Source organism: Acinetobacter johnsonii CIP 64.6, assembly GCF_000368045.1.
In the GTDB taxonomy this organism is placed as follows: Bacteria; Pseudomonadota; Gammaproteobacteria; order Pseudomonadales; family Moraxellaceae; genus Acinetobacter; species Acinetobacter johnsonii.
Genome location: NZ_KB849230.1, coordinates 1 through 115,343, shown reverse-complemented (window position 1 = coordinate 115,343; position 115,343 = coordinate 1). Strand labels below are relative to the sequence as shown.

The following is a 115,343-nucleotide window of genomic DNA, read 5'->3' as shown; positions in this document are numbered from 1 at the left end:
GACATGCGGAAAGATGTGCTGTTGATAGTATTTATAAAGCATGATTGTTTTTTGGGGCTCTGTTCTTCAGCTCTAGCCTAACTGAAAAGTGCTGTGGCTAAAAGTAGACTGCATAATTCGTTCACAATGTTACTAAGTTCATAAGCTTCTTTTCAGGAAACTGGACTAAGATGAAATTGGTTCGTATTTTCCTAGGTCGATGGGAATGAGGTTTGCAATGAAATCTAAATTTATCCTGCTCGGTTTACTCAGTAGTTTGCTGTTGCCCATCAGTGCAAGTGCCACTGTGGATTACAACATTGCCAAAGGTTTAGCGCCGACCTCTAAAGATCAATCGATTTCGGTATTGAAACCGTTTAAAGGTGATTTTCGAATTTTAGGTTCTAAAATGTATTCGGATGATGCACAAGCCAAATTCTCTCCGATTGACTACGCCGTGAGTTGGGGCTTATTTGCTGAACCTGAAATTGCACGCCATATTACGGTGAATCAATACGACCGTTATCTCAACTGGAAAATCGATCGTTTGCCTGTGCCTGCCGAGCAAGCTATGCAAATGGTGTCGAATATGCACATTATTCCAGCCAACCCTGAAATTGCTAAACAAATTAAACACGTGAAACGTGGTGATTTGGTTCGTTTAAAAGGTGAGTTGGTTGAAATTAAAGACAAAGATATGGTCTGGACCTCATCCTTAACCCCGACCGATACGGGCGATGGAGCATGTGAAGTATTTCGGGTCAGCTCAATCCAATGGATTGAACGGGTAAAGGGGTAATGTGAAAGTAGCGCTGGGTTACTTCATCGTGCTGTTTTAATGTTTTATAGTTGATTAACACCCATATGACGTCTTGCTCCACGTGAAACCTATTGGTCAAATCTGTGGATGCTTATAGGTGTATCAATGTTAATAGTGTTTATAAATATCTGATAATAAAATTAATCTTGTATTTGTTTAAAACCACGCTCAAGTAACTTGAACGTGGTTTTTTATCTTTATTTTGCAGTTAATGCCGTACCGTCAAATTCAATACCGTCCCATCCATTCAACATGAACTGACGAATATTTTGATGATCTGTTGCATCAGGTGTGGCTAAAACAGAAGCATAGTGTTCTGCAAATAGGCTTAAAGTTTGCGTTTGATCGAGACCTTGAAGTTGTGCAAACGAAAACACTTTTGCGCTGCCTTGGTTTTCAGTTGCCGCATTGTGCTGCAAACCATTTTTAAATGCAGTTGGTGTATGTGTATAGGCTGCTTCAATAAAAGCCAATACATCTGAAAATTTTGCTTCGCCCGCTGCAAGCTGAGCCAATAATACCTGTGCCATGCGTCTATTTCCGACTAAATTTATGTCCACATCATACCCAAAAACTGCACGATTGGGAGTTTTTACCTGAGATAAAACCGTCTGTTTTGCATGAAGAACGGATGCTAGTGATTTTGGGAATCTATGTTGTCTTGGTCATAGAGCACACTAGGGTGAAGTAAAGATATTCGGCGATCCTGAGTTCAATATCCAATGTAAAGCATGTGTGAGTTTGAATGCTGAAGTTCACTTTTGAGAGTGAGATAAGAAGATATGTAGGGGCAACAAGCGATGTTGAAAAACCTTGAAGTGCGAGGATTGATTCAGGTTTAATAGCGTTATAGTTGATGAACTGTGGATAACTTTGGACTTATCCATACCGCATTTTGTAAAGAATAGGATAGGTCAATGAATTGGATCTTGGTGGCAATGGGGGGCGGAATAGGTGCCTGTTTACGCTACGGTGCAGGATTATGGTTGTTTAAACCGAGTATGAGTTTTCCATGGCCGACATGGTGGATCAACATCATCGGTTGTTTTGCTGCGGGTATTTTCTTTGCTTTTAGCCAGAAGTTTCCAGTACTGCAACAAGAAGCACGTTTATTTTTGATGGTGGGCATACTGGGCGGTTTTACGACATTTTCTAGTTTTGGCCTCGAAACTTTTCAGTTATTTAGACAGGGGCAAACTGTACTGGCTTTGAGTTACGCCCTGTCGAGCTTAGTGGTGGGTGTCATCGTGCTTGGGATCGGATTTTATCTGTTGGATAGTGTGCTTAAACATTAAGAAAAAAGCTGGTCAAAATAGGAACCAGAAAAGAACGCATAAAAAAGAAGCCTAAGCTGGAGGAGGTCTTAGGCTTCTTGATATCTTTACTATAACGCGTATAGCTTAAAGAAAAATGAAATTATTGTGAGCGTTTGAAACGCGCGAAACGTTTATTGAAGCTTGCAACACGACCTTCATTACTGGTTTGACGTTGTTCACCGGTATAAAACGGATGTGAAGCACTTGAGATATCTAAACTGACGTAAGGATAAGTCTTGCCTTCATACTCTCGAGTTTGATGACTTTGTAAGGTACTGCCGATCACGAAAAACGCGTCGGCATTGGTGTCATGGAACAGGACTTCACGATACTCTGGATGAATATTGGCACGCATAGACTTCTCCTTAAATGTGTTATTTTGAAATGTTATAATATAACAATAAAGAAGTCAAAATAAACCCAGTGCCTTTATGTAACTGGGTTTATTGAGTTGTAGCGATTTTATCGTGCCCGCAGTTCTTATTTAGGCAGGAGGAGGGACCAACTCTTCAAATAGATCATTGAGGTTGTCGTGCACTTTGAGATGAATCAGGTTCCAATAATGCCCTGAGACTGTTCGATTCACCATGAGTGTATCGGGTGAGGGTTTAAATACATCCCAATATTTCAGAGATGGCTTGACCAGTTCAATGCCATCATGATGCGCTGAGTTCTCAGCAAAGTCATACATGGTCGTAAGGGGGCGCATCAGCACTTCTAACCATGCTTCATACAGTTCGGCAGGAAATTTGCCTTGTTCGGACATAGAGTGCAAAGCAGTCAGTTGCTGTTCCATGGCCAAGATATCACTGTCGCGCGCTGCTTGAATCAGCTGCTTAAAATGCATTACGATTTCAGTCGATAGGGTTTTGACACCGCCGTAGTCATATACAATTACGCTACCATCTTCACGAAAGGCAAAGTTACCCGGGTGGGGGTCGCAGTGAAAGCGTTTTAAGAAGAAAATCTCACGGCCAATGGCACGAAATAAACGACGGCCCAGTTCATTGCGCGTCTCTTGTGACCATGTACTGGCAGTTTCAATGCTTTCGCCGTGCTCCAAGCTTAAGGTCAAAATATGACGGCTTGAATAGTCTTTGTAGACTTGAGGAATAATAATTTTAGGGTCTAAAGCTTGATGAAAGGTTCTTGCGACCTCTAAGTTTTGGGCTTCTATTTGATAGTTTAGCTCGTTGTCTAAACTGTCCTGAATTTCTTTAAAGAGTTGATCTTGCAGCTTACGGTCAATTTTAAGTACACCCATCAAGCGAAGCGCCAAACGGACTTGTTTTAAGTCACTTTCACAGGCTTCTTCTACACCCGGATATTGAACTTTAACTACAACTTGCTCACCACTCGGTAAAGTAGCTTTATGCACTTGGCCAATGGAGGCTGCGGCAAAGGGTTGTTCATCAAAGGTGGTAAAAATTTGATTGAGTGGCTTGCCGAGTTCTTTTTCAACTTGAGCTTTGATCTCTTGAAAAGGCATGGCAGGCGCTTGGCGTTGTAATTTACTAATTGCACGTGCCACTTCAGGCGGGAAAATATCTTTGTATTGAGATGCAATTTGCCCGACTTTCATCACGGCACCTTTCATTTCACCTAAGGTGTCTGCAATTTGAAGTCCAATGTCCTGAAAAAGCTGACTGCGCGCCGCATTTTTTTTATCTTCATCGGCATTGAAGTTTTTAATTGAATTGGTCACAGTTTTGGTTGCGATACTTGCCGTCATGCTGGCAAGTTTCATAAAGCGACGACCGGGCGTACGAGTCGTATTTGCCATGCGATATTCCTCGGGGAATTTTCATTACATCTCAGATTTGATCATAGGCGACAAATGCAAAACTGCCTACTTTAAATTGTTAAGCTGATGTTTCTATTTAAATAATAGTGGTCAATTGAGTGAATTGCACACAAGATGTCGCTGCATTTAAAAATCGCGTTACACTGTGCGAAAAAATTTGAGTAAGAAATAAATGAAAGTTTATCGTTATTTTACAGGCAAGGACGATGTGCATTTTTGTGCGCGTGTCACCAAAGCACTGAATGAAGGTTATAGCCTGTATGGTTCACCCACCATGACCTTTAATGGTAGTGAGGTGATCGTGGGGCAGGTGGTGGTTAAAGACGTTGAGGATGAGAGTGAAGTGCCACAAGGTCTGAAAGACGCTTTGGCACAACAGTAGAACAGCTGGAATAGGAGAAGAGTCTGGCTCCTTCCTATTCCATGCCATGCATGACTTATGGATAGTCCTGACTGAGGCGTTTATTGTTGTTATAAAGACGGAGCAAGAGCAGGGCACACGCCACGCTTAAACCAACAATCAGTCCAATCCAAACACCTGCTGCACCTATATTGGTGTAGCGCGCCAAATAAATGCTGACTGGGAAAGCCACGATCCAATAGGCAACCATGGTAATCCACATTGGGCCTTTGGTATCTTGCATGCCGCGTAAGCAGCCTGCGGCACTAATTTGCCAAGCATCCATCAGTTGGTAGGCGAGTGCGAACAGCAGTAAATACATCGCAACTTCCGATACTTCATGATTCGAGGTATAAATCGCTACAATTTCAGGACGAAACAGTGCAATCAGTAGCATGGTCATCAGCGCCAAAACCGTACCTGTAGCCAGTCCGAGTTTTTGCACTTTTCGCATAGCCTCCCAGTTTTTCTCGCCATAGTAAGTCCCGACACGAATAGTCAGGGCGATGGCAAGGGACATCGGAATCATAAACAACTGAGAGGTGACCGACATTGCAATTTGATGCGCCGCCACAATGGTTTCACCCAGTGGACTGAGAATAATTGCAGCGGTACTAAAAATACTGACTTCGAAGAAAATCGCTAAGCCAATGGGTAAACCAAGTTTTAAAATGCGTTCGATCCAGTAGCGATCCATCTTCTCCCAAGTACTAAACACTTGAGTTTTTTGATACGCCGAAGCTTTAAAAATATAAGTGGCCAAGGTGAAAAACATGATCCACTGTAAAATTGCAGTGGCAAATCCACAGCCTGCTGAACCGAGCGCTGGAATCGGGCCGAAACCATACATAAAGACAAAGTTCAGTGGAACCAAAAGAACCAAGGCCGCTAAGCTAATGACGGTGACAGGACGTGGATGGCCGAGCGCTTCTGAGTATCCACGCAGTGCTGCATACATAGTCACTGCAGGCATGCCAAAGCCAATGGCATGTAAAAATAGGCTAGCTTTAGGCAGTAAGTTTGCAGGTACCCCCATGAGTGGCAGTAATAGCGGCATGCTTTGTAAAATTAAACCCGCAATGCTCCCCAAAATAAAGGCCACCCAAAGTGACTGACGGGCAATGGTGGCGATTTTTTCAGGGGTGCGTGCGCCATTGGCTTCCGCCACCAACGGCGTTGTCGCAATCATGATGCCACTGAATAGCAACATCACTGGTATCCATAAACCGACACCGACGGCAATTGAGGCTAAATCAGTAGGGGATAAATGCCCCGCCATGATGGTATCAATTAACCCGAGACCCGCTTGAGAAAACTGCGTGATCAGGATGGGCAGCATTAACACCAATAACTTTTTTAATTCGAAACGATGGGACGTGATTTTACTTGTAGTCGACACAAAAATTACTCATATTCATCATGTGCTTGGTCTAAATAAATTCAGCGTTGTAAAGTGAGAAGCACACCAATAAAAATTACGACGCCACCAAGTAAACGCTGCCAATTGACAGGCGTTTTTTCGGTACCAAGTAGACCATAGTGGTCAAAAATCACGGAGGTCAGGATTTGTCCAAAAATAACCAAACCTGAAAACGTGAGAAAGCCTAATTTAGGCGCAGTATAGATGCTTATACTGATGGCATAAACCCCTAAGCAGCCACCGAGCCATAAGTACCAAGGAATATTGGAAAAATCATGTAACTGTGGTTTGTCCACAGGTTGGAGTACAACCAAAAGCGCTAAAATGCAGGTTCCAATGAAGAAGGATAACAATGCGGCTTGTAGTGGAGAGTAAAAATATTCTCTGAGTTGTGTATTTAGTGCCGTTTGAAAAGTCATAGCAATGCCAATACCAAAGGCCAGTGGTAGCATAAACAGCAAGTGGCTCGATATTTTCATCATTTTAAACCATTCATTCTTCTTGTCTTTTTATCAGTCTAATCCAAATAGACACAGATTTCATAAGTGTCTTGATGCAGTCATGTTAAAATATGCAAGATTACCGCTGTGCTTTAGAGTCTCTTCCTTGACTGATTTACATCCTGCAAATATTCCGTTGTCTTTATATATTCACATGCCGTGGTGTGTGCGTAAGTGTCCCTATTGCGACTTCAACTCGCATGCGGTGCCAGATGGCAAACTGTCTTTAGATCTAGAGCAAGAATATTTACATGCTTTGGTGGAAGACTTTAAAACTCAACTCGAGTTTGCTCAAGGGCGTCATATTCATAGTGTGTTTATTGGCGGCGGAACGCCGTCTTTGATTTCAGCACAAGGGTATCAATGGTTATTTGCCCAGTTAAAAGCACTGCTGCCTTTTGAGGCGGATTGTGAAATTACCTTAGAAGCTAATCCAGGTACAGTCGAACATGACCCTTTTACCGATTATTTGACAGCAGGCATCAATCGTTTGTCGATAGGGGCTCAAAGTTTTAATACTGAACATTTAACCAAGTTGGGACGAATTCACAGTAACGCCGATGCGATTTCAGCCATCGGTTTAGCTCGTGATGCAGGTTTTAAACGTATTAATGTCGATCTAATGCATGGTCTGCCCGAGCAGACTTTAGAGCAAGCTCTACTGGATTTAAAGCTGGCCGTGGACAATGGTGCAACCCATATTTCATGGTATCAACTCACGATTGAACCGAATACTGTGTTCTTTAGAACCAAGCCTGTCTTACCTGTGGACGATGTGCTTGAAGAGATTCAAGCCCAAGGTGAAGCTTATTTAAAAGCACAGGGTTTTATTAATTATGAAGTTTCGGCATGGCGTAAAGAGCAACCTTCCGCACATAATTTGAATTATTGGCAGTTTGGCGACTATTTAGCGATAGGGGCAGGTGCACATGCCAAAGTGACCCAGCCAGATGGAGTCTATCGTTTCCAGAAAACTCGTTTACCGAAAGACTATTTGGCTAAAGTCCCTGCGGAGCATGTGCAGTTTAAGCGGATTGAAGCCGACGAACTTCCATTTGAATTTATGATGAATGCTTTGCGTTTAAATGATGGGGTTGCAGCTGAATGTTATGCGCAGCGTACAGGTTTGAATTTGGATAGTTTGGCTGAAACGTTAGACTCACTACGCAGTCGAAAATTAATGGTGGATGATGCCATGCGCTTAGCATGTACCGAGCAAGGGCATGTATTTTTAAACTCAGTGTTGGAAGAATTTATCTAAGTTTTTTAAGTAAGCTATCTTTTAATAAGGCATATTTATTCGTCGGTATAGAGGGAATGAATATGCCTTTTTCTATGGAATCAAAAATTTAATAATACAGACTCTTTGTTTAACAGAAGAAAATGGCAAAGACTGGATTTAGAAGAAATGAGAACCGTAGATGAAGAATCTTTCAATTTAGATTTAACAACCATTCATTTGAGTGGTGAAAAAGAATATTAAAAAATGATAAAAGTACCTAGTCATTTATAATACTAAGGGAATAATATGAAAAAAATAGGACTATTATCACTCATAATGCTTGGAGCAGTAGGCTCTACGTCGAATGCAGCGATTCCAGATCAAGTTGCTGAAGATGCTTATTTGTATGGCTACTCCATTGATGAAGCCTATAAATATTTCTATAAAACAACGGTTGAAACTAACACCCCATTAAATCGGTTCCAAAATATTCGCCAACTCGCGGATGATACATATACTGCTCACCCAAGTATTAATAATGATACCTTGCACTTAATGGGTTGGTTAGATGTAGGTACAGAACCTGTTATTGTGAGTATTCCAGATTTTGATAAGGGGCGTTATTGGATTTTGCACACCATGGACATGGGTCACTACACTACAGCCATGATTGGTGCCAGAACGCGTGGCACTAAAGGTGGTCGTTTCATGTTTGCTTCAAAATCTTGGAAAGGTACTGTACCTGAAAGTGTCGACCAAGTGATTTATGTCGAATCTGATTTGCAAAAAATGATGGGTCGTATTATGGCGACAGGCAAAGAAGATGAGAAAAAAGCCCTAAATTATATGGATCAATGGAACATTCGAACTTTATCTGAGTATTTGGGTGAAGCAGGGCCAAAGCAAAAAGAAAGAAACTATCCAAACCCAGAAAATACTTCTTGGTTAGAACGTGTCAACTTTATGCTTTGTGAAGGCACAATGGCAGAGGCAGATAAAAAGTGGGTTAGCCAATACAAGGCAATGGGTATTGCACCTTGTAATTATAAGTTTACTCAAGAGCAATTGGCGGCTGCTAAAGTAGGTGAAAAACTTGGTATGCAGCATCTTAAAGACGTTTTACCTAAATTGTCCAATTCTAGTAATTTATTAGGTACTCGTGAGCAATTGGGTGAAGGCCCTCGCGACCTATTTGCAGAAGGAACCTATATTGGTCAGTGGGGGTTACCACCAACTGAAACCGTGTACTTAAAAACTGATGTTGGATCAGATGGTAAAAATATTAATGGCTCAAATGGTAAAAAGTACAAAATACACTTTAAAGCGCCAGAAGTGAGTCAGTTCTGGTCATTTACGGTCTATGGTTCAGATAATAAGCTTATGGCACATAACGAAATGAATCGTCATAGTCGTGGTGACCGTACACTTAAAGCGGGTGCAGATGGTCTGTACACCATAGAATTAAGTTCTGATGAAAAAGCTAATGCCAACAATTCAAACTTTCTACCGATTCCAAATAAAGACAGCTATATCATTTTAAGAATGTACGGTCCAAGTAAAGCCATGCAAGAGGGTAAATATTCAATGCCTGTGATAGAAGTGGTGAAGTAAGACTTTGATGTAATAGTCTATTCAAAAAAGCTCAGACTTCAGTTCTGGGCTTTTTTATTAATATGAGATTGATTTCAATTGTTTTTAATTTATTCACTTGTCATCATAGATCAGATCATCTTCATGCACATTGATAAAGTCAGGTTGCGGATTTGTATCAAATTGAACCGCAGAAATCGACGCCTTGCCTAAAATCTTTGCTTTTCCCACTCTGTGCATACCATCCATCAAGCGACCTTGAGCACATAAAATGATGGGATAAGATAAATCTGCCTCTAGAATGAGTTGCATATGCGCAATAATTTCATGAGTGGTTGGGTGAGTATCTGGATACCAATAAGCTTCGTCTAATTCCTTGATGTCTGATAGCGGAACTTGTCTGACTTGAAAAGATTGAGTGAGTTCGATCAAGCGATCGACATCCCAAATATAGGTATCGTTTTCAACTTTTCTAAAATGATATTGCTTTCTCATCAGGATTAAATCCAGATAAAATACACAAGAATTAAAACATAAAGTCTAAAAGAATACCTGCGCGTGAAATTAAGCGAGTGAATAATCATCAGACATTAAATAGCCAGTTATTTTTGATTCAGCCGCTAATGAATAGCGTTGATTCATTTGTACGAATTAGCTTACATTAATTCCCTCTTTTTGCGCCTATACGTCTGCCTGTAAGTTTTCTAATATAGAACCATAGAGAGCAGGATGCTCCAATAGAATAACAATAAAGATCAGCTCAAGGACGAAGGTACGACAGGAGTCATACCTCAGCACTTAATACGAAAAACCCCGACAGGATGTCGGGGTTTTTTATTGTCCAAATGTTTATCTTGTCATATAGGCAAGCTTATATTTACATCTTAAAACAGAGCCACTTTGAAACTTTGTTATGCTGAATAAATGAGCTGTAATACAGAACTCTAGGTTTCGTAAAACTGAAAATAACCAAGCAATAATAAAGGAGAATCAGCATGGCACAGACCAGCCAAGACCGTAATCCAAGCCCTGATTTAGCTGAAGATAATGCATTCTTTCCATCGCCTTATTCACTTTCCCAATACACCGCCAGTAAAACCGACTTCGATGGAACCGACTATCCAACACCCTATATTGGGCATAAAAAAGTTTTGATGGTCGCAAGCGATGAGCGTTATCTACTGATGAAAAATGGCAAGTTCTTCTCCACAGGCAACCACCCAGTAGAAACTTTACTGCCTATGTATCATTTAGATCGCGCAGGCTTTGACATTGATATTGCTACGTTATCCGGCAATCCCGTTAAACTTGAAATGTGGGCGATGCCCCATGAAGATGCTGTCGTGCCTGCAACATTTCAAAAATACTTAGCCCAATTTAAGAAACCCTTAAAACTGGCAGATGTACTGAAAAACAGTTTAGGTGATGACTCTCCCTATTTGGCCGTTCTTATTCCCGGTGGGCATGGTGCTTTGATTGGTTTACCTCAAAGTGAAGACTTAAAAACCTTACTGAAGTGGGCGGTGGCAAAAGATAAATTTGTCATTTCGCTGTGTCATGGGCCAGCAGGCTTATTGGCTGCCGCATTTAATGAAGCCCCTGAAAATTATATTTTTAAAGGGTACAAAATGTGTGTTTTCCCCGATGCACTCGATCAAGGGACCAACTTAGAAATTGGCTATATGCCGGGGGAGTTACCATGGTTACTGGCAGATCGCTTAGAAAAGTTGGGTGTTGAAGTGGTCAATAAAGAGATGTCGGGACAGTGTATTCAAGACCGTAAGCTAATTACAGGAGATAGTCCTTTGGCATCGAATACCTTGGGTAAAATGGCAGCACAAGCGCTTTTGGCCGAGGTTCAGTAATTATTGTTTTCTGAAATCAAGAGCGCCGTGGCGCTCTTTTTTATGTCTGATTTGCTTATTAAAGGTTCTATTATCTAAGCTTGGAAACTTCTCTTTAATGTGGATAAAGGCTTAAATTTAAAGATTTATTTGCTCCAACCAAACTGTTTAAAAATCGCACTGCCTTGAGCAGAACTTAAAAACGTAACAAAACTTTTTGCTTCAGGATTTTTTAGACTGTGCTGAGTCAGTGCAACACCTGCATCACGGTAAATCACCAGTTCAGGTTCGATCGGAATAATTTGCCCAATGTCTGGATTACTGACTCCCCAAATATTAAACACCAACCATGCATCATAGCTGCTGTCCGCTTCCCATGCTTTTTTCGCTGCGCCTGTATTGGGTGCATACATGGCGATATTTTTACGGAATGATTTTGTGAGCTGAATATTACCCGTTCTACCCGCAATATCTTCCCACATGCCCACTTGGCCTGCGCCATGTGTGACCAAAACTTTAGTGTTTGGCTTACTTAGATCTTTAAATCCCTGAATATGTTTGGGATTGCCTTTTCTGACTAAAATGGCAGCAGGGCGTAAGTAGAGTGGTTCAATTGAGTCCTTTACGATTTTGTTGGCAAATACGCTTTCAAAATCAGACATCATCGCTTCCGAACCGCTATAGATGACGTCTGCATCGAGTTTGGCTTTGTCGGCCCATTGTGAAGTAGGACCAGCGGTTACATGGACATCTATCCCTGTCTTATTTTTAAATTGTTTCGCTGCTTCATGCATCGCTGGTGCTGGCCCACCTGGACCATAAACATTGATTGCCGCAATAGTGTCCATTGATAAAAAGCCCAGCATGAGCGGAAAAATATAGTAGCTCAGCTTATATATTTTTAACATTGTTATTCCCTTTACTGATATTTGAATGCTGATCATATTTGTTTTTCTGATGTAATTGAATATTTATATTATTTTTTTTGTTAAATGATTTTTGCAATATGTGAAAGAGAACAGCAGCAACTACGAAGTTGCAGGTTTATGGAAATATAAGGTCGAACAAGAAATAAAAAGAGCGCCTAGGCGCTCTTTTTATCGGTCTAATACTGTTAATTAGTAGTCAAAGCTAAAGTGTTCAGGTGCTAAAGAAGTCATGGTTTTTGAAGGATTGACCATTGCTTCGGCATGACCTTGGGTACGTGGCAATAAACGTTCGAAATAGAAGTCAGCTACTTTAATTTTTGCTTTATAGAATTCAGCAGATTCTTTGCCATCACCAGAAGCCAATTTTTCTGAAGCCACAGCCGCTTGTTGTGCCCAGAAATACGCCATCATTACATAGCCAGAGAACATCAAGAAATCGACAGAAGCTGAAGATACCACGTCACGGTCTTTACGAGCTGCAAGCATAATGCGAACAGTTAAGGCATTCCACTGTGCGCATACTTTGGTTAAGTCCCATGCAAAACGACGCATGTATTTGTTGCGTGCCTGTTGACCACAGAATTTTAAAATTTCAGTGGTGTAGTCGCGAATCACTTTACCTTTAGAGGTCAGAAGTACTTTACGACCAATTAAGTCCAGTGCTTGAACACCTGTTGTGCCTTCATATAGTGTCGCAATACGTGCGTCACGTGCAATTTGCTCCATGCCCCATTCTTTAATGTAGCCATGACCGCCATAAACTTGCATACCATGGTTTGCAGCTTCCAAGCCTAATTCAGTTAAGAAGCCTTTTAAAATTGGGGTATAGAATCCTAAGTGATCATCATGTGCTTCAAATGCAGCAGTATCGCCACGTTCAAGCGCATCTGCCATTTTGTCGGCAATTTGCGCTGCATAATAAATCATTGAGCGACCGCCTTCAGCAATCGCTTTTTGTGTTAGCAACATACGGCGAACGTCAGCGTGATGAATAATAGCATCCGCCACTTTTTCAGGGTCTTTCTTGCCAGAAAGTGCACGCATCGACATACGTTCTTTGGCATATGGAAGTGCACCTTGGAAAGAAAGCTCAGCATGTGCTATACCTTGAATGGCAGTACCGATACGTGCGGTGTTCATAAAGGTAAACATGGCATGTAAGCCTTTGTTTGGCTCACCAATCAAGTAACCGATAGCATTGTCAAAGTTCAGCACTGCGGTTGCAGAAGCGCGAATCCCCATCTTATGTTCAATTGAACCACAGGTCACAGGGTTACGTTCACCAAGGCTACTGTCTGCATTGACCAAGAATTTAGGCACAATGAACAGTGAAATGCCTTTGGTGCCTGCAGGTGCATCTGGAAGACGAGCAAGTACGATGTGAATGATGTTTTCAGTTAAATCTTGCTCACCTGCAGAGATGAAGATTTTGGTGCCTGAGATGTTATAAGTGCCATCGGCATTTAATTCTGCTTTGGTCTTTACTTGGCCTAAGTCGGTGCCACACTGAGGTTCAGTTAAACACATGGTACCAGACCATGTACCTGCCACTAAGTTCGGCATATACAGATTTTTCTGTTCGTCTGTACCAAACTGTAAAATGGTGTTCATACAGCCGATGCTTAAACCTGGGTACATTTGGAAAGACCAGTTTGCGGTGCCCATCATTTCCGATTTAATCAGATTTAAAGATTGAGGCAGGTTCTGACCGCCAAATTCTTCAGGGAAAGACAAACCTTGCCAGCCACCTTGGACAAACTGGTCATAAGCGTCTTTGAAGCCTTTTGGTGTTTTCACTTCACCATTGTCGAAGGTACAACCTTCTTCATCGCCCGATTGGTTTAAAGGAGATAAAATATTTTCACAAAAATCTGCTGCGCCTTCTAAGATCATATCTACCGTATCAGCGTCGGCAGCTTCACCATTCGATAGGGTTTGATAATGTGCAGGATAGTCCAGCACTTCATTCATTAAGAAGCGAATATCATGTAAGGGAGCTTTATATGCAGGCATGTGTGTAATCCTAATTTAGAAATAGTATTGGATTATTTAAATCGATCATTTCATTATTCATACATCGTATCAAAATACATTGATAGATCCGACTTGAGAAAATGTCAGAAAGGCGAATTGGTAGATAAAATCATCAATCTAAAAAGACAGTTCTGTTACACTGACTCGGTGGTCTTTTGATCATGTACTTTTTTAATAAACTATAATTAACTCAGGTTTTCAGCAAGTATTATGCGCTTAAAATATATAACACTTTGTTTATTGGGTTTGAGTATCAGTGGGTGTACTCAGCATGTCATTAAATCCAATGCCTCTTCAGATCAGCAGCTCGGGCAACAAGCCACGCATGGTCTTAATGCCATGTTTGAAAATGCTAGCTATGATTTTAAAGGTCAGTTCTCTATTCAATCTGACTTTAATTTTAATGAGTCCAAGCCAAAGACTCAGCCAAATTCTAAGTCGAATACTCAGTCAAATGGGACGAACTTAGATCCAGAGTTGAAAAAACAATTAGATCAACTATTAAAAAATCAAAAGATTTCCTTTACCGCCAAAGAAAAACAAGCCCTATATGATGCACTTGCGCGTGAACAAAATCCGTATGCATCGTTGTATGGCAGTGGTGAATCACGTTCTGCTAAGGTTCAAATCGCAGAATCTTTGGTAAATTTACTCAATGACTTACAGTTTAGTTATCAGGGCTCTGTGCATTTCCGTCAAAAATTGGCAGCATTGACTTTGCAGTTAAGCTATCAAAAACCAACCTTACAAGTGCAAGCACAGTTGCCGATGGTGGTTGATTTTAATGACTATAAATTTTACACCAACTACTTTGCCTTTATGCCGTTCATGGTGAATCGTGAAAGTCAGGATCGTTTTGCCTACATTGACTTTTCTAAGCATAAAGACGCATTTGGTCATATTGATTTTAAAAAGTTTGCAGAATATTTAAAGCAGATGAATGCACTGCCATATGCCTTGGCAGAGTCAAATCAAGTGCATAGTGTTGATTTAAGCAAGTCAGAAAAAGAAGCGGGACTAAGCAAAAAAATTCGCTATATGGGTGACTTAGAAACAGCACAAGTACAATTGGGCTTGTTTGAATACGTCAATAAACTGCACTATACCCAACAGATACAAGCTTTTGATGCTGAGCGTCTGATTGAAGATGCTGCAAAAACACCAAGCGCAGCGGAAGATGCAATGCAGGCGGCGAAAGAAGCAGAGATTGCTGCAAGTAGCGCAAGTGAAGACCCAGCCTATGATTCACTCGAACGTGTCAGTCATTTGGTGAACCAAAAAATGCAGAACTTGAGTGGTTATGGGCAGAGCGATGAACAAGACATTGTTGTAGATGCCGCTGCCGATGCTACGGTTGATGCAGCAGCAGATGTGGCTTATGCGCAGGCCGCGACAGAAGATGCTGATGAGACAGCAACTGAAGTGACTGCTTCTGCAGCACCAAATACGCTATCTGAAGAAGCTTGCGATGCGCTCATCAACAGCAAGAACATTCCTATTGGTAAAGTGACCGCATGCCGTGATTATCAAGATATTGATGTACTTGCACCTAAAGTAACCAATGAATCTATAGATGAAGAGACTTTTGGACAAGCAGCGACCAATGTTTTGGAAGAGTTGAAACCACTCTTTAGCGCGTATCAAACAGAGCAACTGGTAGACGCACAAAGCTTTAAACAACTTTGGCAAAAACATCAGGCTGAAATTACACCGATCATGGCACAGCTGGGTAGCGAGCGTTCACCGTTTGTGATGGATGTTGGACTCGACCAAAAAGGTCGTGCGCAAAACATGGATTACAACATTGTGATTAGCGATGAGCAAATTGGTAAGCTACAAATTAAGAGCACCAATCAGGTGTTTAATTATGGCAGTGCGACCGCCATTGACCGTCAAGCTTTAAGAAATGCCAAATCGATTGAGGAAGTATCTAAAGGTTCACTGCTGGAAAATGTAGTGAAAGGCATGCTGGGCCCGTTAGGTGCAGATTCATCAAGTGTAGAGAGCGCATCATCAAGTACAACAGAATTACCTAAGGCTATTTCAGATTATTACCAGCAGGCAGCGCAGCAAAGCTATGCACGTCATCATTCTCAAGTTAAAGCGTATCAAGCGGTATTTGCTTTGATGTTTGCCGCACAACGTCCAGAGTATATTCGTTACTATAGCTCAGCGACCATCAATGAAATTTCAGAAGTGTATGCCTATGAGTTCATGGATGTTGCAGAGCCGAAGGGTGCAGCACTTAAGCGTCTGACTCAGCTACGTCAAAAACATGCTTTACAGCACGAACAAGACTTTGATGAGCTGGGAGAAAGTATCGCCAATATCGTTAATGATGCACTGGAAGATGTACAAGAAAATCAGCAATGGAAGGATTTGGCGAAGAAATACAAAACCAAGCAAGCGGTTTTTGCTCAGGTCTATCAAGACAAATTCACCGATACCTATGAGATTGACCAAGAGCAAACTGCATATTTGACTCAGTCTGCACACGTCTTTGCTAAAGCATTTGCAGATGACTTAAAAGGTCAATTGACAGAAAAATCGTTGCAAGGTTTGAAGCTTGAACATGACGACTTCTTTAGCGACTCGACCTATTACGAGACCTATAAAGCCGTACAAAAACACATGAACTAATCTGAAAAAAAGAACCTCTGCGGAGGTTCTTTTTTATTTGTGCTTATAAAAAATCTTTCAGGTTCGGTTTTACACCATTCCAAATGGAAAAAGATTCAATCGCCTGACCCACGAGCATACCATAGCCTTCCGAGGTGGGTACGCCGCGAGTCTTGGCTTGATCTAAAAAGGTTGAGGGTTTGCCATAGGCCATTTCATACGCATGTTGAAACTGGAGTGTTTCTGGCAGAACGAGGGCATCGCCACTTAGGCTGGCAGAGGTTGCGTTAATCACCAAATCAAACTGACCTTCGAGTGCCTCTAAGCCGATGGCTTGCAATTCGGCTTGCGGTACAGCCGTTTTTAAGTCAGCAATCAGTTGCTCAGCACGGGCAAGGGTACGATTGGCAATCACAATTTTTTTCACCCCTGCTTGGACCAGTGGATAAATGACGCCGCGAGTTGCACCACCTGCACCGATGATCAGTACATCAGTTTGCTCTAAGCTCCAGTCCAATGCACGAATGGCATCGACTAAGCCTTGTCCATCGGTGTTGTCACCATGTAATTGACCATCGACCATCCACAGTGTATTGACTGCTTTTGCGATTTTAGCGCGTTCAGTGAGGACTGCGCAGGCTGCAAAGGCTTGTTCTTTAAACGGGACAGTGACGTTTAGACCAATGCCACCCTGTGAGAAAAATTCTTGGATATTGGCGAGGAAGCCATCGAGTGGCGCAAGACGTTTACTATAGTTGAGGTCGAGCCCCATTTTTTGTGCAAACGCATGGTGAAGTTCAGGTGAGCGAGACTGCTCAATCGGGTTGCCAATGACAGCGAATTGTTTGCTCATCGCACCAAATCCATGTGAGAAATGCCGTTCAATATACGGCAAATTACACGCAGGCTAAAGCGTTCAGTGTTTTTTATCAACAGAGAAAAGAAAGGCGATTATGGATTACAGATACTGTGAATCGCATCAAACAATAATTTTGCTGCGGTCAGGGTTAAGCCGATACCTGCAAATACGGTGATGCTGATGGATGCATTGTCATTAAACGCACTTTCAGAAAAAATAGTGGTACTGATCGAGCTTAGCAACACCATAGCAAAGCAGAAAAGAACCATGGTGGTCGAGCTAACTCTTTTTGCGAACATGTTTGGGGCCTCAGAGAGAACAGCAAGGGAGGATACTAAATGTTGATGTCATTAAAATGAATACATTGAAAATGACTTAATTTAGCTTACGGTTTTTGCGAACTTAAAAGAACCTAATTGCTGTTTTAAACCTGTGACAATGCTTTAATAAATGCAAAGAAATGACGCTTTGTGTAGTGGACATTCTACGGGGAATTGATCGGGAAATATATAAAATTTAATGGATAAGCGGCCCTAATCTAGTGAAAAGGGCATGTGTGAGGGGGGTAGAATTGTAAGCCTGTGTGTCTATTTGAGCAGCTTGAGCCAATCTTGCGGTTTCAGGTAAAAGTCGGTCAGTTTTTTCTCAGCGGAATCGGCTTCCCATTCAGGTCGATATGACCAACCGGCCAAATTCGGCAAGCTCACTAAAATCGACTCGATACGCCCACCTGTTTGTAGACCAAAAAGTGTGCCGCGGTCATAGACCAAGTTATATTCGACATAACGACCACGACGATAGATTTGAAAGTCGCGTTGCGCCTCGCTAAATGGCTTGTCTTGGTTACGCTGGAAGATTGGAAGAATAGCTTCTAGGTAGCCATTGCCGACGGCTTGTATATATTGGAAACAGGTTTCAAAGTCCCATTGATTGAGATCATCAAAGAACAATCCACCGACGCCACGTTGTTCATCACGATGTTTTAAATAAAAATAGTCATCGCACCATTGTTTATGTTCGGCATAGACTTCAGCGCCAAAGGGAGCACACAAGTCGTGCGCTGTCTGATGCCATGACAGCACATCTTCATCGTTGGGATAAAATGGAGTGAGATCGAAGCCCCCCCCAAACCACCAAATTGGGTCTTGACCTTCTTTTTCAGCCACGAATAAGCGCACATTGGCATGTGAAGTCGGGACATTCGGGTTTTTCGGATGGATCACCAAAGAAACACCCATGGCCTGTGCCTTGGCACCTGCAATTTGCGGATGGCGTTCAGTCGCTGAAGCAGGGAGTTTAGATATGTTGATGTGTGAGAACATCACTCCACCTTTTTCAATCACTGTGCCATTTTGCAGTACGCGTGAACGACCACCACCACCTTCAGGACGCTCCCAATCATCTATTTCAAACTGTGCAGTCCCGCCACCAGCACGCTCTTGTTGTTCAAGTGCGGCACAAATACGAGCCTGTAAGTCGAGGAGAAATTCGCGAACGCGTTGGATATCCGCAGACGTTGGGTGCTGCATGAAAAGCCTCATGGGAAAAGATGAAAACTGCCTACATCAAAACATAAAACAGCAAAAAGATTAAGAATATTTTCCGAAGAGTCCTACTGCAGCATTCGATGTCGTGAAGCAAGTTAAAAATGAAAATGCTGCTATGTGCAAAATAACCTGACCAATTCGCTAGGTTGAATTCTGATTCTAAGCTCAGCAGAATAACCACAGTACAGACCTGAGTTTGGCGATGCAGAATAGGCTGCATCTTCTGAGTGCGGAAGAGCTGATGGTAAATATGCGCGATTCATTGATTCAAAAATACAATGTTCCTGGTCCACGTTATACCAGTTATCCAACGGTGCCGTATTGGGAAGAGGAGCAGTTTTCTTTAGAGCAATGGAAACAGACGCTGAAAACATCGTTTGCTGAATCGAATTCGACTGAAGGCATAAGTTTGTATATTCATCTGCCTTTTTGCGAAAGTCTCTGTACTTTTTGTGGTTGCCACAAACGGGTGACCAAAAAACATGAGATGGAGCAGCCTTATATTCAGGCGGTTTTAAAAGAATGGTCTCTTTATTGTGACTTGCTTGAAGAGAAGCCGTGCATTAAAGAAATTCATTTGGGTGGCGGAACGCCCACTTTCTTTTCTCCAGTGCATTTAACTCAGTTAATTGAAGGCATCCTTGCGCAAGCAGAGATTGCCGAGCAGTATGAGTTTAGCTTTGAAGGGCATCCCAACAATACCACACGGGCGCATTTGCAAGCCTTGTATGACTTGGGCTTTCGCCGTGTCAGTTATGGGGTGCAGGATTATAATGAAACCGTACAAAAAGCCATTCATCGGATACAGCCTTTTGAACATGTCGAGCAAGTGACGCAGTGGGCACGTGAAATAGGCTATAGCTCAATTTCACATGATTTGGTCTTTGGTCTGCCTTTTCAAAACCTAGATGATGTGCTCAACACCATTGATCAAACCAATCGTTTACGTCCAGACCGTCTGGCATTTTATAGTTATGCACATGTGCCTTGGATCAAAGGCAATGGACAGCGTGGGTTTAAAGACCATGATGTGCCGAAAGATGAAGTAAAACGGCAGTGCTATGAAGAAGGGAAAAAGAAGCTGCTTGCGCAGGGGTATTATGAAATTGGTATGGATCATTTTGCTTTGGAAAGTGATGGGATGTACCAATCATTTCAGGCAGGCACTCTGCATCGCAATTTTATGGGTTACACCGCGTCTAAAACCCAAGTGATGATTGGTTTAGGTATCTCATCCATCAGCGACAGTTGGTATAGCTTTGCGCAAAATGAAAAAAAACTCGAAGATTATTATGCGCGACTGGAAAACAATGAACTTCCTGTCTATCGCGGGCATATTTTGAGTGCTGAAGATCTGATGATTCGTCGTCACATTTTAAATTTGATGTGTAGCTTTCAGACGTCATGGGCAGAACCAGATATGCAGTTTCCGGAATTGGCTGAGGTATTGGGACAACTGGAAGAAATGCAGGAAGATGGTTTATTGGAGATTGGGCCACACAGTATACGAGTAACTGAGCAGGGCAAAGCCTTTGTACGCAACATTTGTATGGCGTTCGATTTGCATTTAAAACGCCGTCGACCTGAGAGTCGTATTTTCTCCATGACCATCTAATCTGACTGAAGCGCTCTAAACCGGCCTTTTCAAGTAGGCTTAGAGCAAATGATTAAATTTCAAAAATCATCTTTCTTGTACAAATGTGCCATGCGTTCATGTTTGGTTTTTAAATATTCTTCATTGAAAGGATTTAAACCGACCGTCAAAGGCACACGATCTACCACATTGATCCCTTGCTCTTGCAATGCTGCAATCTTCAATGGATTGTTGGTAATCAAACGGACTTGTTGAATATTTAAATGATCCAACATAATGCTGACCATGTCATAACGACGTGCATCGGCAGGGAGGTTGAGCATTAAGTTGGCATCGACCGTGTCATGCCCTTGATCTTGTAGCGCATAAGCACGAATTTTATTGGTCAGCCCAATGCCACGACCTTCTTGGCGCAAATACAGAATCACGCCTTGCCCAGCTTCATTAATCAGTTTTTGCGTGGCTTGCAATTGTGGGCCACAGTCACATTTCAAGGACGCAAAGGCATCGCCCGTGAGACATTCGGAATGAACACGGACTAAAACGGGTTCAATGATCGGCTGATCCAAACCTTTTGAGAGTGCAACATGTTCTTCACCGGTCTTAGGATCTTGAAATACGGTGATGTTAAATTCACCAAAAGCAGTCGGTAAACGGGATGTGGCAACAAATTCAATAGGCACAGCTAAACCTGTAAATAGTTCAGAAATTGGCTAAAGTATAGCGTAATGCATCGACATTGGTAGAATTGCATCCATGAATTTATGCAGAAGATTTTCTTTTTTGTATAAAGCGAACGATAATAGTTGATAAATAGTAAGATTATTCAGGATAATCACCTGCACTAAACGAACACCCAGTGAGAGCACTGCTCAAAACTGCATCGCTAGAAATATGGCTGATTGAAGGTGATAGCATTCGACGATATGATCGAATTACCCATTTGACCTAGCTAGATTTGCCAGGCTTTAGAAGGCTTTGCCATATTATGTTGTATACAGAAATACCAGCTCATCGCCCTGTAACACCGTTGTTGGATACGATTGATCATCCTCAACAACTTCGCTCGCTTGAGCAAAGTCAATTAGCACAAGTGGCAGACGAGCTACGTCAATTTATTCTGTATGCCGCAGGACAAAGTGGGGGGCACTTTGGTGCAAACCTCGGTGTAGTCGAACTCACCGTGGCATTACATTATTGCTTTAACACGCCGAATGACCGCTTAATTTGGGATGTCGGTCATCAAGCTTATCCGCATAAAGCATTAACGGGCCGCCGTGAACAGCTCACAACGATTCGTGCCAAAGATGGTTTAGCTGCCTTTCCTGCGCGTGATGAATCGGTATTTGATACCTTTGGGGTTGGACATTCCTCGACTGCGATTTCAGCAGGCCTAGGTATGGCGCTGGCACGTCGTTATCAAAACAATCCATGTGAAGTGGTCGCTATCATTGGCGATGGGGCGATGACAGCGGGTATGGCCTTTGAAGCTATGAACGATGCAGTCGCGCATGATGCGGACTTGATGGTGGTGCTGAATGACAATGATATGTCGATTTCATGCAGCACAGGTGGTTTTGCTAAGCATCTGGCTTCAATTTGGGAAAGTGGTCAGTCCATTAATATTTCGGCGGATGGCGAAGCTTATGTACAGCCACATCCTGAATGGATCTATAACTCGCGCTTACATAGCGCAGCGACAGATGCGGCCGACAACGTATTTAAAGCGATTGGTTTTGATTACTTTGGGCCTTTTGATGGGCACGATGTCGAGCAGTTGACACAAGTCTTTAGCGCATTAAAAAAACGTAAAGGGCCACGTTTAATTCATGTCTATACCAAAAAAGGCAAAGGCTTTGCACCTGCTGAAGCTGACCAAATCAAATATCACGCGATTACAAAAATAAATGCCAAGTCTGCTCCGCAAACGGCGCCCAAATATTCAGATGTCTTTGGTCAATGGTTATGTGATGAAGCCGCACAAGATGAGCGCTTACTGGCGATTACCCCTGCCATGTGCGAAGGCTCAGGTATGGTGGGTTTTGCCAAACAGTATCCACAACGCTTTTTTGATGTCGCGATTGCAGAACAGCATGCTGTAACTTTGGCGGCGGGTATGGCATGTGAAGGCTTAAAACCTGTGGTGGCCATTTACTCGACTTTCTTGCAACGTGGCTATGATCAATTGATTCATGATGTGGCCCTGCAAAATCTAGATGTTACCTTTGGTATCGACCGTGCAGGCTTAGTGGGTGAAGATGGCCCGACTCATGCTGGGGCCTATGACTATGCCTTTATGCGTACCGTACCGAATTTGGTGATTATGGCGCCAAAAGACGAAAATGAATGTCGTCAAATGTTGCATACCGCTTATTTATATAATGGTCCTGCTGCAGTGCGTTACCCGCGTGGCAATGGTTTGGGTGTTGAAATTCAACAACAGATGACCCCGATGGAAATTGGTCAGGCTGAAATTGTAGCGAGCTTTAATGATGCCCAAGACGACGTTATTAGCATTCTCGCTTTTGGTAGTCGTGTTCAGGCCGCAGTAGAGGCAGCACAGAAATTAGCTGAGCAAGATTTAGCGGTTCGTGTGGTGAATATGCGCTTTGTTAAACCGCTTGATGAAAAGATGATAGTGACTTTAGCACCATCAACGGCTTTATTTGTTACGGTTGAAGAACATGCGGTGATGGCGGGTGCGGGCAGTGCAGTCAATGAATATTTGGCACAGGCTCAAATCATGAAACCGATGTTAAATCTCGGTTTAGCGGATACATTCATGCATCAAGCGACTCATGCGCAAATGTTGCATCAGGCAGGACTAGATGCAGAAGGCATTGAAAGCTCAGTGCGCCAAGCCTGGTCGAAACTTGTACATATGGTTTAAGCGCCGTTTTTAAATTTTAGAAACATTTTTTCCCTAAAAGCCCCGATCTTTGATAAGATGCGCGGGCTTTTATGCATTATTCTTTATCAATATCTTCAAATTGTAGTGGGTGTTCAATGGAACCTATGGTGGTGATGGCTGCGCGTGCGGCTCAATTAGTCGGTCAAGAGCTTTTAAAAGCGCATCAAAATCGTCATAAGCTCGATCTACAAGTCGAAGAAAAAGGAATTGATGGTCCTGTAACGCGTGTAGACCGTTATTTGGAACAATTGGCTATCGATACCCTACGTAAAAGCTATAAAAATCACAGCTTCCTTGGTGAAGAGTTTGGTTTTCAAGAAGGTAAAGGTCACGACGCAGATTGGTGTTGGATCATCGACCCACTTGATGGCACTCTAAACTTCATTAACGGTGTTCCTCACTTCTGTATCTCTATTGCAGTTCAACATAAAGGCATTACTCAACACGGCGTAATTTACGACCCTGTGAAAGATGAGTTGTTCTCTGCAAGTCGTGGTCGTGGTGCTATGATGAACCAACGCCGTATTCGCGTAAACGTGAAAGACAGTCTTGAAAATACATTCATGTCTGTGGGTCATGCTTACCGTGCAAAACGTAATGGTGAAGTGATTTCTTATGCAAAAAATCATTTTGATTCATTGTTAAATGTGACTGAAGCTGGCGCGCAATACCGTCGTACAGGTTCAGCAGCATTAGATTTGGCGTATGTGGCAGCAGGTCGTTTTGACGCATACTTCGAACTCGGCTTAAAGCCTTGGGATATCGCAGCTGGTGAGTTGATCGTGAAAGAAGCGGGCGGCACAGTGGTTGATGCACGTGGTGGTAGCGAATCTATGGAAAATGGCCAAGTACTGGCATGTTCTATGAAAATGTTGAAACCTCTGATGAAAGCAGTTGTACCTGCTTGGGGTGAAGCTGCTAAGTAATAGTATGCAGATCGTGTTTAAGACATTGAAAAAGCCCTCTTATGAGGGCTTTTTCTTTGATGAGACATGAAAAAAGTAAAAGCTTTGTAGTGATTTATTTTATGGCTTTGACTTCTATTCAATTGTAAAACATAGGCTGTGCCAGATTCTGATCACCTCTTAATGAAGATCACTCTATCTCAGAAATAAAGTGGGTTAAAATTAGCCAGCATATAGACACCTATTTAAGCTTGCTGTGTGTAATGTTCATTACAGGTCAGATACCAGTCAAATCACGGCAACATTAGAGAGCTAGTACGATTAATTGTGTTTTATGGCTGATAGTTGAGGGATAGAACGTAGAATGCTATTCAATATTTTTCTAGATGGTCAAAAAAATTAAAGTGAAAACCTGCATTTATTCAATCTTTGAGGAAAATATTGTATCAATTTCACGAAAAGAGGTGACTTTTAAAAATATCCTGCTATACTCCGCCCACGCACTAAATTTCGTTCATTACCTGAACATTCTCTTCTATCATTGTGTATGCGCGTCCGGTCCAAAGAGAGGACATTATTTCGCGCCCCACCCAATCGCTTAAGCGATTCCTTCAGGTTGCGGCTGTAATCAAATGTGCGTTATACGCATCGTCGTTCTCGGATCGCCGCTGATTCTATATTTTCAGCGATTATTGCTGTGCCGCTTTTTGCCGATGTCCATCAGACCATATATTTAATGGAGCACCCATTTTTCGGGTGAAATACTCTATGAGCAAAACTTTTGCTGATTTTCCTTTACATGAATCGTTACAACAAGCTTTACAAAGCTTAGGTTTTACTTCTCCTACGCCTGTACAGGAACAATCGATTCCTGCAGCTTTAGAAGGTAAGGACCTTTTAGTATCTAGCCAAACAGGTTCAGGTAAAACTGCGGCGTTCTTACTTCCAACGTTAAACGCACTTGCAGCACAAGAGACTTTCGTTCCGTTCAAAGAACGTATGAAAGCAATTACACAACCGAATATCTTGGTTCTTTGCCCAACTCGTGAGTTGGCGCAGCAAGTAAGCCAAGACGCGATTGGTTTTGTCCGTCATATGAAAGGTGCACGTATTGCAGCGATCATGGGTGGTATGCCGTTTGGTAAGCAAATCCAACAGTTAAAAGGTGCACAAGTTGTTGTTGCGACTCCAGGTCGTTTACTTGACCTTGTAAACCGTCGTCAAATTAAATTAGACCAAGTTGATGCGCTTATTGTTGACGAAGCAGACCGTATGCTTGATCTAGGTTTCTCTGAAGACTTAGAAGCAATCAGCGATCTTGCTGCAAACCGTAAACAGACTTTAATGTTCTCTGCAACATTTGCTGGTCGTATCATTACACTTGCTGAACGCATGATGAATGATCCACAACGTATTGCAATCGAAACTGGTCACTCTACGAATACTGACATCACTCAGACTTTACACTGGACTGATGGCTTTGAGCACAAGAAAAAATTACTAACGCATTGGTTAAGTGCTGAAGACGTAGATCAAGCTGTTGTATTCGCTTCTACTCAAGAAGACACCGATATGTTGGCTGAAGAATTGGCTGAAGCAGGTTTATCAGTTGTAGCACTTCATGGTGCTATGCCACAAACTGTTCGTAACCGTCGTTTACGTAGCATCCGTGAAGGTCGTGCAAAAATCTTAGTTGCAACTGACGTTGCTGCACGTGGTCTTGACGTACCAACTATTTCACACGTAATCAACTTCGGTCTTCCAATGAAGAACGAAGACTATGTACACCGTATTGGTCGTACAGGTCGTGCGGGTCGTACTGGTAAAGCAATCACTTTAGCAACTTACCGTGAACGCGGTAAAATCCGTGCTTTAGAAGATTTCTTAGATGCACGTTTGAATGTATCTGAAATTGAAGGTCTTGAGCCATCTCCACCTCCTGCACGCGGTAGTCGTGATGGCGGCGGTCGTGGTCGTGATGGCGGTGGTCGTGGTCGTGATGGCGGCGGTCGTGGTCGTGGTGGTTTCGGTGGTCGTGATGGCGGCGGTCGTGCTCGTTTCGAAGGTGAGTCTAACTTTAAACGTCGTGAAGGTGGTGATGACCGTCCACGTCGTAGCTACGATGACAAACCTCGTGGTGATCGTCCAGCATTTGGTGGTGAAGATCGTCCACGTCGTGAGTTTAATAATGATCGTCCACGTCGTGAAGGCGGTTTCGGTGATCGTCCACAACGTTCTTTTGATGACCGTCCAAAACGTGATTTTGGTGATCGTCCAGCGCCACGTCGTGAAGGTGGTTTCGGTGATCGTCCACAACGTTCGTTTGATGACCGTCCAAAGCGTGAATTCAACTCTGATCGTCCACGTCGCGAAGGCGGTTTCAACGATAAGCCACGTTTTGACTCGAATGATGACAACCGCGGTAACCGTGTAGACTACAAACCACGTCGTGAAGGTTCTTTTGGTGACCGTCCAAAACGTGATTTTGGTGATCGTCCAGCGCCACGTCGTGAAGGTGGTTTTGGCGACCGTCCACAACGTTCTTTTAGTGATGACCGTCCAAAACGCACTTTCGGTGGTGAAGACCGTCCTAAGCGTACTTTTGGTGGCGAAGACCGTCCTAAGCGTGAATTTAATTCAGATCGTCCACGTACTGAAGGTGGTTTTGACCGCCCACGTCGTAAGTTTAACGACTAATTCTGAATGAATAAAAAAACCAGTGGAAACACTGGTTTTTTTTTGTCTACGGCTGTAAAAAAATAAATTAAAATGTATACTGAGTCATATTTTAATTGTATTGATAATAATGATGCACAATAATGAGGTTGAATCAATCGTCACACTCTCTGACGTGAAAGAGGTCAATATGGCACATTATCTCGGACTCTTTTTGCTGATTTGCAACATTCTTTTCTTTGTCTATAGTCGTTATGGATGAAGCAATTCATCTTATGTAGCTTGTTTTCGCCGTTCAAATAAATATAAATACAACCAACTGAAATCAATTCGTGCACAAAATTAGACACGGAATACGCTAACATATCTTTTTTTAATCCTTTATAGTATGCATGCTGAAAAAATGCAGGAAAACGCACAGCTATGAATAATCAAGCGCCTCTGACTGCTCAAGCCCTCATTGAGGTCAAAGATCTGAGCTTTAAGCGAGGGGAACGTGTCATTTATGATCAGGTCAATTTAAAAATTCGACAGGGTCAAATTACGGGCATTATGGGACCATCGGGTACAGGTAAAACCACTTTACTGCGTTTAATTGGCGGTCAATTGACCCCTGACCAAGGTGAAGTGCTTTTTGATGGGCAAAATATTGCGAAAATGTCACGCAAAGAGTTATTCGCTGCGCGTGCGCGTATGGGCATGCTTTTTCAAAGTGGCGCATTGTTTACCGATATGTCGGTGTATGAAAATGTGGCCTTTCCGATAAGAGCACATACCAAGCTGCCTGAGCATTTACTGTCAGAAATTATATCTTTAAAACTAGAATCTGTCGGCTTACGTGGCGCAGAACAGATGATGCCTTCTGAGCTCTCAGGTGGGATGAACCGTCGTGTTGCTTTGGCACGTGCAATTGCACTGGATCCTGAGCTGATCATGTACGATGAGCCATTTGCAGGACAAGATCCAATTGTGAAGGGTGTACTTACACGTCTGATTCGATCATTGCGAGAAGCTCTTGATTTAACAACAATTATTGTCTCGCATGATGTGGCTGAAACCTTATCGATCGCAGACTATATCTATGTTGTTGCTGAAGGTAAGGTGCAAGGTGAAGGCACGCCTGAACAGTTACAGGCGAATGCCTCTCCGTTTGTTAAACAGTTTTTAACAGGTGCAGTTGAAGGGCCTGTCGATTATCAATTTAGCCATAAGGCATATCTAAATACTGAGGTGCAAGCATGAATGCGATAGCACTCTTAGGTCGACGCGTGATTGAACGGGTTCGCGGCATTGGTGTTGCCAGCCTGATGTTATTACAAATTTTATTTTCGATGCCCACTGCTTTAGGTGTTCGGTTATTTGTTTACCAAATGTACCGTGTTGGGGTGTTATCACTGCTTATTATTGTGGTGTCAGGGCTATTTATTGGTGCTGTCCTCGGGTTGCAGATGTATAGCATCTTGGTGACCTTTGGTAGTGAAGCGATGCTGGGTACAGCAGTTGCTTTGACCTTACTACGTGAGTTAGCACCTGTGGTTGCAGCATTGCTGTTTGCAGGTCGTGCGGGTTCTGCATTAACGGCTGAGATTGGCTTAATGAAAGCTACAGAGCAGTTGTCCAGTATGGAAATGATCGGGGTTGATCCACTTAAACGTGTAATTTCACCGCGACTTTGGGCCGGTATTTTTAGTTTGCCGATGTTGTCTGTCATCTTCGCTGCGGTGGGGATTATGGGCGGTAAAATGGTGGGTGTGGACTTCTTGGGTGCAGATGAAGGCTCTTACTGGAGTGGCATTCAAAGTAGCGTAGAGTTCTATAAAGATGTCCTGAATGGCACCATCATTAAAAGTTTTGTTTTTGCTTTAATTTGTACATGGATTGCGGTGTATCAAGGCTATGCCTGTGAACCGACATCTGAAGGTATTGCGACATCAACCACACGCACTGTGGTGTATTCATCGCTCTGTGTTTTAGGTTTTGATTTTGTGTTGACTGCGGTCATGTTTGGAGGTGTTTAATGAAATCACGTGCAAGTGAGCTGGCAGTCGGCATATTTGTCATTTTATTCGGTATCGCTTTGTTCTTTATTGCGATGCGAGTGAGTGGTTTGGTGGGATCAAATCTCAGTGATCGCTATGAAATGAGTGCAACCTTCGATAATGTAAATGGTTTAAAACCACGTGCGAAAGTGACGATGAGTGGGGTGAAAATTGGTCAAGTTGATCAAATTAGCTTAGACCCTGTGACACGTTTAGCGACGGTTTCTTTTTCTTTAGATGGTAAATTAACGACCTTTAATGCAGCACAACTCAAAGAAGTTGAAAAGAATGCACTTGAAGAGCTTCGTTACAGTAGCGACTATACCGCTGCGGATGCTGCGCAACAAAAAGAAATGGAAAAGCAACTTATTGCGAACATGAAGTCCATCACCAGCATTGATGAAGATGCTTATATTATGGTGGCAACCAATGGTCTGCTAGGGGAGAAGTACTTGAAAATTGTTCCAGGGGGTGGTTTGAACTACGTGAAACGTGGTGAAAGCATTGGCAATACCCAAGGCACAATGGACCTAGAAGACTTAATTACTAAATTTATTACGGGCGGTGCAGGTAAATCGAAAGATGCTTCAGCAACAACTGAGCAACCTGAAACTGCTGAAACAGCAGATGCCAACGTGTCATTTGTTGAATGATTTGAAGAGGACCAATTGTAGTGAATACTTTATTGAAACAAACACTGACAGCTAGCATTTTAACTACAATGTTTGCGGGTACTGCTTTTGCAGCACCAAGTGAAGCACCACCTGCTTTTGTTAAAAAAGTGGCAGATGGTTTGATTGCGCGTTTAAAAGCGGATCATGCCAAACTCCAAAACAACCCAGCTGCGGTGAAAACGATTGTTCGTCAAAACTTAGACCCATATGTGGATTCACAAGCGTTTTCTCGTATTGTGATGGGGACTTATGCAACCAATCAGTACAGTACAGCTGCACAACGCGCGAAGTTTGAAAATAATTTCCGTGAAACACTGATTGAAAACTACGGTACTGCATTTGCGAAGTTCAGCAATCAGACATATACCATCCGTCCGTATAAAGAAACCAATAGCAAAAACCCTGTGGTGACGATCGACTTTAATAACAAAGGCGAAAAAATCCCAGTGTCTTTCCAGTTGGCGGATAAAGGCAACCAATGGAAAATCCGTAATATCAATGTGTCGGGTATTGACCTTGGTTTACAGTTCCGTAATCAGTTCGCGGCAACAGTTAAACGTAATGGCGGCGACCTAGATAAAGCGATTGCAAACTTCCAACCTGATGCAGAAGCTGCGGTTGAAAAGAAAAAATAAGTAGGTGAAAGGTGATTAACTTTAGCAATCAGGAAATGCAGCTTTCAGGTCAGATTACATATGACAATGCTGAAAGCTACTATCAACAAGGTCTAAAGGTGATTCAGTCACAGTCTTATCCTGTGGTGGTGAATCTGGCCCAGCTTGAGCATGGTAGTACACTAGCACTGGCAGTATTGGTGCGTTGGTTGCGTCAAACACCCGATGCACATAGTTTACATTTTAAAGCTGTACCTGAAAAAATGATGAAAGTGATTCAAGCCTGTCATTTACAGGATGACTTAAAGTTAATCCCTTAAATAAAAAAAGCACTCTAAGGTGCTTTTTTTATTTATTGCGTTTCTTAAATCTATGAGGAAAAGCAATGTTTTAACGTGTACTCAAATCCATTTCTTCCAGCGGAAGTAAATGAGCGGACCAATCAAGAAGGCCATTAAGATCAGGCTCACCACAATAAAACTGGTGCCGCCTTTGGCAAAAGGCAACACATCGGTGTTCATGCCGTAAATACTGGCAATCAGCATTGGTGGAGCGAGCATACTGGGTAAGATAGAGAAGCGACGAATAGTGTCATTCTGTTCGGTGTTAATGAAGCCTGAGGTGGTATCCAGTAAGAATCGCACTTTTTGGAACAAGAAGGCATCGTGCTCAACCAGTGAGCGAACGTCTTCACTGAGCTCTCGAATGTCTGCATCATAAATATGACTGCCTAAAGCACGTGGGCGTGATAGAAAGGTCAGTACACGGCGTAAGTCAATCAAACACAACTGTGCTTTTCCAAGCATATCTTCCAAGTGTGCCAGACGGGTAATCATGTCATCTAAGTCGAGAATCATCTCGCGGTGACGGTTATTCAGTACTTCTGTGGAATACTTTTCCAAGTCCTTGTGGATATCTTCTAAGATATCCGCAAGCTCGTCCAGCTTGGCCTCGAGTAAACCGAGTAAGATCCACGTTGGATCTTTATAGTCGATTTCGTAGTCATTGCGGCGCGCACGCGCACGAAAGGCACGGAACGCCACCAATTTTTCCCCACGAAGGGTAAAGAGCCGTTCTTTATGCAAAATGAAAGCGACAGTTTGTACCGTGGCAAGGGCACCGCTGCTTTCTTCAGGCTCACCATCGACTTGATAGTTTTTATTTTTCGTTAAAAAATACGTACTGATATGCAAAATACCGTCGTCATCACGGTAGAATCGAGCTGAAGATGAAATGTCTTCGAGTGATTTTAGCGTAGGTAAATTTTGTTCATATGCATCTAAAATCCACTGTTGTTCTTCTTGGGAGGGAGCAATGAGGTCAAGCCAGACCAAATCGGGCTGAAGATCGAAATCGCCATTAATGGTGATGTCTTCTAAGCTACCGCGCTCTGTGGCGTAAAAGGCTTCAAGCATGCCGTCTTTCTCCTTTGCGCAGTAATGGTTGAAGTGGATGGGTGTATTTTAGACAAGGATTGCAATAAAAACACTGATCGAATGGTTAAATTGCTAAAAAATATCCATTCATTTTAGTGAAGTTGCATGACAATTAAATATCAGAGTAAAAAATGACAAATTCAATTGCGATCTTTTGTGGTTCCGCATTAGGTTCAGATCAAATCTTTTCCGAAACAGCACGTCAGGTTGGACACGCCATTGCAGAACAAGGCAAAACCTTGGTCTATGGTGGTGGTCGTTCGGGCTTAATGGGTATTGTGGCAGACAGTGCATTAGAGGCAGGCGGTCAAGTGATTGGCGTGATTCCACACGTGCTGGTGGATCGTGAGCTGGCGCATCAAGGTCTGACCGAGTTACATGTCGTTAAAGACATGCAAGAGCGTAAACTGAAAATGTCAGCCTTGTCGGATGGATTTATTGCAATGCCTGGCGGCGCAGGGACTTTAGAAGAAATTTTTGAACAATGGACGTGGGCTCAGCTCGGCATTCACCTCAAGCCGAATGCCTTTTTAAATGTAAATGGCTTTTATGATGATTTACTTAAATTCCTAAAGATGACCACCGACAAAGGCTTTACCCATGCACGCTTTACCGACAGCCTGATTGTATCGGATTCAGTGAAAGCAATTTTAAAGCAGATGGATCAGTTCCAAGCACCTGAACCGAAGTGGGGCATGGTTGATCCTGAGTTGTTGGATGTCAAAGCATGAAGGTGATTACTGTCGCTGCGGCTATTATTGTGAATGAACAGCAGCAGCTTTTGTTGGTGCGTAAGCAGAACACCGCATGTTTTATGCAAGTGGGTGGTAAGCTTGAGCCCAATGAAGCACCTGAGCAAACCATGCTGCGTGAGATTCGGGAGGAAATTGGAAGTGATGCGACGATTGAACAGTTTGTTGGTCGTTTTGAAACTGCCACTGCCAATGAACCTGATTTTAAATTGGTGAGCTATGTTTACCATGTTCAGCTTCAGCAAGCGCCACAAATTGCGGCTGAAATTGCAGAAATGAAATGGGTCAGTTTGAATGACCAGCAGGCTGCACTTGCACCGCTAACCACTGAGGTGGTCATGCCATGGGTACGTGAACATTTGCTGATTGACGTAGTCTAATTATTCAAGTGCATAGGCAATACACGCGGCGCTGACTTTATGACAACCCAATTGTTCAAGTTGTAAAGTCAGTGCCTGAATGGAGCTGCCTGTGGTCACGACATCATCCAAAATCAAAACACGTCGGTAGAGTTTTACGTACTGACGTTGCTGTGGATCGATTTTAAACTGTTGATGAATTTGATCTAAGCGTTCCAGTCGACTGAGTCCTTTTTGTGAATGTTGATGCAGTCGTATCACAGGTTGCCAAATGGGCACATTTAGCTGCTTGGCTAAGTCTTTGGCGAGGATCATTGATTGGTTATAGCCACGTTCGGCTAAACGCTGGCTCGAAATCGGCATTGGAACAATTGCTTGCACTTTAGGGAAGCGAATTTGCTGAAGAATGCCTGACAGTAGAGGCTGCCAATGCAGTTGTTGTTCATATTTGAACTGCTGAATAAGATGATCTAAAGGATATTGATAATGTCCCGCCACATGAATACTCAGCTCTTGTTTTTCAATGGTCTGTGGATGCAGTGGGAGTTGTTGCCAGCAATCCAAACAGACCGAATGTAGATCTGCGCGTACAATGCCACACAACTGACAGGGCTGTGCTCTGTGTAGCAACTGTTTGGCAGTATGTAGCAGATGACTAAACATATGCATAGCGTGGTGCTTCAGGCAGCCAGCGTTTCAGTAAGGCTTCAGCATTTTGTGGATAGTCTTTTAAAATCTGAGCTGCGACATAATGTGCCTGATTGAGCAAATGATCATCGCGTTCTAGTTTCGCCACACGAAAGCCCATATCACCCGTTTGTTTGGTACCGAGCAATTCACCAGGGCCACGAATTTCCAAATCTTTTTCGGCAATTAAAAAGCCATCATTGGTTTCCCGCATGACGCGTAAGCGTTCTTGTCCATTTTGAGACAGCGGGCTTTTATATAACAGAGCGCAAAAGCTAGCCTTGGCACCTCGACCAACACGGCCACGTAATTGGTGTAATTGAGAGAGTCCTAAACGTTCCGCATTTTCAATCACCATGATCGAGGCATTCGGTACATCGACTCCCACTTCAATCACTGTGGTCGCAATCAAGAGTTGTAATTCATTGGCTTTAAACTGTTGCATCACTGCTTGTTTTTCGTCGGCTTTCATTTTGCCATGTACGAGGCCAATATTGAGTTCGGGGAAACGTTCTTTAATTTCTAAATAGGTCGCTTCAGCAGCTTGAGCATCTAAGGTTTCAGACTCTTCAACTAAGGTGCAGACCCAGTAGGCTTGTTTGCCTTCGAGGCAGTTGCTGGCAATACGCTGTAGGACTTCTTCACGACGGTCAAGTTGAATGGTCACGGTTTGAATCGGCGTTCGTCCGGGTGGAAGTTCATCAATCACGGACGTGTCTAAGTCTCCATAGGCAGACATGGCTAAAGTTCGTGGAATCGGCGTTGCGGTCATGACCAATTGATGTGGGGTCATATTCTGCGCGCCTTTATTGCGTAGGGCTAAGCGCTGATCGACCCCGAAGCGGTGCTGCTCATCAATAATTACTAATCCAAGTTTGGCAAAGCGGACATTGTCTTGAAACAGGGCGTGTGTACCCACCACCAGATGCGCTGTGCCATCGACAATTGCTTGTTCGGCTGTGGCACGTGCTTTGCCTTTTTGTTTACCTGAAAGCCAAGATACACTGAGTCCCAAAGGTTCAAACCATTTTTTAAAATTGAGATAATGTTGTTCCGCCAAAATTTCAGTCGGTGCCATTAACGCCACTTGCCAACCTTCCTCTAAGGCATGGCAGGCTGCGACTCCAGCGACCAAGGTTTTGCCTGCACCGACATCGCCTTGAACCAAACGTAACATCGGTTTATTAAGTTTTAAGTCTTGTACAATTTCTTTGGAGACGCGCTTTTGTGCATTGGTCATTTCAAAAGGCAAGCTGCTGAGCAGTTGTTTGGCAAACTGACGACTGGCAGAAATACGTGGTGCTTCAATTTGTTGGATATAGGCGCGACGGCTTAATAGACTGACCTGATGCGCAACCAACTCTTCAAAAATCAAACGTTGCTGGGCAGGGTGTGAGCCTTGGCTCAGTTGCAGCATATTGGCATCTACAGGAGGATGATGGATGTAATCCAACGCCTGTTTAAGTGCATAGCCATTGGTAAATTTTGCGGGCAGCAGTTCAGGTAAATCATCACTGTGCTTGGCTAAAGCCTGTTTGATGTATTCACGAAACTTAGGTTGCGTCAGACCTTCTGTGCTGGGGTAAATCGCAGTCAGTTGGGTTTGTGGAAGTGGCGTATGTTCTGTAATGAGTTGAATTTCGGGGTGATACATTTCCAGACCACGCGCACCCACACGGACTTCACCAAAAATACGCAGACGGTTGCCAACCTTTGCGCGATCCGTTAAGCCTTTATAGATATGGTAAAAGCGTAAAGTCACTTTGCCAAAGTCGTCTTGCAGTCCAATCGCCATCGATTTACGTTTACCCGGCGGAAAGTCTACACCTTGAATCGTGCCTTCGAGTAAATAGCTACGCCCCACAGTCAATTGGTTCATGGGGATGATCGTGCTACGATCTTCATAGTCTCGTGGCAGATGAAACAGCAGATCATCTGTAGTGAAGAGATTCAACTTTTCAAGTAGTGCAGCAGAGGCAGCTCCGACCCCCTGCAACTGATGGACTGCAGCCATGTCCCCTCAACTTTGTCTGTGATTTGGTGCTAAATGCATATTTTATTTATAGGTTATGGTAAAACATCTCAGCGTGTTGCTAAACAGTTATTTCAGCAAGGCCACCAAATTACCACAATTAGCCGAAGTCCGAAATCAGATGATTGGGCTGAGCATTTGATTCAAGATATTCATCAGTTGGATTTGTCTCAAGTCGCACCGATTGATGCCGTATATATCTTACTCTCGCCTGAGGGCACTACGGTGGAGGCGTATCAGCGAACTTTTGTAGACTCGATTGCACCCATGCTACAAGCCTTAGAAAGTCATCCTTTAAAAAAAGTGATCGTGGTTTCTTCCACACGTGTTTATGGTGAAAGTGCAGGTGAGCGCGTTGATGATGACACGTGTCCCCAGCCGAGCGATGTGCAAGGGCAGGTGCTATTGAATATGGAAACTTTGTGGCAACAGGCTTATCCATCTGAATGTGTGGTTGTGCGTCCAACAGGAATTTATGGAACCTCAGTTAGTCGTATGATTAAACTTGCAGAAACTACAAAGTCTTATCCAAAACTGCATTGGTCGAACCGAATTCATATTGATGATTTGGTTGCTTTTCTAGCACACTTGCTTCACGTGGAACATACTGAAAAGTCTTACATTTGCAGCAATAGCCAACCATTGCCTTTACATGAAATTATTCAATGGTTTCAACAGCAGTTAGGATTTCCAGCTTTGGTTTTGGAAAGCAATATGCCATCAGGCAAGCAAATTTATGCTACGCGGATGCAGCAGATGAATTTTGAATTACAGCATCCGCATTGCTTTGATGATTATTTGGCGTTGTTAGCAGAGCGTGAGTCAAAATAATTTTTTATTTTTACTCATAAAAAATGTGAAACGTAGCTGAAAAAATGGCTATGGAACGTGAATAATCATAAAAAAGCCGTTCCAGTGCGCTTAATCCTAGAACGGCTTTGATTAAAATATTGATGCTTATAGGAAAATTTTAAGATGTTATTCCAAAGTAGAAATGTCCTACCTTAAAACCAAATAGAAATGTCCTATATGGACATTTCCAAGTCAAGCACAGGATTTAGATTTCGTTGTTCAATCGCTGTTTTCTGTGCACGTCTGCTTGGCATCTTTTGAGAACGATTACGTTTGTTTTGCTGTTCCAGTTCTTCATGCTGTTGTTGGATATGATTCAGAACAGCACTCAACCGTTTATTCTCAACAATCTCTCGCTGATTCAGCTGACTTAATTTATCGAAGAGGCTGTAATTGATCTTTCGGCTATTATGCATGATGGCTACAGTACCATCCGGGTATTCCAGGAACTCAAGATACTTACCGATCAACCTCTGATTTTCTTCGGTGTTTTCCAAGAGATATACGCATTTATCATAAGTAATCGTCAGGCTATTCGTGACTCTGCGGGGTTCACGCCAGGTAAAAATATCATCTAATTGCTCGGCTGTTTCAGTGACAGAGCGGTGTAAGTTCTTAGGATTAAAGGCCATCTTTGCAAACTTGAGATTGAACTGCTCAATAAAGCAGGGCAACCACTTATTCGCATCTGCAATCGAACTGATACCTTCCAGACGCATCTCCTTAATCAGACGATCCTGAAGTGTCCTGTTGGCCCGTTCCACACGTCCTTTGGCCTGCGGTGAATTGGCGAAGATGATATCGATATTCAGGGTGCTGAGTACACGTCCAAACTGGGTAATCTTGGTGTCTTTCTTGCTGCTTTGATTCACTCTAAAGACTGAATGTTTGTCGCTGTAAAACGCTAAAGGCTTACCGTGCTGTTCGACATATAAACGTGTTGAAATCATATAGTCAAAAGTTGATTCTGACTCACAGAAGCGTAAATGCTGTAATTTGCCTGTGGCATCATCAATGAACACCAGTAGGCAGCATTTAGCAGCGCGTCCTTCAAACCAGTCATGGTGTGAGCCATCAATTTGGATCAGCTCACCAAAGCAATCCCGGTTGTAACGAGGCTGATACGGGCGCTTCAGGCGCTTGGATCGAGGAATCCATAAGTCAGCTGCAATCATCCAGGAACGCAGGGTTTCTACTGAAAGATCGAATCCATGCACGGTGGTGAGCTTTTCATGCGCTAAAGTGGGTCCGAAACCATGGAGTTGGTCAGAAATAATATTGAGGCATTTGAGTCTGAGTTCTTCAGGAAGTTTGGAATTGCTGATTTGGCCACGACCGGCATGGGCTAATGCAACTGGACCTTGGGCTTTGTATTTCTGCAGTAAGCGTCTGATCTGACGTTCTGAAATATGAAGTAGCTGAGCAGCCTAGGATTGAGTTATGCGTTGATCGCAGATTTCCTGCAAGACCGACAATCGTTTAAGTTCTTTATCCGACATAGACACCAACATATCAAACCGTCCGCTAAGGAAATCGCAAAAGTGCATATTCTAAAAGCGGACATTTTTACTTTGGAGAAACCGGACATTTCTATTTTGGAGTTACAGGATTGTTTTTAATGCAATATGGCCTTGCTCTGCGTAGTTTTGATCAACATGATGATGCTTACATAAAGCTTCAACATGCATCAATAGCATATCCTGATTCACCACATATTGAACATGCATTGGCTGTACAATTACTGATCCTATGTTTTAAAAATCCAGAAGATATCGCTTTAGCTTATTTAGAAAAAGCACTAAATATATTACGAAATTTACGTTACATTCCAAATAATAAATTTTTTAGTGATGAAGTGGATATGTACCCTATAGTTACACTTAGTGAAGGGCATATTTGTGTTTTACATCACTTAAATAGGATCGATGAAGCTAAAATACTGGCAAAAACATACTATGAAACTATTAACAGAATGGATGTTGCAACCTCTTCAAAAAGGCTATTAAAAACTAAAGAGAAGTTATTAAGATATTATGTAAATGGAACTAGTTTCTCCTTTTTGAAGGATGAAATAGTTTAATAAATCTAAAATTAACATAATACACCTTATACGAAATTCTTAAAATTTTCCTTGTAACTCCAAAATAGAAATGTCCGGTTTCTCCAAAGTAAAAATGTCCGCTTTTAGAATATGCACTTTTGCGATTTCCTTAGCGGACGGTTTGATATGTTGGTGTCTATGTCGGATAAAGAACTTAAACGATTGTCGGTCTTGCAGGAAATCTGCGATCAACGCATAACTCAATCCTAGGCTGCTCAGCTACTTCATATTTCAGAACGTCAGATCAGACGCTTACTGCAGAAATACAAAGCCCAAGGTCCAGTTGCATTAGCCCATGCCGGTCGTGGCCAAATCAGCAATTCCAAACTTCCTGAAGAACTCAGACTCAAATGCCTCAATATTATTTCTGACCAACTCCATGGTTTCGGACCCACTTTAGCGCATGAAAAGCTCACCACCGTGCATGGATTCGATCTTTCAGTAGAAACCCTGCGTTCCTGGATGATTGCAGCTGACTTATGGATTCCTCGATCCAAGCGCCTGAAGCGCCCGTATCAGCCTCGTTACAACCGGGATTGCTTTGGTGAGCTGATCCAAATTGATGGCTCACACCATGACTGGTTTGAAGGACGCGCTGCTAAATGCTGCCTACTGGTGTTCATTGATGATGCCACAGGCAAATTACAGCATTTACGCTTCTGTGAGTCAGAATCAACTTTTGACTATATGATTTCAACACGTTTATATGTCGAACAGCACGGTAAGCCTTTAGCGTTTTACAGCGACAAACATTCAGTCTTTAGAGTGAATCAAAGCAGCAAGAAAGACACCAAGATTACCCAGTTTGGACGTGTACTCAGCACCCTGAATATCGATATCATCTTCGCCAATTCACCGCAGGCCAAAGGACGTGTGGAACGGGCCAACAGGACACTTCAGGATCGTCTGATTAAGGAGATGCGTCTGGAAGGTATCAGTTCGATTGCAGATGCGAATAAGTGGTTGCCCTGCTTTATTGAGCAGTTCAATCTCAAGTTTGCAAAGATGGCCTTTAATCCTAAGAACTTACACCGCTCTGTCACTGAAACAGCCGAGCAATTAGATGATATTTTTACCTGGCGTGAACCCCGCAGAGTCACGAATAGCCTGACGATTACTTATGATAAATGCGTATATCTCTTGGAAAACACCGAAGAAAATCAGAGGTTGATCGGTAAGTATCTTGAGTTCCTGGAATACCCGGATGGTACTGTAGCCATCATGCATAATAGCCGAAAGATCAATTACAGCCTCTTCGATAAATTAAGTCAGCTGAATCAGCGAGAGATTGTTGAGAATAAACGGTTGAGTGCTGTTCTGAATCATATCCAACAACAGCATGAAGAACTGGAACAGCAAAACAAACGTAATCGTTCTCAAAAGATGCCAAGCAGACGTGCACAGAAAACAGCGATTGAACAACGAAATCTAAATCCTGTGCTTGACTTGGAAATGTCCATATAGGACATTTCTATTTGGTTTTAAGGTAGGACATTTCTACTTTGGAATAACAATATTTTAATTCGCAGATTCAAATCCCAAGTGCAACACATTTGTAGTTAGTTGAAAAAGTTAGGTGTATTCATAGAATCATTAGACTTTTTCAACTCGTAATTGGAAAGCACACAATGAAGAAATACACCCAACTTTCTCAAGATGAAAGATACGAAATTTATGCTACTTTGAAAAGTAAAAGTTCAATCGCTACCCTTGCTCGGGAATTAGGACGTTCACGATCAACCATCTACCGTGAATTAAAAAGAAATACTGGGCAACGTGGATATAGAGCTCAACAGGCAGCTAAATTTGCAAGTCAAAGACGGTACCGTCCTTCATCATCAATGACAGCATTTGCCTTCGCTTATATTGATTATTTGATTGGTTTGGACTGGTCACCCGAACAAATTTCAGGTGCTTTAACACAACGCGGTTGGCTGGATGTACCTTCACATGAGTGGATTTACCAGTACATTTATCAAGATAAATCAAAAGGCGGTAAACTTCATCTACATTTAAGGCATCAGAAGAAATATCGAAAACGCGGTTACAAAAACACGGATCGTAGGGGTCAAATCATTGATAAAACAAGTATTCACTGCCGACACCAGGTCATTGATCAACGACAACGTTTAGGAGATTTCGAAGGTGACACGGTGATTGGTAAACATCATAAAGGTGCTTTATTGACTCTCGTTGATCGAAAGAGCCTGTATGTACATATTGTTCATTTAGGGCCAACAAGAGCATCCTCTCAAACGATTACTTGTGCATTAGATCGTTTACAAATGAGCCATGCTTATAGTGTGACATTTGATAATGGCAAAGAATTTTCCGAACACAAAAGAATTACTGATGCTGGCATAGAGACGTATTTTGCTGATCCTTACAAGTCTATTCAGCGAGCTAGAAATGAAAATACGAATGGTTTAATCCGTCAATATCTGCCAAAATCATCATCGTTTGATGGCGTGTCAAACGAACAAATAGAGCAGATAGAATTTGCACTCAACCATCGTCCTAGAAAAACACTAGGTTGGTATACACCGAGTGAAGTTATGGCTGGTTTTTATACTGTTGCACTTGCCGCTTGAATCCGCCATTTTTTTCATTTACAGCATAGGCACCTACCTTTTGTAGATACCTATGCTTTTAAAAAGAAATTATTTCTTCTTACGTTTCAAACGCTTCTTCGCTTGTTCAGCAGCGACTTTGTCTAGCGTGTCTTTCAGTTCTTCATCGCTGAAAGTGGTGATGTGTTGCAACATTTGTAGCGTGACATCATCCAACACCAAGTTGGCATATTGCGCAACGTTTTGAAAGTTCTCATCAAACACAATCGCGTTGTCCGAGTTGGTGCTGATATAACCCTGTTGCGTGAGCACTTTAATAAAGCTTTGGAACAGGGCTTTATCAAAGAATTCAGGCGAATTGAACTCATATAGGACAGATAGACGCTGACCGACCAAATGACTAAGCTCTTCCACCTGACGTGCTGAAATGTTCCCAGAACCACGTTGTGTAATCAGCGCAAGCGTCATGTAGTAACGCTCAAGACTCTGCATGACTGGCGCAGCCAATACCACCAATTGGTTATGATCTTCGCTGTTTGGAGCAGGGGAAATCAAGTGGCCTTCGGCATCTTCAGAAATCAGTTTAGCTTGAATCAAACCATCTACATAGGCACAGATTTGATCTTTGAGTTCAGCATCTTCCCATTTTAAAAACAATTCTGCTTTTAAGAATGGATATAGCGTGCGAATTACATTGATTAAATCACCACGGCCAATGGTTCCATTGTGTTCAACCAAAGCGGCAACGAGTGATGGCAAGACAAAAGCATGCAAAATATTATTACGGAAGTAGGTCAGCAGTACTGCTTGATTGTCCGCAATCGCAATAATGTCACCGAGTACGTGATTGACACGCTTGATCAGTTTCAGCTTTAAACCATAAGCAATGATTTCTTTACCCGATAATGGCGTGACCAAGAGGCGCTCATCATAAGGAAGTGTCGTCAACAACTTACGATAGGTATCGAGCTGTTTGATACAAATTTCTTCATCCAGCGTATGCTTCTCAGTGGCCAACAGAACCAAAGACAAGAGTGAAACAGGATTCACCACAGCTGCACGGTTAATATTTTCTAAAATTGCATGTGCTGAACTGTTGACTGCATCAGAGACTTCTTGCGGAATGGGATCATCATTTTTAGCAATTTGCACATTCTCAGCGCCATGCTTTTTCAGCATGTCATCGAGGAAAACAGGCTCGCCAAAGTTGAGATGGACTTTTCCGAAAATACGTTCAATTTTGCGTAAGGTTTGCAGAATCCCAAAGACAGACTCGGCTTCTTTGGGTTTACCATTCATCTCACCGACGTAGGTTGCACCTTCCATCAAGCGTTCATAGCCAATATAAGTCGGAACAAAGACAATCGGTTTGGCACGACCACGCAAGTGACTGTGCACGGTCATGGCTAACATACCTGTCTTCGGTGGTAGCAGACGACCTGTACGTGAACGACCACCTTCGATGAAGTATTCTAAAGGCGTGTTACGCGACAAAATGCTGTATAGATATTCTTTAAAGACCGAAGTGTAGAGCGCGTTACCGCGGAAAGTACGGCGAATAAAAAATGCACCGCCGCCACGTAAAATTTGCCCAACAAATGGCATATTTAAGTTATCACCCGCAGCAATATAAGGCACCATCAAACCACGGTTATAAACTACATAAGACAGCAGTAAATAGTCGATATGGCTGCGGTGACATGGGGTATACACAATTTCATAATCTTTTGCCAACTCACGAACCGTATTGAAGTTATGGACTTCAACCCCGTCATAGAGCTGGGTCCATAAACGTGCCAGCGCCATTTCCGCAAAACGGATGGTTGAATGCGAGTAGTCCGATACGATTTCATTGACATAACCAATAGCACGACGTTCTGCGTCCAACATGCTAATTTTGCCGCGGATACTTTCGCGACGAATTGCATCTTGTACATCATTGGCTTTAATCAATGAATGCATCACGTTGCGACGGTCCGAAAGATCGGGACCGAGTACCGCTTCACGGTGTGCATCAAGCTGATTATTTAAGGTGTTTAGAATGTAGGTCGCAGGCGATAAATTCGGATAGGTGGTTTTTGCAAAGTCGACCAAAGCACGTAAAGACTGACTTTCATGAAATTCTAAAAATGACTGACGACCATGCAAACCAATATTCATCAGCTGCTTCACCGTACTTGGTGTCGCCCAAGTGTCAGTAAATAGCAATTTAAACCAAGAGTCTTCTTTGTCTGGTGAACGTCCCCACAGTACCGTCACAGGTACCAGCTCCACGTCTAAATCGGGTTGTTGCTCTAACGCTTCAACTAGACGTAACAGGCGCGGTGGAAAGGTGTGTGGTGAAGGGTTAAGTAAATTATTTTCATCGTTATGCTGTAAAAACACGATCGATGCTTTTTCTTGATGTGTCCCCACGACCAAAGGATCGAGTGCGGGAGCAAGCTTTAAACGACGTGTTTCACCATCCACTAACAGCGCATTACTGCGTGAGTGATTTTGAAGCACATAACAGACAATTTTTTTGGGATGGCCTGAAGCTGCTGGGTCAGCATCTGTTGCTGTCGGTTCTGTTGGAACCTCACCCAATACATGTGGGGTTACTATTAGGTCAAGAAGCTTACTTGAAAGCTTTCTATACATTTGACCAAAGCCACTTTTGGACATATACACTCCTGCTTAAATGACCAATCCCGCAGTTTGTCTGAAGGGGTATTTATTTTGCGTAATTGTAAACATAAACCGTATGTCATTTCCTGACAAATTTGTTTTATATGGTGAATTTTATCGTTAAAAATCGTATTTTTAGTCGGAAATAACGAAAAAAACTTATGACAACTCAGTCAAGTAATCTATAGGGTTTTAGTCTGAATTTATGGCAAAATAGAATTTATACTCTATATATGATACCTGTCACTTTACATAAATATTGGGTATCTCACCATTAAGTAGGTTGTTTATGAATGCTTTAACCCAAGAGTTGGTTGAATTACTGAGCCTCGAAAAAATTGAGGAAAATATCTTTCGTGGACAAAGCCGTAATTTGGTTGGGAAGCGTGTTTTTGGCGGGCAAGTCTTGGGTCAGGCCCTGCGTGCGGCATCATATACGACGGATCGTCCAGCTCATTCTTTACATGCATACTTTTTATTTGGTGGCGATGTGAACGCGCCGATTATCTATGAAGTTGATCGGATTCGTGATGGTCGTAGTTTTGTCAGTCGCCAAGTGCGCGCTATTCAGCATGGTAAAACCATCTTTATGTGCATGGTGTCTTTTGCTGATAATGAAGAAGGGCTGAATTACCAAATCGGTGAGCCTGAGTATCCAACACCCGAGTCGTTAAAGTCTGAGGCTGAACTGAAAAAAATGATGGTGGAATTTGTGCCTGAAAATGTACGTGCAAGTTTCATGCGCGATCGTCATGTGGAAATTCGTCCGATCAATCCACAGAACCCGTACCAACCGCAGCCTGAAGCACCTGTGTATGCGCACTATATTCGCACGCATGACCGTATAGCAGCAGAGGTGGATGAGATTTCATTGCATCAAGCAATTGCAGCATTCTATTCAGATTTCACTTTAATGACCACGGCACTGCGCCCACATGGTTTAAGTTATCTTTCGCCAAGTTTGCAGTGTGCGAGTATCGATCATGCCATGTATTTCCATAAACCCTTTCGCGTGGATGACTGGATGTTGTATGACATGGATGCTACAGTCAGTGCCAGTTCACGTGGTTTAAACTTTGGACGAATGTGGCAAAACGGTGAGTTGGTGTGCAGTACTACGCAAGAAGGTTTGATTCGGCTCCGTGAAATCGAAGCCCAATAAAGCCTAAGTACAGAAAAAGCTGAGTGATATGACTCAGCTTTTTTTATGACTGATTTTATGACTGAAAGGTGGTCAGAGCTGAGCTAGGAGTTGAGCTTCAATTGTAATGACTTCATCTTTTTGGGAGAGGTATATGGGGAAATGTGTAGTACTTGTGACAAAAAAATGCTCGATTCTAGCCCGTTCACATGGCATAGTTTCCCAAAGAAATCTTTGAAAAGCATGAAGCTATGAGCTTAAACACGCAAATTCTAATTGCAGCGATCTTCGGGGTCATCTTCGGATTTATTCTCAATCTTTTCCCTGAGACTGCTTTTTTAGAGATGAGTTTGTATGGAATCGGGGTGGTCAGTAGTATTTTTATCGGTCTATTAAAAATGCTCCTGATTCCTCTCATTTTTAGCTCAATTGTGGTGGGGGTATCCAACTTACAAGCGGGCGGACAACTCTCCCGTGTTTGGAAAATTACGGTGGCATGTTGTGTCACCACCACGACTTTGGCCTTGATATTAGGTTTAAGCTGCGCGCATTTATTTGAAGTCGGCAAAGGTGTCGATATCGCCATGTTCCAAGATGCCATGGCCGCTCATCAAACTCCAGATACGCTCACTCCATCTTCGTTCTTCACCAACTTTATTCAAAATACGCTGATTAACCCCTTCAAAGCTTTTGCCGAAGGCAATGTTTTAGCGGTGGTGGTTTTTGCGTTGTTCATAGGTGTAGCACTGGTTAAAGGCGGCGAAAAATTCCGTACGGTGCGTAAGCTGAGTCAACAGTTCTTTGACATTATGATGTTGATGATTGGTTGGGTGATGAAGCTTGCACCACTAGGAATTTTTGCCTTACTTGCTAAGTTGATTGCCACTGAAGACATTTCGGTATTGAGCCGTTTGGCTGAGTTTGCGGCTGTGGTAACGGGTACTACCATTTTTCATGGTCTGGTGGTTTTACCGCTATTGCTGTGGATTTTTGGCAAGATGAATCCGATGACCTTTTTTAAAGGCACGCGTGTGGCGTTAATTACCGCTTTTGCCACCAGTTCAAGCTCGGCGACCATGCCTTTATCCCTCAAGTGTGCGCAAGAGAATCTTGGTGTACGTCCGCAAACGGCGGGCTTTGTGATTCCTTTAGGGACGCAGCTCAATATGGATGGTACTGCGCTGTATGAGGCGGCGGCAGCTTTGTTTATTGCCAACTTGATGGGGCTAGATTTGACCTTGAGTCAACAGTTGGTGGTGTGTCTGACGGCAATGATTGCTTCTTTAGGTGCTCCAGGGATTCCGAGTGCAGGCATGGTCACCATGATTATGGTATTGCAGTCTGTCGGACTTCCTGCTGAAGCAATTGCGATTTTATTGCCGATTGATCGCTTGCTGGATACCGTACGTACCGTGGTAAATGTGCAAGGGGACATGATGATTAGTGTGGTGGTGGATCGACATACCCAAGATCTAGATGTACCTTTGCCCAATTTATCGAATCCGTCTTAAGTTTTGCTCTAAATTAAAAAAAGCAGCTGATTGAGCTGCTTTTTTATTTTGGGATTTAAGCGACTTTGAGCATGGCACGTTTAGCTGCTGGGGATTGGTCTAAGTAGGCAATCGCATCTTCTGTTTTGGCTTCGTGTACAGGGTCATACCATGGTACCAAATAGCCAAATTGCTGTGAGATTAACCAGAGTGGACTTGGTAACACTTGATGATTCCGTTTAGAAATAGACAGCCACTCACGCCAAATCCAAGGTTTAAACAGGCTGGGTTGAATCGACTTAAAGCGGTCATCTTGTTTCATAATATGGGCTGCACCATCGACCCATAAACCCAGCACGGCAGCAATCACCACCAGACTCAAATAATAACGCGCAATATAACCCCCGCCTAAATGTCTGTACAAATCAAATGCGACGGTACGGTGTTCAATTTCTTCTGCGCCGTGCCATTTGATCAAGTCTAACATCGCAGGGTCAGCGCCCATTTTCTCCCATTCGGTGTTGTCCAGTGCATATTTTCCAAGGACACAGGTCATGTGTTCCACCGTGGCAATAATACCGAGTCGAAACAGATCCCACTGGTGCTCAAGTGCTTTGGGTACAGTGAGATCAAGTGGCTTATCGGCCAGTAATTTTCCAAATAAGAAATCCATCAACGCTATATTACGGGAGACATCAATATTTCTTTGGCTGAGATACTCCTTATTGGCTGAGTTGTGTGCCTGCGCATGCATGGCTTCTTGGCGAATAAAGGCTTGTACATCTTGCTTCAGTTTTTCATCGCTAATTTGCGGTAAAACTTTGTTATAGAGGCGGCAGAACCAGAACTCACCTGCGGGCAGGATCATATTAATTTCATTGATGAAATAGCTGGCAAAAGGTTGGTTGGGAATCCAATCAATGAGACTGTCTTGCCACTCAAATTTAACTTTGCGAGGCTTAATTGTGTAGGCAATAGAGGAACGAATTTTGTTTTTTTTCAATCGAGACCATAATTTCATATGCTGACCTATTTTTATATGTATTGAACTTTTTCACGAGCTGAATAAAGTCAGTATAAAAAAAAGTCCCCGATTGTGATTAGCAATAGGGGACACAGATACAGCAATAGATGATGCTTTTATAGGTTGGCGTTTAAAACTTAAGCCTCAGACTGTGGTTTGGTTTCCACATCGTCTTCAGCATCAAGATCCATAGCAGCTTCAGGATCTTCATCGAATTCGTCTGTATCCAGCTCATCGGCTGTCGCATCTGGAATGCTGCTTAAGTCAAAATGTTGGGCTTGATCTAAAGTGAAATTCAGTCGCCCACCCATTACGCTCGCCAGTTCTTCTAGGCCTTGTTTGTTGAGAGAAGAGAACAATTGAATTGAGAAATCAAGTTTCATCTTTTTCAATTGGGCTTTCACTTCTTGTAATGCTTTAGAGGCAGGGCCACGGTTGAGTTTGTCAGACTTGGTTAGTAGCACATGCACAAACAATTTACGTGAATAAGCCCATTCCAACATCATCACGTCAAAGTGCTGTAGCGGATGACGAATATCCATCAACAAGACTAAGCCTTGTAAGCTTTTACGCTGAATCAGGTAATTTTCTAACTCTTTTTGCCACACGATTTTCATCGCTTCAGGCACGGCCGCATAACCATAACCGGGTAAGTCGACGAGACGTTGGTCAGGATTACCCAGACTGAAAAAGTTAATCATCTGCGTACGACCCGGTCTTTTCGAGGCACGAGCCAATTGCTTTTGGTTGGTTAAGGCATTGATAGCACTAGACTTACCTGCATTTGAACGACCCGCAAAGGCAATTTCATAGCCTGTATCTTCCACACACAGATTGAGCTTCGGAGCACTCATTAAAAACTCTGCTTTACGCAGCCAGTTGAGAGCGCGCACAGCATATTCAGTAACTGCAGAATCTACCTTTTTTTCATAGCTAATTTTTTGCTTTGGGGCAGCAGCAATTTTACTGTTTTTGGATTTTCCTCGGCTGTGGTGCATAACTCAACTTCAATTTATGATCTACAATCAGCCATTATAATGGAAGTCGAGCAGGCAATCGACCTTTGCAGCGTAAAGTCCGCAATCTTGTCTATAAAAGACCTTAATCGGCAAGATTGATCAGGTTAATCGGCGAGTGGGTCGTGAACTTATTCTGAGCTTCACTGCCCAGCACATCCGCTAAGGTATACTGGTCTAAGCTGTGATAGAACTGATCCAACGCTTGATCTAAGATCCCTTTCAGTCCGCAATTCGAACGGAGTACGCAAGGCGGGGTGTTACATTCCACAATGTTCTGATCCGCTTGCAAGATCCGTACAATCTCGCCCAGTCTTAAATGGAGGGTTTCTGGATTGAGCCGAATCCCACCGCCACGACCGCGTGCAGTAATAATCCACTGCTGCTTCGCCATAAAGTGTACGATTTTCATCAAGTGGTTTTCAGACACTTGTAGTGCTTGCGCCAGTTCTGCGATGGTATGTGGCAGCGCTTTCGGCTGTGAAACATACATTAGAATTCGCAAAGCATAATCGGTAAATTTATTGAGCTGCATGAGGATACTGATCGTTGATAAGCAAAAAAACAAAGGGCTAGTCTAGCATAACCTGACTAACCCTCTCTATTTTATGCCGATGGCATGGATTAGTGATGAACACCACCTGTGCCAAAAGCTTCACTGTGAATATTTTCGGCAGGAACACCACGGGCAATTAGGGCTTTTTGTTGTTCAGCCATAAATGGCATTGGGCCGCATAAGTAGTAGTCTGCTTGAACAGGTAAAATCGCGCTATCAATGGTACTCAAATCAAGGCGACCCTGCGCATCATAATCTTGACCTAAAACATCGCTTTGATGTGGGAACTCATATGCAGTAAAGGTGCTTAAGCGCGGGTATTTGGCTTTTAAGTCATGAATATGTTGTTTCATGGCATGCACTTGTTTGCTACGGCAGGCGTGCACAAAAGTCACAGGCTCTGGCATATCCAAAGTCACCAATTGATTCAGCATCGCCACCATTGGCGTGAGGCCTACACCACCACTAATAAAGACATTGCGTTTATTTGGGTCAATCAGGTAGAAGTTACCTGTTGGTGCAGACACTTCAATTTCAGCACCTTCGGCTAAACCATGCAGGGTATTTGACACCCAGCCTCCTGCCAAATCGCCTTTTTCATCTTCGCGTTTGACCGAGATACGTAAATAGTCAGCTTGAGGGCTAGTTGAAAGGGTGTATTGGCGAGGTTGTTTTAGACCAAGTTCCTCAACAAATACACGTACTGAAATATACTGACCTGCTTCATATTTTGGTAAATCACCACCGTCCACAGGGGCAAGATAGAAAGAAGTGATTTCATCGCTTTCAACCACTTTTTTCGCAATTTTAAAGTTGCGCCAGCCTAACCAGCTCCCTTTGGTTTGTTGATGTTGCTCATAAATCGCTTTTTCAGTGCTAATGAATAAATCAGCCAATTGACCATACGCTGTAGCCCAAGCATCAATCAATGGATCTTCCATTGAAATACTTAAAACTTCACTAATCGAATGGAGGAGGTTTTCCCCAACAATGTTGTAGTCAGGTGCTTGAATATTCAAGCTGACATGTTTGTGGGCAATCAGCTCAACCACAGGGAGTAATACTGAAGGATCTTCAATGTTTTCTGCATAGGCCAATACAGCGCCCGCCAAAGCTTGTGCTTGAGCGCCACTGCGTTGATGCCCCATATTAAAGGTTTCTTTTAAATTAGGATTGTTGCCTAACATACGGTTATAAAAATAACCCGTGAGTGCGACACCATTTTCACGAAGGACAGGAACAGTTGCTTTTACAAGTTCAATTTGCTGCGGAGTCATGTTTGATCTCTCTTGGCTATCATTTATAAGATGTATTTAAAATATACCTTTAAAGATGTAATGTAAATACATCTTTTAAAGAAAAGCTTAATTTTTTTTATGGAATATAACAATATCTCATAAATTTTGATTTTTAGATTTAAAAAGTAGATCACTTACGCCCAAACAAAGAGCCGAGTAAACCACGGACGATTTTTTGTCCTGTACTGCCCCCAAGGCTACGTGCTGCACTTTTAGCAAAGGTTCCGACCGTGTCTTGAATTAGCTTCTCACGCTGTTTCGCTTCACGTTCAGCTCCTTTCTGCTGTTCTTTCGCAATCCTCTCTTGCTCACGTGCTTGTTGCTTAGCCAGTGTTTCAGCTTCTTTGGCTTGCTGTTTCGCTAGCGCTTCTTGTTCTTTGGCTTGTTGTTTCTCTTGCTCTATCTGTACCGCTTGTTGTTGGCGTTCAACCACTTTATTTTGTAGAAGTTCAAAAGCACTTTCGCGGTCTAGGCGTTTTTCATAAATGCCTGCCACGATACTTTGTGAAATTAAGGTTTGACGTTGCTCTAGGCTAATGGGACTGAAAGACGAGTAGGGTGGCATCACCCATGCGCGCTGTACGACTTGCGGTGTGCCTTGTTCATCTAGACAACTAATCAGGGCTTCACCCACAGCTAGCTCGGTGATGGCTTGCTCAACCTTAAATTCAGGGTTGGCACGGAAGGTGTCTGCAGCTGTTTTAACCGCTTTTTGATCTTTCGGGGTAAATGCACGTAAGGCATGTTGTACACGATTTCCGAGCTGTCCTAGGACGCTTTCAGGCAAATCCAGTGGGTTTTGCGTGACAAAGTAAATACCAACCCCTTTGGAGCGGATCAGACGCACCACTTGTTCAATTTTTTCTTGCAGCGCTGCACTGGCATTATCAAACAGCAAATGCGCTTCATCAAAGAAGAACACCAGCTTGGGCTTGTCCATATCACCAACCTCAGGCAGCTGTTCAAATAATTCTGAAAGCATCCAGAGCAGAAAAGTGGCATAGAGCTTTGGAGTATTCATGAGCTTGTCTGCGGCTAAGATATTGATATAGCCATGACCATTACTGTCGGTCTGAATAAAGTCTAGAATATTTAAGCTGGGCTCCCCGAAGAATTGATCACCGCCTTGATCGGCCAGTGCCAATAAATTCCGTTGAATCGCGCCAAGGCTGGCAGGAGATAGGTTGCCATATTCGGCTTTAAACTCTGCGGCATGTTCACTGACATAACCAATCATGGCTTTTAAGTCTTTAAAGTCGATCAGTAACATGCCTTGATTATCTGCAATACGAAATACCGCAGAAAGTACCCCTTCTTGGGTGTCATTCAAATTCAGCATACGTGCCAGCAACAGCGGGCCAATTTCGGTAATCGTGGTACGAATAGGATGACCTTGTTCAGCAAATAAATCCCAAAACACCACGGGGGATGCAGCAAAGGGAATACTGTCGATGCCTAAACTTTTAATGCGTTCATCAAATTTGGGATTGGATGCACCGGCCTGCGCTAAGCTGGAAACATCACCTTTGGCATCGGCTAAAAATACGGGCACCCCGAGTCTGGAAAAACTTTCAGCCAACACCTTCAGGGTTACGGTTTTACCTGTCCCTGTTGCCCCTGCAATTAAGCCATGACGGTTGGCAAACTTCGAGTGTAGAACAACATCTTGTTGGGTATTCGTGGTTTTCTTGGCAATGATGATCGGGGTGCTCATACTTCTTCCTATTCAATTTTTTTGTGATGGTTATTCAGTTGTTTTAGTGCGTTTTCTATATCTTGAATTAAATCGGCAGGATGTTCTAGTCCTATACAAAAGCGAACCAATAAACCTTGTTGTAAATGTGTATGCTCAAGTGCACGCATGTCTTTGAGGTCATACAGCATCACTAAACTTACAGGACCGCCCCAACTAAAGCCGAGTTTGAAGAGCGACAGGGCATCACAAAACTGACGAATATCCTGCAGATCAAATTCGGGCTTGAAAATGACACTGACTAAACCTGCACTGTGTTGATCGACACAAATGTCTTTCCAATATGAATGACCTGCAGCACTCGAGTCAGCAGGGTGTAAGACCTGCACAAATTCGGGTTGTTGTTTTAGCCATGCCAGTAGCTGTAGCGCACTTTCAGACTGTGCGGCATACCGAACGCGCATTGATGCCAGACTACGTTGGACTTGAGCAACATCATCCCCAGAGACGCTAATGCCTTGAATGGCATGCGTGCGAAAGAGTTGATGATGTAAAGCTCGTTCGCGTGTCACGACTGAGCCCATTAAAATGTCTCCACCGCCACTTGGGTACTTGGTTAAAGCATGTACTGTCACATCTACACTTAAGTGCTCATCACTAAAATCAAAAGCATTAAAGGCAAGGCCTGCGCCCCACGTGTTGTCTAAAGCAGTGAGCATATGATGTGCTTGTGCCTTTTTTACCAGCCCGACCAAATCTGGAAACTCCAGTGTGACCGACCCTGTGGCTTCTAGCCAAATCAGTTTAGCTTTTTCCGTCGGTTGGAAAGAGGACACATCAATAGGGTTATAAACACGAACATCAATGCTATAGCGTTTTTCTAGATTACGAAGATGCTCCATGTTTGGCCCGTAAATATTATCTGCCACCCAAACTTCATCACCATGACTTAAAAAACATGAGTTCACTAGGTTGATGGCAGATAAACCACTCGGTGCGAGTAGGCAGTACCTTCCACCCTCAATTTGTGCAATGTTATCGCCCAATGTAAATGTGGTGGGGGTACCATGGGTGCCATAACTATAGTCATAGTCATCGGTCCAATGGCGATTAAACAGTGCATTGGTATCTTTAAAAATAATCGTCGATGCACGATACAGGGGAGGTTGAACTGTTGAGATGTACTGAGGCGCTTGTCTTGGTGCATGAACTAGGGCTGTTTGCGGATTTCTTTTCACGAATCGACTCATCATAAAGCGATAAATTGTTTTTAGCTTAAGAGAAAGTTTCTAAATAGGCGAGAAAATTGAACAAATGTGAATAAAGGTAAACAAAATAAAAAGTTGGCTTCAATTTTGCTAAATCATCTATAAGGATAGTAAAAAGAAGGCATAAGCGCATGACGTCGCATTTAAAAGTACATTATTTTCAGCATATTGCTGGTGAAGGGTTCGGCAGTTGCTATACATATTTAAAACAACAAGGTGCAGTGATCAGTGCAACAGAGTTTTTTGCTTTACCTATAGATCAAGCCTTAGAGATAGAAGCTTTACCGAGTATTGAGGATGTTGACTTACTCATCATTATGGGCGGTACCATGAGTGTGAATGATGAAGCGAATTTTCCATGGTTGAAGATTGAGAAGCGTTGGTTAAGGCGTTACTTGGCCGCAGGAAAGCCTGCGATTGGTTTATGCTTGGGTGGGCAACTGATTGCCAATGCACTTGGAGCTGCGGTCAGTCGCAATGAACAACAGGAGTTGGGTTGGGCAACAGTACGCAAAATCCAGCATGTCCCAACAGAATGCTTTGAGTTACCTGAACAGTTTAATGTGATGCAATGGCATAGCGAGACCTTTGAAATTCCAAAAGGTGCTGTACATTTGGCTGAAAATACCGTCTGTCGCAATCAAATGTACCAAATTGGAAAGAATGTATTGGGTTTTCAATTTCACCCAGAGATGGTGCCAGAAACCTTAGCACTTTTTTTAGAAAATGATGACGAGCTGAATAAGTTTTCGGGGCAATACGTGGCAACTGAAACCGAATTGAAAAAATCGCCGAAATTAAATTTTATTGAGGGAAATCAAATTCTTAATAGTGCAATTGATTATGTGTTGCGGCAAACAGTCTATTGATGCTTTTTTAAGCTACTGATAATCCAAACAAATTGAATATATTGTAAAAAATCAAAAATGAATTTGCTTATGCATTAAACAATGGCTATAATGAGCGACCCTTTAATGAAAGGGGGTTGGCTGCGAATAAAGTAGTTAACATCGTGACAGTCGTGGCATCGATCATGACCTTAGTGATATTTCACTGCTCTTGACACTTACCTTTTAGTGGGGTGAGATGCGTCAGGAGTGATTCTTTATATATTTGGCTTGGAGTTTACTGGTATGTCTAACCAGAGAATTCGTATCCGTTTGAAGTCTTTTGATCACCGTTTAATTGATCAATCAGCTCAAGAAATCGTAGAAACAGCAAAACGTACTGGCGCACAAGTTTGTGGTCCAATTCCAATGCCTACACGCATTGAACGTTTTAACGTTTTAACATCACCACACGTTAACAAAGATGCGCGTGACCAATACGAGATCCGCACTTATAAACGTTTGATCGACATCGTTCAACCTACAGACAAAACTGTAGATGCATTGATGAAGTTAGATCTTGCAGCTGGTGTTGATGTTCAGATCGCATTGGGTTAAGGCTTTCGGGTTAATTAACGCTCTAAGTTAATTAGGCCGCTTTTTTAGAGGTTTATGCACATGGCTATTGGTTTAGTCGGTCGCAAGTGCGGTATGACACGTATCTTTACAGATGCTGGTGTTTCTGTGCCTGTTACAGTGATTGAGGTTGATCCTAACCGCATCACTCAAATCAAAACGCTTGAAACTGATGGTTATCAGGCGATTCAAATCACTACTGGTGAACGTCGCGAATCTCGCGTAACTAACGCTCAGAAAGGTCACTTCGCGAAAGCGGGTGTTGCTGCTGGTCGTCTAGTTCAAGAATTCCGTGCAACAGAAGCTGATCTTGAAGGTCGTGAAGTTGGTGGAACTATCGGTGTAGACATGTTCACAGTTGGTCAAGTAGTTGACGTAACTGGTCAGTCGAAAGGTAAAGGTTTCCAAGGTGGTGTTAAGCGTTGGAACTTCCGTACGCAAGATGCGACTCACGGTAACTCACTTTCTCACCGTGTTCTGGGTTCTACAGGTCAAAACCAGACTCCTGGTCGCGTGTTCAAAGGCAAAAAAATGGCTGGCCATTTAGGTGCTGAGCGCGTAACTGTACAGGGTCTAGAAATTGTATCTATCGACGCAGAACGTTCAGTTTTAGTAGTGAAAGGTGCGATTCCTGGCGCTACTGGTGGTGACGTAACTGTTCGTCCTACGATCAAGGCCTGAGGGGAAATAACGTGAATTTAAATACTGTTTCCGGCTCTGCTGTTGAATTATCAGAAGTTGCGTTCGGTCGTGAATTCAATGAAGCTCTTGTACACCAGGTTGTTACAGCTTATTTAGCTGGTGGCCGTCAAGGTTCAAAAGCTCAGAAATCACGTGCAGACGTTTCTGGCGGTGGCAAAAAGCCATTCCGTCAAAAAGGTACTGGTCGCGCTCGTGCTGGTTCTATTCGTAGCCCAATCTGGGTAGGTGGTGGTAAAACTTTTGCTGCTCGCCCACAAGATTGGTCTCAAAAAGTTAACCGCAAAATGTATCGCGGTGCAATGCAATGTATCTTAGCTGAACTTGTTCGCCAAGATCGTCTTGTATTGGTTGAAGAGTTTGCTGTTGCTGCTCCAAAAACTAAAGAGTTGCTTGCAAAACTTAACGACTTGAATGCTACTCGTGCATTGATCGTTACAGAATCTGTAGATGAGAATCTATACCTTGCAGCGCGCAACATTCCACACGTTGATGTGGTTGATGCTGCTGCTATCGATCCTGTTAGCTTGATTGCGTTCGATAAAGTTGTTATGTCTGTAGCTGCTGCTAAGAAAATTGAGGTAGAACTCGGATGAACAACGAACGTATCTATCAAGTCCTACAAGGACCTGTATTCTCAGAAAAAGCACAAGTTTTAGGCGAAACTGCTGGTGTTCAAGTTTTCAAAGTTGCACTTGATGCAAACAAACTTGAAATCAAAAAAGCTGTTGAGCAATTGTTTGGTGTTCAAGTTGTTAAAGTTAACACAACGATCACTAAAGGTAAGACTAAACGCTTTGGTAAAACATTAGGACGTCGTTCTGATGTTAAAAAAGCATACGTCACCCTGAAAGCTGGCCAAGATGTTGAAATGGCTGACTTGGGCGATACCGCTGAAAGCGCAGCGGAATAAGGACGAGAATTATGCCAATTCAAAAATGTAAGCCAACGTCTCCTGGACGTCGCTTTGTAGAGAAAGTCGTTCACGACCATCTTCACAAAGGTGCGCCTTATGCTCCGTTGGTTGAAGCTAAAAAACGTACTGGTGGTCGTAATAACAACGGTCACATCACGACTCGTCACGTTGGTGGCGGTCACAAGCAGCACTACCGTCTAGTTGACTTTAAACGTAACAAAGATGGTATTCCTGCAACTGTAGAGCGTATTGAATACGATCCTAACCGTACAGCACACATTGCACTAGTATTGTATGCTGATGGTGAGCGTCGCTACATCATCGCGCCTAAAGGCCTTCGCGCTGGCGATAAAGTTCAATCTGGTAACGATGCTCCAATTCGTCCAGGTAACTGTTTACCGCTTCGCAACATGCCTATCGGTTCTACTCTTCACAACATCGAACTTAAAATCGGTAAAGGCGCGCAATTAGCTCGTTCTGCTGGTACTTCAGTTCAGTTGTTGGGTCGTGACGGTTCTTACGCTATCGTTCGTTTACGTTCTGGTGAAATGCGTAAAATTCACGTTGAGTGCCGTGCAGTTCTTGGTGAAGTTTCTAACCAAGAAAGCAACCTTCGTTCACTTGGTAAAGCAGGTGCAGCACGCTGGCGTGGCGTTCGTCCTACCGTTCGTGGTATGGCGATGAACCCAGTAGATCACCCGCACGGTGGTGGTGAAGGTCGTAGCAAAGGTATTCAACCTGTAAGCCCATGGGGTCAAAAAGCTAAAGGGTACAAGACACGTACCAATAAGCGTACGACTAAGATGATTATTCGCGACCGTCGCGTTAAGTAACAAGTAAAGGAATCTGACAATGCCTCGTTCTCTGAAAAAAGGCCCATTCGTCGATGCGCACTTGTTCGCTAAGGTTGAAGCGGCTATCGCGGCTAATAACCGTAAGCCGATCAAAACTTGGTCGCGTCGTTCGATGATCCTCCCAGATTTTGTTGGTTTAACAATTTCTGTACATAATGGCCGTAACCATGTTCCAGTGATCGTATCTGAACATATGGTTGGTCACAAACTTGGTGAATTCGCGCCAACTCGTACCTATCGTGGTCACGGTGTTGACAAGAAATCTAAACGTTAAGGTGCTATGATGGAAGTTACTGCTAAATTACGCGGTGCCGCTATCTCGGCACAAAAAACTCGTTTGGTTGCAGACCTAATCCGTGGCAAATCTGTTGCTCACGCGCTTAATATTCTCAACTTCAGCAACAAAAAAGCTGCAGTTTTGGTTAAAAAAGCATTGGAATCTGCAATTGCAAACGCTGAACACAATAACAGTTTAGATGTAGACGACCTTAAGGTTACTACGATTTACGTTGATGAAGGCACTAGCCTTAAACGTATTATGCCACGTGCTAAAGGCCGTGCAGATCGTATTACTAAGCGTACTTGTCACATTACCGTTAAGGTAGGGGTTTGATATGGGTCAGAAGGTTCATCCAATCGGTATCCGCCTTGGTGTTGTAAAACGTCATAACGCCAACTGGTATGCGAGTCCGAAACAATACGCTGAATACTTGCTTAAAGATCTTCAAGTTCGTGAGTTTTTAACTAAAAAACTTAAGAATGCAATGATCAGCAATATTCTTATCGAACGTCCTACGGGCGCTGCTAAAGTAACTATTAGCACTGCACGTCCTGGTATCGTTATCGGTAAAAAAGGCGAAGACATTGAGAAACTACAGCGTGAACTTACTCAAATTATGGGTATTCCAGCGCAAGTAAGTATCAATGAAATCGATCGCCCAGACTTAGACGCTCGTTTAGTTGCTGAAGCTATCGCTTCTCAATTAGAAAAACGTGTAATGTTCCGTCGTGCTATGAAGCGTGCGGTTCAAAACACAATGCGTGCTGGTGCTAAAGGTATCAAAGTTGAAGTATCAGGCCGTTTAGGTGGTGCTGAGATTGCTCGTACTGAGTGGTATCGTGAAGGTCGCGTACCTTTGCATACACTTCGTGCAGACATCGATTATTCAACTATGCGTGCTGAAACGACTTACGGTACGATTGGTGTTAAAGTTTGGATCTTCCGTGGTGAGATCTTGGGTGGCATGAAACAAGTCATGAACCCAGCTCCAGCTGAAGAACGTCCAGCTAAACGCGGTCGTGGTCGTGGTGAAGGTCAAGAGCGTCGTGGTCGTCGCAATGATCGTTCTGCTGAAAAAGGAGAATAATCCATGTTACAACCTAAACGTACTAAATTCCGTAAAGTGCAGAAAGGCCGTAACACTGGTCTAGCTCACCGCGGTAGCTCGGTATCTTTTGGTACAATCGCACTTAAATCTGTTGAGCGTGGTCAAATGACTGCTCGTCAAATTGAAGCAGCGCGTCGTACAATCAGCCGTCGTATTAAACGTGGTGGTAAGATCTTTATCCGTGTTTTCCCGGACAAGCCGATTACTTCTAAGCCTCTTGAAGTGCGTATGGGTAAAGGTAAAGGTTCTGTGGAATACTGGGTTTGTCAAATCAAACCAGGTAAAGTCTTGTACGAAATTGATGGTGTTAACGAAGAATTGGCTCGCGAAGCGTTTACGCTTGCAGCTGCTAAACTTCCGTTTAAAACCACTATCGTGACTCGGACGGTAATGTAATGAAAACTAAAGATCTACGTGAAAAGTCGGTAGAAGAGTTGACAGCTTTGCTTGATGAGCAACAGCTTAACCAATTCCGTCTTCGTATGGCAAAAGCAACTGGTCAATTGGGTAAATCGCATGAAGTTGCACTTACTCGTAAGACAATTGCTCGTATTAAGACACTCCTTACCGAAAAACAGGGGAACGGACAATGAGTGAACAAACAGTTCGCACGTTAACCGGCAAAGTAGTAAGCGACAAAATGGACAAGTCTATTGTTGTACTTATCGAACGCCGCGTTCAACACCCGTTGTATGGCAAATCAATCCGCCGTTCAACTAAATTACATGCTCACGATGAGAACAACACAGCTAAAACTGGCGACGTTGTGACTATCAAAGAAAGCCGCCCAATTTCTAAAACTAAGTCTTGGACTCTAGTTGAAGTTGTTGAAGCTGCTGCTGAGTAATTAGACGTATCTGTTGCATCATCGGTTAATTTCGAGTACTCTTTGAGCCTTTCGAAATTGTGACCGGTGATGCTCGGTTTTGGAGTAGGGCAATGATTCAAACCGAAAGTATGCTAGACGTAGCAGACAATAGTGGTGCTCGCCGCGTACAATGTATTAAAGTACTTGGTGGTTCACACCGTCGTTATGCTTCTGTTGGCGACATTATTAAAGTTACTGTAAAAGAAGCTATTCCACGCGCACGTGTTAAAAAAGGTGACGTGATGAATGCTGTTGTAGTTCGTACAAAATTCGGTATCCGTCGTCCAGACGGTTCAGTGATTCGTTTCGACGATAATGCTGCTGTTATTTTGAACAACAACAAAGCGCCGATTGCAACTCGTATTTTCGGACCAGTGACTCGTGAACTTCGTACTGAACAGTTCATGAAAATTATTTCACTGGCTCCTGAAGTTCTATAAGAGGCAATCATGGCTAAGATTAAAAAAGGCGATCAAGTTATTGTGATCGCAGGTAAAGAAAAAGGCAAACAGGGTACTGTTCTGTCTGTTTCAAATGACCGTGTTATGGTTGAAGGCCTTAACTTGGTTAAGAAGCATCAAAAGCCGAACCGTGCAACAGGTGCTGAAGGCGCTGTAGTTACACAAGAAGCTTCGCTTCATATCTCTAACGTGGCAATTTTTAATGCTACAACCCAAAAGGCTGACCGTGTTGGTTACCAAGTGACTGAAGGCGTGAAAACTCGCGTTTACAAGTCAAATGGTGAATCAGTGGCGGTAGCGAAGTAATAGGTTGAAAAGGCAATGGCCAGACTTAAAACGCGTTACAACGACGAACTTAAGGCTCAATTACAAGAGACTTTAGCCGTTAAAAATGTGATGGATATTCCTCGCATTACTAAAATCACGATCAACATGGGTGTTGGCGCAGCTGCTGCTGACAAAAAACTCCTTGATGGTGCTCTTGCTGATATGCAAGCTATCGCTGGTCAAAAACCAGTTCTTACGTTAGCTCGCAAATCAATCGCTGGTTTCAAAATCCGTGATGGTTGGCCGATTGGTTGTAAAGTTACTTTACGCGGCGAACGTATGTACGAATTCTTAGACCGTCTAATCTCGATTGCGATCCCTCGTATCCGTGACTTCCGTGGTTTCTCTGCGAAATCTTTTGACGGTCGCGGCAACTACTCAATGGGTCTTAAGGAACAAATCATGTTCCCTGAAATCGATTTTGATAAGATTGATCGTATTCGTGGTATGGATATTACCATCACTACGACTGCTCGCACCGATGACGAAGGCCGTGCGCTTATGCGTGCATTCGGCTTCCCGTTCAAATAAGAGGTCGATATGGCTAAGAAAAGTATGATTAATCGCGAATTGAAACGCGAAGCTACTGTTGCTAAATACGCTGCAAAACGTGCTGAATTAAAAGCTGTTATTGCAAACGTAAATGCTAGCGACGAAGAGCGTTTCGAAGCGATGATGAAATTCCAAGCATTACCACGTAATGCGTCTCCAGTACGTTTACGTAATCGTTGTGGTTTAACTGGTCGTCCTCATGGTTACTTCCGTAAGTTCGGTTTAAGCCGTAACAAATTACGCGATACAGTAATGCAAGGTGATGTACCGGGCGTTGTTAAGGCAAGCTGGTAAGGAGCGCTATAGATGAGTATGCAAGATACCGTTGCCGACATGTTAACTCGTGTTCGTAACGCGCAAATGGCAAAGAAACAAACAGTTTCTATGCCTAACTCTAAGTTGAAGGTTGCTATTGCAAACGTTCTTCAACAAGAAGGTTACATTTCAAACGTAGAAGTTGCGGATGCTGAAGGCAAAGCAACTCTTACTTTGACTTTAAAGTATTTCGAAGGCAAACCAGTTATCGAAACTGTGAAACGCGTAAGCCGTCCAGGTCTACGTCAGTATCGCGGTAAAGATGCACTTCCGAGCGTTAAGCAAGGTTTAGGTATTGCAATTGTTTCTACAAGCAAAGGCATCATGACTGATCGCGCTGCACGTGCTGCAGGTATCGGTGGTGAAGTTATTGCTTTTGTTTCTTAATAGGTGATTCCTCATGTCTCGTGTGGCTAAAGCCCCAGTAACTGTACCTAACGGTGTAACAGTTACTCAGAACGGCCGGCAGGTCGAAGTGAAAGGTAGCAAAGGTACTTTGTCTTTCACCCTGCATGCGCTGGTCGAGCTTAAACAGGAAGACGGTATTTTAGCGATTGCTCCAAAAGCTGAGTCGAAAGACGCTTGGATGCAAGCTGGTACTGCTCGCGCTGTGCTTAACAACCTTGTAAAAGGTGTGAGCGAAGGCTTCGAACGTAAGTTACAACTTATCGGTGTTGGTTATAAAGCTGCGGTTAAAGGTAACATTGTTAACCTTAACCTTGGTTTCTCTCACCCGATTGACTATACGCTTCCTGAAGGTGTAACTGCTGAAACTCCTACCGCAACTGAAATCGTTCTTAAATCTGCTGATAAAGCACGTTTAGGTCAGGTTGCTGCAGATATCCGTGGTTACCGTCCACCAGAGCCTTATAAAGGTAAAGGTGTTCGTTATTCTGACGAAGTTGTACTTCGTAAAGAAGCTAAGAAGAAATAAGGCGCGAGGTTCTTATGAACGAAAAGAAACAATCCCGTTTGCGTCGTGCGAAAAGCACACGCTTGCACATCCGTGCGTTGGGTGCGACTCGTTTGTGTGTAAACCGCACTCCGCGTCACATCTACGCTCAAGTTATTTCAGCAGATGGTGGCAAAGTTTTAGCGCAAGCTTCAACTTTAGATGCTACTTTACGTGCTGGCACAACTGGTAACGTTGAAGCAGCTACTAAAGTAGGTGCTTTAATCGCAGAACGCGCTAAAGCAGCTGGTGTTACTAAAGTTGCATTTGACCGTTCTGGTTTCAAATATCATGGTCGTATCAAAGCCTTGGCTGATGCTGCTCGTGAAAACGGCTTGGAGTTCTAATCATGGCTAAAGTTGAACAAAACGAAGGTCTTGTTGAAAAGCTGGTTGCCGTTGATCGTGTAGCCAAAGTTGTTAAGGGTGGTCGTATCTTCTCTTTCACAGCATTGACTGTGGTTGGTGATGGTAATGGTCGTGTAGGTTTTGGTCGTGGTAAAGCACGTGAAGTTCCAGCTGCTATTTCTAAAGCACTTGAAGCTGCTCGTCGCAACATGATTACTGTTGACCTTGTTAACGGTACTGTACAGCACCCTATTAACGCGCGTCACGGTGCAAGCCGTGTTTACATGCAGCCTGCTTCTGAAGGTACTGGTGTAATCGCTGGTGGTGCTATGCGTGCAGTTCTAGAAGCTGTAGGCGTACGTAACGTATTAACAAAATGTTATGGTTCTACTAACGCTGCAAACGTAGTAAACGCGACTTTTAACGGTCTGCGTGATATGACTTCTCCTGAGAAGGTTGCTGCGAAACGTGGTCTTACAGTAGAACAAATTCAAGGGTAATCAATCATGAAAACGATTAAAGTTACCCAGACTAAATCTTCTGCGCATCGCTTGAAAAATCACAAGCTTAGCCTACAAGGTTTAGGTCTGCGTCGTATTGGTCATACTGTAGAAGTGCAAGATACGCCTTCTAACCGTGGTATGATCAACCAAGTCTACTATATGGTTAGTGTAGAGGAATAAGCCATGACTCTGCGTTTAAATGAGCTTGCACCTGCTGAAGGTGCAAAACGTGAAAATCGTCGTCTAGGCCGTGGTATCGGTTCTGGCGTTGGTAAGACTGGTGGCCGTGGTGTCAAAGGTCAGAATTCACGTAAGAGCGGTGGTACTCGTCCAGGCTTTGAAGGTGGTCAAACTGCGTTATATCGTCGTTTACCTAAATTCGGTTTCACTAGCCAAATCGCTTTGAAAACTGCTGAAGTACGTTTATCTGAGCTTACTAAAGTGGAAGGCGACATCGTTAGCCTAGAAACTTTAAAAGCTGCAAACGTTGTACGTAAAGATATGTTACGTGCTCGTATCGTACTTTCTGGTGAAATTACTCGTGCATTCACTGTTCAAGGTGTTGCTGTGACTAAAGGCGCTAAAGCTGCTGTTGAAGCTGCTGGCGGTAAAGTCGAGGAGTAATCGCTAGTGTCTATGTCTCCTAGTTCTTCAGGTCATGTCAATATGATGAAAGGCCAGCCATTTCATGTGAAATACCGTGAAATTATTCGCCGCATGATGTTTCTCATCGGTGCATTATTGGTTTTTCGACTAGGAGCACATATTCCAGTACCAGGCATTAATAATGCCGCACTTGAAAATCTTTTTAATGCAAACCAAGGCACGATCCTTGGTTTGTTTAACATGTTTTCAGGTGGTGCATTAGAGCGTATGTCCATTCTTGCTCTTGGGATTATGCCGTACATTTCTGCATCGATTATCGTGCAGTTAATGTCTACAGTTATTCCTTCGCTGGAAGCTTTAAAGAAAGAAGGCGAACAAGGCAAGCGTAAGATTAATCAATATACGCGACAGGGTACATTGTTCCTTGCACTCGTGCAGGCAATTGGGATGTGTGCTGGTCTGATCAGTCAAGGGATTACCTTAACTGCAGGTCTGGCTTTCTACGTACCAGCTGTAACCTCTTTGGTTGCAGGTACAATGTTCTTGATGTGGTTAGGTGAGCAAATTACCGAACGTGGGGTGGGCAATGGTATTTCCATGATCATCTTCGCTGGTATCGTTGCAGGTTTGCCGAATTTAATTCTGCAATCAATATCATCAGTAGATAATGGTCAAACCAGTCTAATCGGCTTGGTAATTTTTGGCGTGTTGTCACTGGCTGTATTAGCTGCAATTGTGTTTATTGAGAAAGCGCAACGTCGTATTCCAGTAAACTATGCTCAAAAACAACAAGGACGTCGTGTATTTACTGCACAACAGTCGCATTTGCCATTAAAAATTAATATGGCGGGTGTGATCCCAGCGATTTTCGCAAGTTCATTGCTTTTGTTCCCAGCGAGCTTAGGGCAATGGGTGGGTAGTGCAGATCCGAATGCGGGTATTATCAAACGTAGTTTGCAAGATTTGGCATTGGTGCTTTCGCCTGGTCAGCCGTTGTATTTGGTGCTCTTTGGTGCGTTAATTATCTTTTTCTGTTACTTTTATACAGCGCTTGTATTTAGCCCGAAAGAAGTATCGGAAAACTTGAAACGCAGCGGGGCTTATGTACCTGGTATTCGTCCAGGTGAGCAAACTGCTCGTTACTTAGATCATATTCTTAACCGTTTGACATTTATTGGCGCGATTTATATCACCATCATTTGCTTAATGCCGATGATTTTACAAAGCTCATTTGGTATTCCATTCTCTTTAGGTGGAACATCTTTGCTTATTGTTGTGGTGGTAGTGATGGACTTTATGGCTCAGCTGCAAGCACATCTCACCTCGCATCAGTACGATAATCAAACGTTAATGAGAAAAACGACTGCTCATCCTAAGGGATAAGCGCACTTGAGGTTTCATCATGAAAGTACAAGCTTCTGTAAAGAAAATTTGTGGTAGCTGTAAAGTTATCCGTCGTAATGGGGTTATTCGCGTAATTTGTAGCGCAGAACCTCGTCATAAGCAGCGTCAAGGTTAATCTGATCAAGACCTGTTGATTTCAGTAGGCTAATTAGGTTATTATCCGCCCCTCAAGATTTTTGTGGGGCGGTTGATTGTCTTAACTGCCTTTTTGGAGAAAATTGAATGGCTCGTATTGCCGGTGTAAACATTCCGGATAACAAGCATGCTGTTATCTCTCTAACGTACATCTTTGGTGTAGGTCGCCACACTGCTAAGAATATCTTGGCTGCTGTTGGTATCGCGCCGACTACAAAGATCCGTGAATTAGATGACGCTCAGCTTGATGCGATTCGTGCAGAAGTTGCTAAGGTTCCGACCGAAGGTGATTTACGTCGCGAAATTTCCATGAACATTAAACGTTTAATGGATTTAGGCTGCTACCGCGGTCTTCGTCATCGTCGCAGCTTGCCTGTCCGTGGACAACGCACCAAAACTAACGCACGTACCCGTAAAGGTCCGCGCAAACCTATTAAGAAATAAGATTTCTGGAAGCTAAAAGATGGCTAAAGATACTCGCACACGCAAGAAGGTCACTCGTACCGTCTCTGAAGGTGTTGCACACATTCACGCTTCTTTTAATAACACCATTGTGACTATTACCGATCGTCAAGGTAATGCACTGGCTTGGGCTACCTCTGGTGGACAAGGCTTCCGTGGATCACGTAAATCAACTCCGTTTGCTGCTCAGGTAGCTGCTGAAGTTGCTGGTAAAGCTGCTTTAGACTACGGTTTGAAAAACTTGGACGTCCTTGTAAAAGGTCCTGGTCCTGGTCGTGAATCTGCGGTTCGTGCTTTAGGTGCAGTGGGTTATAAAATTAACAGCATTACCGATGTGACGCCAATCCCGCACAACGGTTGCCGTCCACCTAAAAAACGTCGCGTGTAAGGAGAAACATTCATGGCTCGTTATATTGGTCCAAAATGCAAACTCTCTCGCCGCGAAGGGACAGACCTGCAATTAAAATCTGGCGTTAAACCATTTGACGTCAAAACTAAAAAAGCTGCTAAAGCTCCTGGCCAACATGGCGGAGCGCGTGGTGGCAAACAATCTGAGTACTCACTACAATTACGTGAAAAACAAAAAGTACGTCGTATGTACGGTGTTTTAGAGCGTCAATTTAGTAATTACTATAAAGAAGCTGCTCGTGTGAAAGGCGCAACTGGTGAAAACTTGTTGAAACTGCTTGAAAGCCGTCTTGATAACGTCGTTTATCGCATGGGTTTTGGTTCTACACGTGCAGAAGCTCGTCAGCTTGTATCTCACCGCTCGATCACTTTGAATGGCCGTCGTGTTAACATCGCGTCTATCCAAGTTAAAGCTGGTGATGTAATTGCTGTGCATGAAGGTGCTAAACAACAATTGCGTATCAAAAACGCAGTTGAATTAGCTGCACAACGTGGTATTCCTTCTTGGATGGAAATTGACCATTCTAAGTTGGAAGGTACGTTTAAAGCTGCACCAGATCGTTCAGATTTACCTGCTGAAATCAACGAAAGCTTGATTGTAGAATTGTATTCTAAATAATCCTTGAGGTAGCAATATGACGCGTACTGCAAATGAGTTTCTAACTCCGCAAGCGATCAAGGTCGAAGCGGTTAGCGGGACCTCGGCAAAAGTTATTCTAGAACCCTTAGAGCGTGGCTTTGGTCATACTCTGGGCAATGCTTTACGTCGCATCCTTCTTTCTTCTTTACCTGGCGCTGCTGTGGTTGAAGTTGAGATTGAAGGTGTCGAGCACGAGTACAGTACTTTGGAAGGCTTGCAGCAGGACATCGTCGAGCTCTTGCTGAACCTAAAAGGATTGTCTATTAAGCTGTTCGATCAAAATGAAGCTTATTTGACATTAGAGAAACAAGGTCCTGGCGACGTAACTGCCGCTGACCTTCGTTTACCTCATAATGTTGAAGTGGTTAACCCTGAACATTTGATCGGTACTTTAAGTGCTTCAGGCTCATTAAAAATGCGCTTGAAAGTTTCTCAAGGTCGTGGTTATGAAACTTCTGACTCGCGTTTCCCAGAAGGCGAAACTCGCCCTGTAGGTCGCTTACAGTTAGATGCTTCTTATAGCCCAATCAAACGTGTGTCTTACACAGTGGAAAACGCTCGTGTAGAACAACGTACAGACCTTGATAAATTGGTCATTGATCTTGAGACCAACGGTACAGTTGATCCTGAAGAAGCGATCCGCAAAGCGGCAACAATCTTGCAACAACAAATTGCAATTTTTGTTGACCTTCAGAAAGATCAAGCTCCTGTTGCTCAAGAACCTCGTGAAGAAGTTGATCCGATTTTGCTTCGTCCAGTAGATGATCTAGAGCTTACTGTTCGTTCTGCTAACTGTTTGAAAGCAGAAAACATTTACTACATTGGTGATCTTGTACAGCGCACTGAGGTTGAGTTACTCAAAACTCCTAACCTTGGTAAAAAATCGCTTACTGAGATCAAAGATGTTCTGGCTTCAAAAGGCTTACAACTCGGCATGCGTTTAGAGAACTGGCCACCAGCTAGTCTCCGTATGGACGATCGTTTCGCCTATCGTAGCCGTTAATTAAGTAGGACTATCACCATGCGTCATCGTAATAGTGGTGTGAAATTAGGCCGTACAAGCAGCCATCGTAAAGCGATGTTTCAAAACATGGCTAACTCTTTGTTTGAGCACGAGTTGATCAAAACAACTGTGCCTAAAGCAAAAGAGTTACGTCGTGTAGCTGAGCCTTTAATCACTTTAGCTAAAAACGATACTGTTGCAAACCGTCGCTTAGCGTTTGCTCGTACTCGTTCAGCAGCAACTGTTGGTAAATTATTTACCGTTCTTGGCCCTCGTTACAAAGAACGTAACGGCGGTTATCTACGTGTTCTTAAAGCGGGCTTCCGTGCAGGTGATGCTGCGCCGATGGCTTACGTTGAACTAGTAGATCGCGAAGTTAAATAATTTCGTAGAACTGTTCAGTTGTTCTTAGAAAAAGACCAGTGTTTCACTGGTCTTTTTTTATGGGTTTTTGTTCGACAATCTTTGTATTTTGGCCTGTAGTGACATATTTTACGAAAGATCTGCTTAAACTTGACATTGTGTATTGTCAGTTTTATGGTTTAATAAGAACAGAATATAAGACAGGATAAAAACAACATGGATAAGCACGTCGATCTGCTCATTGTAGGTGCTGGTATTTCAGGCATTGGCCTTGCGGCACATTTAACCAAGCATTGCCCACAACGTTCGTTTGAAATTATTGAACGTCGTGACAGCTTTGGTGGAACATGGGATTTGTTTAAATACCCAGGTATTCGTTCTGATTCAGATATGTCGACCTTTGGTTTTAATTTTAAACCGTGGCAACAAGCCAGCGTTTTGGCAGATGGTTCTTCGATTAAGGGCTATTTGGCGGAAGTCATTGATGAACAGAAACTCAAAGAAAAAATTCATTTTAAGCATCGCGTACTCAGCGCCAATTATGATTCTGCTCAGAAAAAGTGGCAGGTAGTGATTGAGAATGCAAAAGGCAAAAAAGAAAACTGGATTGCAAATTTTGTGTTTGGCTGTACAGGCTACTATAACTACGACAAAGGCTACCAACCTGATTTCCCAAATAAAGAAGTATTTAAAGGCGAGTTTGTAAATCCACAGTTTTGGCCTGAAAAATTAGATTATACAGGTAAAAAAGTCGTCATTATTGGTAGTGGTGCGACTGCGATTACATTGGTGCCTGCGATGGCCAAAGGTGGGGCGGCGCATGTCACCATGTTACAACGCTCTCCAACCTATATTGCTTCAGTGCCATCGATCGATTTTGTATATGACAAAATGCGTAAAGTGTTGCCGGAAGATGTGGCGTATAAATTGACTCGTGCACGTAATATTGGAATGCAACGCGGGATTTACGCACTCGCGCAGAAACAACCGAAATTGTTACGCCGACTGCTGCTCCAGTCGATTAAAATGCAGCTCAAAGGTAAAGTGGACATGAAACACTTCACCCCTGAATATAATCCTTGGGACCAACGTTTATGTGTGGTGCCAGACGGTGATTTATTTAAAATTCTTCGTTCAGGCCAAGCCAGTGTTGAGACAGATCAGATTGAGCGCTTTACTGAAACGGGTCTCCAATTAAAGTCTGGTAAGCATTTAGAGGCCGATATTGTCGTCTCAGCCACTGGTCTAGAAATTCAAATCTTGGGTGGTATACAAGCGACCATTGACGGTAAATCGTTAGATACCTCTAAACATATGTTATATCAGGGCGTGATGGTCAGTGATGTACCGAATATGGCGATGATTATTGGTTATATTAATGCGTCATGGACCTTGAAAGTGGATATTGCAGCTGAATATATTTGCCGCTTACTCAACTATATGGATCAAAAGCAGTGGGCTGAAGTGATCCCGCAAGGTGACGCGACAGAGCTGATGGATGATACGGTCATGGGCAGTTTAAGCTCGGGTTATATTGCACGTGCTGCCAATGTGATGCCAAAACAGGGTAAACATGCGCCATGGAAAGTCAGCAATAATTATCTTGCGGATCGTAAGACATTGAAAAGTGCTTCTTTTGAGGATGGAGTACTGAAATTTGCTAAACGTGATGCAGCATTGAATCAGAAACCTAAATTGGTGTCTTAGGCTGAGTAGCTGATTTTAAAAGGAGCGTAACGCTCCTTTTTTATGGAAATGACTTTAGGGTGTTCTGTTTTTACTTTCTTAAACTGTAGGACTGGTGGATGATTTTAAAAACTTAAAAGATAAAGAATAGGGAATATTTTGAATATCTTAGAACAAAGTTACCAAGTCCCATCTGCGTCAAACATGATTCATGCTAAAAAATGGCACACTGATGCAGCAGATCACGCTGTAGCTCCGATTATTTTAATGCACGATTCATTAGGTTGTGTGGCTTTGTGGCGAGATTTTCCTGCCCAACTGGCACAAGCGACTGCGCGAGTGGTCTATGCCTATGATCGATTGGGTTTTGGTTTATCTGATGCGAGTACACAGCCCTTGGCACATAGTTTTGTCATCACTGAAGCAGAACAGACCTTTAAAGCTGTATTGGATTATTTTTCGATACAGCACTTTGTCATTCTAGGGCATAGCGTGGGTGGGGGGATGTCTGTTGCGATTGCTGCGGCTTATCCAGAGCGTTGCCAAGGATTAATTTCAATCTCTGCACAGTATGCGGTTGAAGCACTGACACTGAAGGGGATAAGTGAAGCAAAAATTGGCTTTCAACAAGCGGGACAAATGGAGCGTTTGGAGAGGTATCACCCAGAAAAGGCGCAGTGGGTGCTTGATGCATGGACTGAAACATGGCTATCGCCCGCTTTTCAAGATTGGAATTTGGCCAGAGTGATTGATGGTGTGTGTTGTCCAACGTTGATTATTCATGGTGAACTGGATGAATATGGCAGTACTGGACAACCTCAGCAGATTTTTGAAGGGGTGTCTGGACAGGCTGAGCTGCACATTTTAGAAGGTCTACATCATATGCCACATAAAGAGCAGCCAGAGTTGGTGGTTGCCTTGATTGCGGAGTTTCATCAAGTACATTGTTAAAAGTAAAAGCCCATCGAAAGAGGGGCTTTTTGATCTTAGAGTGAACGGGAAATTAACTCTTTCATAATTTCATTGGTTCCTGCATAAATGCGATTGGCACGATTATCTAGATAAGCCCGTGCAATCGGGTATTCCAGCATATAGCCATAGCCGCCATGCAGTTGTAGACATTCATCGACAACTTTAGAAAACATCTCGGAAATTTTATATTTGGCAGCCGCTGCGGCATCAATGCCGAGACTCTCTTCCAGTTGCAATTGCATACAACGGTCGAGGTAAGCGCGGCAAAAATCGATTTCTGTACGTAACTCCGCCAGTTTAAAGCGGGTATTTTGAAAGCTTGAAATCGCTTTTCCAAAGGCTTTACGCTCTTTGGTGTACTGAACGGTATGCGCCAGTGCTGCTTCTGCCCCCGCTTGGCAGATAATGGCCACCAACATGCGCTCCCAAGCCAGTTCTTTCATCAGCATGATAAAGCCCATGCCTTCCATCCCGAGCAAGTTTTCTTTAGGCACGCGCACATGATCAAAAAACAATTCGCAGGTGTCTTGTCCTTTCATTCCAATTTTATTGAGGGGTTTACCTTTACTGAATCCTGCACGATTAGCTTCAACGATGATTAATGAGAGATTGGCTGAACCTTTTTCACTGTCGCCTGTCTTGCAGACCACAATCGCCATATCGCAGAGATAGCCGTTGGTAATGAAGATTTTGGAGCCATTGATAATATAGTCATCCCCGTCTAAAACAGCTGTTGTTCGTACCGCTTGCAAGTCTGAGCCTGTGCCAGGTTCAGTCATAGCAATTGCTGTTACGGTTTCACCCGAAGCCATCCGCGTTAACCAATAGTGTTTTTGTGCTTCACTACCAAAGTTATTGATATAGTTCGCGACAATGTCAGAGTGTAGTGAAAACCCTGTCGAGGAATCCATGGCATAGGCTTGTTCCTCAATCAAAATCATACTGTACAAGCGGTCTACACCCGAGCCACCATAAGCCTCAGGCATAGTGGCACACAGTAGTCCCATGGCACCTGCTTTATTCCATAGTTCACGATCGACATGTTGTTGTTGTTCATATTTTTCAATATTCGGAACGACTTCTTTGGCGTAAAACTTTCGCACAGTTTCTCGAAATGCTTCATGTTCAGCATTAAATAAGTTACGCGGCAGCATATTGTGTAACGGGCGAATTGCGCCTGATTGCATGGAAGCTCATCCTGATGTTGTTATTTTGCTAAGAGAGTAGTGAAAAGCAGGACATGCGACAATGGACTGAATGCTCAAATCTATTTGATTTTTTGATGAGTTTTGCCAGTTGTTAAAATTGCGACATTTAACTAGTGGCGAGGGCGGTGTGATCGGTTAAACTAAGCCGTTTCAATTAATTTGGGGAATGTAATGACTGAAGAAATGAGCCTAGAAGAACGTAAAGTAATCTACCGTGCACGTCGTGGTTTAAAAGAAATTGATGTGTACTTTGACCCTTATGTGAAAAATTATTATCTTCAGGCGGATTCTGCAGAAAAGGCCATGTTTGCGGCCTTGGTTGAACAAGAAGATCCTGATTTGCTGGATTGGTTTATGGAAGTCTCTGAGCCGCCGCACCCTGAAATGAAAACATTGATTCAAAAATTAAAGCATTATGTACACGGATAAGTGCAATGGAACATCGTCATTTTCAACTTAAACCCAGCCGTTTGGCTTATGTGTTTCAGTTGTCGATTTATGCCGTTCTGATGCTGGTCCTGTATCAGCTACTTCCTTTTGGACTGTGGCTGATCGCTTTGGTTGCTGGCTTTGTGCTGTATTTGTTTTTTCTACGTGGGCCGCAACATTTTCAGCTTCAGCATTTAGATGGCCGTGATTGGTCTTTGTCACTTCAGAAACAAACCAATGCGCAACGCGTTCAAATCAGCCATATTGTGGATCATCGTGCTTATATTGTGATTTATTTTCAACATTTTAGAGCAAAACCGATGTTGGTTTGGTGTGATCAGTTACCCATCACGCAATGGAAAGCCCTGAAAATACTTACTAAAATGCAATAATTGTTGGACAATTTTAATTCGTAATATCAACCTAAACTATTGAAAAATAATAAATATAACCATATCGTATTTTGCGTTGTCTGACATATCTGAAGAAACTGATGTGCTTTTTTGGATTGTCAGACAACTTTCCTACAGTTTTTTGATCTTAAAATGTACATTCAAATCACCAACAGCAAACAAGGAAAATCGTATGATGATCCCAACTTGGATGTTTCTATTGGTAGCAATTGTGTTAGCGATTGTTATAGGACGATTAGGAACTGTGCTGAAGGAACGATTTGCACCAAACAAAGCCTAGCTAGGCTTCCCAGTTGATAAGTAGCATGTGCCGAACCGTCGCTATGCTACTTTTTTTTGCCTAAAAAAAAGTTAAGGCGTCATTTTAGTCAATTTTCCGCTTTTTATTTCATGGCAGAGTAGTGGTCTGATTTAGAGTAAATACTCTTTTCTTCGGAAAATGCTTCTGCTATGTTTATCAGCATGGACACATACAATTATACAAATAGAGGCCAGGAAAATGTCGCAAGTCCAAAAAATAGGCCAAGGTGTGGCTGTTGTAGTGCTTACAAGTTTATTATTTTCGGGTTGTTCACAAGTGGTTAAAACAGGCGCCAATGTTGCGCTTGGGTTTAGTGAAAAACATATAGTACCGCCTATTTTAGCCATGGAAGACGCTGAGATGGTGTGTAACTCAGGCAATGCTTTGACTCCTGCGATTATGTCGACCAAAGACATGGGGGCAGATCCAACGCGTGTGGCGGTTCTACTTTATTCAGCATCAGGTATTTGTGCGGAGAATCAGGCGCTTGAGGCAGAGTTACGTTATTTGCGTGCCTCGAAAGCAGGCAATGTCTCTGAAGCACAGGATGCTCGAATTGAACAAAAGCGTTGGGCGGCGACTGCAGCACAACGTCAATATACTGGCTATCAACTTTTTCAAAACCGATGGGAAAAGAAATATAAGAAACCATTGGGTGAAGGCTGCCCAAAAATGAACAGTGATTTGGATCAAACTGTATATATGCTGGGGATGTTGAGTGGGTTACAAGCCATGACCAATGATATTAACTCTGGTGGTGTAGTCAATGTTCCTAAAGACATTGCGGCTATTGTTGAACGTGGGATGGTATGTCTAGACAATGAAAAGTTTTGGGGTGCGCCGAATGCAACACGTGCGGTGATTTGGACCTTATTGCCAGGTGCGGGTGAAGGCAAACCTGATCCGTATCAGACCTTGAAACAATCGATGCAAATTGGGGAGCAAAAAGGGGTTCGTTTATCTCATGCAATGTATGCAATAGCGGCTCAAGCCAGTGGGGACGATGCCAAGATTCGTGATGCATTGAAAAGTTATGCGGCCTCTTATAGCGATGAAAAACAGAGTAATCCACAATTTAAACTGATTGATAGTATGGCCTCGAGTATGGTTCAGGGGATTTCAGATCGTTATTGGACTGAACACACGGGGACACGAACTGGGGATGGTGGTACGGCACATTTCTGGGATGAAAAAGAAGACCGTTCTGAGCTAGATGAGTTGTTTAGTGAAAGTTAACCAATTTTAAACTGAGCCGAAGCGCAGAAAAAATAACAATAAATAAATGAGCAACACGATAAGGACATGTGATGCATGATCAATTTTTGAATCGAAAAATCATTTTGATTGCGTTTGTCGTGTCGATCTCGGCATGCCTACAGATTTTTAAAGATCAATTTATTTATTGGCGAGTGGATATTTTTCCTGAAATTTGGCGCTTGTGGACAGCGCACTGGGTGCATGTGGGATGGATTCATTTTGCACTCAATATGCTGGCTTTTATGTGTTTGCCTTTTATTTTTCCACGGGCCCGTGTTTGGCATTTTGTGGCGTTATTGCTGATTTTACCGCCGCTGATTAGTTTGAGTTTTTATTATTTTTTGGGTGATATTGAAGCCTATGCAGGGTTGTCAGGTGTGCTGCATGGGATGTTCACTGCCATAGCCATTGTCCATTTGCTATACCGTAAAGAACGGATGTTTGCGAGTTTGGTGTTGTTTCTTATTTTAGGCAAATTGATTTGGGAAAATACCTTTGGCGAGAGTGCTACGGCTGAACTGATCGGGAGTCCAGTTTTGGTCGAAGCACATTTGTTGGGCGTGATCTGGGGAATTGTGATTGCAGCTTTGTATTTAATCGGGGTGAATCTATTTGATGAATAGAGGATTGACCTAAATTCTAAAAAGAAAATCTAGATTGTCATATTCAAAAATATAAATTTGATGCAAAGATAAACAAAACAAAAATCTAAAGGCAGAGAGAAAGGACAAGCTCGAGCCGACTAAAACGACAGGTTCTACGGTGTATTGCGCTGGACAGAACGGTAATAAAAATAGGAAACAACATGCAAAATCATGGACAGCGCAGATCAGGACTCGATCTGCTGAAGTATATATGGACCGAGTGGATTTCTACTTTTGTCATTCTGATTTTACTGTTACTTACGCTGTTAATTGGTACAGGTGAAATGATTCATGGCCAATTACTGCGTATGGGTGAGCGCTTATATGGCGATCCAGCCACGGGTATGCAGTACTCTTTTTTAAGGGCAGAGCCTGCCAAACCAGAGTGTAATCGTCAGCCGAATGTGGATGCTTTGGTCAAAACCCAAATGCAAGCCAACGCCGCAGATGAGTTCGCTGACTTCTTTGGTACGGCTTCGGAAGCGGATGTGCGTGCGTCCATTTTGGCAGGTGTACAGCAGTGTGAAGAAAAGTATGAGTTTTATGATAAAGCCATGCAACATATGGAGGCACATCCAAGTATTCGTGCCTATCGTAATTTTGAAACCACTTTTTTTGGTATTTTTAAGTTTGGAACAGAAAATCGCGCCATTCTATTAATTTTTATGGTGGTCTTAGCTGCGATTAGTGCCACCTTAAAAATCCATCATATTGGTTTGCGTGGCCCTGCAACCAAGCTGGATTATCGTGTTTATAGCTTACTGATGACACTGGGTAATGGTTTATTAACTTACTCAAGCATTAGTCAATTTAACTCAGTCAAAGACTCGGGTGTACCGATGAATGGCGAAACCCAGCTGATTTATTGGCTGTGGATGATTCTGTTTTCGGTACTCACCTTGATAAGTGTGTGGCAGCTGTTTAGCCCACCGAAAGAGGCCAAAGCCGGCGGACGTCTAGGCTTTGCTTTTCTGAGTGTTCCTCTGTATGCCTACATGGCAGTGATTACGGGTGTGGCATTTATCTTCTTCATGGACTACCCCATGGGGCAAGGGATTTACTTGGGACAGTTGGTTGAGTTCTCGAGTATTTTTCTGAATTTAGCACTGTTTATTTGGGCGGGTATGTTGTTGAAACAAACCCGTGTCGTGGATCTGTTCTTAAATATTTTGCGTCCATGGAATTTGGCACCTGAAACTTTAACTTGGTTGATTTTAATCGCTGCGGCTTTACCGACCGCATATACGGGTGCATCGGGGATCTTTGTGATTGCAGCAGGGGCGATTATTTATAAAGAAGTCTGGAATGCAGGTGGACGTCGTCAGTTTGCTTTGGCTGCAACGGCAATGTCGGGTTCGCTGGGTGTTGTTTTGCGTCCATGCTTATTGATTGTCGTGGTGGCATCCTTAAACAAAGAAGTCACGACGGACCTGCTTTATCAATATGGTGTTTACACGTTCTTACTGACCTCAACACTGTTTTTAGTGGTTTCACTCTTCTTTGCAGAGAGTAAATTCCGCATCGCGGCACCGAGTTTGGCCGCACCGAAATCAGGGCGTGCTTTCTTAGCAGTTGTGCCTTATATCGTGATTTTTGTCCTCACGTGGATGTTCTATAAATTCTTATTAGACACTGACCTAAATGAATTTACTGCACCTGTGATGATGCCTGTGATTTTATTGATGATCGTGTTGTTTGATAAATTACGTCATCAGCCTGCGCCTTTACCTGCTGTGGGGCATTGGGATGAGACACTCAGCGCAAATTATAACTCGGGTGGTGAACCTGCATTGGCTGGGGCTCAAGTTGCCCATGCAGAATACCGTGAAGGGCTACATGGTAATGCCGCAGATGATGGACAAGTGGTGAATCATGGGGTGGTTCAATCTAGTTCCATGGACGTGTTACGCCAAGTCGGTTTTTGGAAGTCGATGCATATCTCGATCAGTGAAACCGTTGGACACATTGGTGCTTTGGTTATTTTAATGGCACTGTCGGTGAGCGTGGGCGGATTGCTTGAACGTACGGAGGTAATGAGTTTCTTCCCGACTGATATTAGCAGTACGTTCTTGGTCATTACCCTGATTTTGGGGTTGATGGTCTTTGTTGGGATGATTATGGATCCGTTTGGCGCCGTGATCTTGATTTCTGCGACGGTTGCACCTGTGGCCTATCAATATGGTATTCATCCTGTCCATTTTTGGATGATCACCTTGATTGGCTTTGAGTTGGGCTATGTGACACCACCTGTGGCTCTTAATCATCTTTTAGCAAGACAATCCATTGGTGATGCCGAGGTGAATGAGGCCGATGAGGAAGTGCGTCATTTATCTTTCTATTATCGTTATGAACGTTGGATTTTACCTTTGATCGTGTTGTTCCCAGCGATGCTGATCATTGCTTATGTTCCATACTTCTTTAAGTTATTTGGCTGGTATCACTAAGTTGTGAACTTGAGTTAGACCATAAAAAAGCATCTTCGGATGCTTTTTTATGCTTTGGATTTTATTCATGATGATTTTAAGGAAAATGGTTTCTTTGTAGCGACTACCCACTCAAATCAAAACAAAGTACAAGGGTATTGTTAAGCGTCCCATCTTAAAAAATCAGCCCTTACTTGCTCAATGATAAGAGCTAATCGACAAATAAACTCCTTCTAAAAGATATCCTTGGCATGAGCTAGGGGTTGTGATGTATAGCGACTTTATTAGTGGAGGTGGTTCAAAAGAGATGATGAGTTGTGTAATGGCTTTGCGCTGATTGAAAAGGTGGATGAAGCAGCAGGGCAAAAAAAGACGTTAGCGTATCAGTCGATAGGCTAACGTCTTTAAAATAATAACCGTATTTTACTGAGCAGCCAATTGGGCTTCTAACAGTTTAATTTGTTCTTCTTTGAGCTTTACCAGTTCATCGGCATCTTTGTGCTGTGCTTGCAAGCTCTTTTCCTGTTCCTTCAACTGGCTTTGAATATCGTCCAGTTTCGCCACTTCTTCTTTGGCAAGTGAGGCATTTTCAGGTACAGGTGCTTTTAAAATATCTTCTTCGACCAATTTAATGGTGTTGTCAGCCATGGCGGTCGAAGCTGCTTTTTCAGCTTCTGGAAGCGCCTTCACGGTCGGTTGAATCAACTCCGCTTGGTGCATCGGTGTTGCAGACTCTTGTGCAGCAAACAACCATTGATAAAGTGCAAAAATCGCAATGATTGCGACTAAACCTGCTGTAATACCCCAGAGTAATTTAGGGTTGTTGTGTTGTACGGACGACATTCGATTCAACCTTTATTCTTTGGATTGACGTGGTTTAAATTGAATGACCCCAACCTCGTCAGGGATAGCGGCGATCTGAGGCTCGTCTACATGAGTTGGACGATTCTCAGAATAACCACAGTCGATACATTCAATCCATTCATCGTCATTCGAGGTAAGCATAACAACTCGATCCATCGCCTGACATTTAGGACATTTTGCACCTGCAATGAAACGACGTTTAATAGTCATTAGACTTACCTTCTGAACAATTTAGGCGCCTAGTTTACTCACTTTTTTAGCGGTTCGTCCAACCTTGATGACGAAGTAAAGCATCTATTTTTGGCTCGCGTCCACGGAAATTGATAAATGCATCAAGCGCTGTATCTTTTCCGCCAACTGCTAGAATAAACTGACGAAATTCTTTTCCAGTGGCAGTATTAAAAATCCCTTCATTTTCGAAGCGATCGAAGGCATCACTGGCCAAAACTTCCGCCCATTTATAAGAATAATAACCCGCTGCATAGCCGCCTGCGAAAATATGGCTGAAGCTATGTTGGAATCGGTTATAAGGAGTAGTCTCTAAAACAGCGTATTGTGCACGGATGTCATTTAAGGTGGCTTGGATCTGATCTGCTTTCAAAGCAGGGGCTGCTTTATGAATGCTGAGATCGAACAGGGCAAACTCAATTTGACGTAAACTTTGCATGCCAGATTGGAAGAAACGCGCGTCCAGCAAGGCTTTCAGTAGACTTTTTGGTAAGGTTTCTTGGGTCTCAATATGTGCACTGAGCAGGTCTAAGCTTTCGGTATCCCATGCCCAAAACTCCATGAATTGGCTTGGTAACTCTACCGCATCCCATGCCACGCCGTGTGTCCCCGCAACCGCAATATTGTCAACTTCTGTCAACATATGATGTAAACTATGTCCAAATTCATGGAACAAGGTAATCACTTCATCATGTGTCAGCAGCGCTGCTTGATCTCCCACAGGTGGCGTAAAGTTACACACCATATAGCAAATAGGTTTTTGTAGGCCTTGCGTTGTTTGGGTGCGAGAGCGGAAACCACTCATCCATGCGCCACCACGTTTGCCCTGACGTGCATAGAGGTCAAAGTAGAATCCACCGACCACTGCACCTTGATCTTCGAGTTCAAAATAGCGTGCATCTGCGTGCCAAACAGGGGCTTCACGCTCCACAATTTGAATCCCATAAAGACGGTTCACAATGCTAAATAAGCCCTGCAAAATCTTGGGTGCAGGGAAGTAGGGCTTGAGTGCTTCTTGAGATAAATTGAACTGTTGGACTTTCAATTTTTCCGAATAATACGTGCTGTCCCACGGTTTTAAATCCTCAATGCCATCTTCAGCTGCAATAGCTTTCAGCTCCGCCACTTCTTTGAGCGCAGGGGCACGTGAATGTTCAGCCAAATCACGTAAGAACTGATCCACCGTTGCTACATTTGGCGCCATTTTGCTGGCCAATGAAAGCTCGGCGTAGTTGTTGAAACCTAACAGTGCAGCCATTTCCTGACGCAGGCTTAAGATTTCTTCCATCGCCGCGGTGTTATCAAACTCAGCGTGTTCCGACTGATCAGATGCACGTGTGGTATAGGCACGATACAGTTCTTCGCGTAAAGGACGGTTTTCCGCGTAGGTCATAATTGCCAGATATGATGGGAAGTCTAAAGTGGCAACGGGTTGATCCAGTTCGCGCTGCTGACCATATTGTTTTAACAGTTCAACACTGCTTTGGGGTAAGCCTGCCAGTTCATGTTCCGCTAACGGTTTGAAATAGGCTTGGGTTGCATCCAGAACATGGTTGGAAAAGTCGGATGATAGTTGTGATAAGCGTGCGGAGATTTCTGCATAACGTTTTTTGGCTTCACCTTCTAAAGCCACCCCTGACAGTTTGAAGTCGCGCAGTGCAAGTTTAATCGCACTTTGTTGGGCTTCAGGGAGGTGATCAAATTGTGCAGCATCATGAATGTGTTGATAGGTTTGATACAGTACTGTGTGTTGACCTAACTCGGTATAGTATTCACTTAAGCTTGGTAATAGTGACTGGTACACCTCACGAGTTTCAGCATTGTTCATCACGGCATTGAGGTGGGACAGCACGCCCCATGCTTCACTCATATTATTTTCTAAATGATCGACTTGTTCTAAGACCGCAAGCTGTGCCTGAATTGATTCAGGGACTTCGCTCAGGTCTTTTAAGAAACTTTGACCCTCTTGAATTGCTTGTTCGATCTGCTGTTGGAGTTGTACTAAGGTGATTTGATCAAACTGTGGTACAGGCAAGGTTGCTTTTTCTAATGTCATGCGTTTAAGCCAAATTAAAAGTTCAGTTATCCCTAGATGTAAGGGTGATGCCGTGGGAAATCAAGTTTTAATTGGTTTTGATGTTTTGCGCTGCTTGAAATTCAGCCCATGATCGGTAGTGTTGGTCAATGTGTGAGGGCTGATAAAGCACTTTGGCAAAGTTACGGGTCATACATTCAGTTGCTAAGATTTCACCGCTTTTATATTTTTCTTTACGGTGTCGCCAAATTTCGTTTTGACGATAGTAATCCGTCCCGATTTTTAGGAAGGCATGCTGTTGCTCAAACACATGGTAGACATAGCCTAAATCGGCGGAACAGCGCAGTTCACCTTCTAGGCATTTCTCACTAAACCAAAGCCGAATTTGGAAGCTATGCGGGGTGGGGTTGTAAAATTGATAATCGATATAGTTATAAAAAATTGCAGCGCCACTACCAAAAGGAAGTACACGGCCATGATCTGGGAAAGGGTCAAAGGAGTGCTGAGAACGTTGTACCACTTGTAACGGGCTATGCAAGACAAGCCAGTGAATGAGATTGGCAATTTGGCAAATACCGCCGCCGATGCCACCGCGAGCTTGGCCAAAGCTGAGTTCCATTCCCTCGACATAGCCTTTTTGAGTTGTCGGTTGTCCCACCAACTGACAAAAAGAAAACGTTTGTTGTGGATGGATTAAAATCCCAGAAATACACGGACTGGAAATTTTGAGATTGATGACTTTATTGTGTTGCCAGTGCTGATCGCTGTCGCCTAATTTACGAATCAGAACGGACTGATGCTTTTTGACGCGAAAAGCCAAAGGGGCGTTAGAAAATGAATGTGCATAGTCTTTCCCATCTGTTTTCCATTGCCAATAGCGCATCACACGTCGGCTACGCGTGGCCATGAAATAAAGCAGGGGATGATATTGGCTGATGGGTTTGCTTAAAAATAAACGCAAAAAATTCATGTTGGCCCTATGAAAAAAGGTACTAGAACATGAAGCCCTAGTACCTTTTACATCATTTACTCAGTTTTTGCTTTTGCATTTGATTTTTTCTTTTTAAGTTTAGCCTTTTTCTTCACTTTATCTTTAACCTTCGTTTCAGACTTTGATGAAGATTTTTTACCAGGCTTTTTGCTGTAGGAGCTAGGTTGGGATTTATCTTTTTTGCGTCGTATGGGCTGGTCTCCACTGTTACTGGGAGAGGCGTTTGTCGACTCGCTAAAGACTTCTTCTTTACTTTCGCTTCGTGCTGTTTTGGCTTTGCCAACACGGGGTGCTCGACTACGTATGGGCCGACCACCATGTGAGAGTTGCTGCAATAATTCAAAATCAATTTTGCGGTCTTCTAAATTCACTGCTGCAACTTTGATTTTCACTTCATCGCCCAAGCTAAAGCTTTGACCACGTGCCTGCCCAATCAAGCTCTGACTTGGTTGGTCATAGACAAAGTAGTCATCGCCCAGTTGGCTAACATGGATCATGCCGTCAACATATAAGTCTTTGAGCGTCACAAATAGACCAAATTCCGCTACGGCAGAAATGGTACCGACAAACTCTTCACCTAAATGTTGCTGCATATAATGACATTTCAACCATGTGGTGACAGAGCGAGACGCTTCATCTGCACGACGTTCAGTCGCTGAGAAATGTTGACCAGCATCATCTAGCGCAGCCCCTGAAAGAGGTGCAGGTTTATGTTTTAACTTGGCTTTAATGGCACGGTGTAACAACAAGTCTGGGTAGCGACGAATTGGAGAGGTGAAGTGCGTATAGGCTTCATATGCCAAACCAAAGTGACCCGCGTTATTCGCACCATAGTAGGCTTGCATCATTGAACGTAACAGCACGGCATGAATACTTGGTGCATCAATACGGTCTTTGGTTGCATCAATCACGGCTTGGTAGTCTTTCTGAGTCGGCTGTTCTGGGAACGATAGACCTAGAAGTTTGACAAAGTCGCGTACTTTTTGAATGCGTGAAAACTCAGGTGGTTCATGAATACGGTATAACATTGGCACATCATGTTGTAGCGCATATTCAGCTGCTGCCACGTTTGCCAACAACATACATTCTTCAATCAGTTTGTGAGCATCATTACGCGTACGCGGTAAAATTTCCTTAATGCCGCCCAGTTCATCAAAGGTCATGTAGGTTTCAACGGTTTCAAATTCCATAGCATGACGTTCTGCACGTAAACCTTTGAGGACTTGATAAAGTTGGAACAGGGTGTTTAAGGATTTGCGCACATCACGGTCTTCTGGGATGGCACTGCTGTCGCCTTCAAAGTACTGGGCAACATTGGTATAGGTTAAACGTGCCTTTGAGTGCATCACAGACGGGTAGAACTCAAACTTGGTGACGCGACCGGCACGTGACAGGTTTAAATCACAGACCATACATAGACGGTCCACATGCGGATTGAGTGAACATAAGCCATTCGAAAGAGCTTCAGGCAACATCGGTAAAACAAAGTGAGGGAAATACACCGATGTACCCCGTTCTTGAGCTTCATCATCTAGTGGTTTGCCTGAACGGACATAGTGACTGACATCTGCAATAGCCACCACCACACGGTAACCGCCGCCTGGACGTTTTTCTGCATAGACTGCGTCATCGAAGTCGCGTGCATCTTCACCATCAATAGTGACTAAGGCTAAATCTCGTAGGTCAATACGACCTTCACGGTCCTGCGCTGAAGGCTCTTTAAAGCTTTCTGCTTCTTTAATCACTTCTTCTGGGAACTCATATGGCAAACCAAACTCTAAAATGGTTTGCGGAATAATAATTTCAGTGTCGGCCTTGTCTGCCATCGATTGCACAATATGACCTGTCGCCAACTCATCTTTGGTTGGGTAGTCATCAATTGCGACACGAACCGAATCGCCCACTTTGACTTGTGCGTGTTCGATTAATTCTTTTTCTAAAGTAATCGGTTGGTGCGCATTCGGATTTGCTGGCTGAATAAAGTATTCACCATCATGTATTGATACTTTACCAATGATTTGCTTCACACGGTGTTGCACCACTTCGGTAATAAAGCCCCAAGCTTTACCTTTGCGGTCTACTGAGGTTTGACGCACTTTAACACGGTCACCATTAAACACTTGGCGCAGTTCGCGTTCAGGTAGAAGTAAGTCTTCATGCCCTGCAATATTCGCCGTGCCAAAGCCTTTACTGTTGATGTAAACCGTTGCTTCATGTTCAGGTTGCTCTTCGGCAATTTGAAACTTGAAGCCATCTTTCATCAGTTGACCATCACGAACCATCGCAATTAAGCGATGGCTGAGTGCTTCAATGCTTTTTTGATCTGCAATTTCAAAAATTTCGACCAAGTCCGCATGTGATAACGCCGTCTTTTTTTCTTCGATGGTTTCTAAAATGAGCGTGCGGCTCGGAATAGGGTTGTCATAACGTTCAGCTTCAGCTTTTGCTTCAGGATCGACCCAATTTTTCATAATGTCTTTGGCTGTATGTCAGTAGATAGGATTAGCATAAGTCATGCGAAGACAGACTGCACGCAAATGATTGCAATATTGTGTTTTATGTCGGCAATTTAGAATATCTGCTGTTTTATTCAACATGCAGATGTAGAGAAAAGAAAAAATTCGAATGAATCCGCTCTAAATTGTTTAAAAAGTATTTAATTGAACAGAAATATGCAAAAAATTGAGTGTCTGTGCTTGCAGTGCTAGCATGAAGTTTGTATTATGGCCGCACGTTACGGTGAGATGGGTGAGTGGCTGAAACCACATCCCTGCTAAGGATGCGTACGGGTAACTGTACCGAGGGTTCGAATCCCTCTCTCACCGCCAACTTTACTTATGTCGCGCTCATAGCTCAGCTGGATAGAGCACTTGGCTACGAACTAAGGGGTCGGGAGTTCGAATCTCTCTGAGCGCACCAATAAGTAAACTGTATGTAACGTATCGCCTGAATTGGCACACAAGTAATGCGCTCATAGCTCAGCTGGATAGAGCACTTGGCTACGAACTAAGGGGTCGGGAGTTCGAATCTCTCTGAGCGCACCAATAAGTAAACTGTATGTAACGTATCGCCTGAATTGGCACACAAGTAATGCGCTCATAGCTCAGCTGGATAGAGCACTTGGCTACGAACTAAGGGGTCGGGAGTTCGAATCTCTCTGAGCGCACCAACTTGAACAATCAACCGCACATGTTGCGGTTTTTTTGTGTCTGATCATTTTATATTTGAAAAATATTAATTTCTCAAGAATGTAATTAATGTGATTGCAATTAAATAGCAGTAACACATACAGATTGCGAGAATAATAGTTTTATTGATCTTTTTTTGCATTTTAATATTTTGAGGAATGCTATCGGAAATCTGAAAAGATGCCAAAGATCCGAAGAATAAATAACTTATAAATATGAGTATGAGTGAAATCCATAAACTATTTTTTTTATTAGAAATAGAGTTTTGATCATCTGGAGAAGTAGTTAAATAATTAAATGTTTGTTGGCGATTGTTTTGATCTATGAAAATGATGTCTTTTAAATGTAGTGAAGTATATCGCCCTGTCCGTTTATGTATTTGAGCATAAAATAGTACACTTTCAACTTTTATTTCAGATGAATAAGCTAATTTACAGATATTTTTTAGTTTGTTAGTGCAAAGTTGAGAATAAAATACGTCACCATTCTGGCTTATATATAGGCTTTGACTATTATCTCGAAATTTTGACACGGTAAAAAAATAGTTTGAAGTCATATGCCTTTCAAATACGTGCCATTCGTTTGAGTGTAAGCTTTCAATATATCGAACTTGATTTTTTATTGTTTTAATAGAATAGCCAATGACGATGAGCAGGATAAGTATAGATGCTATTGCTGGTCCAATTTTACTCATGTTTAAAGTTGATTGATCTGCTTGATTTGGTATTTGTATCTTAAATTAATTTTATGCAATTCTTCTATTTGATTATAAAGAATCTCATACTAGTTGTGGTTGCTGTTTTTGAATTTGCACTAATTTTTAATGTATTGAGTGAATATTGTAATTATTTATATATTTTTTAGCGACTTAATCTGATTTATGTACGATTAATAAACATTTGATGGTTTGTTACTACAAAATGACTTATCAAAATGAAATAAACCATATACAATGCACCCCATCAAGACGTCGCGCTCATAGCTCAGCTGGATAGAGCACTTGGCTACGAACTAAGGGGTCGGGAGTTCGAATCTCTCTGAGCGCACCAACTTGATCAATATTGAAAAAACCGCACATGTTGCGGTTTTTTTGTGTCTGCACTTTCTGTTCAGTAGAAATCCATAGCATGGATGGATTTTTTGCCGTAGTTATTCAGTTGTTTCTTGCATCTCAGTTTTATAATGCGGTTCTGATATCGGTATGGCCTCGGCTTGAGTGGATCGCCGCTAATCAACATCGATCTGCTAAAGTCCTAAAAAAATGACCGATTGTGTTGTAGTATTGAGCACAATATTTTTAGCTATTTGATATGACCCTATGTCAGAGAACAAGCCTGCATTATCGACACGTTATTTCCTTACTTTAGAAGAATCCCAAGATGGTTTTGCCTTAGCGACCTTTGGTAAAAAGCAAATGACACGTTTTATCACGCCGTTGATTAGTGTCGGGATTATTGTGTGGGGCTTTATGCTCGGCTTTTCAGGTGTCGGTCGCTACTATGTAGCGTTGGGTATATTTTTCTTGGTTTTACAAATTCTCATGCGCTATTGGTTTCTGCCGATGATGTTTAAGCGCCAATTTGTGAAATATCAGTTTGGTAAAAGTGAGCAAGGCATCGATTTATACCAAGATTATGCGGAAATTTATGCCAATGGTCGCAAGCAAGTGGTCCATTATAATGAAGTGCAAAAGTTTGCCAGTGGCAAGTTGACCTATATGCTTGAGCTGAAAAACCGTACTGTGGTGATTGTGCCTAAGCGTGCGTTGGCCGATAGTGCGGATCAAGCAAAATTTGAAAATACTTTCAAAAAATAAGCATTTTGTTCCATAACACCATCAAAAAATCAGAGGAAGATCATGAGTACACGTCCATCTAAAATTGTCTGTGTCGGTCGTAGTTATGCAGACCATGCCAAAGAATTAGGCAATGCGATTCCTGATCGTCCCGTTTTATTTATCAAACCACCGAGCAGTTTGCTCAGTTTAGATGCGGGCATTTCTTGGAATCCTGCATGGGGCAGCTGCCATTATGAATGTGAACTGGTTTTACGCATTGACCATCGCCTAAGCAAAGCCGCCGATCCAGCTCAAGCCCTGCAAGCGGTGGGAGCTGTGACTTTAGGTTTGGACTTAACCTTGCGTGACTTACAAGATGACTTAAAAACCAAAGGCCAGCCTTGGGAACGTGCTAAAGCCTTTGATGGTTCGTGTGTGCTGGCAGACTGGGTTGCTGTTTCCGATGTGGTACAGGACTGGGATGATGTGCATTACAGTTTTCATGTTAATGATGAGCTGCGCCAAGCGGGCAACACTGTACACTTAATTTTTGACATTGGCACCTTGCTGGCCGACATTAGCCAAGTCTTCACTTTGGAAGCAGGCGATGTGGTCATGACAGGCACACCTGCTGGGGTCGCTGCATTACAGGCGGGTGAGCAGTTGAAAATGACCCTAAAAGGCAAAAAACAAGACTATTCGTGGAATACCTTTGTCAAAGCTTAATTTGCAGACTTTCAAACCTTCATCATTCAAAAGATCACTTCGGTGATCTTTTTTTAGCGTTATTGGTGGCTATGGTACAGTTTGCGAAACTGATCGGGGGTATACACCATCCAGCGTTTAAACATATTAATAAAGGCCGATGCATTGGCATAGCCCAAATCCAGCGCGATACTTTCGACCTTTTTTCCCTCTGTCAGCATGCTCATGGCTTTCATGACTTTTAAGCGCTGTCGCCATTCATTCAAGGACATGCCAAGTTCTTTTTGACTATAACGTGCGAGTGTGCGTTCAGTCATATTGTGCTGTACTGCCAGTTGTTGCAAAGAACTGTTATCCACAGGGTGCAGATGTAAAAAATCTAAAATGCTTTTTAGGGTCGGGTGTTCAGAGTGCGGTAAATAGCTACTGACCAATTCTGCATGGTGTAATTGGTCAAGCAAGACATAGAGTAAGCGCATGTGTTCAGGTGCATCATCTGGCAGGCTATGTTGTCTCAAATGCTTAAATAGTGCCGAGACCAAAGGTGAGCTGAGCATAATACCGGCTTGTTGAGGCAGATGAGTGCATAAGCTTTCATGGATATACAAGGTGCCATGTGAAACATCGGTACGATTTAAGCTGCTATGGGCTACATTGGGTGGAAGCCAAATGCCATAAGGTGGCGGGGTAAGGTAGTCAATCTGATTGATATTCACCTCCATCACACCATTAAAGGCATATACAAATTCACCCCATGCATGTCCATGCACAGGATAAACCGACTGCGCGGGGTCTTCACGAAAGCTGATCCACAATAATTTATCAATATGATCATTGGTTGGTAATTGTTTGAGTGGTGCGCTCTTTTTTTGTTGTCGTTGGGGCATGGCTGAAATTGCCTGAATAAGAAGATCTCTTGTCTGTTTTAAATTATATGTTTTATTTCAGACAAATCTATAGTGAGCTTTGATCTTTTTCAGTGGAGCAGGTCATGAGTAGTCGTCAAGCGCTGGACAGTAAGGCCTCAGGGATTATGTTTGGGCTGTGTATTTTGTGGGGATTACAACAAGTGGTGTTAAAGCTTGCTGCCCCCGATATTTCTGCAGTGATGCAAATTGCACTTCGCTCAGGTTTATCTGCGTTGATGGTTTACCCCATGATCAAGCTGGCAAAGGGTACATCTTTATGGGGGCGAGACTACTTACCCGCAGGAATTTTGGTTGGGCTTTTATTTGCAGCAGAATTTTTTCTGGTCGCTCAAGCTTTACGTTTTACCTCCGCGGCGCATACCGTAGTTTTGCTGTATACCGCGCCTATTTTTGTAGCATTGGGTTTGCACTGGAAGTTGCCTTCTGAGCGTTTATCATTTATCCAGTGGTTGGGCATTGCATGTGCATTTTTGGGGATCGTGATTGCATTTTTATTTCGTCCTGCAGCTTCACAAGCGGCTGCGAGTTCTGCACTTTGGGGCGATGCTTTAGCACTCTTGGCAGGGGTGTTGTGGGCTGCCACGACCATTGCAGTTCGGCTGACTAAACTAGCAGAAGCACCAGCGACCCAAACTTTGTTTTATCAGCTTTTTATCGCTTTCTTAGTGTTATTGCCTGTGGCTTTTTCATGGGACAAGCGACAATTCACTGGTCTGTATTATCCGTTACAAGTTTGCTTTTCCATACCGTTGTCGTGTCATTTGCCAGTTATCTGATTTGGTTTTGGCTGTTGAAAAAATATTTGGCATCGCAGTTGGGAGTCTTTTCTTTTTTGACCCCAATCTTTGGCATGTGTTTTGGTGTAGTGTTACTCAATGAACAGTTGGAACTCAACTTTTTGGTAGGTACATGCTTTGTGTTGATGGGTGTGATGGGTGTGATGGGTGTGAGTTTGCATCACAAAATTAAGCAGTATGTACAGGCATTTAAAATGGCTTTGCAGTAAATACTGAGTCGGCTTGAACCTGTCTTAAACTCAGGCCGATTTGAGTTGGATGATAAAAAAACGTGTCTTGGACACGTTTTTTTATATGAAGTCTTAAGACTTATCATCAAAAATTGTAGACAGTGGAATGGCGAGTTTGGCCGCCAAGTAATCATCCGATTCTACTAACGCTGGGCCAATTTTTTGCATCCAGACATCATCAGGATGGACATTACCCAAATCTTTACGCTTTGGTAAAGGATAAGGAAGTTTGCTGTAAAAACTCCAAAAATCGACTTGAGATAAATTACGTACTAGCACATATTGGTTGTCATCGGTACGTTTGACTAAGTTTTGTTGTTCAAGCATAAACACGTAACTCGGCCAACGCCCCAATTCATCCCGCCCTAATACATCTAAAGCTTCATCATCAGAGACACTGAGTCCTTGCTGTTGCTTTTTATAAAACAGCTCCAGCAAATCTAGTAGCATAATGACTGGGTGCCGTTTTTGCTCTTTATGGGAAGTAAATGCGGTCAGGGCATAACTAATTTCGACCCCAATCAAGACAATATTCCACGACAGAAAGATCCATAACAGGAAAATGGGAATTGCAGCAAATGCACCATAGATAATTTCATAACTGGTGAAGTTCGACATAACGAAGCCGAATAAGTTTTTTAGGAGTTCAAACACGACGGCACTAAATAAACCTGCAATCAAAGCGGATTTAATCGGGACACTGCGGTTTGGAATGGTCCAATTCAGAATAAAAAAGCCGACGACGGTTAAGCAGAATGAAATCAGCCACAGGACAAATGCGCCATCAAGCTCATAGCCTGCAAAATTATTGCTCAGAACATTGAGCGAAGCCATCGTCGACGAAATAACAAAAGCACTGCCGAGTAGAATAGGGCCCAAAGAAATAATGGTCCAATAGCGCATAAAGCCAATAATGCCGCCGCGAGTCTCACGAACGCGCCAAATTCGGTTAAAGACTGTTTCAATACTGGTTAGCATCATGACGGTGGTGACGAATAAAAATAAGATCCCAATAATGGTTAAATTACTGGATTTATCGGTAAACGCATTTAAGGCCTTATCAAAAGCAATCGTGGTTTTCGGTAAAAAATTACTATAGATCAGTTGTTGTAATTGCTGCCGTGCAGGTTCAAGTGCTTTGATTGAGGAAATGATCACCAAAAAAACGGTTAGCATCGGAACGACGGCAAATAAGGTGGTATAGGTCAGTGAACCTGCTTGTTCACGACATCGATCGGCCTCAAAGCGTCGCAGTACAAATAAAACGAACTGAAACCAAGTTTTCTCATAGAAAGGAAGTTTTCTTAAGTACTGTTCTAACATAGGCAAAGTATCTCTTTTGTTTTCTTCATCTTTTCTACATTTTTCACCCTAAGCTTAACCAAAAAATAGGAAAAATACCGTATAGTTTTATTTTTTCTGTTACCGAACTCTATTCATGCAAACCTATGTTTTAGTTTTATATTACAGCAAATACGGCAGTACCCGTGAAATGGCGCATCTGATTGCAAATGGAATTGAAGCCAGTGGTGTTGCAGTTAAAATTCGAACGGTGCCAAATATTGCGGCTGTGGTGAAGGAAGCAGAGCCGAGTATTCCTGCAGAAGGCGATATTTATTGTAGTTTAGCGGATTTGGAGAACTGTGCTGGTTTAGCGCTAGGCTCACCAACTCGCTTTGGCAACATGGCTTCTGAAATGAAATATTTCCTCGATCAGACCACCAGTCTTTGGCTCAATGGAGCACTGCATGGCAAGCCGGCTTGTGTGTTTACCTCATCAGGTTCGATGCATGGTGGCCAAGAAAGTACTTTATTGACCATGCTGCCACCGTTGTTTCATCATGGCATGATGATTTTAGGGTTGAACAATGCCATTCCCGCATTGTCACATACGAAAACAGGTGGAACACCGTATGGTGCGAGCCATGTCAGCGGGCCTCGACATGATCAGCACTTAAGCCAAGATGAAAAAGTGCTGTGCGAAGCTCAAGGTAAGCGTCTTGGGGAAGTTGTGAAGAAACTACAAGCCTAGAACATTGAGACATGAAAAAAGCCCATCCATGATGGGCTTTTTTATTATTGGGCTGGCTTCAGATGCTGTTCTTTGAACTTTGTACCGCACTTGAGACATTTATAGTCAAGAAATACATTTTTATCGACAATCACACCCGCTTTTTTACCAAAACGATGTCCTAAAAAACCACCTGTCACACCAATACTGACTGCACCGACAAAAGTGCCAATGGTACCACCCATAATCACCCCAAGAGGTCCAGCCGCTGCACCGATCGCTGCACCAATAGAGGCCCCAGATGCTGCACCACCGACGGTACCAGCGGTTGCACCTGCCGAACTGAGCAATACGCCCCCAATTTTAGTCAGTTGTTGCTCGTGATTGCGTTTTTCAACATCACTAGAGCCACATTTTGGGCAGAGAATTGTATTTTCCATAGTCTATTGGCCTATTCGGGTGACCAGTGATTGAAGCTGGCAGCCGTTTTACGGTGTGGATGACACGTTGCGCAGAACAACCGTGTTTTGCGCTTGAATTTGAAAGATCTAAACAACTGAATCTAGAGTAAATCTTAGTTGAACTTGCAGCAATAATATTTATTAAACTTGTAATTTTCTTGAGTACTTTATGCTGTGTTTTTAAATATGGTTTAGTTGGCAAAGTGAATTCGGTTTCGTCCTGCTTGCTTGGCACAGTACAACGCTTTATCTGCACGTTTAAAGGCATCCTCTGCATCTGCGTCATGTTTGCCGACTTCAGCAACCCCTATACTGACCGTGAAGCACAGCACTTCTTGCTCATAATGCACTTCCATCGCTTCAATCGTTGAACAGATACGTTTAAAGACCCGCATGGCTTCATCACCCAAGCAAGCGGGTAAAATAATCGCAAATTCCTCACCACCAATACGGGCTAAAAAGTCTTCGTCACGCAGTACACTGCGGATTTTTTTGGTCATCTTTTTCAGCACATGGTCACCTGCGGTATGCCCATAACAGTCATTCAGCTGTTTAAAGTGATCAATATCTAAGATGCCGATTGTAAATGGCACGCGAGCATGGCTGAAATGCTGCATGGTTTGATTGCTTTCTTGCACAAATTCACGACGGTTAAAGGTTCCTGTGAGTTCATCTGTAGAGGCTAAGACTGCCATTTCTTGCACTTGTAAATGCAATTTAATGTTCAAAGCTAACCAAGTGGCGAGACTCTGTAAAAGAATCGCTTGCTGCAAAGTGTAGTGATGTTTACGTTGATCTGCCACATTTAAGGTGCCAATACACACGCCATTGTGAATCATGGGCGCATCCATACAGGTGCCCATGCCATGCTCGGAAAGTATTTTACAATCTAGCTCATCCGACTGAGCGAGGTCATCGCAAATGATCAGTTGAGATTGGGCAAAGACTCGTCCGACAAAAGTCTGCCCAATCGGAATCTTAAAATCCATGGGAATCGCATGATTGCCTGAGATCGAATACAGTTTGAGATATTCTTCAGTATCTTGCAGGGTAATACTGGCCCGATCCGCATCAAACACGTGAGAAATCCAGTAAGCAATGGTATCTAAAACAGCTTGCAAGGAGTCTGCTTTACTCAAGTCGTGAATGAAGTCTACGGGCGAGTTGAATGGAGTGTACGCCATCAAAGACAGATAATTGGCTTGTGGTAAATGATCGTTGAGTTAATTGATTCTTGTTTATCATTCAAATCGGTATCTCTATAAAATAGTATCCAATTTGGTCTTTGTTTGTTTTGCTCTTAGAAAATGGACATTACCTTTTAGATTTGATCATGCTATATAAATCGCATTTCTCCAACTTCAATGTGTAATTAAATTGAAAATAACCTACTGTGACATTTACATGTGGATGACCCGCGGGTCATCTGAGTGACAAAAAAAGAGCATCTGAAGTGCTCTTTTTTGAAGTTAAACGCCGTGATTAGTCACGAACAAATTCAACAGTACCATTTGCCAAAGACTTTACGCGTGCCAAAGATTCAACGCGGTAGCCTTTTTCAAGCAAAATGTCACGACCAGGTTGGAATGATTTTTCAATCACAATACCCACACCAACAACTTCTGCTTTCGCTTGGTGAATTAAGTCAATCAGACCCAATGCCGCTTGACCATTGGCCAAGAAGTCATCAATCACGAGGGCTTTGTCTGCTGAGCTGATGTGCTTATTTGAAATTGCAATCGTGCTTTCGGTTTGTTTGGTAAACGAAAAGACTTTTGAGCGGTAAAGGTCATCTTTTAAGGTTAAAGATTGGTATTTACGCGCAAAAATAACGGGCACGCCCAGTTCTAAACCTGCCATGATTGCAGGTGCGATACCTGATGCTTCAATCGTGATGATTTTAGTGATGCCTGCATCTTTAAAACGAGCAGCAAATTCTTTACCGATTAATTGCATCATAACCGGATCAATTTGGTGGTTTAAGAAAGCATCAACTTTCAGAACTTCATCAGATAGAACGATACCTTCGCTTAAGATTTTCTGTTCTAGTGCGTACACGGGAGAATCCTCTAGGGGCAGGTGCTTTTTCAAGCAAAAGCGTATTTTAGGAAGCACCTGAAAAAATGCAAGTAAAATTCGTCAAAATGACTAATTGCTTGCACCTTTATAACCCGTTAATAGCAATCCATAGGATGTTTTCTTATCCACATGGCTGACTTTGACTGGAAGGTAGTCCAATTTAGGTGCTAACCAGAAAATGGTTTCGCGGCCAGGTTTGTCATGTTTCATGACCACTTTAATGGTGTCAAAGGTCCCATAATCGGTTTTGATTGACTCAGAACCTTGCTTCACAAATTTACGTGCTTCGACTTCTTTGGCATCGGCCAAATAATAAGTCGATTTTAAACCACCATTTTTGATGTCTTCACGAAGTTGTAATTCAGCATTCAGTTCATCCAGTACGCCAGCTTTCCAAGCGAAAGAACGCGTTTCTTTGTCTTTCTTGGTATTGATGGTTTTTGCCGCTGGATTGAAGTTAATACTCATGGTGTTGTTATGCACCAAAATTTTACTACTACGGCTAAAGCTGCTGGACTGAATTTGTTTACCATTAAAACTAAAGCGACTACTTTCGGTTGCAGAGGCGATACCACCAGCTTTGGCTGCAAAGACATAGTTCCAGTTGTTGCCCGATTTCGATAACGTACGCGTCGCTGAGCCCATGTTTTTGCCATTATAGTTAAATTGATAACTGGCCTGGAATGGACTCATGGCAAAGGTTTGACTTGAGAAACCGACAAAGAGCAAGGTGCTGACACCTGTTGCCATTGCGACTGTTTTCAACATTGATTTAGCCATAAGAAAAAGTTTCCTATTCAGTTGTAGGCACAAATTTTTTTGCATAGAAATATTATGCACGTTGATTATGAAGAAAAAATTCGAAACATAGGACAAACTGTAGTTTTATGTTTCTTTTACCCACCTTAAGTCACATTTTAGTCGCAGCATCCCGAGTTATTTTTGTCGAATTGGCGAGACCGTGCTTTCGTCTAGATTGGGTTCAATCAAGTCATCGATAGAGGTTTGCGAAAACTTATTGAACAATGCCGTTAAGTTGACATTACCGATCACTACCAATTCTGCTTCACGCAATACGGCATGATTGACATGGACTTTACCTAAGGTATCGATAATAGAACGATTTTTTCCTAACCAGCGATTCAGATCCAAATGCAGTAGATCATCTTTGACTTTAATCACATTCAGTTTTTCTAAAATCATGCCTAAGGGGTCTTGATTCAGGACTTTTTGATAAAAGAATAGGGCACAGCGCACGCCAATTTTATGAAATACCGTTGGGTATTCAGCATCCAGAACACTGGTGTCACTGATTTGCTCAAATACAATCAACTGCGTTTTTTTATTTAACTCCATTTGTGCCAGTTTCAAATCTACCGAAAGCGTGAGTTTGAGCCCGTTATAGTCGAGTGTGGCATATAAGCGTAACCAATCATCATGTAAGTCGGCATGCAGGTCTTTCAACATTCTCACGTTGTCGGTCACAAAACGTTGAAAAGTGGCATTTAAAAAGACTTGAGACATTGGAAACTCGCGCTCATCCTCAATAAATCCTTCCGCCTTTTGATAAACTTGGCGTAAACGATTTGAAATGTTGGAAATAAGCGTTTGCATAAAAGGCGTCCTAGCTAATCAACGTGTTTGAGCGATCAGATCTCTGGTCGAAATGTTTGAAAAATACTGCTCATGAACCTTGCAGTTTAGCAAAATTAATTGCACCATTTTCATGATTTTATGAAACAGTGAATCTAAAGGGTACGAGGTCTCATTCTACGCAATAAAATGAAGACTGTGTCTATTTTATACTGCGCGCATGCGCTTTGGGGAACAAGACAAATTGTCGGTTTGGTGTGATGCTTAGAAAAATAAATGTAATGCCTTTGGCTCATGATTGGTGGAAAGATCCAATTTTTACAGCGACCGTCGTACTGGCGGTATTTTTGCATCTCGTGATTTTGACTTTGCAATTTGCTATGCCTCAAGAAAATGATGCGGCAGTGAAAGAAATTGCTGTCACTTTACGCCCTTCTGATAAAAAAATTGAAAATGCAGATTTTTTAGCGCAAGCCGATCAACAAGGTTCAGGTACCTTTCGTGAGTCACATCGTATGTCGAGTGACATGCCCGCACCGATGCTTGAGCAAAGTACAGGCGAACAGCAGCGTGAAACTTTAGAGCAGATCCAACAAAAACGTGAACTGAATTTTGAAGAAAAACTGTTGATGACGACTTTAAGTTGGCAAAAACAAGCTGAGGATAATCAGCGCAAAAAAGCCATGGAAGAAATGAACAGTCAGTTTCAAGCCAAAGCAGCAATGGTGGCCAGCCTTGAAGCGCAATATTTACAACGCCAACAAAACTTTAGTCGTCAGCAAAAAATTAAAACAGTCGATGGTATTCAAGCCAAGCAAGATATTTCGGCCGCCTATCTTGAAAAGTTCCGTCAGAAAGTGGAGTTTTATGGCAACCGTTACTATCCAGAAGCAGCTAAACAGCAGCGGCTGGCGGGTGAAGTGCGTTTAATGGTGATTCTAAATGCATCAGGAGGCATCCGTGCTATTCGCCTGATTGATAGTTCAGGTCATGAGATGCTCGATGAGGCGGCAAAAGCATCGGTACGTAAGGCCGCACCATTCGGTGGATTTGATGCCAAAATGAAGGATATTTCTGAGTTACGCATTGTGCGTACATGGCGTTTTGACCCAGCAGAGGCAGAGTTTGAAGTGCACTGAGCTGTGCACTTCTTTACGTAAAATTATTATAATTAATTTAAATTTAATAAAATTTTAAAAAACAATATGTTATTTATTTGCTTTGACTTTTAATTTTTTTAAACAATAAAAAACAACAAATTAGGTTTACTCCTTAAAACTTGAATTGATAATAAAAATAATTATCATTTGCAGTGTATTTTTTGTTAAATATTTTAAGCATTGAGACATCTTTCTTTATAGCGAAGCGATGGGGTGAGAGCGTGCATGCCTTTAAATATTCGATCCCTGTTATAAGGACATAGTTTTATGTACAACTCTCCAACATTGAATCGCTTCAAAGTTAGCCCACTGATGTTGGCTATGGCAGCAGCAACGGTATTTCTCCCGACGTTGGTATCTGCAGCATCTACAGTAGGCAATGAAAGCACCCAGCTTGAAACCATCACTGTTCAGGCTGAGGAAGAGAATCCAGCCGTAACAGAAGGAACAAAGAGTTATACGGCTAAGAGTGCCAGTACTTCGACCAAATTAAATTTGTCGCTTCGTGAAACACCGCAGTCGGTTAAAGTTTTAACCCGCGAGTATTTAGATGATGCAAATATTAATTCTTTCCAAGATATGTTGAACAGCGTGACAGGAGTCACTACCAATCGCTGGGATGAACGTCAATATCCGACAGCACGTGGTTTTGATGTGGATTATTACTTATTTGATGGTGTACCGAGTTCGTCTGAGCTGGACATTGCAAGTGATCCTGATCTGAGTATGTATGACCGTGTGGAATTGGTGAAAGGCGCAAACGGTTTAATGACGGGCGCGGGTAATCCTTCGATTGCGATTAACATGGTGCGTAAACATGCCAATGCAAAAGAACTCACAGGTACATTAAGCTCATCTTATGGTTCGTGGAATGCATGGAACAGCATGGCAGATATTTCTGCACCCTTAAATACTGATGGTAGTGTACGTGGGCGAGTCGTGGTTAAACATGAAAGTACAGATGCTTTCGCAGATTTGTATGAAAAAGAGAATAACTTATTTTATAGCGTGATCGATGCAGATTTAACAGACAACACTTATTTGTCAGTGGGTGCAAGTTATCAGGAGCTTGATCGTTCAGGTATTAAATGGGGTGGTTTACCTGCATTTTATAATGATGGCTCGCTAACAGATTTTGATCGTGATTTAACAGTGACCAGCGATTGGACCTATTGGAATACCAATACAACTACAGCATTTGCCCAATTTAAGCAGAAGTTATTTAATGATATTACGTTGAACGTAAATTATGATTACCGCGAAATTGATGCAGAGACAGCATTATTATATCTGTGGTCCGACTCTGTAGATAAAGCAACCAATAGTAGTGGCGGGTTATATCCATACACCGATACTTCAAAGACTACGCAAAATAATGCAGATGTTTATATTTCAGCACCTTTCACTTTAGGTGGACTACAGCAAGAGGTTCTTGCTGGATTTATGTATAACCAAAGTGAGCTGACTGATCGTTATTATGGGTCACCAACTTTAGATAATGGGACGATTGATTTTGATGATTTTACGCCATCAAAAATTATTGGATCCATTAATAATAATGTCGCAAATCCATCTAATAAAACCACGCAAACAGGGGCTTATCTAGCAGGTAAGTTCACTTTGTTAGAGCCTTTAAAGTTAGTAACAGGTGTACGTGTATCTAACTGGGAGTATGAAAGTGCTGATGGTAAAGGCAATCGTAAATTTGATAATAAAGTGACACCATACGCAGGGTTGATTTACGACTTTTTGGAAGATTACTCATGGTATGCCAGCTATACAGGTATTTTTAAACCAGAAGATAAGCAGAGTGCGGATGGTCAATATCTTGACCCACGTGAAGGTAAAAGCTATGAAACGGGCTTGAAGGGAGAGTTTTTTGACAAACAACTTAATGCATCAATGTCGGTATTTTTAACCCAGCAAGATAATGTAGCTGAGATTATAGGCACAATTATGGATGGTGATGAAGTAAAAAATATTTATGGCAGTGCGGATGGTGTGGAGAGTAAAGGATTTGAAATAGAGTTAGATGGCAAACTGACGGACAAGTGGGACATGAGTTTTGGTGTCGCTCATTTTAATGCAGAAGATGCGAATGGCAAAAAAGTACAAACGACTGCTGCGAGAACTTCAGCCAATCTATTTACCAAATATACACTCGATAGATGGAGCTTTGGTGGCGGCTTAAACTATAAGAGCGAGGCATATAAAGATGAGACTGCGGGGCGCATTACGCAAGATGCCTATGTGTTGGCGAACTTGATGGCAGCTTATCAAGTTGATCAAAATATTAAACTTCAGCTGAATGTGAACAATTTGTTTGATGAGAAATATTACGAAGGCTTAGGTAAAAATAGTATGGTATATGGTGCACCACGTAATGCAACGCTCACTTTCCGCTATCAATTCTAAAAAATCTTGAGAAATACAGAAACGGCTTATTAACAGCCGTTTTTTATTAAAATGTGGATAAGTCTCGGCTTATTCACATGCTGTCTTGACTTGAGTAAGCATGTTCTCATTTGCAGACTTCAACCTTAAATGGCTGTATCATTGTTTTAAGTTGTTATGCTATTTGGGTTAGCTTGATTTATTGGGTTGCGCGTACATAGGCCCCGTCTTGACGTCCACCCATCCAAGTCACAGTTAAATGAGACTCTTCCACATCTAGGCGGCTAGGAAAAATTTCTAAATGCTTGCTATATTTCGGCAGTGCCTTTAAACCAATGCAGTTGCCGTTTTTCCACCATGTCCCTTCAGCATATTGGTCTAAAGAGCCGACAGCTAAGTACCATTTAAATTTACCGTTGGTCTCTAGTAAAAGTTCGGAACCGACCTCCATAACGCCGTTTAAATAATAATGTCCAGCCCACGCCTGAGCTGTGTCTTGAAATTTCACTTCTTGACAGGATGTTTGATTTTTATCATTGCTCTTAGCATAGAGTGGTGTAGTGCAAGATAGGGCGATAATGCAGAGTAGTTTTGAAATCGATGTATGCATTTTTATAATCTCTTCATCTATTTTTTCATCTTGCTTTATTTTTTAGCATAAATAAACCCGACACATCGAGATGAATCGGGTGAGTTGTTTCAAATTTAATAATTACTGTTCTAAATAAGGGTTTTCAAAACCGAGTTTAGCCAAAATTTCAATTTCGATACCTTCCATTTCTTCAGCATCTGCTTCTGACGTTTCATGGTCATAGCCCATGAGATGCAAAGTGCCATGTACCAACATATGAGTGAAATGCGTCAGTGGCGCTTTGTTTTGTTCTTTCGCTTCCAACAGCACCACAGGAATGCAAATGACTAAATCGCCAATAGGAAATGAGTCAAGGATTTGTGCCATTTCATCGGGTAAATCGCTCGGGAAAGACAGCACATTGGTTGATTTATCTTTGCCGCGATATTCCAAATTCAATTTATGACTTTCATCATGGTCGACACAAGCAATGCCAATTTCACAGTTACTCTGCGTGCCAATATGACGTAAAACAGTTTCTACAACTTTTTTGATATAGCCACGTTTCAAGACCAACTCAGGTGCTTGAAAGTCCTGTTGTAGAGAAAGACTCAGTTTCAAAATAGATCCTTAAATAATGATATCTGCGGGCATTTTAAAATGCCCGCAGACTTTAACTTAATGCTGAGCATCGGCAGCGGTATCATTTTCAGCAACTAAGGCCTCTTGACGCGCTTTGCGTTCAGCACGCGCTTCAGCCGTTAAGCGATGTTGTTCTGCATCCCATCCCTCATAAGCTTCAACAATTTTTTGCACTAATTGGTGGCGGACCACATCACGAGAGTGGAAGTGGGTAATGTGAATTTCTTTGATTTTGTCGATGATGCGTAAAGCATGCGCCAGACCGGATTGCTGACCACGCGGTAAGTCGACCTGTGTGATATCGCCGGTAATCACTGCGCGCGAACCAAAGCCTAAGCGTGTGAGGAACATTTTCATTTGTTCAGGCGTGGTGTTTTGCGCTTCATCTAAAATCACGAAAGAGTGGTTTAAAGTTCGACCACGCATATAAGCCAGTGGTGCCACTTCAATCACTTGACGTTCAATCAGTTTGGCCACTTTTTCAAAGCCAAGCATTTCATACAAGGCGTCGTAGAGTGGGCGTAAATAGGGATCAATTTTCTGGCTTAAATCACCCGGCAGAAAACCAAGTTTTTCACCTGCTTCAACGGCAGGACGAACCAATAAAATCCGTTGAATTTCATTACGTTCTAGCATGTCGACTGCGGCTGCAACTGCGAGATAGGTTTTACCTGTACCTGCAGGCCCAATACCAAAAGAAATATCACTTTGTAGAATACGCTGCACATAACGCTTTTGGTTGGCACCGCGTGGATTGATACGACCTTTACGGGTTTGCAGCCACACTTCATCTAAACCAGTATGCTCTTGCCCGTCGAGGTCTTCTTGCAATTCACGGTCAGTCTGACTGCCTTGAATCATGAGGTGTAAGGTATCGGCACTGATTTGTGCCGTATTTTCTGCTTCTTCATGCAGGCGATGGAGCAGACCTTCGGCTCTCTCAACTGCATCCATTTCACCATCGACATAAAATGCATCACCTCGATGGGAAATAGTGACATCTAAACGCTGTTCGATTTGTTTCAAATGACCGTTATAAGCACCGAGCATGCTCTTTAAACGTTCTATTGAAACCCCAGGAAAAGTTACTGTACGTCGAATCGCTGCAGTCAAGAGAATTCCTTTAAGTAGTCAGAATCTATTCCCTTACATTACGCCACGTCAGGCTCAAGATTCAAGAGTTCACCATAAACAAAATTCAAAGTTTTAATCTCTGTCACTTCGATTTCGGCGAAACGTCCGACCCATGCTGCATCACCAATAAAACTCACATAACGAGTGTTATCCGCCGTGCCAATCAGTAAGTTTGGATCTTTGTCTGAAACTTTCTCGACCAAAACGCGTTGAATGGTGCCGAGCATGGCATCGGTCTTGTCAATACTCGAGCGTTTGATCCATTTTTGAACTTTACTGAGGCGTTCTTTTTTCACGTCTTCAGAGGTGGTGTCTTCAAGATCAGACGCGGGTGTACCCGGACGTTTTGAATAGACAAAACTGTAGGAATGGTCGAAGTCCATATCTTTGATAAACTGATAAGTTTCTTCAAAGTGCGCATCGGTTTCACCCGGGAAACCAATGATGAAGTCACTGGATAAATGCATATCTGGACGAACTTTGCGTAATTTAGCAATTTTGTCGATATAGACATCAATGGTGTGGTTACGCTTCATGGCTTGCAATACATCGTTTGAGCCGCTTTGTACGGGCAAATGTAGATGCGACACCATTTGCGGTAGATCACGGTAACATTCAATTAAGTCATCATTAAACTCAAGTGGATGTGAGGTGGTGTAGCGTAAACGCCCAATCCCCGGAATTTCTGCCACAAGACGTAACAAGTCTGCAAAAGTACAGATATTGCCTTCGAATGTTTCACCGCGGTAACCATTCACGTTTTGACCCAATAAAGAAATCTCACGTACGCCTTTTTCGGCTAATGTCGCAATTTCTGCTAAAACATCATCCAATGGGCGAGAAACTTCTTCACCACGGGTGTAGGGCACTACACAGAATGAACAATATTTTGAACAACCTTCCATAATTGAAACAAAAGCCTTGTAACCTTCCACACGCGGTTCAGGTAAAAAGTCGAATTTTTCAATGTCTGGGAAAGAGATATCCACCAATTTGATTTTTTCTTTCTTGGGTTTTTCGATTTGATTAAAGTGCTGATCAAGCATTTGTGGCAAACGGTGCAAGGTTTGCGGGCCAAAAATCATGTCGACATAGTTGGCACGTTTTTGAATGTTGTCACCCTCTTGAGAGGCCACACAACCACCGACACCAATGATCAGTTCAGGATTTTTGTCTTTCAGCTTGCGCCAACGACCCAATTCAGAGAACACTTTTTCTTGGGCTTTTTCACGAATCGAGCAGGTATTCATGAGTAGAATATCTGCTTCTTTCGGGTCTTGGGTCAGCACATAACCGTGCGAGTCGCCAAGTAAGTCTGCCATACGGTGACTGTCATACTCATTCATCTGACACCCTTGCGTTTCGATATACAGTTTTTTAACTGATCCATCGATGGCTGGGGTGTGCTGTGGCTGGGTAACAGTGTTTTCTGAGGCAGCTTGGGCACCATTTGGAATGAAGGTTTGAACCGTCATGTAGGCTCCTAAGGGGGGATAAATCTAGGTTTTTGTGTCTGATCAGTATCTGTGGCGGCGAAAGCAGAGCTTGGCTGGCGACAAAAAAGGGCGATCAAACACCATGTGAAATCTACGAAAGGCGCGTATTTTAGCAGGAAATATGAATAAACTTATAGCTTTAAATCTGAAGCTAAAAAGATTGATTTGTGAAGTGAAAATGCAGGAAAATTAATATTGTCTAATCATAAGGTTACATAAGAGAACAATAGAGTCTGTTATGAGTTATTAAACTAATGAAAATGATGAGACGAGACTAGGCAATCCAAAGATGACTGAAGGCAAACCCATGTTAAAACGATTACAGAATAAATATTATCAAGTGTTTGCGTTGGGTGTGGCTGCCTTGGGTCTATCGGCAGCGACACATGCCGCAGATGAACAGTTTAATGATGCCTTGCGTGCAGCAAATGCAGGCAATGTTGGTTTATTACAGCAATATCAAAGTAGTATGCAGGGTGATGTGCTGGGTTATTATCCTGAATACTGGGTGCTTAACAGTAATTTGGCGTTGCAACCTGCGGCGAATATTGTCGGATTTGCACAGCGCTATCCGCAATCTGCCATGGCTGAGAAGTTAGCAGCAGATTACATCGAAGAAAAAGTTAAAATGGCCGACTTTGCTTCCGCGCAGCCGGTATTGGCCTATGTGTCCAATGCAGATCGCGCAGAAAGCTGTGCCATGGCGCAAGTCCGTGCCAAGTCAGACGATCCTTTGGTTTTTGCCGAATATAAAGATGTTTGGCTCACGACCAATTCACAACCTGAGTCTTGTACAGGGCTGGGGCGTATGATGTTGTCTAGTCCACTGATGACGGAGCAAGACAAACAACAACGTTTATGGGCGCAGCTACGTGCAGGGCAGTCAGGTCAAGCGATTGCAACCGCACAAACCATTGGCATGAATCTGTCGTTGGCACAGCTGAATAGCATTCAAGCTGATCCCCTGAACTATCTCTGGTCCGCACCGAAAGCATCGGCGGCAGATCAAGCGTATTTAATTTATGCCATTGGGCGCTTAGCCGACAGTGATCTAAATACTGCACTGGCGTCGGTAAAGCGTGCTGCTGAGGGGACACCTGAGTCGGTGCAAAAAGCGTTGTACCGAGCCGTGGGGTATATCGGTGGCACAACCGTCATGAAAAATAATTTTAATGTCGAAGTGTTGCAAGCTTTCGATCGGAGCTATGGTTTAGCACTGAGTGAAGAAGAAGCTGAAATTTATGCACGCCAAGCCATTCGTTTCGGCGCATGGGAGAGTGTCATTCGTGCCATTGATGGCATGAGTGTGACGCAGAAACAAGAAGATCGCTGGCAGTATTGGTTAGCCCGTGCTTCAGAACAACGTGGTGATGCAAAATCAAAAGCACTGGCGCGCGAGATCTTCAAAAAATTGTCAGTAGGTGACGATTATCATAACTTATTGGCAAAAGATCGTATTGGTCAGCGTTATCAAACGATTCCAGCAAATACCCAACCGAGCAATGCGGATGCGCAGCGTTTGAGTCAAGATATTCACTTTAGCCGCGCTTTTGCACTGCGCAACGTCAATGCGCCAGACAATTATGTCAACCGTGAATGGAATTGGGCAGTTCGACAAGCGTATTTAAAACAAGATGATGGCTTAATTTTGGCTGCTGCCAAACGTGCAACCGAAATGGGATGGTATGACCGCGCGATCTATGCAGCCGATCGAACCGTCAAGCAACATAACTACAGTTATCGTTATGCCATGCCGCATCAAAGCTATGTGGTCAGCCATAGTCGCAATGCAGGCATAGATCCTGCATGGGCGTATGGATTAATGCGCCAAGAAAGCCGATTTGTTACCCATGCTCGCTCGCATGTGGGGGCAGGTGGTTTGATGCAAATCATGCCAGATACGGCAAAACTAGTCGCTAGACAAATGGGTGAAACCTATAATCCTGCTGCACTGAGTGATATGAATACCAATGTTCGTTATGGCACATTCTACTTGTCCATGATTCAAAGCCAATTAAGTAACAGTCCTGTACTTGCCACAGCAGGTTATAACGCAGGGCCAAATCGTGCGCGCCGTTGGCAGCCTGATAATCAGCCGATTGCGGCGGATCAATACACAGAAAGTATTCCTTTGACTGAAACTCGCGATTACGTCAAGCATGTCATGAGTAATGCGACCCATTATGGTGTTCTGCTTGGACAGGGGCCACAGTCGATCACCCAGCGCATGCAAAATATCCCTTTTAGAAGTCAATAATAAAGGCCTAGGCATTTTATGGTTTTGATGTCATCCCAATCAGTCTTAACGCAAAAGCTTCTGCTGTTGATCAGCAGCGGCATAGCTATGGGATTTTTTGCGACATCAGCCCATGCAACACCGACCGTGTTTGGCTATGTGATGGAAGTTCAAATGACACCCGCCGTGTGTTTGTTCGATAACCAAGGCTCAAAGAAACGGAAATGTTTGGAAGGCTATTCGCTCAACATCACTGGCTTGTATCCTGAAACTACAACACGAGAGTGTCAGACCAATTCCTCAGCAGTGCTGTCACCACTTCAGGCCAAAGTGGTGGCTAGGGTGATGCCCGATGAGCATGCACGTCGCCAATTGTGGGCAGAGATTGGGGGGTGTGTGCCGATGAGTGCCAGTCAATATTTTCGTAACGTGATTAATTATGCAGAACGTTTAAAAATTCCCGCAGATTTGACTTCATCTGAAAATAAAACCGCGCAACTGCATAGCTTACGTGGACAGTTCCAACGTTTGAATCCTGGACTACCTGCAAGCGGGCTGCGTTTTAGCTGCCGTACTCACCGTCAAACCAATATTTTGACCGAAGTCAAGGTCTGTTATAAACCCAATGGTCAGTACAAAGGTTGTGCAGAGAATATACAAGAAAACTGCCCAAATTCTTTTGCGATCAAGGGTTCTTACTAATCTCTTTCCCTAAATTAATTTATATTTCCTATCATACTTTTGTTGGAATTCATTCTCTTTTACATGCATCTGCCAAAGTATTGGAGTACAATCTTTGCCGTTTATGATTATTAAGATTAGATAGAACAGCTATTTAATCATATAACGTTCCTCAAATGGAGATAAGTACATGAAGCAACCTGTTCGCGTTGCCGTTACTGGCGCTGCTGGTCAAATCGGTTATAGCCTATTATTCCGTATCGCTAGTGGCGAAATGTTAGGTAAAGACCAACCAGTTATTCTGCAATTGTTAGAAGTTCCTTTTGAGAAAGCTCAAGCTGCGCTTAAAGGCGTAATGATGGAATTAGACGACTGTGCTTTCCCATTATTGGCTGGCATGATCGGTACTGATGATCCAAAAGTTGCATTTAAAGATGCTGACTACGCGTTATTGGTTGGTTCACGTCCACGTGGTCCTGGTATGGAACGTGCTGACTTATTGAAAGTGAACGGTGAAATCTTCATCGGTCAAGGTCAAGCACTAAACGAAGTTGCTAGCCGTGACGTTAAAGTACTTGTTGTAGGTAACCCTGCAAATACAAATGCTTACATCGCAATGAAATCTGCTCCAGATCTTCCAGCGAAAAACTTTACAGCAATGTTACGTCTTGACCACAACCGTGCGTTGACTCAAATTGCTCAAAAAGCGGGTGTTGCTGTAGCAGACATCAAAAACATGACTGTTTGGGGTAACCACTCTCCAACAATGTATGCTGACTACCGTTTTGCAACTGTAAACGGCGAAAGCTTAAAAGACAAAATCAACGATGCTGACTGGAACGCGAATGTATTCCTTCCAACTGTTGGTAAACGTGGTGCTGCGATTATCGAAGCGCGTGGTTTGTCTTCAGCAGCTTCAGCTGCGAACGCTGCGATCGACCATATGCGCGATTGGGCTCTTGGCACAAATGGCGAATGGGTAACGATGGGTATTCCTTCTGACGGTTCTTATGGTATTCCTGAAGGCGTAATGTACGGTGTTCCTGTAACTTGCGAAAATGGCGAATACACACGTGTTGAAGGCCTAGAAATCGATGCGTTCAGCCGTGAGCGTATGGACAAAACTCTTCAAGAACTTGAAGAAGAGCGCGCAGCAATTGCTGACATGCTTAAATAATTAAAAACTGATCTGTTCAAGATCTGTTTTGAAAAAGCACTCCATTTGGGGTGCTTTTTTATATGGGGTGTTTATTGAACAAAAAATAACATGCTGTGATGTAGATACAACTGAGCATAGGTGCCCAAAGGTTTATTCTAAAAGGGCATGATCAGGGCTTGAGGAGAACAATGATGTTTGACCAACAACCGACTTTAGAACTTTTATTTGAACAATTGGGGCTTGATGCGAGTGCGGAAGCAATCGATCAGTTTATTGAAACACACCAACTTACTTCAGACGTTCCATTGCATAAAGCACCCTTTTGGTCAAAAGCACAGCATGACTTCATTATCAGTAATTGGAAAAAAGATGATGAATGGGCAATGGTGGTCGACTTGTTAAATGAACAATTACATACAGAACATACGCTTTCAGGTTCGTGTCATTTATAATCACAAATTGAAACAACAAATCTAGTTTTATGACTAGGTTTTTTTAGAAAATACATATAAGTTAATTCAATAATAATTGACAATAGTATTGATAAGGAGGCCGAGATGCTCAGTCAACATAAACCATCCTTAGAGCTTTTATTTTCGCAACTGGGACTCGCCAATAGTGCGGCTGCCATCGAGTTATATATTCGTACGCATCAACTTCCTGCTCATCAATCTTTACACGACGCACCGTTTTGGAATTCCGCACAACGTGCGCTATTAATCAGTCATTTGGTTCAAGATGATGATTGGGCGATTATGGTTGATGAACTCAATCAACAGCTACATCTTGATGCTTATAAACTTCAAACTGCCTAAATTGATTTTATGCCGTTGGCATTTGAATTGTAGAATTGACCCATAAAAAAACGCCTGATTTCAGGCGTTTTTTATTTGTGCATTTTAGTGCAGTTTACTTTGCATCAGCTTGATAAACCAATCTTCTTGATGAAGGTCAACAAAAGCGGCATGTTCACGCAGTAAAACGAAATCAAACTCGGTGCTTTTCGCATATTTGCCAAGCCAGTGCCGTGCCAATGCTGACTCTTTTCGACTGACCGAGGCATAGGCCAAAAACAGGTAAATATCGCCCTGACCATAGCTGGTCAGCGGTTTTAGAATTTGCTGTGTAATCAACGCAAAGCGATCTTCTTTGGTGATTTCAAAGTACAGCATATAAGCCTTTGCAAGGTGCAAAGACAAATTGAGGTACAAAGACAGAGGCATTTCCTCAAACTCAATTCGACCTTGCTCAAGTAATACCACCGCTTCTTGTAAAAAGTGGACTTGCTCTTGACGTAGTTGGCTTAGTGTGACCAACTGTAAGCGCAAATCAGCACGCTCAAGGGCTAATTCAGGGCTATTGCCTTGTAGGTAGAGTTGATCTGTTTCACCAATACGCTGAATAATTTGTTGACTGCTGGCACGCATCGGTTACATCCTCATCAATTGATGTTCAGTATATGAGGATACTTCTTACAATTTAAAGTCTTTTTGCTTGAATCACAGGATTGTACTGTCACTCCGTAACCACCCAGTAATCGATAAACGCTGATGTTTGGCTTCTAAAACCTCATGCAGTAAGTCACTTTGAAACAATGCAATACGATTCGGTTTAGGTTGTAGTACATGCCAAATGTCATTTTTATCTTGTAGATGAAGTTCACCGCCCCAACCGTCTTGCCAGTCTTCGTGTAAATAATAAACCGTAGAAATCATGCGGCCATTTTTGCCTTGAGGGTTATCACGGTGCAGGGCATAAAACTCGCCAGCGTTATAGCAAGCAAAATGTGCTTCGACGTCTCGAATACCAAGATAAAAGGCACGATTTAGTTCCTGACCCAAACTATAAAGGGCTTGAACATGTTGATGGGAAATAACGAGCTCGGGATTGAGCCATAAAATGTGATCACTACGGATCTTGCTGATGACACCGTTTTGAATAGCGGCTTCACGAAAGCGGTTTAAGTTCGAAGTACATTCTTCAATGAGTTGATGTACATAGTCATTAGAATAGGCGTCATCAATGATGGCAAAACCATGTTGATCTAAATCATCTAGGATTTGATCAACATTCCAATACTTTGGGAGAAGAACTGCTTCCATTACATTATTAACCTAAAAAAGACAAAGAAAAGCCACGGTTATTCTAGTGTATGAAAGCAATCTGAACGAAACTATTTTTCATGCTAAAATACTCATTGATTTTAGGAATGATAGAAACATGAATTACCGTCACCACTTCCATGCAGGTAACTTTGCAGATGTCATGAAGCATGTCCTTTTGCTTCAGATTTTGACTCGCCTCAATCAAAAAGATAAACCGTATCGTTATATTGATACGCATGGCGGTGCTGGTAAATATGATTTATCAACTTCAGAAGCACAAAAGTCGGGTGAGTTTTTAAATGGTATTCACCGTTTAGTAAAACTTGATGACTCGATTAAGCGTAATGCACCTGAGGGTGTTCAGCAGTATTTAAAAATTGTTGAAAAAATGCGTGAAGGTTCAGGTAAAGGCGCTTATCCAGGTTCGCCGTGGTTTGCATTGGAAGGCATGCGCGAAATCGATAAAGCCACCATTTTTGAAATGCAGCGTGATGTATTCCAACAGTTGTATTACAACGTTCGTGATAAACGCGCAGGCTTACATGAGCGCGATGCATATGAAGGGCTATTTGGTGTTATTCCACCCAAAGAAAAACGCGGATTGGTGATGATTGATCCACCTTACGAAGTGGAGCGTAAAGATTTCCCTCAATTGGTTGATCTCATAGCGACTGCATATAAAAAATGGCCAACGGGTGTGTTTGCAATTTGGTATCCAATCAAAGACCGCGCCATGATTGACCGTTTTGAAAAGAAAATGATTAAAACCGGTATTCGTCGTCAGTTGATCTGTGAAGTATGTGTTTGGCCAGATGATACTCCAGTGGGCTTAAACGGTTGTGGTCTATTGGTGATTAACCCACCTTGGAAGTTTTCTGAAGATGCAGATGAAGCGCTACAATGGTTATTCCCACATTTGCGTATGAGTGAAAATGGTGGTCATGCTGCTGTTCGTTGGTTAGTTGGCGAATAAAGATAGACTATAAGAGAAAAGGCTACATTAGGATCGACAGAGAATGACAAATATAAATAAACCTGAAAGCGAATCTTCACCCCGCAGTACGCCTACTTTTGATGGGATTACTTTCGAGGTGGAAGAAGAAGAGCACACACAGGAAGGTCAAAAAGTAAAACGTCGAGGTATTTATTTGTGGCCGAACCTGATTACAACGGCAGCGTTGTTGTCAGGCTTTTATTCCATCATTGCCAGTATGAATGGCAACTTCCAGCAAGCGATTTATGCCATTTTCTTGGCAGCGTTATTGGATGGCTTGGACGGTCGCGTTGCACGAGCCATTGGTGCGCAGAGTGCTTTTGGTGAACAGTATGATTCTTTATCTGATCTATTGGCGTTCGGTGTTGCACCCGCTATTTTGATGTATAGCTGGAGTTTGGATTCGCTCGGTCGCATAGGTTTGGCGTGTTGTTTTGTCTACACTGCCTGTGCTGCGTTCCGTCTAGCTCGTTTTAATGTGCAAATTGGTGTGGTCGATAAGCGTTACTTTATTGGTGTAGCTAGTCCACTTGCTGCGATTATTATTATTTCATTGGTTTGGGTCGGACTCGATTTCCCCGAAATTTTTGATATTCGTGAGCGGGGTATTCAAGCCATCAGTGCAGCAGTGATTGTGTCTGTGGGGCTCCTCATGATTTCGAATATTAAATATTATTCATTTAAAACGGTAGATCGTAAGCGAGTACCATTTTTTGTCCTTCCTATCGCGGTCTTTATTTTTGCTGCAATAACTTACAATATTCCTGTCGGTATTTTGGTCATTTCCTTGATTTATACATTATCTGGCTTTATTACTACGTTTTTAGCACGACGTCAGCACAGCCCATCATGAGTTAATGATATGTAGAAGGAGTATGATATGTGGTTGTTTCAAGATTTTCTCGATCAGTCTAAACAACTTAATCAGGCTCTTTCACGGTCACTCCCTGCTTATCATCCGCCCAATAAAAAATATAAAATTATTCATCAAGCTTTAACCATTCCCAATCTTCCTGCACCACTGCATTATTTAAATTTTTTGAGCATGATTGGTCAGCCCAATACGCCTATGTTTCGCAATAATAGTGCAATCAGAACTACACCTTTAGATACTGCTACGGTATTGGCCAGCAGTAGCCCACATATGGCTGGGCAACTGAACCGCTATTCAATTTCTGCGGAATGTTCATTTCAAGAAAAAACATTTAAATTTGCCAACAAAGAACAACTCATGGGAGCGTTCCCAAAGTTTCAAATTCAAAGAAAAGACACAGAATTGAGTTTTGAGATTGAAATTACAACAACGCCGCTGATTTCACATTTCACCAAATTGCGTTTTGGTCTTGCTGAGCATTGGTCTGTATTGTGTCGATGTCAGGGAGAAGTTAAATATAAAGAACAGTGCTTTGACATTGACCAGTTGGGAGCTTTTGAATACGCGCGCAGTATCGACTTTAGTTATTTACCCTTAGCGTTTTTCACATATCAAGTCATTAATCTAGTAGATCAGCGTCAGTTATTGTTAGAACAAATTCGAGATTCGTTTAATCGAATTGTACAGTCACGTATCTATATACGTGATTTACAAAAACAACAAACCCATATGTTTGATCGGATGGTGCGCTTTCAAGTTCATCGTGTTTATCCTGCTGTGAAAACTCCCAATGGGCAAAAAATGTATTTACCGCGAGAGTTTGAATGGCATTATCAAGATGAGCAGGGACATCACATTCATCTTTACGCTCAAAGTCGTGGTGATTTTAAATTTGGTTTGGCTGCGGGTTATGTAGGTAGCTTTAAATATCAACTCAAAATGGATAATTATGAGGAACAGGGCGAAAGTGGTTATTGTGAATATGTGGATTGTCGTGCATTAAAGTGGCAAGAAAAAAAATCACAAGAAAAAAATCGAAATGAAATTGGAGAAATTGTTCCCTTTTCACTCAAGAAATAAGAAAAAAACATCATTTTGCCGAATAAGTAAACAGTTGGAGATTTTTTTATAAATAATTGAGTAAAGGGGGTTGTGTTGGATTAGAAATGCTGTAGAATGCACATCCATCGGCGGTGATGTTGATTAAAACTTGTTGATAAACAAGGATTTAGCCCAAGCGGTAGAATCTGAGAGTCTTGAGTAAGTTTAAAATAATTAACAAAACCAGTTGACTTTCTCTGGAGAGAGAGTAGTATAGCCGACCTAGCTTGCTGATGACGAATCAGCAAGAAGATCATTAAGAGATTATGAAGAACAACTTGTGTGGATTTTTACTGATTGATCGATCGAAAATATTTCATTGATTGATGGTAGAAATTACTCGAAGTTTATTTGAGAAATATTTGTCAGAAAATTGATGAGCCAAGATTTGTAGCCATAAGCTACTAATGATTTTTAACTGAAGAGTTTGATCATGGCTCAGATTGAACGCTGGCGGCAGGCTTAACACATGCAAGTCGAGCGGGGAAAGGTAGCTTGCTACCTAACCTAGCGGCGGACGGGTGAGTAATGCTTAGGAATCTGCCTATTAGTGGGGGACAACATTCCGAAAGGAATGCTAATACCGCATACGCCCTACGGGGGAAAGCAGGGGATCTTCGGACCTTGCGCTAATAGATGAGCCTAAGTCAGATTAGCTAGTTGGTGGGGTAAAGGCCTACCAAGGCGACGATCTGTAGCGGGTCTGAGAGGATGATCCGCCACACTGGGACTGAGACACGGCCCAGACTCCTACGGGAGGCAGCAGTGGGGAATATTGGACAATGGGCGAAAGCCTGATCCAGCCATGCCGCGTGTGTGAAGAAGGCCTTTTGGTTGTAAAGCACTTTAAGCGAGGAGGAGGCTACTTGGATTAATACTCTAGGATAGTGGACGTTACTCGCAGAATAAGCACCGGCTAACTCTGTGCCAGCAGCCGCGGTAATACAGAGGGTGCGAGCGTTAATCGGATTTACTGGGCGTAAAGCGTGCGTAGGCGGCTTTTTAAGTCGGATGTGAAATCCCTGAGCTTAACTTAGGAATTGCATTCGATACTGGGAAGCTAGAGTATGGGAGAGGATGGTAGAATTCCAGGTGTAGCGGTGAAATGCGTAGAGATCTGGAGGAATACCGATGGCGAAGGCAGCCATCTGGCCTAATACTGACGCTGAGGTACGAAAGCATGGGGAGCAAACAGGATTAGATACCCTGGTAGTCCATGCCGTAAACGATGTCTACTAGCCGTTGGGGCCTTTGAGGCTTTAGTGGCGCAGCTAACGCGATAAGTAGACCGCCTGGGGAGTACGGTCGCAAGACTAAAACTCAAATGAATTGACGGGGGCCCGCACAAGCGGTGGAGCATGTGGTTTAATTCGATGCAACGCGAAGAACCTTACCTGGTCTTGACATAGTAAGAACTTTCCAGAGATGGATTGGTGCCTTCGGGAACTTACATACAGGTGCTGCATGGCTGTCGTCAGCTCGTGTCGTGAGATGTTGGGTTAAGTCCCGCAACGAGCGCAACCCTTTTCCTTATTTGCCAGCGGGTTAAGCCGGGAACTTTAAGGATACTGCCAGTGACAAACTGGAGGAAGGCGGGGACGACGTCAAGTCATCATGGCCCTTACGACCAGGGCTACACACGTGCTACAATGGTCGGTACAAAGGGTTGCTACCTAGCGATAGGATGCTAATCTCAAAAAGCCGATCGTAGTCCGGATTGGAGTCTGCAACTCGACTCCATGAAGTCGGAATCGCTAGTAATCGCGGATCAGAATGCCGCGGTGAATACGTTCCCGGGCCTTGTACACACCGCCCGTCACACCATGGGAATTTGTTGCACCAGAAGTAGGTAGTCTAACCGCAAGGAGGACGCTTACCACGGTGTGGCCGATGACTGGGGTGAAGTCGTAACAAGGTAGCCGTAGGGGAACCTGCGGCTGGATCACCTCCTTAACGAAAGATTGACGATTGGTAAGAATCCACAACAAGTTGTTCTTCATGACGATGTATCTGAGGGTCTGTAGCTCAGTTGGTTAGAGCACACGCTTGATAAGCGTGGGGTCACAAGTTCAAGTCTTGTCAGACCCACCAAATCTGACTAACAAGCATTATTAAATGCTGAATACAGAAAAACAGAGACATTGACTTATTGATAAGCTGGGGACTTAGCTTAGTTGGTAGAGCGCCTGCTTTGCACGCAGGAGGTCAGGAGTTCGACTCTCCTAGTCTCCACCAAATTTCAAGAATAGAAAAACAATGTTTTTCCTTGAAATTTAAGCAAGAAGCTATGCTTCGCGCAGATAGGTTGGATTACAGAAATTAGTAAGAAGTAGATATTGGTTTACATTTTATTAACTTCTGTGATTTATCACAGTTTCCTGACCTGACGAAGGCTGGAAAAATCATTAACAGAATATATTTGAGTTGAAATAATTTGTTCATACTCGTTTTTAAGATCGACATTAACAGTGATTTATTACTGATTGATGAAGGTTGAAGAAATGAGTTACTAGCGAAATTAACTGAATCAAGCGTTTTGGTATGTGAATTGAATTGAAGCTGTACAGTGTTTAAGTACACAGAACAACAAACTGTAAGGAAGTGATGAGAAATCATCATAGACTGTCTTAATCCTACTTGTAGGGATTAACGACTGTTTGGGGTTGTATAGTCAAGTAATTAAGTGCATGTGGTGGATGCCTTGGCAGTCAGAGGCGATGAAAGACGTAATAGCCTGCGATAAGCTCCGGGGAGGCGGCAAATATCCTGTGATCCGGAGATTTCTGAATGGGGAAACCCACCTGTCATAAGGCAGGTATCGTATGATGAATACATAGTCATACGAGGCGAACGAGGGGAAGTGAAACATCTCAGTACCCTTAGGAAAAGAAATCAATTGAGATTCCCTCAGTAGCGGCGAGCGAACGGGGAAAAGCCCATTAAGTCATATAAGTTCTAGTGGAATGCTCTGGGAAGTGCAACCATAGTGGGTGATAGTCCTGTACACGAAAGGGCTTATATGATGATGTCGAGTAGGGCGGGGCACGTGAAACCTTGTCTGAATATGGGGGGACCATCCTCCAAGGCTAAATACTCCTGACTGACCGATAGTGAACCAGTACCGTGAGGGAAAGGCGAAAAGAACCCCTGTGAGGGGAGTGAAATAGATCCTGAAACCGCATGCATACAAGCAGTGGGAGCCGACTTGTTCGGTGACTGCGTACCTTTTGTATAATGGGTCAGCGACTTACATTCAGTAGCAAGGTTAACCGCATAGGGGAGCCGTAGAGAAATCGAGTCTTAATAGGGCGTTTAGTTGCTGGGTGTAGACCCGAAACCGGGTGATCTATCCATGAGCAGGTTGAAGGTTGGGTAACACTAACTGGAGGACCGAACCCACTGTCGTTGAAAAGCCAGGGGATGACTTGTGGATAGGGGTGAAAGGCTAATCAAACTCGGTGATAGCTGGTTCTCCCCGAAAGCTATTTAGGTAGCGCCTCGGACGAATACCATTGGGGGTAGAGCACTGTTTCGGCTAGGGGGTCATCCCGACTTACCAAACCGATGCAAACTCCGAATACCAATGAGTACTATCCGGGAGACAGACTGCGGGTGCTAACGTCCGTAGTCAAGAGGAAAACAATCCAGACCGCCAGCTAAGGCCCCAAAAT

Annotated in this window: 113 protein-coding genes, 7 tRNA genes, 2 rRNA genes and 5 pseudogenes (1 of these 127 running past the window's edge); 84 read left to right on the top strand and 43 right to left on the bottom strand. The window is 42.9% G+C overall.

Annotated features, from left to right (window positions below; genetic code table 11):
* Positions 1 to 42, bottom strand: partial view of a class I SAM-dependent methyltransferase gene (locus tag F986_RS01655; RefSeq protein WP_004691413.1) — the 5' end (the start) only. Its footprint begins 600 nt before the window's first position; the window shows 42 of its 642 coding nt (coding positions 1-42); the start codon lies at positions 40 to 42; the stop codon falls past the left edge of the window.
* Positions 43 to 217: 175 nt separating this feature from the next.
* Here F986_RS01655 and F986_RS01650 point away from each other — a divergent pair, with 175 nt between their 5' ends.
* The gene (locus F986_RS01650; RefSeq protein ID WP_004691412.1) at positions 218 to 778 is read left to right on the top strand and encodes a hypothetical protein; all 561 of its coding nucleotides are present in this window, start codon (positions 218 to 220) and stop codon (positions 776 to 778) included.
* Positions 779 to 996: 218 nt separating this feature from the next.
* On the opposite strand, the gene F986_RS01645 is transcribed toward F986_RS01650, so the two are convergent.
* Positions 997 to 1,329: a HopJ type III effector protein gene (locus F986_RS01645; protein WP_004691410.1), complete on the bottom strand. Its 333-nt coding sequence runs from the start codon at positions 1,327 to 1,329 to the stop codon at positions 997 to 999.
* A gap of 387 nt (positions 1,330 to 1,716) precedes the next feature.
* Here F986_RS01645 and crcB point away from each other — a divergent pair, with 387 nt between their 5' ends.
* Positions 1,717 to 2,094 (top strand): fluoride efflux transporter CrcB, encoded by a 378-nt coding sequence (gene crcB / locus F986_RS01640; protein WP_004691408.1) that lies wholly within the window; start codon positions 1,717 to 1,719, stop codon positions 2,092 to 2,094.
* A 121-nt stretch (positions 2,095 to 2,215) separates the two neighbouring features.
* Here crcB and F986_RS01635 read toward each other — a convergent pair whose 3' ends face one another.
* Positions 2,216 to 2,470, bottom strand: a complete 255-nt coding sequence (locus F986_RS01635; protein WP_004691406.1) for a type B 50S ribosomal protein L31 — start codon at positions 2,468 to 2,470, stop codon at positions 2,216 to 2,218.
* A 129-nt stretch (positions 2,471 to 2,599) separates the two neighbouring features.
* Positions 2,600 to 3,898 (bottom strand): ABC1 kinase family protein, encoded by a 1,299-nt coding sequence (locus tag F986_RS01630; RefSeq protein WP_004691404.1) that lies wholly within the window; start codon positions 3,896 to 3,898, stop codon positions 2,600 to 2,602.
* Between the two features lie 193 nt (positions 3,899 to 4,091).
* Here F986_RS01630 and F986_RS01625 point away from each other — a divergent pair, with 193 nt between their 5' ends.
* Entirely contained in the window at positions 4,092 to 4,301 is a 210-nt protein-coding gene (locus F986_RS01625; RefSeq protein WP_004691402.1) for a DUF1737 domain-containing protein, read from the top strand.
* A gap of 55 nt (positions 4,302 to 4,356) precedes the next feature.
* On the opposite strand, the gene F986_RS01620 is transcribed toward F986_RS01625, so the two are convergent.
* Positions 4,357 to 5,658, bottom strand: a complete 1,302-nt coding sequence (locus F986_RS01620) for an MATE family efflux transporter (RefSeq protein ID WP_017397230.1) — start codon at positions 5,656 to 5,658, stop codon at positions 4,357 to 4,359.
* Between the two features lie 101 nt (positions 5,659 to 5,759).
* Positions 5,760 to 6,221 carry a DMT family transporter gene (locus F986_RS01615; RefSeq protein ID WP_026056414.1) on the bottom strand — a complete coding sequence of 154 codons (462 nt, stop codon included), beginning with the start codon at positions 6,219 to 6,221 and terminating at the stop codon, positions 5,760 to 5,762.
* A 124-nt stretch (positions 6,222 to 6,345) separates the two neighbouring features.
* Between F986_RS01615 and hemW the strand changes: the two genes are divergently transcribed.
* Both hemW and F986_RS01605 read left to right on the top strand, forming a co-directional pair.
* Complete coding sequence (gene hemW / locus F986_RS01610; RefSeq protein ID WP_017397229.1) at positions 6,346 to 7,500, top strand: radical SAM family heme chaperone HemW; 1,155 nt, start codon at positions 6,346 to 6,348, stop codon at positions 7,498 to 7,500.
* Positions 7,501 to 7,797: 297 nt separating this feature from the next.
* Entirely contained in the window at positions 7,798 to 9,072 is a 1,275-nt protein-coding gene (locus tag F986_RS01605) for a DUF1254 domain-containing protein (RefSeq protein ID WP_017397228.1), read from the top strand.
* A gap of 93 nt (positions 9,073 to 9,165) precedes the next feature.
* Here F986_RS01605 and F986_RS01600 read toward each other — a convergent pair whose 3' ends face one another.
* Positions 9,166 to 9,546, bottom strand: coding sequence for a hypothetical protein (locus F986_RS01600; protein ID WP_004691392.1), 381 nt, complete (start codon positions 9,544 to 9,546; stop codon positions 9,166 to 9,168).
* A 500-nt stretch (positions 9,547 to 10,046) separates the two neighbouring features.
* Between F986_RS01600 and hchA the strand changes: the two genes are divergently transcribed.
* Positions 10,047 to 10,916, top strand: a complete 870-nt coding sequence (gene hchA / locus F986_RS01595) for a glyoxalase III HchA (RefSeq protein WP_004691391.1) — start codon at positions 10,047 to 10,049, stop codon at positions 10,914 to 10,916.
* A 125-nt stretch (positions 10,917 to 11,041) separates the two neighbouring features.
* Here the strand turns inward: hchA and F986_RS01590 are convergent, their stop codons facing one another.
* Positions 11,042 to 11,803, bottom strand: a complete 762-nt coding sequence (locus F986_RS01590) for a substrate-binding domain-containing protein (RefSeq protein WP_004691388.1) — start codon at positions 11,801 to 11,803, stop codon at positions 11,042 to 11,044.
* 210 nt (positions 11,804 to 12,013) lie between these two features.
* Positions 12,014 to 13,837, bottom strand: coding sequence for an acyl-CoA dehydrogenase C-terminal domain-containing protein (locus F986_RS01585; protein WP_004691386.1), 1,824 nt, complete (start codon positions 13,835 to 13,837; stop codon positions 12,014 to 12,016).
* A gap of 231 nt (positions 13,838 to 14,068) precedes the next feature.
* Here F986_RS01585 and F986_RS01580 point away from each other — a divergent pair, with 231 nt between their 5' ends.
* Complete coding sequence (locus tag F986_RS01580; protein WP_004691384.1) at positions 14,069 to 16,498, top strand: hypothetical protein; 2,430 nt, start codon at positions 14,069 to 14,071, stop codon at positions 16,496 to 16,498.
* Positions 16,499 to 16,541: 43 nt separating this feature from the next.
* Here the strand turns inward: F986_RS01580 and aroE are convergent, their stop codons facing one another.
* The 3 genes from aroE to hemF form a co-directional block, all read right to left on the bottom strand.
* Positions 16,542 to 17,330 carry a shikimate dehydrogenase gene (aroE, locus tag F986_RS01575; RefSeq protein ID WP_004691382.1) on the bottom strand — a complete coding sequence of 263 codons (789 nt, stop codon included), beginning with the start codon at positions 17,328 to 17,330 and terminating at the stop codon, positions 16,542 to 16,544.
* 98 nt (positions 17,331 to 17,428) lie between these two features.
* A complete protein-coding gene (locus F986_RS01570) occupies positions 17,429 to 17,635 on the bottom strand; it encodes a hypothetical protein (RefSeq protein ID WP_004691380.1) in 207 nt (68 codons plus the stop codon).
* Positions 17,636 to 17,923: 288 nt separating this feature from the next.
* The gene (gene hemF, locus F986_RS01565) at positions 17,924 to 18,865 is read right to left on the bottom strand and encodes an oxygen-dependent coproporphyrinogen oxidase (RefSeq protein ID WP_004691379.1); all 942 of its coding nucleotides are present in this window, start codon (positions 18,863 to 18,865) and stop codon (positions 17,924 to 17,926) included.
* Positions 18,866 to 19,133: 268 nt separating this feature from the next.
* On the opposite strand from hemF, the gene hemN reads away from it, so the two are divergent.
* On the top strand, positions 19,134 to 20,498 hold the full coding sequence (hemN, locus tag F986_RS01560; RefSeq protein ID WP_019509664.1) for an oxygen-independent coproporphyrinogen III oxidase: 1,365 nt from the start codon (positions 19,134 to 19,136) through the stop codon (positions 20,496 to 20,498).
* A 59-nt stretch (positions 20,499 to 20,557) separates the two neighbouring features.
* On the opposite strand, the gene ribA is transcribed toward hemN, so the two are convergent.
* Positions 20,558 to 21,160: a GTP cyclohydrolase II gene (gene ribA / locus F986_RS01555; RefSeq protein ID WP_004691377.1), complete on the bottom strand. Its 603-nt coding sequence runs from the start codon at positions 21,158 to 21,160 to the stop codon at positions 20,558 to 20,560.
* A gap of 305 nt (positions 21,161 to 21,465) precedes the next feature.
* On the opposite strand from ribA, the gene dxs reads away from it, so the two are divergent.
* The 8 genes from dxs (at position 21,466) to F986_RS01515 (ending at position 30,616) form a co-directional block, all read left to right on the top strand.
* Positions 21,466 to 23,367 carry a 1-deoxy-D-xylulose-5-phosphate synthase gene (dxs, locus tag F986_RS01550; protein ID WP_004691375.1) on the top strand — a complete coding sequence of 634 codons (1,902 nt, stop codon included), beginning with the start codon at positions 21,466 to 21,468 and terminating at the stop codon, positions 23,365 to 23,367.
* Between the two features lie 116 nt (positions 23,368 to 23,483).
* Positions 23,484 to 24,314, top strand: coding sequence for an inositol monophosphatase family protein (locus F986_RS01545; protein ID WP_004691373.1), 831 nt, complete (start codon positions 23,484 to 23,486; stop codon positions 24,312 to 24,314).
* A 747-nt stretch (positions 24,315 to 25,061) separates the two neighbouring features.
* Positions 25,062 to 26,990, top strand: a complete 1,929-nt coding sequence (locus F986_RS01540; RefSeq protein WP_004691371.1) for a DEAD/DEAH box helicase — start codon at positions 25,062 to 25,064, stop codon at positions 26,988 to 26,990.
* Between the two features lie 402 nt (positions 26,991 to 27,392).
* Entirely contained in the window at positions 27,393 to 28,211 is an 819-nt protein-coding gene (locus tag F986_RS01535) for an ABC transporter ATP-binding protein (RefSeq protein WP_004691369.1), read from the top strand.
* Complete coding sequence (mlaE, locus tag F986_RS01530) at positions 28,208 to 28,987, top strand: lipid asymmetry maintenance ABC transporter permease subunit MlaE (RefSeq protein WP_004691368.1); 780 nt, start codon at positions 28,208 to 28,210, stop codon at positions 28,985 to 28,987. The genes F986_RS01535 and mlaE overlap by 4 nt, the downstream gene beginning before the upstream one ends.
* Positions 28,987 to 29,661, top strand: a complete 675-nt coding sequence (gene mlaD, locus F986_RS01525) for an outer membrane lipid asymmetry maintenance protein MlaD (protein ID WP_004691366.1) — start codon at positions 28,987 to 28,989, stop codon at positions 29,659 to 29,661. The genes mlaE and mlaD overlap by 1 nt, the downstream gene beginning before the upstream one ends.
* 20 nt (positions 29,662 to 29,681) lie before the next feature.
* Positions 29,682 to 30,317: an MlaC/ttg2D family ABC transporter substrate-binding protein gene (locus F986_RS01520; protein WP_004691364.1), complete on the top strand. Its 636-nt coding sequence runs from the start codon at positions 29,682 to 29,684 to the stop codon at positions 30,315 to 30,317.
* 11 nt (positions 30,318 to 30,328) lie between these two features.
* Positions 30,329 to 30,616, top strand: a complete 288-nt coding sequence (locus F986_RS01515) for an STAS domain-containing protein (RefSeq protein WP_004691363.1) — start codon at positions 30,329 to 30,331, stop codon at positions 30,614 to 30,616.
* A gap of 81 nt (positions 30,617 to 30,697) precedes the next feature.
* On the opposite strand, the gene F986_RS01510 is transcribed toward F986_RS01515, so the two are convergent.
* Positions 30,698 to 31,711 carry a CorA family divalent cation transporter gene (locus F986_RS01510; RefSeq protein WP_004691361.1) on the bottom strand — a complete coding sequence of 338 codons (1,014 nt, stop codon included), beginning with the start codon at positions 31,709 to 31,711 and terminating at the stop codon, positions 30,698 to 30,700.
* Positions 31,712 to 31,863: 152 nt separating this feature from the next.
* Here F986_RS01510 and F986_RS01505 point away from each other — a divergent pair, with 152 nt between their 5' ends.
* Both F986_RS01505 and F986_RS01500 read left to right on the top strand, forming a co-directional pair.
* Positions 31,864 to 32,463: an LOG family protein gene (locus F986_RS01505; protein WP_004691359.1), complete on the top strand. Its 600-nt coding sequence runs from the start codon at positions 31,864 to 31,866 to the stop codon at positions 32,461 to 32,463.
* Positions 32,460 to 32,864, top strand: a complete 405-nt coding sequence (locus F986_RS01500; RefSeq protein ID WP_004691357.1) for an NUDIX hydrolase — start codon at positions 32,460 to 32,462, stop codon at positions 32,862 to 32,864. The genes F986_RS01505 and F986_RS01500 overlap by 4 nt, the downstream gene beginning before the upstream one ends.
* Here the strand turns inward: F986_RS01500 and F986_RS01495 are convergent, their stop codons facing one another.
* Both F986_RS01495 and recG read right to left on the bottom strand, forming a co-directional pair.
* The gene (locus F986_RS01495; RefSeq protein WP_004691355.1) at positions 32,865 to 33,512 is read right to left on the bottom strand and encodes a ComF family protein; all 648 of its coding nucleotides are present in this window, start codon (positions 33,510 to 33,512) and stop codon (positions 32,865 to 32,867) included.
* Positions 33,499 to 35,544: an ATP-dependent DNA helicase RecG gene (recG, locus tag F986_RS01490; RefSeq protein WP_004691354.1), complete on the bottom strand. Its 2,046-nt coding sequence runs from the start codon at positions 35,542 to 35,544 to the stop codon at positions 33,499 to 33,501. Before recG ends, F986_RS01495 begins: the two co-directional genes overlap by 14 nt.
* A 33-nt stretch (positions 35,545 to 35,577) precedes the next feature.
* On the opposite strand from recG, the gene F986_RS01485 reads away from it, so the two are divergent.
* The gene (locus tag F986_RS01485) at positions 35,578 to 36,393 is read left to right on the top strand and encodes an NAD-dependent epimerase/dehydratase family protein (RefSeq protein ID WP_004691351.1); all 816 of its coding nucleotides are present in this window, start codon (positions 35,578 to 35,580) and stop codon (positions 36,391 to 36,393) included.
* 194 nt (positions 36,394 to 36,587) lie between these two features.
* Here the strand turns inward: F986_RS01485 and F986_RS01480 are convergent.
* Positions 36,588 to 37,913: pseudogene (locus tag F986_RS01480) on the bottom strand (ISNCY family transposase).
* Between the two features lie 119 nt (positions 37,914 to 38,032).
* On the opposite strand from F986_RS01480, the gene F986_RS01470 reads away from it, so the two are divergent.
* The 3 genes and pseudogenes from F986_RS01470 to F986_RS01455 all read left to right on the top strand — a co-directional run bounded on the left by F986_RS01470 (position 38,033) and on the right by F986_RS01455 (position 41,106).
* Positions 38,033 to 38,494 (top strand): hypothetical protein, encoded by a 462-nt coding sequence (locus tag F986_RS01470; protein WP_004691350.1) that lies wholly within the window; start codon positions 38,033 to 38,035, stop codon positions 38,492 to 38,494.
* A gap of 159 nt (positions 38,495 to 38,653) precedes the next feature.
* Positions 38,654 to 39,979, top strand: a pseudogene (locus tag F986_RS01460) (ISNCY family transposase).
* A gap of 164 nt (positions 39,980 to 40,143) precedes the next feature.
* Positions 40,144 to 41,106 (top strand): IS30-like element IS18 family transposase, encoded by a 963-nt coding sequence (locus F986_RS01455; RefSeq protein WP_004691346.1) that lies wholly within the window; start codon positions 40,144 to 40,146, stop codon positions 41,104 to 41,106.
* 69 nt (positions 41,107 to 41,175) lie between these two features.
* Here the strand turns inward: F986_RS01455 and plsB are convergent, their stop codons facing one another.
* Positions 41,176 to 43,749: a glycerol-3-phosphate 1-O-acyltransferase PlsB gene (gene plsB / locus F986_RS01450; protein ID WP_004691345.1), complete on the bottom strand. Its 2,574-nt coding sequence runs from the start codon at positions 43,747 to 43,749 to the stop codon at positions 41,176 to 41,178.
* Between the two features lie 292 nt (positions 43,750 to 44,041).
* Here plsB and F986_RS01445 point away from each other — a divergent pair, with 292 nt between their 5' ends.
* Together F986_RS01445 and F986_RS01440 are read left to right on the top strand one after the other, a co-directional pair.
* A complete protein-coding gene (locus tag F986_RS01445; protein ID WP_004691343.1) occupies positions 44,042 to 44,914 on the top strand; it encodes an acyl-CoA thioesterase in 873 nt (290 codons plus the stop codon).
* A gap of 230 nt (positions 44,915 to 45,144) precedes the next feature.
* Positions 45,145 to 46,404 (top strand): dicarboxylate/amino acid:cation symporter, encoded by a 1,260-nt coding sequence (locus F986_RS01440; RefSeq protein WP_004691342.1) that lies wholly within the window; start codon positions 45,145 to 45,147, stop codon positions 46,402 to 46,404.
* A gap of 55 nt (positions 46,405 to 46,459) precedes the next feature.
* On the opposite strand, the gene F986_RS01435 is transcribed toward F986_RS01440, so the two are convergent.
* From F986_RS01435 to F986_RS01410, 6 genes are all read right to left on the bottom strand, one after another.
* Positions 46,460 to 47,404 carry a metal-dependent hydrolase gene (locus F986_RS01435; protein WP_004691340.1) on the bottom strand — a complete coding sequence of 315 codons (945 nt, stop codon included), beginning with the start codon at positions 47,402 to 47,404 and terminating at the stop codon, positions 46,460 to 46,462.
* A gap of 140 nt (positions 47,405 to 47,544) precedes the next feature.
* Complete coding sequence (gene yihA / locus F986_RS01430) at positions 47,545 to 48,405, bottom strand: ribosome biogenesis GTP-binding protein YihA/YsxC (RefSeq protein WP_004691339.1); 861 nt, start codon at positions 48,403 to 48,405, stop codon at positions 47,545 to 47,547.
* Positions 48,406 to 48,508: 103 nt separating this feature from the next.
* The gene (locus F986_RS01425) at positions 48,509 to 48,958 is read right to left on the bottom strand and encodes an RrF2 family transcriptional regulator (RefSeq protein WP_004691337.1); all 450 of its coding nucleotides are present in this window, start codon (positions 48,956 to 48,958) and stop codon (positions 48,509 to 48,511) included.
* Between the two features lie 89 nt (positions 48,959 to 49,047).
* Positions 49,048 to 50,256 carry an NO-inducible flavohemoprotein gene (gene hmpA, locus F986_RS01420; protein ID WP_004691335.1) on the bottom strand — a complete coding sequence of 403 codons (1,209 nt, stop codon included), beginning with the start codon at positions 50,254 to 50,256 and terminating at the stop codon, positions 49,048 to 49,050.
* Positions 50,257 to 50,407: 151 nt separating this feature from the next.
* Positions 50,408 to 51,991, bottom strand: a complete 1,584-nt coding sequence (locus tag F986_RS01415; RefSeq protein ID WP_004691332.1) for a helicase HerA-like domain-containing protein — start codon at positions 51,989 to 51,991, stop codon at positions 50,408 to 50,410.
* A gap of 8 nt (positions 51,992 to 51,999) precedes the next feature.
* The gene (locus tag F986_RS01410) at positions 52,000 to 53,220 is read right to left on the bottom strand and encodes a PLP-dependent transferase (RefSeq protein ID WP_197926864.1); all 1,221 of its coding nucleotides are present in this window, start codon (positions 53,218 to 53,220) and stop codon (positions 52,000 to 52,002) included.
* A gap of 149 nt (positions 53,221 to 53,369) precedes the next feature.
* Here F986_RS01410 and F986_RS01405 point away from each other — a divergent pair, with 149 nt between their 5' ends.
* The 31 genes and pseudogenes from F986_RS01405 (at position 53,370) to F986_RS01255 (ending at position 70,541) form a co-directional block, all read left to right on the top strand.
* Positions 53,370 to 54,107, top strand: coding sequence for a type 1 glutamine amidotransferase (locus F986_RS01405; protein ID WP_004691329.1), 738 nt, complete (start codon positions 53,370 to 53,372; stop codon positions 54,105 to 54,107).
* Positions 54,108 to 54,371: 264 nt separating this feature from the next.
* Positions 54,372 to 54,683 (top strand): 30S ribosomal protein S10, encoded by a 312-nt coding sequence (gene rpsJ, locus F986_RS01400; protein ID WP_000070912.1) that lies wholly within the window; start codon positions 54,372 to 54,374, stop codon positions 54,681 to 54,683.
* Between the two features lie 60 nt (positions 54,684 to 54,743).
* Positions 54,744 to 55,382, top strand: a complete 639-nt coding sequence (gene rplC, locus F986_RS01395) for a 50S ribosomal protein L3 (protein WP_004691328.1) — start codon at positions 54,744 to 54,746, stop codon at positions 55,380 to 55,382.
* A gap of 11 nt (positions 55,383 to 55,393) precedes the next feature.
* Complete coding sequence (rplD, locus tag F986_RS01390) at positions 55,394 to 55,996, top strand: 50S ribosomal protein L4 (RefSeq protein WP_004691326.1); 603 nt, start codon at positions 55,394 to 55,396, stop codon at positions 55,994 to 55,996.
* Positions 55,993 to 56,313, top strand: a complete 321-nt coding sequence (gene rplW / locus F986_RS01385) for a 50S ribosomal protein L23 (RefSeq protein ID WP_004691323.1) — start codon at positions 55,993 to 55,995, stop codon at positions 56,311 to 56,313. The genes rplD and rplW overlap by 4 nt, the downstream gene beginning before the upstream one ends.
* Before the next feature lie 11 nt (positions 56,314 to 56,324).
* The gene (gene rplB / locus F986_RS01380; RefSeq protein ID WP_004691322.1) at positions 56,325 to 57,149 is read left to right on the top strand and encodes a 50S ribosomal protein L2; all 825 of its coding nucleotides are present in this window, start codon (positions 56,325 to 56,327) and stop codon (positions 57,147 to 57,149) included.
* A gap of 19 nt (positions 57,150 to 57,168) precedes the next feature.
* Positions 57,169 to 57,444, top strand: a complete 276-nt coding sequence (gene rpsS / locus F986_RS01375) for a 30S ribosomal protein S19 (RefSeq protein ID WP_004281508.1) — start codon at positions 57,169 to 57,171, stop codon at positions 57,442 to 57,444.
* Between the two features lie 9 nt (positions 57,445 to 57,453).
* The gene (gene rplV / locus F986_RS01370; protein WP_004691320.1) at positions 57,454 to 57,783 is read left to right on the top strand and encodes a 50S ribosomal protein L22; all 330 of its coding nucleotides are present in this window, start codon (positions 57,454 to 57,456) and stop codon (positions 57,781 to 57,783) included.
* Between the two features lies 1 nt (position 57,784).
* Positions 57,785 to 58,601 (top strand): annotated as a pseudogene (rpsC, locus tag F986_RS01365) (30S ribosomal protein S3).
* Entirely contained in the window at positions 58,541 to 58,954 is a 414-nt protein-coding gene (gene rplP, locus F986_RS01360) for a 50S ribosomal protein L16 (protein WP_004691317.1), read from the top strand. Before rpsC ends, rplP begins: the two are co-directional and overlap by 61 nt.
* Positions 58,954 to 59,151 (top strand): 50S ribosomal protein L29, encoded by a 198-nt coding sequence (rpmC, locus tag F986_RS01355; protein WP_004650482.1) that lies wholly within the window; start codon positions 58,954 to 58,956, stop codon positions 59,149 to 59,151. Before rplP ends, rpmC begins: the two co-directional genes overlap by 1 nt.
* On the top strand, positions 59,148 to 59,405 hold the full coding sequence (rpsQ, locus tag F986_RS01350) for a 30S ribosomal protein S17 (protein ID WP_004691314.1): 258 nt from the start codon (positions 59,148 to 59,150) through the stop codon (positions 59,403 to 59,405). Before rpmC ends, rpsQ begins: the two co-directional genes overlap by 4 nt.
* A gap of 92 nt (positions 59,406 to 59,497) precedes the next feature.
* Positions 59,498 to 59,866, top strand: coding sequence for a 50S ribosomal protein L14 (gene rplN / locus F986_RS01345; protein WP_004657680.1), 369 nt, complete (start codon positions 59,498 to 59,500; stop codon positions 59,864 to 59,866).
* A gap of 9 nt (positions 59,867 to 59,875) precedes the next feature.
* The gene (rplX, locus tag F986_RS01340) at positions 59,876 to 60,193 is read left to right on the top strand and encodes a 50S ribosomal protein L24 (RefSeq protein WP_004691313.1); all 318 of its coding nucleotides are present in this window, start codon (positions 59,876 to 59,878) and stop codon (positions 60,191 to 60,193) included.
* Positions 60,194 to 60,208: 15 nt separating this feature from the next.
* Positions 60,209 to 60,745, top strand: a complete 537-nt coding sequence (gene rplE / locus F986_RS01335; protein ID WP_004691311.1) for a 50S ribosomal protein L5 — start codon at positions 60,209 to 60,211, stop codon at positions 60,743 to 60,745.
* 9 nt (positions 60,746 to 60,754) lie between these two features.
* On the top strand, positions 60,755 to 61,060 hold the full coding sequence (gene rpsN, locus F986_RS01330; protein WP_004691309.1) for a 30S ribosomal protein S14: 306 nt from the start codon (positions 60,755 to 60,757) through the stop codon (positions 61,058 to 61,060).
* Between the two features lie 12 nt (positions 61,061 to 61,072).
* Entirely contained in the window at positions 61,073 to 61,468 is a 396-nt protein-coding gene (rpsH, locus tag F986_RS01325; RefSeq protein WP_004691308.1) for a 30S ribosomal protein S8, read from the top strand.
* A gap of 13 nt (positions 61,469 to 61,481) precedes the next feature.
* Complete coding sequence (rplF, locus tag F986_RS01320) at positions 61,482 to 62,015, top strand: 50S ribosomal protein L6 (RefSeq protein WP_004691306.1); 534 nt, start codon at positions 61,482 to 61,484, stop codon at positions 62,013 to 62,015.
* Between the two features lie 14 nt (positions 62,016 to 62,029).
* A complete protein-coding gene (rplR, locus tag F986_RS01315) occupies positions 62,030 to 62,380 on the top strand; it encodes a 50S ribosomal protein L18 (protein ID WP_004650473.1) in 351 nt (116 codons plus the stop codon).
* Positions 62,381 to 62,382: 2 nt separating this feature from the next.
* On the top strand, positions 62,383 to 62,880 hold the full coding sequence (rpsE, locus tag F986_RS01310) for a 30S ribosomal protein S5 (RefSeq protein WP_004691304.1): 498 nt from the start codon (positions 62,383 to 62,385) through the stop codon (positions 62,878 to 62,880).
* 6 nt (positions 62,881 to 62,886) lie between these two features.
* The gene (gene rpmD, locus F986_RS01305; protein ID WP_004691302.1) at positions 62,887 to 63,063 is read left to right on the top strand and encodes a 50S ribosomal protein L30; all 177 of its coding nucleotides are present in this window, start codon (positions 62,887 to 62,889) and stop codon (positions 63,061 to 63,063) included.
* Positions 63,064 to 63,066: 3 nt separating this feature from the next.
* Positions 63,067 to 63,507: a 50S ribosomal protein L15 gene (gene rplO / locus F986_RS01300; protein ID WP_004691300.1), complete on the top strand. Its 441-nt coding sequence runs from the start codon at positions 63,067 to 63,069 to the stop codon at positions 63,505 to 63,507.
* A gap of 45 nt (positions 63,508 to 63,552) precedes the next feature.
* The gene (secY, locus tag F986_RS01295; protein WP_171054269.1) at positions 63,553 to 64,872 is read left to right on the top strand and encodes a preprotein translocase subunit SecY; all 1,320 of its coding nucleotides are present in this window, start codon (positions 63,553 to 63,555) and stop codon (positions 64,870 to 64,872) included.
* Between the two features lie 19 nt (positions 64,873 to 64,891).
* Positions 64,892 to 65,008 (top strand): 50S ribosomal protein L36, encoded by a 117-nt coding sequence (gene rpmJ, locus F986_RS01290; RefSeq protein ID WP_000867907.1) that lies wholly within the window; start codon positions 64,892 to 64,894, stop codon positions 65,006 to 65,008.
* 107 nt (positions 65,009 to 65,115) lie between these two features.
* Entirely contained in the window at positions 65,116 to 65,472 is a 357-nt protein-coding gene (gene rpsM, locus F986_RS01285; RefSeq protein ID WP_004691296.1) for a 30S ribosomal protein S13, read from the top strand.
* 19 nt (positions 65,473 to 65,491) lie between these two features.
* Complete coding sequence (rpsK, locus tag F986_RS01280) at positions 65,492 to 65,878, top strand: 30S ribosomal protein S11 (protein ID WP_001040166.1); 387 nt, start codon at positions 65,492 to 65,494, stop codon at positions 65,876 to 65,878.
* Between the two features lie 12 nt (positions 65,879 to 65,890).
* Positions 65,891 to 66,517 (top strand): 30S ribosomal protein S4, encoded by a 627-nt coding sequence (gene rpsD, locus F986_RS01275; RefSeq protein ID WP_004691294.1) that lies wholly within the window; start codon positions 65,891 to 65,893, stop codon positions 66,515 to 66,517.
* A 16-nt stretch (positions 66,518 to 66,533) separates the two neighbouring features.
* Positions 66,534 to 67,541: a DNA-directed RNA polymerase subunit alpha gene (locus F986_RS01270; protein WP_004691292.1), complete on the top strand. Its 1,008-nt coding sequence runs from the start codon at positions 66,534 to 66,536 to the stop codon at positions 67,539 to 67,541.
* 18 nt (positions 67,542 to 67,559) lie between these two features.
* Positions 67,560 to 67,925, top strand: coding sequence for a 50S ribosomal protein L17 (rplQ, locus tag F986_RS01265; RefSeq protein WP_004691290.1), 366 nt, complete (start codon positions 67,560 to 67,562; stop codon positions 67,923 to 67,925).
* 195 nt (positions 67,926 to 68,120) lie between these two features.
* Positions 68,121 to 69,611 (top strand): flavin-containing monooxygenase, encoded by a 1,491-nt coding sequence (locus tag F986_RS01260; protein WP_004691288.1) that lies wholly within the window; start codon positions 68,121 to 68,123, stop codon positions 69,609 to 69,611.
* A 138-nt stretch (positions 69,612 to 69,749) separates the two neighbouring features.
* The gene (locus F986_RS01255; RefSeq protein ID WP_004691286.1) at positions 69,750 to 70,541 is read left to right on the top strand and encodes an alpha/beta fold hydrolase; all 792 of its coding nucleotides are present in this window, start codon (positions 69,750 to 69,752) and stop codon (positions 70,539 to 70,541) included.
* A gap of 35 nt (positions 70,542 to 70,576) precedes the next feature.
* Here F986_RS01255 and F986_RS01250 read toward each other — a convergent pair whose 3' ends face one another.
* Positions 70,577 to 71,749 carry an acyl-CoA dehydrogenase family protein gene (locus F986_RS01250; protein WP_004691284.1) on the bottom strand — a complete coding sequence of 391 codons (1,173 nt, stop codon included), beginning with the start codon at positions 71,747 to 71,749 and terminating at the stop codon, positions 70,577 to 70,579.
* Positions 71,750 to 71,941: 192 nt separating this feature from the next.
* On the opposite strand from F986_RS01250, the gene F986_RS01245 reads away from it, so the two are divergent.
* The 6 genes and pseudogenes from F986_RS01245 to F986_RS18755 all read left to right on the top strand — a co-directional run bounded on the left by F986_RS01245 (position 71,942) and on the right by F986_RS18755 (position 77,258).
* Complete coding sequence (locus F986_RS01245) at positions 71,942 to 72,199, top strand: FAD assembly factor SdhE (protein WP_004691282.1); 258 nt, start codon at positions 71,942 to 71,944, stop codon at positions 72,197 to 72,199.
* 5 nt (positions 72,200 to 72,204) lie between these two features.
* Positions 72,205 to 72,591: a protein YgfX gene (locus F986_RS01240; RefSeq protein ID WP_004691280.1), complete on the top strand. Its 387-nt coding sequence runs from the start codon at positions 72,205 to 72,207 to the stop codon at positions 72,589 to 72,591.
* 520 nt (positions 72,592 to 73,111) lie between these two features.
* A complete protein-coding gene (locus F986_RS18490; protein WP_004691275.1) occupies positions 73,112 to 74,149 on the top strand; it encodes a hypothetical protein in 1,038 nt (345 codons plus the stop codon).
* Positions 74,150 to 74,220: 71 nt separating this feature from the next.
* Entirely contained in the window at positions 74,221 to 74,793 is a 573-nt protein-coding gene (rrtA, locus tag F986_RS01230) for a rhombosortase (RefSeq protein ID WP_004691274.1), read from the top strand.
* 182 nt (positions 74,794 to 74,975) lie between these two features.
* Positions 74,976 to 76,578, top strand: a pseudogene (locus F986_RS01225) (TRAP transporter large permease subunit); the annotation flags it as partial.
* Positions 76,579 to 76,676: 98 nt separating this feature from the next.
* Positions 76,677 to 77,258: a TRAP transporter large permease subunit gene (locus tag F986_RS18755; protein WP_407079387.1), complete on the top strand. Its 582-nt coding sequence runs from the start codon at positions 76,677 to 76,679 to the stop codon at positions 77,256 to 77,258.
* Positions 77,259 to 77,660: 402 nt separating this feature from the next.
* Here the strand turns inward: F986_RS18755 and F986_RS01220 are convergent, their stop codons facing one another.
* From F986_RS01220 to rnr, 5 genes are read right to left on the bottom strand one after another with little or no spacing between them, the layout of a single operon-like run.
* Positions 77,661 to 78,080: a hypothetical protein gene (locus F986_RS01220; protein ID WP_004691270.1), complete on the bottom strand. Its 420-nt coding sequence runs from the start codon at positions 78,078 to 78,080 to the stop codon at positions 77,661 to 77,663.
* 12 nt (positions 78,081 to 78,092) lie between these two features.
* Positions 78,093 to 78,305 (bottom strand): YheV family putative zinc ribbon protein, encoded by a 213-nt coding sequence (locus F986_RS01215; RefSeq protein WP_171057590.1) that lies wholly within the window; start codon positions 78,303 to 78,305, stop codon positions 78,093 to 78,095.
* Positions 78,306 to 78,357: 52 nt separating this feature from the next.
* Positions 78,358 to 80,400: a M3 family metallopeptidase gene (locus F986_RS01210; RefSeq protein WP_171057591.1), complete on the bottom strand. Its 2,043-nt coding sequence runs from the start codon at positions 80,398 to 80,400 to the stop codon at positions 78,358 to 78,360.
* 52 nt (positions 80,401 to 80,452) lie between these two features.
* Positions 80,453 to 81,334, bottom strand: coding sequence for a VanW family protein (locus F986_RS01205; protein ID WP_004691265.1), 882 nt, complete (start codon positions 81,332 to 81,334; stop codon positions 80,453 to 80,455).
* A 56-nt stretch (positions 81,335 to 81,390) separates the two neighbouring features.
* On the bottom strand, positions 81,391 to 83,829 hold the full coding sequence (gene rnr / locus F986_RS01200; RefSeq protein ID WP_026056488.1) for a ribonuclease R: 2,439 nt from the start codon (positions 83,827 to 83,829) through the stop codon (positions 81,391 to 81,393).
* Positions 83,830 to 84,093: 264 nt separating this feature from the next.
* On the opposite strand from rnr, the gene F986_RS01195 reads away from it, so the two are divergent.
* The 7 genes from F986_RS01195 to F986_RS01160 all read left to right on the top strand — a co-directional run bounded on the left by F986_RS01195 (position 84,094) and on the right by F986_RS01160 (position 87,046).
* Positions 84,094 to 84,183: transfer RNA gene (locus F986_RS01195), tRNA-Ser, on the top strand.
* Between the two features lie 14 nt (positions 84,184 to 84,197).
* Positions 84,198 to 84,274: transfer RNA gene (locus F986_RS01190), tRNA-Arg, on the top strand.
* Between the two features lie 48 nt (positions 84,275 to 84,322).
* Positions 84,323 to 84,399: transfer RNA gene (locus F986_RS01185), tRNA-Arg, on the top strand.
* Between the two features lie 48 nt (positions 84,400 to 84,447).
* Positions 84,448 to 84,524: transfer RNA gene (locus tag F986_RS01180), tRNA-Arg, on the top strand.
* A gap of 991 nt (positions 84,525 to 85,515) precedes the next feature.
* A tRNA-Arg gene (locus F986_RS01170) sits at positions 85,516 to 85,592 on the top strand.
* Positions 85,593 to 85,861: 269 nt separating this feature from the next.
* Positions 85,862 to 86,359, top strand: a complete 498-nt coding sequence (locus F986_RS01165) for a YcxB family protein (RefSeq protein ID WP_004691260.1) — start codon at positions 85,862 to 85,864, stop codon at positions 86,357 to 86,359.
* A gap of 42 nt (positions 86,360 to 86,401) precedes the next feature.
* The gene (locus F986_RS01160; protein ID WP_004691257.1) at positions 86,402 to 87,046 is read left to right on the top strand and encodes a fumarylacetoacetate hydrolase family protein; all 645 of its coding nucleotides are present in this window, start codon (positions 86,402 to 86,404) and stop codon (positions 87,044 to 87,046) included.
* A 59-nt stretch (positions 87,047 to 87,105) separates the two neighbouring features.
* Here the strand turns inward: F986_RS01160 and F986_RS01155 are convergent, their stop codons facing one another.
* Positions 87,106 to 87,912 (bottom strand): AraC family transcriptional regulator, encoded by an 807-nt coding sequence (locus F986_RS01155; RefSeq protein WP_004691254.1) that lies wholly within the window; start codon positions 87,910 to 87,912, stop codon positions 87,106 to 87,108.
* Between the two features lie 104 nt (positions 87,913 to 88,016).
* Between F986_RS01155 and F986_RS01150 the strand changes: the two are divergent.
* Positions 88,017 to 88,960: pseudogene (locus F986_RS01150) on the top strand (DMT family transporter).
* Between the two features lie 93 nt (positions 88,961 to 89,053).
* On the opposite strand, the gene F986_RS01145 reads toward F986_RS01150, so the two are convergent.
* Entirely contained in the window at positions 89,054 to 90,304 is a 1,251-nt protein-coding gene (locus F986_RS01145) for a YihY family inner membrane protein (protein ID WP_004691249.1), read from the bottom strand.
* 115 nt (positions 90,305 to 90,419) lie between these two features.
* Here F986_RS01145 and wrbA point away from each other — a divergent pair, with 115 nt between their 5' ends.
* Entirely contained in the window at positions 90,420 to 91,013 is a 594-nt protein-coding gene (gene wrbA, locus F986_RS01140; RefSeq protein WP_004691248.1) for an NAD(P)H:quinone oxidoreductase, read from the top strand.
* 44 nt (positions 91,014 to 91,057) lie between these two features.
* On the opposite strand, the gene F986_RS01135 is transcribed toward wrbA, so the two are convergent.
* The 5 genes from F986_RS01135 to F986_RS01115 form a co-directional block, all read right to left on the bottom strand.
* Positions 91,058 to 91,432, bottom strand: coding sequence for a hypothetical protein (locus F986_RS01135; RefSeq protein ID WP_004691247.1), 375 nt, complete (start codon positions 91,430 to 91,432; stop codon positions 91,058 to 91,060).
* A gap of 212 nt (positions 91,433 to 91,644) precedes the next feature.
* Positions 91,645 to 92,637: a sensor domain-containing diguanylate cyclase gene (locus F986_RS01130; RefSeq protein WP_004691245.1), complete on the bottom strand. Its 993-nt coding sequence runs from the start codon at positions 92,635 to 92,637 to the stop codon at positions 91,645 to 91,647.
* A 298-nt stretch (positions 92,638 to 92,935) separates the two neighbouring features.
* Positions 92,936 to 93,511: a xanthine phosphoribosyltransferase gene (locus tag F986_RS01125; RefSeq protein WP_004691243.1), complete on the bottom strand. Its 576-nt coding sequence runs from the start codon at positions 93,509 to 93,511 to the stop codon at positions 92,936 to 92,938.
* 90 nt (positions 93,512 to 93,601) lie between these two features.
* A complete protein-coding gene (locus tag F986_RS01120) occupies positions 93,602 to 94,312 on the bottom strand; it encodes a DUF3108 domain-containing protein (protein ID WP_004691241.1) in 711 nt (236 codons plus the stop codon).
* A 156-nt stretch (positions 94,313 to 94,468) separates the two neighbouring features.
* Entirely contained in the window at positions 94,469 to 95,146 is a 678-nt protein-coding gene (locus F986_RS01115) for a hypothetical protein (RefSeq protein ID WP_004691240.1), read from the bottom strand.
* Positions 95,147 to 95,406: 260 nt separating this feature from the next.
* Between F986_RS01115 and F986_RS01110 the strand changes: the two genes are divergently transcribed.
* Positions 95,407 to 96,264, top strand: a complete 858-nt coding sequence (locus F986_RS01110; protein ID WP_004691238.1) for an energy transducer TonB — start codon at positions 95,407 to 95,409, stop codon at positions 96,262 to 96,264.
* 288 nt (positions 96,265 to 96,552) lie between these two features.
* Positions 96,553 to 98,700, top strand: coding sequence for a TonB-dependent siderophore receptor (locus tag F986_RS01105; RefSeq protein WP_004691236.1), 2,148 nt, complete (start codon positions 96,553 to 96,555; stop codon positions 98,698 to 98,700).
* Between the two features lie 178 nt (positions 98,701 to 98,878).
* Here F986_RS01105 and F986_RS01100 read toward each other — a convergent pair whose 3' ends face one another.
* From F986_RS01100 to miaB, 4 genes are all read right to left on the bottom strand, one after another.
* Positions 98,879 to 99,289: a hypothetical protein gene (locus F986_RS01100; RefSeq protein WP_004691234.1), complete on the bottom strand. Its 411-nt coding sequence runs from the start codon at positions 99,287 to 99,289 to the stop codon at positions 98,879 to 98,881.
* 102 nt (positions 99,290 to 99,391) lie between these two features.
* Positions 99,392 to 99,871: an rRNA maturation RNase YbeY gene (gene ybeY / locus F986_RS01095; protein ID WP_004691232.1), complete on the bottom strand. Its 480-nt coding sequence runs from the start codon at positions 99,869 to 99,871 to the stop codon at positions 99,392 to 99,394.
* 57 nt (positions 99,872 to 99,928) lie between these two features.
* Complete coding sequence (locus F986_RS01090) at positions 99,929 to 101,005, bottom strand: PhoH family protein (protein ID WP_004691231.1); 1,077 nt, start codon at positions 101,003 to 101,005, stop codon at positions 99,929 to 99,931.
* Between the two features lie 38 nt (positions 101,006 to 101,043).
* Positions 101,044 to 102,501, bottom strand: a complete 1,458-nt coding sequence (gene miaB, locus F986_RS01085) for a tRNA (N6-isopentenyl adenosine(37)-C2)-methylthiotransferase MiaB (protein ID WP_004691230.1) — start codon at positions 102,499 to 102,501, stop codon at positions 101,044 to 101,046.
* 310 nt (positions 102,502 to 102,811) lie between these two features.
* On the opposite strand from miaB, the gene F986_RS01080 reads away from it, so the two are divergent.
* The 5 genes from F986_RS01080 (at position 102,812) to F986_RS01060 (ending at position 107,413) form a co-directional block, all read left to right on the top strand.
* Positions 102,812 to 104,779, top strand: a complete 1,968-nt coding sequence (locus F986_RS01080; RefSeq protein WP_004691229.1) for a lytic transglycosylase domain-containing protein — start codon at positions 102,812 to 102,814, stop codon at positions 104,777 to 104,779.
* Between the two features lie 18 nt (positions 104,780 to 104,797).
* Entirely contained in the window at positions 104,798 to 105,460 is a 663-nt protein-coding gene (locus F986_RS01075; RefSeq protein WP_004691227.1) for a ribonuclease T2 family protein, read from the top strand.
* Between the two features lie 169 nt (positions 105,461 to 105,629).
* Positions 105,630 to 106,616: a malate dehydrogenase gene (locus F986_RS01070; protein WP_004691225.1), complete on the top strand. Its 987-nt coding sequence runs from the start codon at positions 105,630 to 105,632 to the stop codon at positions 106,614 to 106,616.
* Between the two features lie 173 nt (positions 106,617 to 106,789).
* The gene (locus F986_RS01065; RefSeq protein WP_004691222.1) at positions 106,790 to 107,050 is read left to right on the top strand and encodes a DUF2789 family protein; all 261 of its coding nucleotides are present in this window, start codon (positions 106,790 to 106,792) and stop codon (positions 107,048 to 107,050) included.
* Positions 107,051 to 107,155: 105 nt separating this feature from the next.
* Positions 107,156 to 107,413 (top strand): DUF2789 family protein, encoded by a 258-nt coding sequence (locus F986_RS01060; protein ID WP_004691219.1) that lies wholly within the window; start codon positions 107,156 to 107,158, stop codon positions 107,411 to 107,413.
* A gap of 84 nt (positions 107,414 to 107,497) precedes the next feature.
* Here the strand turns inward: F986_RS01060 and F986_RS01055 are convergent, their stop codons facing one another.
* Together F986_RS01055 and F986_RS01050 are read right to left on the bottom strand one after the other, a co-directional pair.
* A complete protein-coding gene (locus tag F986_RS01055) occupies positions 107,498 to 108,025 on the bottom strand; it encodes a hypothetical protein (protein ID WP_004691217.1) in 528 nt (175 codons plus the stop codon).
* Between the two features lie 72 nt (positions 108,026 to 108,097).
* Complete coding sequence (locus F986_RS01050; RefSeq protein WP_004691216.1) at positions 108,098 to 108,700, bottom strand: 2OG-Fe(II) oxygenase; 603 nt, start codon at positions 108,698 to 108,700, stop codon at positions 108,098 to 108,100.
* Positions 108,701 to 108,818: 118 nt separating this feature from the next.
* Between F986_RS01050 and F986_RS01045 the strand changes: the two genes are divergently transcribed.
* From F986_RS01045 to F986_RS01015, 7 genes are all read left to right on the top strand, one after another.
* Positions 108,819 to 109,676 (top strand): 23S rRNA (adenine(2030)-N(6))-methyltransferase RlmJ, encoded by an 858-nt coding sequence (locus F986_RS01045; protein ID WP_004691214.1) that lies wholly within the window; start codon positions 108,819 to 108,821, stop codon positions 109,674 to 109,676.
* A gap of 43 nt (positions 109,677 to 109,719) precedes the next feature.
* Positions 109,720 to 110,550, top strand: a complete 831-nt coding sequence (gene pssA, locus F986_RS01040; RefSeq protein WP_004691212.1) for a CDP-diacylglycerol--serine O-phosphatidyltransferase — start codon at positions 109,720 to 109,722, stop codon at positions 110,548 to 110,550.
* 27 nt (positions 110,551 to 110,577) lie between these two features.
* Positions 110,578 to 111,651 (top strand): DUF6670 family protein, encoded by a 1,074-nt coding sequence (locus tag F986_RS01035; RefSeq protein ID WP_004691211.1) that lies wholly within the window; start codon positions 110,578 to 110,580, stop codon positions 111,649 to 111,651.
* 436 nt (positions 111,652 to 112,087) lie between these two features.
* Positions 112,088 to 113,625 (top strand): 16S ribosomal RNA (locus F986_RS01030).
* A 61-nt stretch (positions 113,626 to 113,686) separates the two neighbouring features.
* Positions 113,687 to 113,763 (top strand) — tRNA-Ile (locus tag F986_RS01025).
* A 68-nt stretch (positions 113,764 to 113,831) separates the two neighbouring features.
* Positions 113,832 to 113,907: transfer RNA gene (locus F986_RS01020), tRNA-Ala, on the top strand.
* A gap of 434 nt (positions 113,908 to 114,341) precedes the next feature.
* A 23S ribosomal RNA gene (locus F986_RS01015) occupies positions 114,342 to 115,343 on the top strand; the annotation flags it as partial.

Coding starts and splice junctions, on each gene's coding strand:
- F986_RS01650 (WP_004691412.1), top strand. CDS start 218: ATGAAATCTAAATTTATCCTGCTCGGTTTACTCAGTAGTTTGCTGTTG.
- F986_RS01645 (WP_004691410.1), bottom strand. CDS start 1,329: ATGGCACAGGTATTATTGGCTCAGCTTGCAGCGGGCGAAGCAAAATTT.
- crcB (WP_004691408.1), top strand. CDS start 1,717: ATGAATTGGATCTTGGTGGCAATGGGGGGCGGAATAGGTGCCTGTTTA.
- F986_RS01635 (WP_004691406.1), bottom strand. CDS start 2,470: ATGCGTGCCAATATTCATCCAGAGTATCGTGAAGTCCTGTTCCATGAC.
- F986_RS01630 (WP_004691404.1), bottom strand. CDS start 3,898: ATGGCAAATACGACTCGTACGCCCGGTCGTCGCTTTATGAAACTTGCC.
- F986_RS01625 (WP_004691402.1), top strand. CDS start 4,092: ATGAAAGTTTATCGTTATTTTACAGGCAAGGACGATGTGCATTTTTGT.
- F986_RS01620 (WP_017397230.1), bottom strand. CDS start 5,658: ATGCTGCCCATCCTGATCACGCAGTTTTCTCAAGCGGGTCTCGGGTTA.
- F986_RS01615 (WP_026056414.1), bottom strand. CDS start 6,221: ATGATGAAAATATCGAGCCACTTGCTGTTTATGCTACCACTGGCCTTT.
- F986_RS01605 (WP_017397228.1), top strand. CDS start 7,798: ATGCTTGGAGCAGTAGGCTCTACGTCGAATGCAGCGATTCCAGATCAA.
- F986_RS01600 (WP_004691392.1), bottom strand. CDS start 9,546: ATGAGAAAGCAATATCATTTTAGAAAAGTTGAAAACGATACCTATATT.
- hchA (WP_004691391.1), top strand. CDS start 10,047: ATGGCACAGACCAGCCAAGACCGTAATCCAAGCCCTGATTTAGCTGAA.
- F986_RS01590 (WP_004691388.1), bottom strand. CDS start 11,803: ATGTTAAAAATATATAAGCTGAGCTACTATATTTTTCCGCTCATGCTG.
- F986_RS01585 (WP_004691386.1), bottom strand. CDS start 13,837: ATGCCTGCATATAAAGCTCCCTTACATGATATTCGCTTCTTAATGAAT.
- F986_RS01580 (WP_004691384.1), top strand. CDS start 14,069: ATGCGCTTAAAATATATAACACTTTGTTTATTGGGTTTGAGTATCAGT.
- aroE (WP_004691382.1), bottom strand. CDS start 17,330: ATGAGCAAACAATTCGCTGTCATTGGCAACCCGATTGAGCAGTCTCGC.
- F986_RS01570 (WP_004691380.1), bottom strand. CDS start 17,635: ATGTTCGCAAAAAGAGTTAGCTCGACCACCATGGTTCTTTTCTGCTTT.
- hemF (WP_004691379.1), bottom strand. CDS start 18,865: ATGCAGCACCCAACGTCTGCGGATATCCAACGCGTTCGCGAATTTCTC.
- hemN (WP_019509664.1), top strand. CDS start 19,134: ATGCGCGATTCATTGATTCAAAAATACAATGTTCCTGGTCCACGTTAT.
- dxs (WP_004691375.1), top strand. CDS start 21,466: ATGTTGTATACAGAAATACCAGCTCATCGCCCTGTAACACCGTTGTTG.
- F986_RS01545 (WP_004691373.1), top strand. CDS start 23,484: ATGGAACCTATGGTGGTGATGGCTGCGCGTGCGGCTCAATTAGTCGGT.
- F986_RS01540 (WP_004691371.1), top strand. CDS start 25,062: ATGAGCAAAACTTTTGCTGATTTTCCTTTACATGAATCGTTACAACAA.
- F986_RS01535 (WP_004691369.1), top strand. CDS start 27,393: ATGAATAATCAAGCGCCTCTGACTGCTCAAGCCCTCATTGAGGTCAAA.
- mlaE (WP_004691368.1), top strand. CDS start 28,208: ATGAATGCGATAGCACTCTTAGGTCGACGCGTGATTGAACGGGTTCGC.
- mlaD (WP_004691366.1), top strand. CDS start 28,987: ATGAAATCACGTGCAAGTGAGCTGGCAGTCGGCATATTTGTCATTTTA.
- F986_RS01510 (WP_004691361.1), bottom strand. CDS start 31,711: ATGCTTGAAGCCTTTTACGCCACAGAGCGCGGTAGCTTAGAAGACATC.
- F986_RS01505 (WP_004691359.1), top strand. CDS start 31,864: ATGACAAATTCAATTGCGATCTTTTGTGGTTCCGCATTAGGTTCAGAT.
- F986_RS01500 (WP_004691357.1), top strand. CDS start 32,460: ATGAAGGTGATTACTGTCGCTGCGGCTATTATTGTGAATGAACAGCAG.
- F986_RS01495 (WP_004691355.1), bottom strand. CDS start 33,512: ATGCATATGTTTAGTCATCTGCTACATACTGCCAAACAGTTGCTACAC.
- recG (WP_004691354.1), bottom strand. CDS start 35,544: ATGGCTGCAGTCCATCAGTTGCAGGGGGTCGGAGCTGCCTCTGCTGCA.
- F986_RS01485 (WP_004691351.1), top strand. CDS start 35,578: ATGCATATTTTATTTATAGGTTATGGTAAAACATCTCAGCGTGTTGCT.
- F986_RS01470 (WP_004691350.1), top strand. CDS start 38,033: ATGCAATATGGCCTTGCTCTGCGTAGTTTTGATCAACATGATGATGCT.
- F986_RS01455 (WP_004691346.1), top strand. CDS start 40,144: ATGAAGAAATACACCCAACTTTCTCAAGATGAAAGATACGAAATTTAT.
- plsB (WP_004691345.1), bottom strand. CDS start 43,749: ATGTCCAAAAGTGGCTTTGGTCAAATGTATAGAAAGCTTTCAAGTAAG.
- F986_RS01445 (WP_004691343.1), top strand. CDS start 44,042: ATGAATGCTTTAACCCAAGAGTTGGTTGAATTACTGAGCCTCGAAAAA.
- F986_RS01440 (WP_004691342.1), top strand. CDS start 45,145: ATGAGCTTAAACACGCAAATTCTAATTGCAGCGATCTTCGGGGTCATC.
- F986_RS01435 (WP_004691340.1), bottom strand. CDS start 47,404: ATGAAATTATGGTCTCGATTGAAAAAAAACAAAATTCGTTCCTCTATT.
- yihA (WP_004691339.1), bottom strand. CDS start 48,405: ATGCACCACAGCCGAGGAAAATCCAAAAACAGTAAAATTGCTGCTGCC.
- F986_RS01425 (WP_004691337.1), bottom strand. CDS start 48,958: ATGCAGCTCAATAAATTTACCGATTATGCTTTGCGAATTCTAATGTAT.
- hmpA (WP_004691335.1), bottom strand. CDS start 50,256: ATGACTCCGCAGCAAATTGAACTTGTAAAAGCAACTGTTCCTGTCCTT.
- F986_RS01415 (WP_004691332.1), bottom strand. CDS start 51,991: ATGAGCACCCCGATCATCATTGCCAAGAAAACCACGAATACCCAACAA.
- F986_RS01410 (WP_197926864.1), bottom strand. CDS start 53,220: ATGAGTCGATTCGTGAAAAGAAATCCGCAAACAGCCCTAGTTCATGCA.
- F986_RS01405 (WP_004691329.1), top strand. CDS start 53,370: ATGACGTCGCATTTAAAAGTACATTATTTTCAGCATATTGCTGGTGAA.
- rpsJ (WP_000070912.1), top strand. CDS start 54,372: ATGTCTAACCAGAGAATTCGTATCCGTTTGAAGTCTTTTGATCACCGT.
- rplC (WP_004691328.1), top strand. CDS start 54,744: ATGGCTATTGGTTTAGTCGGTCGCAAGTGCGGTATGACACGTATCTTT.
- rplW (WP_004691323.1), top strand. CDS start 55,993: ATGAACAACGAACGTATCTATCAAGTCCTACAAGGACCTGTATTCTCA.
- rplB (WP_004691322.1), top strand. CDS start 56,325: ATGCCAATTCAAAAATGTAAGCCAACGTCTCCTGGACGTCGCTTTGTA.
- rpsS (WP_004281508.1), top strand. CDS start 57,169: ATGCCTCGTTCTCTGAAAAAAGGCCCATTCGTCGATGCGCACTTGTTC.
- rplV (WP_004691320.1), top strand. CDS start 57,454: ATGGAAGTTACTGCTAAATTACGCGGTGCCGCTATCTCGGCACAAAAA.
- rplP (WP_004691317.1), top strand. CDS start 58,541: ATGTTACAACCTAAACGTACTAAATTCCGTAAAGTGCAGAAAGGCCGT.
- rpmC (WP_004650482.1), top strand. CDS start 58,954: ATGAAAACTAAAGATCTACGTGAAAAGTCGGTAGAAGAGTTGACAGCT.
- rpsQ (WP_004691314.1), top strand. CDS start 59,148: ATGAGTGAACAAACAGTTCGCACGTTAACCGGCAAAGTAGTAAGCGAC.
- rplN (WP_004657680.1), top strand. CDS start 59,498: ATGATTCAAACCGAAAGTATGCTAGACGTAGCAGACAATAGTGGTGCT.
- rplX (WP_004691313.1), top strand. CDS start 59,876: ATGGCTAAGATTAAAAAAGGCGATCAAGTTATTGTGATCGCAGGTAAA.
- rplE (WP_004691311.1), top strand. CDS start 60,209: ATGGCCAGACTTAAAACGCGTTACAACGACGAACTTAAGGCTCAATTA.
- rpsN (WP_004691309.1), top strand. CDS start 60,755: ATGGCTAAGAAAAGTATGATTAATCGCGAATTGAAACGCGAAGCTACT.
- rpsH (WP_004691308.1), top strand. CDS start 61,073: ATGAGTATGCAAGATACCGTTGCCGACATGTTAACTCGTGTTCGTAAC.
- rplF (WP_004691306.1), top strand. CDS start 61,482: ATGTCTCGTGTGGCTAAAGCCCCAGTAACTGTACCTAACGGTGTAACA.
- rplR (WP_004650473.1), top strand. CDS start 62,030: ATGAACGAAAAGAAACAATCCCGTTTGCGTCGTGCGAAAAGCACACGC.
- rpsE (WP_004691304.1), top strand. CDS start 62,383: ATGGCTAAAGTTGAACAAAACGAAGGTCTTGTTGAAAAGCTGGTTGCC.
- rpmD (WP_004691302.1), top strand. CDS start 62,887: ATGAAAACGATTAAAGTTACCCAGACTAAATCTTCTGCGCATCGCTTG.
- rplO (WP_004691300.1), top strand. CDS start 63,067: ATGACTCTGCGTTTAAATGAGCTTGCACCTGCTGAAGGTGCAAAACGT.
- secY (WP_171054269.1), top strand. CDS start 63,553: ATGAAAGGCCAGCCATTTCATGTGAAATACCGTGAAATTATTCGCCGC.
- rpmJ (WP_000867907.1), top strand. CDS start 64,892: ATGAAAGTACAAGCTTCTGTAAAGAAAATTTGTGGTAGCTGTAAAGTT.
- rpsM (WP_004691296.1), top strand. CDS start 65,116: ATGGCTCGTATTGCCGGTGTAAACATTCCGGATAACAAGCATGCTGTT.
- rpsK (WP_001040166.1), top strand. CDS start 65,492: ATGGCTAAAGATACTCGCACACGCAAGAAGGTCACTCGTACCGTCTCT.
- rpsD (WP_004691294.1), top strand. CDS start 65,891: ATGGCTCGTTATATTGGTCCAAAATGCAAACTCTCTCGCCGCGAAGGG.
- F986_RS01270 (WP_004691292.1), top strand. CDS start 66,534: ATGACGCGTACTGCAAATGAGTTTCTAACTCCGCAAGCGATCAAGGTC.
- rplQ (WP_004691290.1), top strand. CDS start 67,560: ATGCGTCATCGTAATAGTGGTGTGAAATTAGGCCGTACAAGCAGCCAT.
- F986_RS01260 (WP_004691288.1), top strand. CDS start 68,121: ATGGATAAGCACGTCGATCTGCTCATTGTAGGTGCTGGTATTTCAGGC.
- F986_RS01250 (WP_004691284.1), bottom strand. CDS start 71,749: ATGCAATCAGGCGCAATTCGCCCGTTACACAATATGCTGCCGCGTAAC.
- F986_RS01245 (WP_004691282.1), top strand. CDS start 71,942: ATGACTGAAGAAATGAGCCTAGAAGAACGTAAAGTAATCTACCGTGCA.
- F986_RS01240 (WP_004691280.1), top strand. CDS start 72,205: ATGGAACATCGTCATTTTCAACTTAAACCCAGCCGTTTGGCTTATGTG.
- F986_RS18490 (WP_004691275.1), top strand. CDS start 73,112: ATGTCGCAAGTCCAAAAAATAGGCCAAGGTGTGGCTGTTGTAGTGCTT.
- rrtA (WP_004691274.1), top strand. CDS start 74,221: ATGCATGATCAATTTTTGAATCGAAAAATCATTTTGATTGCGTTTGTC.
- F986_RS01220 (WP_004691270.1), bottom strand. CDS start 78,080: ATGTCGTCCGTACAACACAACAACCCTAAATTACTCTGGGGTATTACA.
- F986_RS01205 (WP_004691265.1), bottom strand. CDS start 81,334: ATGAATTTTTTGCGTTTATTTTTAAGCAAACCCATCAGCCAATATCAT.
- F986_RS01165 (WP_004691260.1), top strand. CDS start 85,862: ATGTCAGAGAACAAGCCTGCATTATCGACACGTTATTTCCTTACTTTA.
- F986_RS01160 (WP_004691257.1), top strand. CDS start 86,402: ATGAGTACACGTCCATCTAAAATTGTCTGTGTCGGTCGTAGTTATGCA.
- F986_RS01155 (WP_004691254.1), bottom strand. CDS start 87,912: ATGCCCCAACGACAACAAAAAAAGAGCGCACCACTCAAACAATTACCA.
- F986_RS01145 (WP_004691249.1), bottom strand. CDS start 90,304: ATGTTAGAACAGTACTTAAGAAAACTTCCTTTCTATGAGAAAACTTGG.
- wrbA (WP_004691248.1), top strand. CDS start 90,420: ATGCAAACCTATGTTTTAGTTTTATATTACAGCAAATACGGCAGTACC.
- F986_RS01135 (WP_004691247.1), bottom strand. CDS start 91,432: ATGGAAAATACAATTCTCTGCCCAAAATGTGGCTCTAGTGATGTTGAA.
- F986_RS01130 (WP_004691245.1), bottom strand. CDS start 92,637: ATGGCGTACACTCCATTCAACTCGCCCGTAGACTTCATTCACGACTTG.
- F986_RS01120 (WP_004691241.1), bottom strand. CDS start 94,312: ATGGCTAAATCAATGTTGAAAACAGTCGCAATGGCAACAGGTGTCAGC.
- F986_RS01115 (WP_004691240.1), bottom strand. CDS start 95,146: ATGCAAACGCTTATTTCCAACATTTCAAATCGTTTACGCCAAGTTTAT.
- F986_RS01110 (WP_004691238.1), top strand. CDS start 95,407: ATGCCTTTGGCTCATGATTGGTGGAAAGATCCAATTTTTACAGCGACC.
- F986_RS01105 (WP_004691236.1), top strand. CDS start 96,553: ATGTACAACTCTCCAACATTGAATCGCTTCAAAGTTAGCCCACTGATG.
- F986_RS01100 (WP_004691234.1), bottom strand. CDS start 99,289: ATGCATACATCGATTTCAAAACTACTCTGCATTATCGCCCTATCTTGC.
- miaB (WP_004691230.1), bottom strand. CDS start 102,501: ATGACGGTTCAAACCTTCATTCCAAATGGTGCCCAAGCTGCCTCAGAA.
- F986_RS01080 (WP_004691229.1), top strand. CDS start 102,812: ATGACTGAAGGCAAACCCATGTTAAAACGATTACAGAATAAATATTAT.
- F986_RS01075 (WP_004691227.1), top strand. CDS start 104,798: ATGGTTTTGATGTCATCCCAATCAGTCTTAACGCAAAAGCTTCTGCTG.
- F986_RS01070 (WP_004691225.1), top strand. CDS start 105,630: ATGAAGCAACCTGTTCGCGTTGCCGTTACTGGCGCTGCTGGTCAAATC.
- F986_RS01065 (WP_004691222.1), top strand. CDS start 106,790: ATGTTTGACCAACAACCGACTTTAGAACTTTTATTTGAACAATTGGGG.
- F986_RS01060 (WP_004691219.1), top strand. CDS start 107,156: ATGCTCAGTCAACATAAACCATCCTTAGAGCTTTTATTTTCGCAACTG.
- F986_RS01055 (WP_004691217.1), bottom strand. CDS start 108,025: ATGCGTGCCAGCAGTCAACAAATTATTCAGCGTATTGGTGAAACAGAT.
- F986_RS01050 (WP_004691216.1), bottom strand. CDS start 108,700: ATGGAAGCAGTTCTTCTCCCAAAGTATTGGAATGTTGATCAAATCCTA.
- F986_RS01045 (WP_004691214.1), top strand. CDS start 108,819: ATGAATTACCGTCACCACTTCCATGCAGGTAACTTTGCAGATGTCATG.
- pssA (WP_004691212.1), top strand. CDS start 109,720: ATGACAAATATAAATAAACCTGAAAGCGAATCTTCACCCCGCAGTACG.
- F986_RS01035 (WP_004691211.1), top strand. CDS start 110,578: ATGTGGTTGTTTCAAGATTTTCTCGATCAGTCTAAACAACTTAATCAG.